Origin of the sequence: Balneola sp. (assembly GCA_003712055.1) — a bacterium.
In the GTDB taxonomy this organism is placed as follows: domain Bacteria; phylum Bacteroidota; class Rhodothermia; order Balneolales; family Balneolaceae; genus RHLJ01.
Window position 1 is genome coordinate 115,344 of sequence record RHLJ01000005.1, and the last position, 115,343, is coordinate 230,686.

General features: G+C 39.3%; 99 protein-coding genes (2 of these 99 cut by a window edge). 54 read left to right on the top strand and 45 right to left on the bottom strand.

Annotation, left to right across the window (positions count from 1 at the left end; all coding sequences use genetic code 11):
- Together ED557_12490 and ED557_12495 are read right to left on the bottom strand one after the other, a co-directional pair.
- Window positions 1-2,468: the 5' portion of a T9SS C-terminal target domain-containing protein gene (locus tag ED557_12490; GenBank protein RNC79946.1), read on the bottom strand. It extends 91 nt beyond the left edge of the window; only the first 2,468 of its 2,559 coding nucleotides appear in the window; its start codon is at window positions 2,466-2,468; the stop codon falls past the left edge of the window.
- A gap of 208 nt (window positions 2,469-2,676) precedes the next feature.
- Entirely contained in the window at window positions 2,677-6,297 is a 3,621-nt protein-coding gene (locus ED557_12495) for a multifunctional oxoglutarate decarboxylase/oxoglutarate dehydrogenase thiamine pyrophosphate-binding subunit/dihydrolipoyllysine-residue succinyltransferase subunit (GenBank protein RNC79947.1), read from the bottom strand.
- A gap of 238 nt (window positions 6,298-6,535) precedes the next feature.
- Here ED557_12495 and ED557_12500 point away from each other — a divergent pair, with 238 nt between their 5' ends.
- The 4 genes from ED557_12500 (at window position 6,536) to ED557_12515 (ending at window position 12,125) form a co-directional block, all read left to right on the top strand.
- Entirely contained in the window at window positions 6,536-8,344 is a 1,809-nt protein-coding gene (locus ED557_12500; GenBank protein ID RNC79948.1) for a M3 family oligoendopeptidase, read from the top strand.
- A gap of 117 nt (window positions 8,345-8,461) precedes the next feature.
- Window positions 8,462-9,925, top strand: a complete 1,464-nt coding sequence (locus tag ED557_12505) for a GAF domain-containing protein (GenBank protein ID RNC79949.1) — start codon at window positions 8,462-8,464, stop codon at window positions 9,923-9,925.
- Window positions 9,925-11,094 carry a phosphopentomutase gene (locus ED557_12510; protein RNC79950.1) on the top strand — a complete coding sequence of 390 codons (1,170 nt, stop codon included), beginning with the start codon at window positions 9,925-9,927 and terminating at the stop codon, window positions 11,092-11,094. Before ED557_12505 ends, ED557_12510 begins: the two co-directional genes overlap by 1 nt.
- A gap of 176 nt (window positions 11,095-11,270) precedes the next feature.
- Window positions 11,271-12,125 (top strand): RNA polymerase sigma factor RpoD/SigA, encoded by an 855-nt coding sequence (locus ED557_12515; GenBank protein RNC79951.1) that lies wholly within the window; start codon window positions 11,271-11,273, stop codon window positions 12,123-12,125.
- A gap of 56 nt (window positions 12,126-12,181) precedes the next feature.
- Here ED557_12515 and ED557_12520 read toward each other — a convergent pair whose 3' ends face one another.
- Window positions 12,182-13,288 (bottom strand): gfo/Idh/MocA family oxidoreductase, encoded by a 1,107-nt coding sequence (locus ED557_12520; protein RNC79952.1) that lies wholly within the window; start codon window positions 13,286-13,288, stop codon window positions 12,182-12,184.
- Between the two features lie 73 nt (window positions 13,289-13,361).
- Window positions 13,362-14,474, bottom strand: a complete 1,113-nt coding sequence (locus ED557_12525; GenBank protein ID RNC79953.1) for a hypothetical protein — start codon at window positions 14,472-14,474, stop codon at window positions 13,362-13,364.
- Window positions 14,475-14,531: 57 nt separating this feature from the next.
- Between ED557_12525 and ED557_12530 the strand changes: the two genes are divergently transcribed.
- The 6 genes from ED557_12530 to ED557_12555 all read left to right on the top strand — a co-directional run bounded on the left by ED557_12530 (window position 14,532) and on the right by ED557_12555 (window position 22,950).
- Complete coding sequence (locus ED557_12530; GenBank protein RNC79954.1) at window positions 14,532-15,578, top strand: aminoglycoside phosphotransferase; 1,047 nt, start codon at window positions 14,532-14,534, stop codon at window positions 15,576-15,578.
- A gap of 3 nt (window positions 15,579-15,581) precedes the next feature.
- A complete protein-coding gene (locus tag ED557_12535) occupies window positions 15,582-16,304 on the top strand; it encodes a DUF547 domain-containing protein (GenBank protein ID RNC79955.1) in 723 nt (240 codons plus the stop codon).
- A gap of 51 nt (window positions 16,305-16,355) precedes the next feature.
- Window positions 16,356-19,226 carry a hypothetical protein gene (locus ED557_12540; protein RNC80132.1) on the top strand — a complete coding sequence of 957 codons (2,871 nt, stop codon included), beginning with the start codon at window positions 16,356-16,358 and terminating at the stop codon, window positions 19,224-19,226.
- Between the two features lie 16 nt (window positions 19,227-19,242).
- Entirely contained in the window at window positions 19,243-19,875 is a 633-nt protein-coding gene (locus tag ED557_12545; protein RNC79956.1) for a DNA-binding response regulator, read from the top strand.
- A gap of 89 nt (window positions 19,876-19,964) precedes the next feature.
- The gene (locus ED557_12550; GenBank protein RNC79957.1) at window positions 19,965-21,383 is read left to right on the top strand and encodes a hypothetical protein; all 1,419 of its coding nucleotides are present in this window, start codon (window positions 19,965-19,967) and stop codon (window positions 21,381-21,383) included.
- A gap of 31 nt (window positions 21,384-21,414) precedes the next feature.
- Window positions 21,415-22,950 carry a hypothetical protein gene (locus ED557_12555; GenBank protein ID RNC79958.1) on the top strand — a complete coding sequence of 512 codons (1,536 nt, stop codon included), beginning with the start codon at window positions 21,415-21,417 and terminating at the stop codon, window positions 22,948-22,950.
- 134 nt (window positions 22,951-23,084) lie between these two features.
- Here the strand turns inward: ED557_12555 and ED557_12560 are convergent, their stop codons facing one another.
- The 3 genes from ED557_12560 to ED557_12570 all read right to left on the bottom strand — a co-directional run bounded on the left by ED557_12560 (window position 23,085) and on the right by ED557_12570 (window position 27,106).
- Window positions 23,085-23,759, bottom strand: coding sequence for an OmpA family protein (locus ED557_12560; protein ID RNC79959.1), 675 nt, complete (start codon window positions 23,757-23,759; stop codon window positions 23,085-23,087).
- Between the two features lie 105 nt (window positions 23,760-23,864).
- Entirely contained in the window at window positions 23,865-26,327 is a 2,463-nt protein-coding gene (locus tag ED557_12565; GenBank protein RNC80133.1) for an FtsX-like permease family protein, read from the bottom strand.
- A gap of 68 nt (window positions 26,328-26,395) precedes the next feature.
- Complete coding sequence (locus ED557_12570) at window positions 26,396-27,106, bottom strand: ABC transporter ATP-binding protein (GenBank protein RNC79960.1); 711 nt, start codon at window positions 27,104-27,106, stop codon at window positions 26,396-26,398.
- A gap of 142 nt (window positions 27,107-27,248) precedes the next feature.
- Here ED557_12570 and ED557_12575 point away from each other — a divergent pair, with 142 nt between their 5' ends.
- Complete coding sequence (locus tag ED557_12575; GenBank protein RNC79961.1) at window positions 27,249-27,866, top strand: arylesterase; 618 nt, start codon at window positions 27,249-27,251, stop codon at window positions 27,864-27,866.
- 47 nt (window positions 27,867-27,913) lie between these two features.
- Window positions 27,914-28,804 (top strand): PIG-L family deacetylase, encoded by an 891-nt coding sequence (locus ED557_12580; GenBank protein RNC79962.1) that lies wholly within the window; start codon window positions 27,914-27,916, stop codon window positions 28,802-28,804.
- On the opposite strand, the gene ED557_12585 is transcribed toward ED557_12580, so the two are convergent.
- Together ED557_12585 and ED557_12590 are read right to left on the bottom strand one after the other, a co-directional pair.
- On the bottom strand, window positions 28,801-29,394 hold the full coding sequence (locus ED557_12585) for a DUF541 domain-containing protein (protein RNC80134.1): 594 nt from the start codon (window positions 29,392-29,394) through the stop codon (window positions 28,801-28,803). The two genes, ED557_12580 and ED557_12585, sit on opposite strands and share 4 nt — an antisense overlap.
- Before the next feature lie 146 nt (window positions 29,395-29,540).
- The gene (locus tag ED557_12590) at window positions 29,541-30,311 is read right to left on the bottom strand and encodes an SGNH/GDSL hydrolase family protein (GenBank protein RNC79963.1); all 771 of its coding nucleotides are present in this window, start codon (window positions 30,309-30,311) and stop codon (window positions 29,541-29,543) included.
- 226 nt (window positions 30,312-30,537) lie between these two features.
- Here ED557_12590 and ED557_12595 point away from each other — a divergent pair, with 226 nt between their 5' ends.
- The 3 genes from ED557_12595 to dnaJ all read left to right on the top strand — a co-directional run bounded on the left by ED557_12595 (window position 30,538) and on the right by dnaJ (window position 35,333).
- On the top strand, window positions 30,538-33,414 hold the full coding sequence (locus ED557_12595; protein ID RNC79964.1) for a TonB-dependent receptor: 2,877 nt from the start codon (window positions 30,538-30,540) through the stop codon (window positions 33,412-33,414).
- 151 nt (window positions 33,415-33,565) lie between these two features.
- Complete coding sequence (locus tag ED557_12600; protein RNC79965.1) at window positions 33,566-34,162, top strand: nucleotide exchange factor GrpE; 597 nt, start codon at window positions 33,566-33,568, stop codon at window positions 34,160-34,162.
- Between the two features lie 4 nt (window positions 34,163-34,166).
- Window positions 34,167-35,333, top strand: coding sequence for a molecular chaperone DnaJ (gene dnaJ / locus ED557_12605; protein RNC79966.1), 1,167 nt, complete (start codon window positions 34,167-34,169; stop codon window positions 35,331-35,333).
- 66 nt (window positions 35,334-35,399) lie between these two features.
- Here the strand turns inward: dnaJ and ED557_12610 are convergent, their stop codons facing one another.
- Entirely contained in the window at window positions 35,400-35,681 is a 282-nt protein-coding gene (locus ED557_12610) for an N-acetyltransferase (GenBank protein ID RNC79967.1), read from the bottom strand.
- 35 nt (window positions 35,682-35,716) lie between these two features.
- On the opposite strand from ED557_12610, the gene ED557_12615 reads away from it, so the two are divergent.
- The 4 genes from ED557_12615 to ED557_12630 all read left to right on the top strand — a co-directional run bounded on the left by ED557_12615 (window position 35,717) and on the right by ED557_12630 (window position 42,493).
- Window positions 35,717-36,604: a hypothetical protein gene (locus ED557_12615; protein RNC79968.1), complete on the top strand. Its 888-nt coding sequence runs from the start codon at window positions 35,717-35,719 to the stop codon at window positions 36,602-36,604.
- Window positions 36,605-36,781: 177 nt separating this feature from the next.
- Window positions 36,782-37,873, top strand: a complete 1,092-nt coding sequence (locus tag ED557_12620) for a hypothetical protein (protein RNC79969.1) — start codon at window positions 36,782-36,784, stop codon at window positions 37,871-37,873.
- A gap of 115 nt (window positions 37,874-37,988) precedes the next feature.
- Window positions 37,989-39,071: a hypothetical protein gene (locus ED557_12625; protein RNC79970.1), complete on the top strand. Its 1,083-nt coding sequence runs from the start codon at window positions 37,989-37,991 to the stop codon at window positions 39,069-39,071.
- 17 nt (window positions 39,072-39,088) lie between these two features.
- Window positions 39,089-42,493, top strand: coding sequence for a T9SS C-terminal target domain-containing protein (locus tag ED557_12630; GenBank protein ID RNC79971.1), 3,405 nt, complete (start codon window positions 39,089-39,091; stop codon window positions 42,491-42,493).
- 52 nt (window positions 42,494-42,545) lie between these two features.
- Here ED557_12630 and ED557_12635 read toward each other — a convergent pair whose 3' ends face one another.
- From ED557_12635 to ED557_12655, 5 genes are read right to left on the bottom strand one after another with little or no spacing between them, the layout of a single operon-like run.
- The gene (locus ED557_12635) at window positions 42,546-43,382 is read right to left on the bottom strand and encodes a 1,4-dihydroxy-2-naphthoyl-CoA synthase (GenBank protein ID RNC79972.1); all 837 of its coding nucleotides are present in this window, start codon (window positions 43,380-43,382) and stop codon (window positions 42,546-42,548) included.
- A complete protein-coding gene (locus ED557_12640; protein RNC79973.1) occupies window positions 43,379-44,194 on the bottom strand; it encodes an alpha/beta fold hydrolase in 816 nt (271 codons plus the stop codon). The genes ED557_12635 and ED557_12640 overlap by 4 nt, the downstream gene beginning before the upstream one ends.
- The gene (gene menD / locus ED557_12645) at window positions 44,191-45,903 is read right to left on the bottom strand and encodes a 2-succinyl-5-enolpyruvyl-6-hydroxy-3-cyclohexene-1-carboxylic-acid synthase (GenBank protein ID RNC79974.1); all 1,713 of its coding nucleotides are present in this window, start codon (window positions 45,901-45,903) and stop codon (window positions 44,191-44,193) included. Before menD ends, ED557_12640 begins: the two co-directional genes overlap by 4 nt.
- On the bottom strand, window positions 45,890-47,398 hold the full coding sequence (locus tag ED557_12650) for an isochorismate synthase (GenBank protein RNC79975.1): 1,509 nt from the start codon (window positions 47,396-47,398) through the stop codon (window positions 45,890-45,892). The genes menD and ED557_12650 overlap by 14 nt, the downstream gene beginning before the upstream one ends.
- Window positions 47,399-47,429: 31 nt before the next feature.
- Window positions 47,430-47,705, bottom strand: coding sequence for a DUF4290 domain-containing protein (locus ED557_12655; protein ID RNC79976.1), 276 nt, complete (start codon window positions 47,703-47,705; stop codon window positions 47,430-47,432).
- 139 nt (window positions 47,706-47,844) lie between these two features.
- Between ED557_12655 and ED557_12660 the strand changes: the two genes are divergently transcribed.
- Window positions 47,845-48,828: a pyridoxal-phosphate dependent enzyme gene (locus ED557_12660; protein RNC79977.1), complete on the top strand. Its 984-nt coding sequence runs from the start codon at window positions 47,845-47,847 to the stop codon at window positions 48,826-48,828.
- A gap of 10 nt (window positions 48,829-48,838) precedes the next feature.
- Window positions 48,839-49,156, top strand: coding sequence for a DUF3467 domain-containing protein (locus ED557_12665; GenBank protein RNC79978.1), 318 nt, complete (start codon window positions 48,839-48,841; stop codon window positions 49,154-49,156).
- Here the strand turns inward: ED557_12665 and ED557_12670 are convergent, their stop codons facing one another.
- Together ED557_12670 and ED557_12675 are read right to left on the bottom strand one after the other, a co-directional pair.
- On the bottom strand, window positions 49,157-50,239 hold the full coding sequence (locus tag ED557_12670; protein ID RNC79979.1) for a YjgP/YjgQ family permease: 1,083 nt from the start codon (window positions 50,237-50,239) through the stop codon (window positions 49,157-49,159). It lies immediately after the preceding gene.
- Window positions 50,236-51,669 (bottom strand): YjgP/YjgQ family permease, encoded by a 1,434-nt coding sequence (locus tag ED557_12675; GenBank protein RNC79980.1) that lies wholly within the window; start codon window positions 51,667-51,669, stop codon window positions 50,236-50,238. Before ED557_12675 ends, ED557_12670 begins: the two co-directional genes overlap by 4 nt.
- Before the next feature lie 265 nt (window positions 51,670-51,934).
- Between ED557_12675 and sprA the strand changes: the two genes are divergently transcribed.
- Window positions 51,935-59,176: a cell surface protein SprA gene (sprA, locus tag ED557_12680; protein RNC80135.1), complete on the top strand. Its 7,242-nt coding sequence runs from the start codon at window positions 51,935-51,937 to the stop codon at window positions 59,174-59,176.
- Here sprA and lnt read toward each other — a convergent pair.
- Together lnt and rsmI are read right to left on the bottom strand one after the other, a co-directional pair.
- A complete protein-coding gene (gene lnt, locus ED557_12685; protein ID RNC79981.1) occupies window positions 59,160-60,719 on the bottom strand; it encodes an apolipoprotein N-acyltransferase in 1,560 nt (519 codons plus the stop codon). The genes sprA and lnt overlap by 17 nt on opposite strands.
- Window positions 60,716-61,399, bottom strand: coding sequence for a 16S rRNA (cytidine(1402)-2'-O)-methyltransferase (gene rsmI, locus ED557_12690; GenBank protein RNC79982.1), 684 nt, complete (start codon window positions 61,397-61,399; stop codon window positions 60,716-60,718). The genes lnt and rsmI overlap by 4 nt, the downstream gene beginning before the upstream one ends.
- Before the next feature lie 122 nt (window positions 61,400-61,521).
- On the opposite strand from rsmI, the gene ED557_12695 reads away from it, so the two are divergent.
- Together ED557_12695 and ED557_12700 are read left to right on the top strand one after the other, a co-directional pair.
- On the top strand, window positions 61,522-61,908 hold the full coding sequence (locus ED557_12695; protein RNC79983.1) for a VOC family protein: 387 nt from the start codon (window positions 61,522-61,524) through the stop codon (window positions 61,906-61,908).
- Complete coding sequence (locus tag ED557_12700) at window positions 61,892-62,278, top strand: hypothetical protein (GenBank protein ID RNC79984.1); 387 nt, start codon at window positions 61,892-61,894, stop codon at window positions 62,276-62,278. Before ED557_12695 ends, ED557_12700 begins: the two co-directional genes overlap by 17 nt.
- Before the next feature lie 35 nt (window positions 62,279-62,313).
- Here the strand turns inward: ED557_12700 and ED557_12705 are convergent, their stop codons facing one another.
- A complete protein-coding gene (locus ED557_12705; protein ID RNC79985.1) occupies window positions 62,314-63,006 on the bottom strand; it encodes a hypothetical protein in 693 nt (230 codons plus the stop codon).
- A 153-nt stretch (window positions 63,007-63,159) separates the two neighbouring features.
- Here ED557_12705 and ED557_12710 point away from each other — a divergent pair, with 153 nt between their 5' ends.
- The 5 genes from ED557_12710 to ED557_12730 all read left to right on the top strand — a co-directional run bounded on the left by ED557_12710 (window position 63,160) and on the right by ED557_12730 (window position 68,024).
- Window positions 63,160-64,116: a sodium-dependent bicarbonate transport family permease gene (locus ED557_12710; GenBank protein ID RNC79986.1), complete on the top strand. Its 957-nt coding sequence runs from the start codon at window positions 63,160-63,162 to the stop codon at window positions 64,114-64,116.
- Window position 64,117: 1 nt separating this feature from the next.
- Window positions 64,118-64,420 (top strand): transcriptional regulator, encoded by a 303-nt coding sequence (locus tag ED557_12715; protein RNC79987.1) that lies wholly within the window; start codon window positions 64,118-64,120, stop codon window positions 64,418-64,420.
- Window positions 64,421-64,766: 346 nt separating this feature from the next.
- Window positions 64,767-65,192, top strand: coding sequence for a hypothetical protein (locus ED557_12720; protein RNC79988.1), 426 nt, complete (start codon window positions 64,767-64,769; stop codon window positions 65,190-65,192).
- Window positions 65,193-65,448: 256 nt separating this feature from the next.
- Window positions 65,449-67,122 (top strand): DEAD/DEAH box helicase, encoded by a 1,674-nt coding sequence (locus ED557_12725; GenBank protein RNC79989.1) that lies wholly within the window; start codon window positions 65,449-65,451, stop codon window positions 67,120-67,122.
- Window positions 67,122-68,024, top strand: coding sequence for a hypothetical protein (locus tag ED557_12730; protein ID RNC79990.1), 903 nt, complete (start codon window positions 67,122-67,124; stop codon window positions 68,022-68,024). Before ED557_12725 ends, ED557_12730 begins: the two co-directional genes overlap by 1 nt.
- 173 nt (window positions 68,025-68,197) lie before the next feature.
- Here the strand turns inward: ED557_12730 and ED557_12735 are convergent, their stop codons facing one another.
- From ED557_12735 to folE, 7 genes are all read right to left on the bottom strand, one after another.
- On the bottom strand, window positions 68,198-68,665 hold the full coding sequence (locus tag ED557_12735; GenBank protein ID RNC79991.1) for a YHS domain-containing protein: 468 nt from the start codon (window positions 68,663-68,665) through the stop codon (window positions 68,198-68,200).
- Between the two features lie 136 nt (window positions 68,666-68,801).
- Window positions 68,802-69,500, bottom strand: coding sequence for a hypothetical protein (locus ED557_12740; GenBank protein ID RNC79992.1), 699 nt, complete (start codon window positions 69,498-69,500; stop codon window positions 68,802-68,804).
- Window positions 69,501-69,581: 81 nt separating this feature from the next.
- Complete coding sequence (hisI, locus tag ED557_12745; GenBank protein RNC79993.1) at window positions 69,582-70,064, bottom strand: phosphoribosyl-AMP cyclohydrolase; 483 nt, start codon at window positions 70,062-70,064, stop codon at window positions 69,582-69,584.
- Window positions 70,065-70,155: 91 nt separating this feature from the next.
- Window positions 70,156-70,416 carry a membrane protein insertion efficiency factor YidD gene (gene yidD / locus ED557_12750; GenBank protein RNC79994.1) on the bottom strand — a complete coding sequence of 87 codons (261 nt, stop codon included), beginning with the start codon at window positions 70,414-70,416 and terminating at the stop codon, window positions 70,156-70,158.
- Window positions 70,416-71,879 carry a cysteine--tRNA ligase gene (locus ED557_12755; protein ID RNC79995.1) on the bottom strand — a complete coding sequence of 488 codons (1,464 nt, stop codon included), beginning with the start codon at window positions 71,877-71,879 and terminating at the stop codon, window positions 70,416-70,418. Before ED557_12755 ends, yidD begins: the two co-directional genes overlap by 1 nt.
- A gap of 74 nt (window positions 71,880-71,953) precedes the next feature.
- Entirely contained in the window at window positions 71,954-72,913 is a 960-nt protein-coding gene (locus ED557_12760; GenBank protein ID RNC79996.1) for a twin-arginine translocation signal domain-containing protein, read from the bottom strand.
- A gap of 43 nt (window positions 72,914-72,956) precedes the next feature.
- Entirely contained in the window at window positions 72,957-73,658 is a 702-nt protein-coding gene (gene folE, locus ED557_12765) for a GTP cyclohydrolase I FolE (GenBank protein RNC79997.1), read from the bottom strand.
- Between the two features lie 93 nt (window positions 73,659-73,751).
- Between folE and ED557_12770 the strand changes: the two genes are divergently transcribed.
- From ED557_12770 to ED557_12780, 3 genes are read left to right on the top strand one after another with little or no spacing between them, the layout of a single operon-like run.
- Window positions 73,752-74,060: a Dabb family protein gene (locus ED557_12770; GenBank protein RNC79998.1), complete on the top strand. Its 309-nt coding sequence runs from the start codon at window positions 73,752-73,754 to the stop codon at window positions 74,058-74,060.
- Between the two features lie 5 nt (window positions 74,061-74,065).
- Window positions 74,066-74,338 (top strand): DNA mismatch repair protein MutS, encoded by a 273-nt coding sequence (locus tag ED557_12775; protein RNC79999.1) that lies wholly within the window; start codon window positions 74,066-74,068, stop codon window positions 74,336-74,338.
- Window positions 74,339-76,168, top strand: a complete 1,830-nt coding sequence (locus tag ED557_12780; GenBank protein ID RNC80000.1) for a hypothetical protein — start codon at window positions 74,339-74,341, stop codon at window positions 76,166-76,168.
- 66 nt (window positions 76,169-76,234) lie between these two features.
- Here ED557_12780 and ED557_12785 read toward each other — a convergent pair whose 3' ends face one another.
- Window positions 76,235-77,074: a glycoside hydrolase family 16 protein gene (locus ED557_12785; GenBank protein RNC80001.1), complete on the bottom strand. Its 840-nt coding sequence runs from the start codon at window positions 77,072-77,074 to the stop codon at window positions 76,235-76,237.
- An 11-nt stretch (window positions 77,075-77,085) separates the two neighbouring features.
- Window positions 77,086-77,913 carry a glycoside hydrolase family 16 protein gene (locus ED557_12790; protein ID RNC80002.1) on the bottom strand — a complete coding sequence of 276 codons (828 nt, stop codon included), beginning with the start codon at window positions 77,911-77,913 and terminating at the stop codon, window positions 77,086-77,088.
- A gap of 371 nt (window positions 77,914-78,284) precedes the next feature.
- Between ED557_12790 and ED557_12795 the strand changes: the two genes are divergently transcribed.
- The 12 genes from ED557_12795 to ED557_12850 all read left to right on the top strand — a co-directional run bounded on the left by ED557_12795 (window position 78,285) and on the right by ED557_12850 (window position 91,745).
- On the top strand, window positions 78,285-79,901 hold the full coding sequence (locus ED557_12795; protein RNC80003.1) for a glutamate synthase: 1,617 nt from the start codon (window positions 78,285-78,287) through the stop codon (window positions 79,899-79,901).
- A 1-nt stretch (window position 79,902) separates the two neighbouring features.
- Window positions 79,903-80,106 (top strand): hypothetical protein, encoded by a 204-nt coding sequence (locus ED557_12800; GenBank protein RNC80004.1) that lies wholly within the window; start codon window positions 79,903-79,905, stop codon window positions 80,104-80,106.
- An 82-nt stretch (window positions 80,107-80,188) separates the two neighbouring features.
- Entirely contained in the window at window positions 80,189-81,232 is a 1,044-nt protein-coding gene (locus ED557_12805) for a (2Fe-2S)-binding protein (GenBank protein ID RNC80005.1), read from the top strand.
- Window positions 81,229-82,080, top strand: a complete 852-nt coding sequence (locus tag ED557_12810; GenBank protein ID RNC80006.1) for a hypothetical protein — start codon at window positions 81,229-81,231, stop codon at window positions 82,078-82,080. Before ED557_12805 ends, ED557_12810 begins: the two co-directional genes overlap by 4 nt.
- Window positions 82,061-82,843, top strand: coding sequence for a hypothetical protein (locus ED557_12815; GenBank protein ID RNC80007.1), 783 nt, complete (start codon window positions 82,061-82,063; stop codon window positions 82,841-82,843). The genes ED557_12810 and ED557_12815 overlap by 20 nt, the downstream gene beginning before the upstream one ends.
- A 230-nt stretch (window positions 82,844-83,073) precedes the next feature.
- The gene (locus ED557_12820) at window positions 83,074-85,023 is read left to right on the top strand and encodes a thiamine pyrophosphate-binding protein (protein RNC80008.1); all 1,950 of its coding nucleotides are present in this window, start codon (window positions 83,074-83,076) and stop codon (window positions 85,021-85,023) included.
- A gap of 62 nt (window positions 85,024-85,085) precedes the next feature.
- The gene (locus tag ED557_12825) at window positions 85,086-85,925 is read left to right on the top strand and encodes a hypothetical protein (GenBank protein ID RNC80009.1); all 840 of its coding nucleotides are present in this window, start codon (window positions 85,086-85,088) and stop codon (window positions 85,923-85,925) included.
- A gap of 50 nt (window positions 85,926-85,975) precedes the next feature.
- Window positions 85,976-87,334 (top strand): DUF229 domain-containing protein, encoded by a 1,359-nt coding sequence (locus ED557_12830; protein ID RNC80010.1) that lies wholly within the window; start codon window positions 85,976-85,978, stop codon window positions 87,332-87,334.
- Window positions 87,335-87,456: 122 nt separating this feature from the next.
- Window positions 87,457-88,527: a class C beta-lactamase-related serine hydrolase gene (locus ED557_12835; GenBank protein RNC80011.1), complete on the top strand. Its 1,071-nt coding sequence runs from the start codon at window positions 87,457-87,459 to the stop codon at window positions 88,525-88,527.
- 42 nt (window positions 88,528-88,569) lie between these two features.
- Window positions 88,570-89,235 (top strand): NAD-dependent epimerase/dehydratase family protein, encoded by a 666-nt coding sequence (locus ED557_12840; GenBank protein ID RNC80012.1) that lies wholly within the window; start codon window positions 88,570-88,572, stop codon window positions 89,233-89,235.
- 550 nt (window positions 89,236-89,785) lie between these two features.
- Entirely contained in the window at window positions 89,786-90,673 is an 888-nt protein-coding gene (locus ED557_12845; protein RNC80013.1) for an acyltransferase, read from the top strand.
- A 13-nt stretch (window positions 90,674-90,686) separates the two neighbouring features.
- Window positions 90,687-91,745, top strand: coding sequence for an agmatine deiminase family protein (locus ED557_12850; protein ID RNC80136.1), 1,059 nt, complete (start codon window positions 90,687-90,689; stop codon window positions 91,743-91,745).
- Here the strand turns inward: ED557_12850 and ED557_12855 are convergent.
- The 5 genes from ED557_12855 to ED557_12875 form a co-directional block, all read right to left on the bottom strand.
- Complete coding sequence (locus ED557_12855) at window positions 91,738-92,133, bottom strand: DUF3574 domain-containing protein (GenBank protein RNC80014.1); 396 nt, start codon at window positions 92,131-92,133, stop codon at window positions 91,738-91,740. The genes ED557_12850 and ED557_12855 overlap by 8 nt on opposite strands.
- A gap of 58 nt (window positions 92,134-92,191) precedes the next feature.
- Window positions 92,192-92,878: a hypothetical protein gene (locus tag ED557_12860; protein RNC80015.1), complete on the bottom strand. Its 687-nt coding sequence runs from the start codon at window positions 92,876-92,878 to the stop codon at window positions 92,192-92,194.
- A 187-nt stretch (window positions 92,879-93,065) separates the two neighbouring features.
- On the bottom strand, window positions 93,066-93,938 hold the full coding sequence (locus ED557_12865) for an SDR family oxidoreductase (GenBank protein RNC80016.1): 873 nt from the start codon (window positions 93,936-93,938) through the stop codon (window positions 93,066-93,068).
- A gap of 157 nt (window positions 93,939-94,095) precedes the next feature.
- The gene (locus tag ED557_12870) at window positions 94,096-94,716 is read right to left on the bottom strand and encodes a GNAT family N-acetyltransferase (protein RNC80017.1); all 621 of its coding nucleotides are present in this window, start codon (window positions 94,714-94,716) and stop codon (window positions 94,096-94,098) included.
- 211 nt (window positions 94,717-94,927) lie between these two features.
- The gene (locus tag ED557_12875) at window positions 94,928-95,482 is read right to left on the bottom strand and encodes a DUF427 domain-containing protein (protein RNC80018.1); all 555 of its coding nucleotides are present in this window, start codon (window positions 95,480-95,482) and stop codon (window positions 94,928-94,930) included.
- Between the two features lie 142 nt (window positions 95,483-95,624).
- Here ED557_12875 and ED557_12880 point away from each other — a divergent pair, with 142 nt between their 5' ends.
- Window positions 95,625-97,388 (top strand): aromatic amino acid hydroxylase, encoded by a 1,764-nt coding sequence (locus ED557_12880; GenBank protein RNC80019.1) that lies wholly within the window; start codon window positions 95,625-95,627, stop codon window positions 97,386-97,388.
- A 21-nt stretch (window positions 97,389-97,409) separates the two neighbouring features.
- Here the strand turns inward: ED557_12880 and ED557_12885 are convergent, their stop codons facing one another.
- Both ED557_12885 and bshB1 read right to left on the bottom strand, forming a co-directional pair.
- A complete protein-coding gene (locus tag ED557_12885) occupies window positions 97,410-98,942 on the bottom strand; it encodes a biopolymer transporter TolR (protein ID RNC80020.1) in 1,533 nt (510 codons plus the stop codon).
- A gap of 140 nt (window positions 98,943-99,082) precedes the next feature.
- Complete coding sequence (gene bshB1 / locus ED557_12890) at window positions 99,083-99,808, bottom strand: bacillithiol biosynthesis deacetylase BshB1 (protein ID RNC80021.1); 726 nt, start codon at window positions 99,806-99,808, stop codon at window positions 99,083-99,085.
- Window positions 99,809-100,086: 278 nt separating this feature from the next.
- Here bshB1 and ED557_12895 point away from each other — a divergent pair, with 278 nt between their 5' ends.
- From ED557_12895 to ED557_12930, 8 genes are all read left to right on the top strand, one after another.
- The gene (locus ED557_12895; protein RNC80022.1) at window positions 100,087-101,313 is read left to right on the top strand and encodes an FtsX-like permease family protein; all 1,227 of its coding nucleotides are present in this window, start codon (window positions 100,087-100,089) and stop codon (window positions 101,311-101,313) included.
- Complete coding sequence (locus ED557_12900) at window positions 101,313-102,536, top strand: FtsX-like permease family protein (protein ID RNC80023.1); 1,224 nt, start codon at window positions 101,313-101,315, stop codon at window positions 102,534-102,536. The genes ED557_12895 and ED557_12900 overlap by 1 nt, the downstream gene beginning before the upstream one ends.
- 69 nt (window positions 102,537-102,605) lie before the next feature.
- Window positions 102,606-102,818: a hypothetical protein gene (locus ED557_12905; protein RNC80024.1), complete on the top strand. Its 213-nt coding sequence runs from the start codon at window positions 102,606-102,608 to the stop codon at window positions 102,816-102,818.
- A gap of 1 nt (window position 102,819) precedes the next feature.
- On the top strand, window positions 102,820-103,233 hold the full coding sequence (locus tag ED557_12910; protein ID RNC80025.1) for a hypothetical protein: 414 nt from the start codon (window positions 102,820-102,822) through the stop codon (window positions 103,231-103,233).
- Complete coding sequence (locus tag ED557_12915; GenBank protein ID RNC80026.1) at window positions 103,230-103,580, top strand: hypothetical protein; 351 nt, start codon at window positions 103,230-103,232, stop codon at window positions 103,578-103,580. Before ED557_12910 ends, ED557_12915 begins: the two co-directional genes overlap by 4 nt.
- A 124-nt stretch (window positions 103,581-103,704) precedes the next feature.
- The gene (locus ED557_12920; GenBank protein RNC80027.1) at window positions 103,705-105,069 is read left to right on the top strand and encodes a TolC family protein; all 1,365 of its coding nucleotides are present in this window, start codon (window positions 103,705-103,707) and stop codon (window positions 105,067-105,069) included.
- Window positions 105,070-105,092: 23 nt separating this feature from the next.
- A complete protein-coding gene (locus ED557_12925) occupies window positions 105,093-106,499 on the top strand; it encodes an efflux RND transporter periplasmic adaptor subunit (GenBank protein ID RNC80028.1) in 1,407 nt (468 codons plus the stop codon).
- 15 nt (window positions 106,500-106,514) lie between these two features.
- Window positions 106,515-107,243, top strand: a complete 729-nt coding sequence (locus ED557_12930; protein RNC80029.1) for an ABC transporter ATP-binding protein — start codon at window positions 106,515-106,517, stop codon at window positions 107,241-107,243.
- A gap of 41 nt (window positions 107,244-107,284) precedes the next feature.
- On the opposite strand, the gene ED557_12935 is transcribed toward ED557_12930, so the two are convergent.
- Complete coding sequence (locus ED557_12935; protein ID RNC80030.1) at window positions 107,285-108,235, bottom strand: hypothetical protein; 951 nt, start codon at window positions 108,233-108,235, stop codon at window positions 107,285-107,287.
- Window positions 108,236-108,363: 128 nt separating this feature from the next.
- On the bottom strand, window positions 108,364-109,269 hold the full coding sequence (gene rsgA, locus ED557_12940; protein RNC80137.1) for a ribosome small subunit-dependent GTPase A: 906 nt from the start codon (window positions 109,267-109,269) through the stop codon (window positions 108,364-108,366).
- Window positions 109,270-109,341: 72 nt separating this feature from the next.
- Between rsgA and ED557_12945 the strand changes: the two genes are divergently transcribed.
- Entirely contained in the window at window positions 109,342-109,815 is a 474-nt protein-coding gene (locus ED557_12945) for a DUF4440 domain-containing protein (protein RNC80031.1), read from the top strand.
- A 35-nt stretch (window positions 109,816-109,850) separates the two neighbouring features.
- Here ED557_12945 and ED557_12950 read toward each other — a convergent pair whose 3' ends face one another.
- The 7 genes from ED557_12950 to ED557_12980 form a co-directional block, all read right to left on the bottom strand.
- Entirely contained in the window at window positions 109,851-110,717 is an 867-nt protein-coding gene (locus ED557_12950) for a hypothetical protein (protein ID RNC80032.1), read from the bottom strand.
- A gap of 3 nt (window positions 110,718-110,720) precedes the next feature.
- Entirely contained in the window at window positions 110,721-112,166 is a 1,446-nt protein-coding gene (locus ED557_12955; GenBank protein RNC80033.1) for an MBOAT family protein, read from the bottom strand.
- 251 nt (window positions 112,167-112,417) lie between these two features.
- Window positions 112,418-112,654: a hypothetical protein gene (locus tag ED557_12960; protein ID RNC80034.1), complete on the bottom strand. Its 237-nt coding sequence runs from the start codon at window positions 112,652-112,654 to the stop codon at window positions 112,418-112,420.
- Window positions 112,651-113,601, bottom strand: coding sequence for a GNAT family N-acetyltransferase (locus tag ED557_12965; protein RNC80035.1), 951 nt, complete (start codon window positions 113,599-113,601; stop codon window positions 112,651-112,653). The genes ED557_12960 and ED557_12965 overlap by 4 nt, the downstream gene beginning before the upstream one ends.
- A gap of 152 nt (window positions 113,602-113,753) precedes the next feature.
- On the bottom strand, window positions 113,754-114,278 hold the full coding sequence (locus ED557_12970; protein RNC80036.1) for an N-acetyltransferase: 525 nt from the start codon (window positions 114,276-114,278) through the stop codon (window positions 113,754-113,756).
- Window positions 114,279-114,743: a hypothetical protein gene (locus ED557_12975; protein RNC80037.1), complete on the bottom strand. Its 465-nt coding sequence runs from the start codon at window positions 114,741-114,743 to the stop codon at window positions 114,279-114,281.
- Between the two features lie 35 nt (window positions 114,744-114,778).
- Window positions 114,779-115,343, bottom strand: the 3' portion of a protein-coding gene (locus ED557_12980; GenBank protein ID RNC80138.1) for an AraC family transcriptional regulator. Its footprint extends 347 nt past the window's final position; only the last 565 of its 912 coding nucleotides appear in the window; its start codon lies off the right edge, out of view; it ends in the stop codon at window positions 114,779-114,781.

Consider the following 115,343-nt stretch of genomic DNA (forward strand, 5'->3'; position numbering starts at 1 on the left):
AAAGTAAGTGAGTGTGAACCTGCAGAGTATCTCTGCTGAGTTAAAGTTTGGACAAGACTGCCCTTAGAATCATAAACGTTAACAGTCACTTCACTTGCTGCAGGCAGATCAAAACTTATTTGAGTACTTGGATTAAATGGATTAGGATAGTTTTGATGAACGGCAAAACTTCCTGGAACTTCTTCATTTTCTGTTTTGGTGGTTGTTCCTCCCAGGTCTTTCCAGTGTTGAAGAAGATCTACTAATGCCTGAGGTTTGTTATTTGGAGCCAGGTTACCAGCATGACTTGTATTATTTATTCCATGACAACCTTCACAAGTTCTTATTTCGCCAGGAGCAAAGGTAACCCATTGTCGTTCTCGGACAATACCCTCGCCCTCGGGGGAAACGGTTTGCCAGGTAATGGCTCTGGTAGCAGGCACGAATGCTGCGATGGAACCGTCTTCCCGAATTGGGATTAAAGCATCACCAGCTTCTTCATCAACCATATTATAATCTTCCATATTGGGATGATGATCAGTATCGCGAAGGGGATGGGCTAACACTCTTCTTCCAATATGATGCTTTAATCCATAGGATCTAATTAGTTCCGCTCCAAAAATCTGCAGGTGAGAGATGTTATATACTTTGCCATCTTTAGGAATGGTTGATGTTCCTCCAGGAACCTGTAGGTTAAAAGGTTGCTGGCTTTCACCTGCATCCCTTTCAGTGGCATTTCGGACTACAATCATAGCCAGATTCTTTTCAATCATCCATTCGCGAAGTTCCTCAGCATCAACACCTTCTTCTTCAATTATTTCTTTTTCGATATCTGCTATTTCGTACTTCGGTCGAGCTGCGGGCCGAGCTCTTGATACAATTTCCACTATATCTACTTCATGCAATTTAACAGTATCTCTTAAAGGCTCAACGAAATCGCCATACCATACGATTTCCTTAGTAAACCCTTCACCTGTAATTGGTTTTGCCGCATAGTGTTCGGTCCCTGATTCACTTTCTTCATAAGGAATCATCTTTTTAATCTGAAAGTGATATTTGTTTTCAAGGTTATATAATCCGGTTTGATCAGTATGGGAAACAAGCATAGTACCATCAGTACTCATAACCGGGTTCCTGAAATGACCCTTATCGTTTTCTTCACCACTATCTATGAGCGGGCTTGTCCAATCGATGATCTCCATATCCTGTGGATTCTTACCAATAGGTAGTGCAAATTCGAATATTCTACCTGAAGCAAAACGGCTAAACTCACGTGCCCAGGTTCCATAAAAAATTCCTTCCATTCCCGAACAAGGATCTTCTTTGATTTGAAAAATACCAGCATCAGAACCTACCGTAAGGCGATATTTATTAGCAGATAAATCACCAAGGTTATAAATAAGGTTTGGGTCGTCTAGTTTTGAAGGGTGCTGAAAAACGCCACCAAACTCATGACGCCCAACGTGGTTCATGGTCTGGTGCCTTTCTCCGTTTTCTGTAATTTCCCATACAAGAAATTCATTGAAATCGTGAAGAGGCTCATTGGGGTCATGAGTAGGGTCATTTTCTGCTCTTGCTTCAGGATAAACTTCGTAAGGTACTCCTTCTTCATCTGCATAGGGTTTACCATATATCATTGCCGGGTCGTCGATAACATCAGCTCCTTCGCTTTCAGTTTCGTATTGCACTGGCTCATAATTCACTAAACCCGCTCGATGTGCATCCGCTTGCTGATCACGTTTTAAGTGCTCCCATCTAGTAGATATTACCCGTCCATCACTTGCCAGAAAGAGGTCGAAATCTCCGCTAGGAGAATGGGTAAGGTGAACAACATCGCCGGAGGAAGGATTTAGCTTCCAAATACCTGAATTGATAGGTGTGGATTCATATTCATCGAGTTGGGGATAGGTATGATCCATTCCAAATAGGGGAGCGTCAGAGGTGTAAATGATCTGATCATCCGTTCCGTAAATAGGGGAGATATTATTGTAATCAGGTTGGAACGGAACTTTTACTATATCTGCAGTATCGCCTTCCAGAACAGCATCAAGATTTGTGATTTCATAAATCTGCCAACGATTATTTCTATGGGATTGATCATAAGGTTTAGTAGGGCCACCAATGAGCATTGAGAAAAGTGCTCGTGTACCATCCCAGTGAATGGCAGGCTGGCGAACAGCTATACCTTCTTCTGTTTGGATTTCACCTGAAGGCAGACCGAACCCAGCTTCCTCGGTAAGTAATCTTACGTTACCATAGATATCCATTAAGGCGAGATCTCCGCCACGGGGTGAAGCTTGCATAGTGGCTAAGTGATTACCGAAAGTCTCTAGCTGATGTGCATATGACCCGTTTGATAATACTGGTGGGCCAACCAAAGCAAATAGGAGTGGATTCTCTAAGATTTGTTCTTCCTGAGCTAATACAAGATTAGCATGACTTAAGATGACACAGACCCCAACTAAGGCTAATAGCTTTTTTGCTGACATAATTCTAATTCTCTACATGATTTAATTAGTATTTAATTACTAAAAAGTAATTTACATGCAGATTTGTTACGGAGAGGTTTACCGTTTGTCTATGACTTTTGGGGCATGTTTACTCATTGTACACCTGAAATAAACCTAAAAGAGAACGCTGAATACCAAACATTGAACTTCGAAGTTCCTCATTCAAGGTTCGAAGTTCGTGTTCAGTTTATTTCAGTGCTTCCTCAATGAGTTGCAACTGTTCAGCATCATGAACTTTTTTCTGGCCTGCGGCTGGAGAAGCTGATGCCTGGCGCCCAGCATATCTCAGTTTTTGACCAGAAGCAAGAAGCTCATTGAACCTGGAAGCAACAAAGAACCAGGCACCCATATTCTTGGGTTCCTCTTGGCACCATACTACTTCTTTTACATTCTTAAGTGACTTCAGATAATCCTTTACATCTTTGTCGGGGAAGGGGTAGAACTGCTCGAGTCGAGCAATGGCGATATCTTCTATGCCTTGTTCTTGACGGTATTTGTATAAGTCGTAATACACTTTTCCAGAGCATATAACCAGTCGTTTTGCTGAGGTAGAAACTTCACTATCCTGGATAAAAGGCATGAACTTTCCATCTGTCAATTCATCCGTGGTAGATGTGGCAAGCGGATGACGGAGCAAGCTCTTTGGTGTCATTAGTACAACAGGCTTTTTTTGCTCCTGCAATGCTTGTTTACGTAACATGTGGAAGTATTGAGCCGGTGTAGTCAAATTCATAACATGCATATTATCCTCCGCACAAAGTTGAAGGAATCTTTCAAGCCGTGCCGAAGAATGCTCCGGCCCCTGTCCTTCGTACCCATGAGGGAGGTTAAGCACTAAAGAAGTTGTTTGCCCCCATTTTGCTTCACTCGAAGAGAGGAATTGATCAATAATAATCTGAGCTCCATTTGCAAAGTCACCGAATTGTGCTTCCCAAATAACTAGAGCATCTTTTTGTTGTGCGCTATACCCGAATTCGAACCCTAGGGCTGCGTACTCACTTAATAAGCTATTGTGAATATGAAAGATACCTTGCTCTTCCTGAAGATGGTTAAGCGGGGTAAAGGTTTGGTTGGTTTCAGTACCATGCAACACTGCATGTCGGTGAGCAAAGGTGCCTCTTTCAACATCTTGCCCAGTAATTCGAACATTCTTACCCGATTTGAGCAAGGAACCAAAAGCCAGAGCTTCGGCAAATCCCCAATCAATTTTTTTCTCTTCATTTTGAACGATATCAGCTCGTTTTGCCAACTGACGAAGTAACTTCGGATTGGCATCAAAGTCTTTGGGAACGGTATTCAGCTTAATAGCAATATCGTTCAAATCCTCTTTCGAGTAGGTTGTATCTGGGAATTTAGGACGCTTAGTCTGCGGAGTTTCTGACCTATCAAATAATGCAGTAGTAACCTCAACATTTGGGGATTTTTTTGCGTCCTCAAAAGCTGCTTGTAATAGGTCGTCAAACTCCTTAAAGATTTCCTCAGTTTCAGCCTCGGATAACTCTTCGTTTTTAACAAGATGTGTAGTATAAAGATCTCTTACGGTATTATGATCGTTGATTTCCTTATACATACCAGGCTGAGTGAACGCGGGCTCATCACCTTCATTATGTCCATGCTTGCGATAGCCAATTAGATCTATGATCACATCTTTCCCAAATTTCTGACGGTATTCTAAAGCCATTTTGATTGCATGAACAGCAGCTTCAGGTCGATCCCCATTTATATGGAAAATAGGTGCCAGGATTAACTTCGCCAGATCAGAAGCATACTCTGTTGACCGTCCGTCTTTCGGTAAAGTGGTAAAACCAATTTGATTATTGATAATAATATGAATGGTACCACCAGTTTTATACCCTTCTAGCTGAGACATATTCAACGTTTCAGCAACAACACCCTGTCCTGCGAATGCAGCGTCACCATGCATTAGTACAGGTAGAATTTTTTTCCCTGCTTCTTCTGACTCATGATGATCCTGCATGGCTCTGGCCGCACCTTCTACAATCGGGTTCACTGCTTCAAGGTGACTTGGATTTGGCATCAATTCTATTTCTACTTCCTTACCACTTTGAGACTTGTGCTTCCCTTTTGCACCAAGGTGGTACTTCACATCTCCGGAACCCTGAATTGAATCGGGATCAACATTGCCTTCAAATTCTGCAAATACCCTGTGATAAGGTTTGTTCATAATATTAACGAGGATATTTAGTCGCCCACGATGAGCCATTCCCATAAATATCTTCTCTATATCAGCATCACCAGCTTCTTCAAGTAAGAAGTGAATCATTGGGATGAGCGTGTCATTCCCTTCTAAGGAGAAGCGTTTATGCCCAATATATTTTTTGTGAAGAAACTCTTCGAAAGCCATTGCCTGATTTAACTTATGAAGGATCTGTTTTTTATCCTCAATAGTTAGATCCGGTTCATTGCCAGTAGACTCCATTCGCTCTCGAAGCCATCTTCTCTCATTAAGATCAAGCAGGTGCATGTATTCAGCACCAATATGTTCGCAATAAGTATCTCGCAGTAATTTGATAATTACTCTTAGTGGAGCTTTTTCCATACCACCAAGGCCACCACAGTAAAACTCGCGATCTAAATCCCAAAGAGAGAGTCCATAATATTCTAAATCGAGCTCGGGTGTATGTCCTGGTACTTTTTCAAGCGGGTCTAAATTGGCTAGTACATGTCCACGTAGCCTGTACATCGTAATCAATCGCCAAACACCAATAGCACGTTTATCTTGTGCTAAGGTATTCCCAGCTCCTGCAAAAAGTGCAGAATAATTATCCTCGCCATATGGAATAGGATCATAAGGAATCTCTAAGTCTGCAAAGATTGATTCGTAGAAATCAGACTTACCACTTAGTAATTGGTGTATTTTTTGTAGAAATGAACCTGATTCAGCTCCCTGGATAATGCGATGATCATACGTACAGGTCATAGTCATAACCTTACTAATACCAAGCTGATTTAATACTTCCCGAGACATATTCTGGTATTCTGCTGGATAATCGATGGCACCAGTAGCAATAATAGAACCCTGTCCTTGCATCAACCTTGGCACCGAAGAAACAGTACCGATTGTTCCAGGGTTAGTAATGCTGATAGTAGTTCCCTGAAAATCATTAATCTGAAGTTTCCCCTCTCGGGCTCTGCTAACCAAGTCAGCGAAAGCATAGAGGAACTCTTTGAAGTTCATCTTATCAACACCCTTAATATTTGGAACAACCAGGTTTCTGGAGCCATCTTTGTTTGGAAGATCAACAGCTACTCCAAGGTTAACCTGCTCTGGTACTACTCGATAGTGTTCTTTACCATTGAAATGATAGGTATGGTTCAGTGTTGGGAACTCTTTTAATGCTTTTATAATCGCCCAGCAAATGAAGTGCGTAAATGAAGCCTTAGGTTCATTTCTCTTAACTAGATGACGATTAATGATAGTCCTATCTTCTACCATCATTTTTACCGGAAGTACACGAAGCGATGTCGCTGTTGGTACTTCCAGGCTTTGATCCATATTCTCTACAATCTTAGTAGCTACCCCTTTTATTCTTTCTAATTCTGCGCCCTTAGGAGGGGCTGCCATTTTCTTTTCTTCTTTTGCGGGGGCTTCCTGAGCTACAGCAGTACCGTTTGAAGCAGGTTTAGCAACCTCAGCAGGTGCTTCTTTTTCCGGGGTTATTCCATTTAACTCATCAAAGTAAGTTTTCCAGTGAGCAGGAACGGAGTCGGGTTGAGCTTTATACTGTTCGTAAAGTTCCTCTACTAATGCTGAGTTGGGGCCAAAGATGGCTTCAAGTGATTTCAAAAGATGTTGACTTCGTTGAAATTATTTTGTCTCTGAATGGATAATGAATTCAATCAAGAAAAGGTTCATTTTCAATTGAAAAAGCCCTTTTTAAATTAACTTTAAAGGTAAGGAGAAGAGGATTAAAAAACGAAATATTAGATCGCAATGGGAATCAAAAATTAGCTTTACAATTCTTTATTTATATCGCTTTGAACATCGGTTATATTCCCAAAAAATTAACACCCAAACATCAAGGATGAGCGAATTGGCAACGAAGGAATCAAACGGAGCAGAAAACATACATTGGGATCTTTCAGATTTATATAAATCCGGTAACGATCCTCAGTTAATGAAGGATAAAGAAAGCTTGCTGAATGAAGCGGATGCTTTTGCTTCGAAGTATAAAGGGAGGATATCAGCTTTAAGTGTTGAAGAGTTTAAATCTATGCTTCAGGAATATGAATCATTGCAAGATAAAGGCGGAAAGATTGGTTCGTTCGCTTACCTCCAGTGGAGTACAGATACCACAAATTCCGAATACGGGAAACTGGTTCAGGAATCGAATGAACTAGGATCTGAGTTGAGTCAGAAACTGGTTTTTCTTCAGGTAGAATGGTTGCAAATCAATACAGAACAAGCTCAAAAGCTTATCGATACTCCTGAATTAGCCTTCTATAAACACTACCTGGAATCTTCCAGAAGATATAAGGAACACGTTCTTAAAGAAGAACAAGAGCAAATACTTTCGGCTAAATCAGTTACAGGAAGGAGTGCCTGGGTTCGGTTTTTTGACGAGACTCTGGGAAGAGCCAAGTTCGAACTAGATGGTGAGGAATATTCTGAACAGGAAGTACTTAGCAAACTGCACGACAGTGACAGGGAATTGAGGATTCGAGCTCATGCTTCATTAACTAAAAAGTTCAACGAGCTTGCTCATCCTTTAACTTTTGTATTTAATACGCTGTTATCTGATAAATCAACTACTGATAAGTTGAGAAGTTATCCAAGTTGGATCACTTCCAGGAACCTTTCAAATGAAACGGATGATGAAACAGTAGAATCCCTTGTTAAAGCAGTTACTTCGAAGTATGAACTGGTACAAAGGTACTATCGTTTGAAGACCAGGCTATTGGGTCTTGAGGAAATGAGAGACTATGATCGTTATGCTCCAATGATCAAGAATGAAGCAACGATTAGCTGGGAGGAAGCACAAGACATGGTGCTGGATTCTTATTCTGGCTTCCATCCCCAAATGGGAGAAATAGCAGGGTATTTCTTTGATAAGAATTGGATTGACGCTGCTATAAAACCTGGAAAACGTGGTGGTGCGTATTCGGCTGGTACTGTTCCTTCTGTTCACCCCTATGTATTCATGAATTTTGATGGCAAAATCAGGGATGTGCAAACTCTTGCTCATGAATTAGGACATGGAGTACATCAATACCTGTCTCGCCAACAGGGACCATTACAAGCAAGTACCCCTTTAACTACTGCCGAGACAGCTTCGGTCTTTGGTGAAATGTTGGTTTTTCAGAAACTTTTAAAAGGCCTTGATAATCCAAAGGAAAAACTGGCTCTGCTAATTGGTAAGATTGATGACACAATTGCTACTGTATTCCGGCAAATCTCTATGAACAGATTTGAAAACGCAATGCATACAGCTCGAAGGGAAGAAGGAGAGCTAACCACTGCAAGATTTTCAGAACTATGGATGGAACAGCAGAAAGCGTTATACGGTGATGCTGTATCTCTAACTGAGGAGTATGGGATCTGGTGGTGTTACATCCCTCATTTCTTACATACACCAGGATATGTGTATGCTTATGCATTTGGTGAACTACTTGTGTTGGCTTTATATGAGGAATACATGCATCGCCCGGAAGGCTTTGCAGACCGGTATTTGGATCTGTTGGGAGCAGGAGGATCAGAATGGCCACATGATTTAGTAAGTAAGATGGGGCTCGATATCAGAGATTCTGCATTCTGGGATAAAGGATTGCAGGCCTTTGAGACGATGATTGAAGAAGCTGAAGCACTTAGTGAAGAGGTGTTAAAAGAAACTTAATAAGAGATCAGGATTCGTAAAAATGCAACCAAGATATAAGGATGGGCAATTTCGAATAAAAAGTTAGATATTGTTTCGAATTTTTTGGGCGCTAATAAGGAGTTATTCATTTAGGACATGAGTCTAGACCGACAAGAAAAAGCACTACGCGAGTTTAAACAGATCATGGCTGATCTGGTGCATTTGCTTCGTACTTCGACCAGGGTTGAGCTCGCATATATGTGTTGGGTTAACCAAACACGGCAACAATTTGTGTGGGAAAGCAATAGCACTAACCTTCCAAATGTAATGTTCCAGGATCGCCTGGCTTTCGAGCAGCATTTTCTGGATGAGTATAAAGAGATCAAAGAAATAACAAAGCTGGTTATCGGGGAGGATATCCCAAAAGGTAAACTGGCACACTATTTCGATTTTGTTGCTGCCAAAACCATGGTACTTATACCTTTCATAAATAAGGGCGAGACTGTAGCTATCACCGTTTTAGAAACAGAGAAAGATGTTAACCTGGAAGCCATCAATGACCAGGTTTTCGCATATAACAACGCTCTTGTAAACGTGTTAGACACCTATCTGGAGATAGTTGATTTACATGAGCAGCAAAAAGAATGGGAAGAATATGAAGAGTCGCTTGCTGCATTAGACTATCGATTACACCGGGTAGACTTGCTCAATAAGATGCTTGACGAAATGCAACTTTACCTTCCCAATGGTGGGGCATGCCTTGTATGTCCTGGTATGGATTCCTGGAGTTTGGTATTGGCGTCAAAATTCGCGAAAAATTCTCCTTTACTGGGTCTGGAAATGGAGAATAAAAGTGTGGCTTATGAGACTGTTGAGAAGGGCGCTCCAAGTTTTAATATGCATTTCAACAATAACCCCAAGCTTATTTCCAGTAAGGAGAAGAGAACCGAAGGGGCCAGTCTTGCCATTCCCATTATGATTCATGATCGCAGGCAGGCAGTTGTAATAACTTACGATTCTGATCCATTGACTTATAAAGAGTCGACCAAGCACAAGCTTATTAACTTGGCCCGGATTGCTTCTCTCTCTATTCAATCAGTAGTTAAAAAATCTGGGATGGCGGAAGAGTTGTTTACTCAGAATTTTGGAGCCTTCATGACGGATTTATGGGAAGCAAGTATTGGAAATGAGCTACAAAAGATTCGTTCTGGGAAAGGTAAACATACGTGGTTCGGGTTAGTATCTCCTCACGAACTTTCCTCTATCAGAACTAAGTATAGGTTAGAAGACCTTCTGAAGATCCAAAAAGACTTTGTCTCTTTTCTAAATCCATCTCAGCATGACGTGCCTGGTTTTATTGGTTATAATTCAGATTATGTATATGCGTTTGTTATCCAAAGTGATTCTGAAGATGCAGTTAATACTTGGATGGATTCGGTAAAGACAAAACTGGCCCATGGCTTAAAGTTATCAAATGGAGAGAACCTTGATGTGTCTTTCAAAGCAGGTTTTACAAAGTTGATACCTGAGGATGCCAATTCTTATCAAGTACTCACTAAAGCGAAAAAAGCGCTCAGTGAAGTAGTTCGAAACGAGGAGCTGGAGCTCTTCGAAGCCTAATGGGCAATTGTTACCTCATAATTATTGATGGGCTTGGAGTAGGTGCCCAGGAAGATGCTTATCAATATAATGATGAGGGTATGAACACACTGGGAAATGTTTCTGAGCAAACAAGGGTGCAGCTTCCCAATCTTTCGAAAATGGGTATTGGGAATATCATACCATTAGCTTCAATTCCAGAGGAAGAAAACCCTGGTGCAGCTTATGGGAAAATGAGAGAGGTATCAGGGGGAAAAGACTCTACAACCGGACACTGGGAAATTGCAGGAGTTCAGCTAGAAAAACCTTTTCCAACTTACCCGAAAGGCTTTCCTGATGACATAATAAAAGCTTTTTGTGAAGGAATAGGAGTTGAGAAAGCTCTATGCAATTTGCCGTATTCTGGAACCGATGTTATCCGGGATTATGGGCAAGAACATCTAGAAACAGGTTTCCCTATTGTATATACTTCAGCAGATAGTGTATTCCAGGTTGCCACTCATGAAGCCATTACTCCTGTATCTAAATTATATCATTGGTGTGAGTTTGTCAGGGAAAGTGTTTGTGTAGGAGAACATGAAGTAGGACGGGTAATTGCCCGACCTTTTACAGGATCTCCCGGCGCTTTTGAACGATTATTTGATCAACGGCATGATTTTTCTGCTATCCCACCTGAGAATAATATTGTTCAAAGCTTGTTTGATGCCGGTATAGAAACCTATTCCATCGGCAAGGTGATTGATCTATTTGCTGAGAAAGGTTTCTCTAAATTCGAGCGTACAAAGAATAATGCGGAAGGAATAGAAGTACTTCTAAGAGTGATGGATGAAATAAAGGACACTTTTGTTTTCATAAATCTCATCGATACTGATCAACTATTTGGACATCGACTTGATCCCGAAGGCTACGCGGGAAGCCTGGTAGAATTTGATAGCGCCCTACCTCAGATTTTAGCAAAAGTAGAAGAAGACGATCTTTTGATAATAACAGGTGACCATGGAAATGATCCTTGCTCTACCAGTACCGATCATTCCAGGGAATTTGTACCTGTTTTAGTGTATCCAAAGGATCGGGCAGAGAAAGAAAATCTGGGAATAAGAGAGACTTTTGCAGATTTAGCTGTGTCTATAGCATCTTTTTTTGATATCAAGAAGGATTTCCCCGGACATACATTCTTCAAAAAGAATTAATATTGATGAAAGGAATTTTAAAATATTGAGTTCCCAATTTCGTATATTTTCAAGTTAATGGATTCAAAAAGAGTGCAGACGCGCGAAGCTTCGAATACAGGTTGCAACCATTCAGCTTAACTATATCATACCTGCATATCTTTACCCTATAAAATTTTTCACCAAATAACTTAATTGTGGCAAAAAGTTCAGGAATTTCGACTCGTGAATCGGAATCGCTAGATCGGTACCTTCACGAGATAGGTAAAGAGAAATTGATTACACCGGATGATGAAGTTCGTCTGGCAAAAGAAATCCAAAAAGGAAGTCAGAGAGCACTTGAAGATCTAACTAAAGCTAACCTTAGGTTCGTTGTATCTGTTGCTAAGCAGTACCAAAATCAGGGACTTTCTTTAGGAGATTTGATTAATGAAGGTAATCTTGGTTTGATTAAGGCTGCTAAACGTTTTGATGAAACCAGAGGATTTAAGTTTATCTCTTACGCGGTATGGTGGATTCGTCAATCTATTCTTCAGGCACTCGCTGAGCAAAGTAGAATTGTACGACTTCCATTAAACAGGGTAGGTGCTCTTAACAAAATTGGTAAAGAACTTTCTAAACTGGAGCAGGAGTATGAGCGACTTCCTTCTGCTCATGAATTGGCAGAAAGCCTTGAAATGACGGTTGGTGAAGTAGCTGACACCCTAAAGATTTCTGGAAGACACCTTTCGATGGACGCTCCTTTCGCACAAGGTGAGGATAACCGTCTACTTGATGTACTAGAGAATGAAGAGATTCCAAACCCGGATTTCGAGTTAATGGGTGAATCTCTTAAAGTTGAGATTGAACGCGCATTATCGAAACTTACCAAGCGAGAGGCAGAAGTAATCAGATTATACTTTGGTATTGGACGTGAGCACTCTCTTACTCTTGAAGAAATAGGAGAGCGTTTTGATCTGACTCGTGAACGCGTTCGTCAGATTAAAGAGAAGGCACTTAGAAAGCTCCGCCATCATAACAGAAGCGCAGCGCTTAGAGTTTATTTGGGATAATAATCCTGATTCTCTATGGATTTAAAAGCTCCCATGCTTATGCTGGGAGCTTTTTTTTAAAGTGTAATCCACTCTCCATCTTTTTGTGAAGATTCCATAATTGCCTGTACAATTCTGATATCCTTTAACCCATCTTCTCCCGGAACAATAGGAGTCTTACTATCTTTGATCGCAAGTGCGTCATTATCCATTTGACGGGCTTGTTGATGTCCAGGATCGGCAGGTAATTGAGTACCATCACTGGTTTCTCCTCGAACACCTGAATAGCTTTGGAAAGGACGAAGTCTGTACCAACCCTTTGAACAGGTTACATCCAGATAATTACTGGATTTACCGAATGCTGTTTCTCCCGTAGTAATTAACCCATTCGAAAATTCCATTTCAAATTCCGAAAACTCATCAACTTCATTATACATCTCACTCCGGTCAGACCATTGTCTTCCACGTACACGAACAGGTTCCATTTGAGCTGCATACCTAATAGCATTGATTGGATATACTCCCATATCGTACAAAGCTCCTCCGCCAAGTTCGTTACTTCTTCGCCAATTACCTTCTCCATGACGCCCGCTATACCCTGCGCCGGCTTTAATATCCTGAATGCTGCCATAGGTTTGCTGACGGGTATATTCGATCACTTGTTGATTATTAGGTTCATGTTGTAAGCGATAGCCAATAGTAAGCTGCACCTTATTCTTGGTAGCTGCATCAATAATGCCCTGGCATTCTTCTACAGTTTTTGCCATTGGTTTTTCACACCACACATTCTTACCCGCTTCAGCTCCTGCAATGGCATATTTAGCATGAAGGCCAGTAGGGAGTACAATGTAGATGATATCAATATCATCATTATTAGCTACTTCGTGTATATTCTCATAATTGTAGACGTTTGCATCAGGAATGTTATAGCGCTCTTGCCAAACAGGAATTTTACTGGGTGTTCCGGTAACTATTCCCTTGAGTTCACAGTGCTCAGTGAGTTGAAGTCCTGGTGCAAGTCTGCCGTTGCTATATCTGCCTAATCCAACCAGAGCTACTCCAAGTTTTTCTTTCTTTTTGGGAAGAATAATATTTGGGAAACTGGTTGTTGAAAGCGCTGAGAAGCCCGCAATTAAAGCTCCTGCTTTTTTTACGAAGTCTTTTCTTGAGATAGTTTTTTTCATGAGGAAGAGCTGAAGTGAGTTAAGAACCTAAGATTATAAAGCATCAACAAAATTGTTGAAAAAAATTGAAATACTAGGTCATATCAGAAGCTGAAACGAATACTGGTTTATTCAATAACTCAACTTTCTCCCGTTCTTCAAAGCCAATAAACCTCATCATAACCTCAGCAGTGACGTCTTTTCTTATAGTATTTAAGAATCCAAGGTTACCTGAGTTCTGAAACAATTGGGCGATTTTAGCTTCAGTATCGCACCAGATCATTCCAGTATTAATATTGTGAGCAGCGCAACAGTGCTCCATTACCTCAAGGAGGTAGTCGATATTATCAGATGAGGTCCATGCGTAGTCGAAGGCCAGGAAGCTGAACTGTTTGGGTTTGAAGAGTCTATTCGTTACCGGGAGATAGGGGAGTACTTTTTGCATAAGAAACCCACTAAAGCCGGGTACTTCGATGAGTTCCCAGTGCACGGGCTTACATCGTACGCCAGCAAGTATTTTGCCTTCTTTTTCTAATACGAAATAGCTCCCGGAATCAGAAAGCTGATCGTCGAAATAAAAAGAATGATCTGAATAGTGTTCACTAAGTTTTTCTTTAAGGCTGGCCATCCCTGACTCTTTGATCTCATTACATAACTCTGACTTTTTAGGAGAGAAACGACTAAAAAGAATAGTTGATACCCTTCGTTGGGGATAGAAACCCATAGTGATGCAGAGCTCTTTCGAATTATAATTTTCAGATTCCACAAAAGCGTAAAACACTCCCTTTTGATCCTTTTCCAAAAAGGGGGATTCAAAATGGTTGGTAATTTCTGCACCGATCTTTTGTTTTAGTGTTGTTCCTACCCGAGAAGCTTTTCTTGAAGCATTTTGATTTGGCTTCCCTTGATTTCTGAATGGATTATTAATGGATAGGTAGCGGATGTATAAACTATTTAATGAAGGGGCTAAGCCTGTAGTGTTACGAGAAACAACTCCAGTAGTACCAAATAATCGATCACCCTTTTTTATTTGGATGAATTCCAGGTTTTTTAGTGATTTCATTCCATCAACAATGTGCTTTTGTCGATAACGGACTTTACCTTTTGTGCCAAAGATCGTTTGCTCTAATAATTTTGTTACCTCTGGCGTAATGCCTTTTTGCGTAGTTACATTTAAAGATAAATTACGGGAAGTGTCTTCCTGCATTTGGTATTAGGATAATTCAGAGTTCAGCGAAGATAGAAAGTATTAAAAAAGACGAAAGTGATTATTAGTGAGAATAAAGAAATGGAAGCTAAATTTAGGGCTAGCTTTCAAAACGGTTTTTTTCTTTGTAAAGAATTACCACTCGAAGTAGGACAGTATCTAAAATTTCAGGGTTGGCTAAATGAAAATGACAGCTTAGTCTCATTAAGCATACCTGGAGAGGGGAATATGAATTATGTGCTTCGTGCCGAATTCAGAGAGTCTCCATCAATCATACTAAAACAGGCTCGACCCTGGGTCGAAAAGTATCCCCATTTCGAAGCTCCCACTGAAAGGGGAAGGGTTGAAAAACAATTTTTAGAAGTAGTATCCGTATTTGAAGAAGTGGCTCCTTACGTACCCTCTTTGATTGGATATGATCCACAAAGCAATATACTTGCTCTAGAGGATCTTAAAGGTGCTCATGATATGATGCGTATCTATTTCGAGGACAAAAGTATTGCAGAGGAAGAAATTAGCCAAGTTATTGAGTTTGCCAATCGATTGTCGACTGTGGAGTTGGATCAGGCTTTCCCTGAAAACCTTGACATGAGGAGGTTAAACCACCAACACATTTTTGATTTACCGTTCCAGGCCGACAATGGCTTTGGCTTGGATACCATCCAACCCGGCTTGGAAGAGCTTTCAAAGTCGCTGAAACTAGACGAAACACTCAAGAAAAAAGTAAAACTGCTTGGTGATGTTTATCTGGCAAAGGGAACACAGTTACTACATGGTGATTTATATCCCGGAAGTATCCTTACTTCTTCTTCGAATTTGTATGTAATAGATCCTGAGTTTTCTTTTTTAGGGCCTAAGGAATGGGACATAGCAGTATTTATTGCTCATCTCATTTTAGCAAAAACGGATCCTGAACTCGTAAATAACGCTATCGATAATTATGAAAAGCCAAATGGCTTTGACATGCTACAATTTTGTGGGTTTATAGGAGTAGAAATAATCAGAAGACTGATTGGAATTGCTCAGCTTCCTTTATCTTTAACCCTGGACGAAAAAGAAAAACTATTAGTTGAAGCATCGACGTTGATAAACCGAGGATTTTAAAATATGGTACATCAGTTAAGAAAATCTCTATTCCTCGTATTCATTGTATTCTTCTCCTGCCAAATGAAGGAAGTGGAAATACATGTTCAAAGTCTCGAATTGTCAAGTGAGCTTCTGCTTGAGGTAAAAAGAGCCAATTCTACCGATTCGTTAGAGTCCATGTTAGCAAGCTTTGATGCTGAGACACTACAAGGGGAACTGAATACGGATACCAGGAAAAAAGCCTTTTGGTTGAATATCTACAATGCGTGGTATCAGATAGTAGCAGATCGCTATTCCTATGGGCTGGATTCCGTATTTGTAAAGCCATTAGTTCCCATTGCCGGAGATACCCTTTCATTTGATGAAATGGAACATGCCATTTTAAGAAAAAAACCTGGCTATGATTTAAATGGCTTTGCCGTTGATTCAGTCGATTTCAGAATACATTTCGCTTTAAATTGTGGAGCAAAAAGCTGTCCACCAATAGCATTTTATGATGCCAGGAAACTTGATACTCAACTGGAGGCGGCAACCAAGCTATACTTAACTCTGGAAACGGATGTTGATGATATAAATAAAGAAGTTCGTGTTACCCAGCTAATGGAATGGTTCTCAGTAGACTTCGGGGGCGAAGAGGGAATTATACTCGTATTGAATAACTACCTGGAGAAGGACTTGACGGGATATACCATCAAATATAAAACGTTTGATTGGACTCAGCAGCTGGAAAACTTTTTGCAATAACAAGATAATAGCCTTCTACTATTCTCAGCTATTTTGCGTTACTTTCTTGTTATGAAGAATTGGTTGTTTATTTTTCTAAGTCTTACTCTTTTATTGCCTGAGGATGGCTGGTCTCAAACTTATCCTTTTCGAACCTATTCTATTGAAGATGGATTAAGTGAATCGGTTGTTAATGATCTCATTCAGGATGATGATGGATATTTATGGTTAGCAACCGGGTACGGACTCAATAAGTTTGATGGGATTAGTTTTGAAGCTTTTTTCGAAGAAAGTGGGCTAAATCACAGCCGGGTGCTATCTCTGTTTCAGGCAAGTGATGGCAAAATATGGATTGGTACAGCTTCAGGGGTCAATTATATAGAAGCTGATAGTATTCATACTCCTCAAGGTTTTGAATCTATAGCTAACAGTCAGGTCATAAGCATTTTTGAAGACCAGGAAGGTCATCTATGGTTTGGTACTGATGGAGACGGTGTTTGGCACTACCTGGAAAATGGTCAATACGAGTTATACTCTACATCTCAGGGGTTTATCAGTAACCAGGTTAGAGCTATTACTGAAGATGAAAATGGAGATATTTGGTTCGGTACAAGGAATGGACTTACTACGCTAAGCAATGGTAATTTAAGAACATATACTACTGAAGATGGCTTGCCCGAAAATAGAATTAGAGATATAGAAATAGATAAAAACGGATTCCTTTGGATTGCTACCCGAAATGGCATATCACGATTTGATGGGAGCACCTTTCAAAATTTTGGAACAGCAGAAGGATTGATTGATTCCAGAGTACAAACTCTTTCGGTATCAGATGAAGGAGCGATATGGCTTGGTACAGAGGGAGGTTCAAGCAGATTTTTTGAGGGAAGCTTTAAAAGCTTTACGACTGAACAAGGGCTTTCAAATGACATTATCTATTCCTCCATTGTTGATCGGGAAGGAAATGTTTGGTTCGGTACATTTGGAGGAGGTGTGAGCCTTTTTTTAGGAGATTATTTCGAAAACTATACTACCGAAAACGGGCTCAGCAATAATCTGGTCACTTCCATTGCTGAAGATGAAAATGGAAAACTATGGCTTGCTACTTATGGTGGTGGTTTGATGACAAAACTGGATAATGGTTTTGAGTACCTAACCACTGAAGATGGCCTATTGGACGATAGGATTTACCATTTAAATCTGGATTCAGAGAACAGGTTATGGATTGGGATGAGAGACGGATTGGCCTATCTTAAAAATGGAGAGATAAAAAACTTCTCATCCGCAGAATTTCCCTTTCGAAAAGTAAGAGATGTAATGGAGGCTTCTGATGGAACCTTTTGGATTAGCACGTATGATGAAGGGCTGATAAAAATGGATGACACATCTCATGAGGCAATAACTTTGGAAAGTGGTCTGGCTAGTAATACTGTTCTAAAAAGTATTGAGGATAGTGAAGGCAATATTTGGGTGGCGACCTATGGTGGGGTTTCAAAGATTACCGGAGATGAAATCACCAATTTTTCTATTCAACAAGGGGTGCCAAATAATGGAGTTATGTCCATTATGATAGATAGAGATGGCATTATCTGGATATCTACCTTTGGAGGTATTGCATGGTTTGATGGAGTACAGTTTGTCAGTATCACTGATGATAACGGTTTACCTGACAAGGTAGCCTATTTTATAGCTCAGGATAAAAATGGCCTTTTTTGGATAGGTACAACTGCTGGCATAGCTCAGTTAGATATCAAGAAATTGTACAGTGAAATTGCTGATGAACGTGAACAATCAATTCAGGTAATTACAAGAGAACAGGGGTTGGTTTCAGACGAAATGAACCTTGGAGCTGTTTATGAAGATTCGGAAGGACATTTTTGGTTTGGTAGTGTGGAAGGGGTAAGTCACTTCGATCCAGACATCTACAAAGGGAATCAGGTATCACCAAAAGTACATTTACTAGAGTTTACGGCTTCAGGCAGGCAATATGAGACCTACGGTTTACATCTGGATAATAATAGTAATTTTGTCGAGATAGGTTTTGCAGGACTAAATTTTACGGCTCCAAACCAGGTGATTTATGAGTATAGGATGAGTGACATAGATCCTGATTGGCAGCGAACAACCTCACGAAGTGCAAAATATCCCTCACTACCACCGGGCGAGTATTTTTTTCAGGTTCATGCACGCAATTCTAGTGGGGTATGGAGTGATGAAATGGTCATTATTCGGTTTTCAATTAATCCTCCTTTCTGGATGAGTTGGTGGTTTATCTTAATTATTGCATTCGCGATTGGGGGTATTATTTACCTGTTCTATAGAAATTATCAGATCATGAAAATGGTGGATATTGAAAGAATGAGAGTGCGAATTGCCAGCGATTTGCATGATGATGTAGGAGCCAGTTTGACAGAGATTGCACTACAATCTGATTTCCTTCAGGCTAGTCACGTAGAGAAAGAATTCAAGCAATCACTAACTCAAATCGGAAAGCAGTGTCGTAGGGTAGTTACCAGTTTAGATGATATAGTTTGGTCGATTGATGCGCGAAATGATACACTCGGAGACCTTACCGACAGAATGCAGGATTATATTATCAATGTATTGGAACCCAAAAATTTTCAGGTTAGTTATGATTTTGAGGCATTAAGAATGGAAAATAAATTACCGGTTCCGGTGAAAGAAAACCTTTATCTGATATTCAAAGAAGCGGTGAATAATATCGCTAAGTATTCGAATGGTGATAGGGTAGAAGTAAAAATGGAATCTGAAAATGGTGAATATGAGTTTAAAATTTATGACAATGGTAACTCGGGTAAAGGACTGAAAAAGACTGGTCATGGATTACGTAACATGGAAATGCGAGCTCAAAGAATTGGAGGAAACTTCAACTTTGAAGACAAGGATGGATTTACAGTTATTCTGAAAGGAAAGCTGAATTAAAATAACGGAGAAAAAGATGGCAGTAATAGGGATTGTAGAAGACAACAAAAAAATCAGGGATTTAATCCAGCGATATTTAGATATGCAGGAAGGTTTAGAATGTCCGGTTGCAACAGATACTGTGGAGGAAATGCTGGAGTTTCTTGAAGAACATGAAAACCCGGATGTGCTTCTGATGGATATACAACTTCCAGGCATGTCGGGTATAAAAGGGATGGAAATTATCAAAGCTAAATACCCTGAAATAGATATCATCATGCTCACGGTGTATCACGATTCTCATAAGATTTTTGATTCGCTTAAAGCGGGAGCTTCAGGGTACTTGCTAAAGCATACATCTCTGCCTGAAATAAAGGAATCTATCGAAACGCTGTTGAAGGGTGGTGCTCCAATGTCTCCGCAAATAGCTCGCAAAGTAATTACCCATTTCAATGAGCAAGCTCCGAAAAAGAATGAAGACAGCATGCTGACTTCCAGAGAGCAGGATATTGTAAATGGGCTGGTAGACGGGCTTAGCTACAAAATGATTGCTGATAGGTTTGATATTTCAATAGATACAGTACGGGCACATATTCGAAATATCTACAAAAAGCTCCACGTTAACTCAAAGGCAGAAGTAATTGCGAAATCGCTCCGAGGTGAAATTTAACATCATGTCACATCATCATGTTATTTAAACATCAACTCGTTTTTAAGAGGTTAAGTCGTAATCTTGAATCAATGTTCTAAGGATCATATATGAAAGCTTCAAAAACTATATTCGGAATCACTCTTGCATCCCTTTCGCTATTCTTTTCCGGGTGCTATACTCAATTACAAAGTACTGAAGGATTCTCAAGAACTAGTACAACTCCCCAACAGTCAGATTACTACTCATGGGGGGATGAACCAGAGCAAGCTGAAACCGGATACAACTGGAGTGATGAACTACAAACAGCGAAGCCTTATGAAGCTCCTATTGAGGAAGAAGGTGAATTTGAAGATCCTGTTTATGAAGAAGATTTAGAAGCCGCAGGTATCTACTACAAAGACTATGAAGCGGAGCAGTGGTATCAGGATAACTACGCTGATAGAATTTATTGGGAGGGATATGATGATGGTTTTGACGATGGATATGATCAGGCTATTGATGATTACTATTGGGATTCATATCACTGGGGTTATAATAGGTACTATCATCCAATAAGAAGAGGACAATGGAGAGCGGGATGGAGAATGAATACAAGGCTCTACTTTGCATACTATAGTGGATGGAGTTGGGGTAATGGAAGCCTTTTCTATTCCTGGTATCGATACCCACATTTGGGATATTATGATGACTGGTATTACGGCTGGGGAGGCTGGGGTTATCGCTCTAATGTAATCGTATATAACAATCATCATAGAAACTCACGTTATTCAGAATCAAGAATAAGAAGTGCCGGATTATATAGTAAAGGAAATGGTGAATCTGTTGAAGGAGTTCGTACCAGGTCAGGCAGCTCAGGTTCAACTGGTTTAGTAAGTAAGGGTCGAGGTACTGGTACTACTGATATTACTACAAGATCATCAGGAACCACAGCAACCCGCTATACAGGTAGAACCGGAAATAGCACTTCCCAATCTACTAGTACAAGTACAAGTGTTAGGTCAAGACGATCAGGAGAGTCTGGATCAACAGTGACAAGCACCAGTAGAACCACAGGGAGAAGTACTGGAACAGTTCGAAATACTGGTAGAACCCGGTCAGGTAGCTCGGGTACAAGTGTTGGCAGATCCAGGACATCAACAGGTAGCTCAGGAACTGTTAGAAGTACAAGTCGTAGTGGAAGAAGCTCAGGAAACTCAGGCTCTGTACGATCCTCTAGCTCGAGGAATAATTCAAGTTCAGTTTCCAGAGGGAGATCTTCGGTTAGATCAAACAATTCGGGAAATACCTCAGTAAGAAATCGTAGTACTTCAGTTAGAACGAATAGGTCAAGTAGTACCGGCGGAAGTTCACGCTCTACTTCAGTAAGAAGTAACAGCTCCGGAAGTAGCTCATCAAGAGCAGTTCGAAGTAGTTCTTCCAGATCCAGTTCTTCTAGAGGAACTAGTGTAAGAAGTAGTTCGTCTTCACGTTCTTCTTCCGGAACACGATCATCTTCAGGTTCAAGCAGGTCTAAACGAAATAACTAATTAGCCTCCAATACAATTACTATTTATCACCATGAAGAGGGCTTTATCTTATCTCTTATTGGCAGGAGTACTTGCTTCATCGGAAGCCTTAGCACAAGATGGTCAAGATCCGGTGAAGTACTCCAGCCTTTCTCAACAGTTTGTTACTTCAACTATAAACGGTGACGCCAATGCATCAGTACTCCCATCTGTAGCCACTCAAAATGGTTTTGGAAGTTATCTGGATAACCCGGCAAGTATGGCGCTGATAACTATGAGTTACTTCAATACGGGGTTGATATCAAATACTGGTGATCACAGTAGCTCTTATTTGGGAAGTGATCTTGGCTTTGATGACACAAGAACTTCGTTTGGTAATATTGGAATGATCTACTCTGTGCCTGTTACTCAGGGGAGCATGGTGGTAGGGGGTGGATACTCTCTGCGAAATGATTTTAACCGTACGAATATCTTCAATGGAAGAAATACAAACAGCTCAATAACTGATATGTTTAAACAGTCAGGAAGTGATTACAACTCTATCGCTTTCGAATCTTATGCTATTGACTATGCCGATATAGAACAAACATCACTGGAATCTATTTTTCGAATAGGTTTCGCTCCAGGTGAATTTTTAGGCATTCAGCAGGAAGGAGAAATGAGGCAAAGGGGTACAAGCGGTGAGTATACTCTTTTCATGGCTACTGAAATACAAAAAAATCTTTTCATAGGAGCTTCTATTGGAGCTATCTATGGAAATTATTCCTTCGAGAGAAGCTTTTTAGAAATCGACGAAGGTAATATTTACGATGGAGATTTTATTGATGTTGATTCTGAAGGGAATGGAGGCACTGATGTAGCCAGTATTTTGCTTGAAGATGAATTGGATATGGAGATATCTGGTGCAAATTTAAATATTGGGGTTATTTACCAGGTACTTCCAAAAGTAAACTTGGGAGCTAGTTTTTTGCTTCCTACTCGGCTTAACGTTACCGAGGAGTATTCTTCATCCATACTCACCAGACTTGATGATGGAAGAACTCCTTTTGGGGACGATTTTTCTGGTAATTTTAACTACAAAATTAGAAGACCCTGGGAATTAAATCTTGGCTTTGCCTTAGAAGAAATTAATCGGGTTACTATATCAGCTGCAGTTGAGTTGATTGATTATAGAAATACTAGCCTGGATTTAACAAGTAGTGATGATAGTGCATTCAGAACTGCTGAGTTAAGGGAACAAGAGGCTATTTTCGATAGCGTATTTACCAATAGCTACAATTTTGTAGCTAACCTTAGCGGAGGAATTAAGTACAAATCCAGGACAGGTTTTGAACTTAGAGGTGGAGCAGCTTTCCTACCTGGAAAGAGCTCAGATTTTGAAGCTGACAGGCTAATTCTTTCAGGAGGTTTGGGGATTCCTCTTTCGAGAGAACTGTATCTCGATATAACTACACAATATACAGGGTGGGACGACCGTTCAATTTTGTATGAATACTTAGATCCAATCAGTGGTCAAGTGAGAACTGAAAGTATTGATGAGACGATAAGTCAAATCAATGTTATGGTTGGGTTAAAGTATAGGTTTTAGAGTTATTGATAATAATCCCCAAAACCTCCGTAGTTAGTTTTAAGAGAAAGTTTTGTGAAAGAAGCTTTCTCTTTTTACTTGCTAAAAAAAGCCCCTTGAGATAAAGGGGCTTAAAAATTAATGAAGAAGCTATTTTATTCGATATCGCCTTTCTCAGCAGCTTCTTTTAGTTTGTCGTTAGCCCAAATGGCTACTTCAACGCGACGGTTCTGAGCACGACCTTCTACTGTAGTGTTATCAGCAACTGGGTCAGATTCCCCGAAACCTGTAATAGTCATCCTTGTAGCATCAACACCAGTGAATGCCGTGTATTCGGCTACGGCTGTAGCTCTTTTTTCAGACAGCTCAAGGTTATATTCCTCTCTACCAGTATCGTCAGTATAGCCACCAAACATAATGTTAGTGTCTTCATATTTTTGGAGGATTTCAGAAAGCTTAGCGATTTCTTCTTTTGAAGCATCACTTAATTCATAGGAATTAACTTCGAACAAGATTCCTGAATCAAAAGTAACTTTGATTCCTTCACCTACTCGTTCAACTTTAGCACCTTCAAGATCTTCTTCTATCTCTCTGGATTGACGATCCATATAGTTGCCAATTACAGCTCCGGTAGCGCCACCAACTGCTGCACCTGCTATTGCCCCGGTAGTGGTATTGCCTGCCGCTTTTCCAATTAAAGCTCCGGCTAGCGCCCCTGCAGTAGCTCCTATAGCTGTTCCCTTGGCCGTTTTACTTAGCGAATCACATGAAGCTGTCAGCAATCCAGTAATTAGCACGAATAAAAAGATTTTTGACGAAATTGATTTCATAGTCTTAGTTAGTTAATTAATTAAATGGTTCCCTGTTAAACTTATCAACTACGATAAGTTCCACATATTAAAGAATTGTTTCCTAAGAATTAAGTTAGAGTCTTATTAGGCTGCTTCTTCTCTAAGAATTTCCAGAGGAGGTCGTTGATGAATTCCACGGGTATTGAGCATTCCAATGGTAAGAACCAAAAGCACAAGAATAATGGCCTCTGTAATCAGGATTGAAAAGCTGGGTGTGAACTCAATATCAAAATAGAAGAAGCTTAGCAAAGAACTGGCGCCTACGGAAAGGAACAGTCCCAAAAAAGCAGCAATAGTTCCCAATAGTGCATATTCAATAATCTGGATTTTCACTACCTGTCTTTGTTTTGCTCCAAGAGTTCTTAAAAGAACACCTTCACGAATGCGCTGGAATCTGCTTGTAGCGGCTGAACCCGCGAGAACGATCAATCCGGTTATAATGCTAAACAGTCCAATAAACTGTATTACAAAGGTAACCCGGTCGAGGAAATCAGTTATTGTACTTACGATTTGGCCTACATCAATAGCAGATACATTAGGGTAGGCCTGAACAATTTGTTGCTGCAAACTTACTGAAATTTCCCTACTTGTAGTCCTAATCGTAGTAGCAAAGAATTGAGGAGCTGGTTCTAATACACCAGCTGGAAACACAACAAAGAAATTAGGCTGCGGAGTTTGCCAGTTTACAGTCCTGATACTTGCTACATAGCTTTCAATTGGAATGCCTTGCACATCCCAGATTATCGAATCTCCAAGCTCAATAGCCAGGTCATCCATCAATCCTACTTCTACTGATATAGGAACAGGCGCATTAAAGTCGGGTACTCTTGGAATAAACTCTCCCGACTCCAGAGTTTCAGTCTCAACTAATGAATCTCTATAGGTTGAACGGTATTCTCGGGTTAACGCCCATCGCCTGGCTTGACGAGAGGTATCTGCTAGAATTTCTTCTAGCGTATTCCCTTGAATGGATTGCAACCTCATTGTTACAATTGGAACATTCTGCATGATTTCCAGGCCATTATCAGAAATAATAGAATTTACACCTTCATTTTGATCGTACTGAATATCAAATAATGCAAGGTTAGGCAATTCATCTTCACCTTCGAAATCAATCGTGCCTAAAAGCATATCCTGAGTCAGATAAAGGGAGCTGATTAATGTAACTCCTAATCCGAAGGTAAGAAGTAAGGTGCTGGTCTGATTGTTTGGACGGTATAGGTTTGCCAGTCCTTGTCTCCATTCATAACTCCATCCGGAAGGCATAAATTTGCGAGATACTCTCATCACAAGTACTGCAAAACCTCCAAGCAATAACAGGCAGATGGTAAAGCCTCCGGTAAAGAACAAAGCACCAACAAGATCATTAAGCATAAACCATGCATAGCCGGTTATAGAGGAACCAATGATCAAGGAGAGTAGCAGCTTAGTCCCAAAACCTAAAAGTCTGGAAAGATTTACCTCAGACGATCTTAACGTAAAAAGGGGAGAGATTTTACGAACAGCAACTAGTGGTAATAGTGCGAATATCACAGATATAATTACCCCTGTTACCACTCCTGTTAACACAGAACCCCAAGAAATAAACAGCTCTATATCCACTGGAATAAAATCCTGGACCAGAACAGGTAAATAAAGCTGGACAACGGTTCCTAGTACCGCTCCGATCAAAGCTCCAATAAATCCCATAAACATTGCCTGAATCAGGTAAATCATCATGGTTTGATTTGAAGAAGCACCAACGCACCGTAGAACCGCAACGGTGTTAATCTTTTGACGGATGTATACAAAAATAGAGCTTGCAACACCGATACCTCCAAGCAAGAGAGCTATAAATCCTATCAGGTTTAAGAAGTTAGAAAGAAGAGATATTGCCTCACCTACTTCTTCTCGTCGTTCTTCAATATCATCAAACCTGAAATCCATGACATCATTCATCACATCAAGCCGCTTTACTACAGCTTCAGGATCTACACCTTCTTTGTATTTTATATAGGCTTCATATTCGAGGCGACTACCTCTCTCCAATAATCCGGTGTTTTCAACTCCTTCTAAGGGAATAATAACCCGGGGTCCAAAAAAAGAAGCCGCTGTTGATTGCCCGGGAATTTCAACAATAGCACCTGTTATTTCATAAGTTAAAAAACCAACTTTGATAGAATCACCGGGTGCCAATTCAAGTTGGGTTAAAATGGTTTGATCAACTAAAGCTCCATACTCCTCCAGATAGGTGCTCGCTGCATTTGGTGGAACCGTTTCAATTTCTCCATAATAAGGGAATCCATCTTCCATAGCGGTTATTTGGGATAACCTTGTTGCTCCGGTTTTAGGAAACAATGCCATTGATGAAAAGGCAAGGGAATTAGATTGATCGACAGCAATAGAATCTAAATAAGCCTGTAATTCAGGTTGGAATTCAGCATTTCGCTCAACCTCGAGATCAGCCCCAAGAAGTTCTTTAGCTTGTTCGTTGATACTTGAGTTTAAATTTACTCTAAATGAAGTGATGGCAACCTGAGCAGCTACACCAACTATAATGGCAGCCATGTACAGAAATAATTTTCTTCTGTTTGAACGGGAGTCCCGCCAAGCCATCTTAAAAATCCACGACCAACTCATCCAGCCACCACTTCTTTTTCTGAAGTAAGGATGTCTTCGTCAACTTGTCCATTCTTGATCTTGATAATTCGCTGGCATTTGGCCGCTAGTTCGAGATCGTGGGTAACTAGTATTAGGGTAGTCTTTTCCTTTTTATTGAGATCAAATATGAGTTGTTCAATATGCTCACCGGTTTCGGTATCAAGGTTACCGGTGGGTTCATCAGCGAAAAGTATTTTTGGCTCATTTATAAAAGCACGAGCAATTGCTACACGCTGTTGTTCCCCACCTGAAAGTTGAGTAGGGTAGTGGTGAGTTCTGTCACCTAAACCAACTTCCGATAATAGCTCAATAGCTCTTTCACGAACTTTTTTGGTAGCCTCGCCTCTCAGTTCTAGTGGCACCATCACATTTTCAACAGCGGTAAGCGTTGGTACTAATTGAAAGGTCTGGAATACAAAGCCCACATGTTCATTTCGTACTGAAGCTCTTTCATCTTCGGAAAGAGGGTTTAATGAGATTCCTTTAAGTATAACTTCTCCTGATGTGGGACGATCTAATCCAGCACAAAGGCCCAAAAGAGTTGTTTTACCACTACCTGAAGGTCCTACAATAGCACATGAAGTACCTTCGGTTATTTCAAAATTGATATTGTTAACTACGGTTAGTTTTTTTGAACCGCTTTTAAACTCACGAACCAGGTTCTCCACCTGAAGTATATTCGACACGATTTATACTATTTTAATTAATTTGAAACGTTAACCTGCTTACTTTGGATTTTCATTCCAAAACAAGTGGGTAACTACGATAACCCTGGTAATTAGTTTACCAGAAAATGCAATTTAAACTAATACTAGCAAAGCGAGTGCCATGTATCGCATTCTTATCTTTTTTTTACTGATTTCAATTCCGGCTTACGGACAACAAGAGGAGAAAAAAACTATTCTCATTTTTGGGGATAGTATAGCAGCTGGATTTGGGGTAGAACCAAATCAGGCTTTTCCGGCAATTATCCAGGAAAAAATTGACTCCCTAGGATTACCATATGAAGTGATCAATGGAGGGTTAAGCGGAGAAACTTCAGCGGGAGGACTGAGGAGAATAAACTGGGTATTACAGCGAAAAGTAGATGTTATGATTCTTGAGCTGGGTGGTAATGATGGTTTGAGGGGTATTGATTTAACCTCTACAAAAGAAAACCTGCAAAAAATCATTGATAATGCATTAAATAAATATCCGGATATGGAAATACTGATCGCAGGAATGCAGGTTCCACCAAACCTGGGAATTGAGTATACAAACGAGTTTCAAAACCTATACCCTGATTTAGCAGAAAAGAACGATCTAACGTTGATCCCATTAATTCTAGACAAAGTGGGAGGGATCGATAAGTTTATGCAGCCAGACCAAATTCATCCGAATGCTGCTGGCCATAGAGTAGTTGCTGGTACAGTATGGGAGACGTTAGGCCCAGTAATTATGAATTAGAAATTTTAATTGAACGAGCTATATAAAATTTAAAATCACACCGAACTATGAAAAAGATTGTATGCTTATTCTTATTACTATTTTCTATCAACGCTTATGGTCAAGAGCAACTAGATTATGAACCCAAAATACTATTGGTAACCGCACACCCGGATGATGACGTAATTTTTTCTGCAACTGTTTGGAAGACTACACAACTCCTGAACGGAACTGTCGACCTAGCCCTTTTGACAAATGGGGAGGGAGGATATCGATATTCTACACTAGGTAATTATGTGTATGGTTTGGAATTAGATAAAGAAGAGATTGGTAGGGCTCACTTGCCAACAATTCGTAAGAAAGAGTTGATTGCTGGTGGTGATATCATGGGGATACGTAATTATTTCTTCTTCGATCAGCAGGATTTTTATTACACACAGGATGTAGAAGAGACGCTCCAGAAATGGGACACTGAGTTTTCGATTAAAAAACTACATAGCATTATGCAAGAGGAGGACTATGATTTTCTATTCTTAATGCTTCCTTTTGATCAGTTTCATGGGCATCATAAAGCTGCTACGGTATTGGCACTAGAAGCAATGGGGTTACTTCCGGAAGAAAATCGGCCAATTGCTCTACAAGCTTTTGTAAGAAGGGGGCAGGATGATCCTGGTGTTGAGTTCACAGTAATGGAGGGATATCCCATTACAAAAGTAATGGAAGGGGTAACGTTCGAGTTTGACCGCAACCAAACCTTTGGTTTTAATGACAGGATGAACTATAACATTATCGCCAACTGGGTAATTGCTGAACATAAATCCCAGGGAACTATGCAACTGTTATCTCAGAACAGTACAGGTATTATTGAGCAGTACTGGTATGTAGAAATGAACGGCACCAGCGGACTAGAGAAAACCCGCCGGTTTTTTGAAGTAATTAATGCAGTCCAGCCTGATTAATTAATCCCGAATTCTATAGAAATAGAAGCTGTAACTGAAACAGATTGTTCGAAATCCATCATGGAAGCATCTGCAGTTTCAACCATTAAGCTATTAGTGCCACGCAATGTTATAGGTGTGGAGACCATATAGTCTGAATAATTGATTGTAATTACCTCTCCTAAAGGAACTCCTGTTGTACTAGCTATGAGCTGAGCTTTTTGTTTTGCACTTTCAATAGCTTTAATCAGGGCTTTGTCTTTTCCTTGCTGCAATTGGGTACTTGAAAAGCTGCCGTTAAAACTATCAAAGCCATTTTCAATAAGCGTTACTTGGATCTCTTCATAAATATCAAAATTGCCGAATGTGACAGATACCTGTTGATTCGTCATTGAAACTTGAGATCGGTTGTCATTTCTGTATCGCTTATTAATACTAATGGGTTGGAATCTGATATCCTCATCTTTGATTTCAAATTCTTTCAATAGCTCAGCTAACACACGTTCTCGTTTTTTATGTGTATTGAAGGCTTCTTGTGGGCTTTTGCCTTCCGCATTGATGTTGATGTTAAATATGACCAAATCTGCTTCAATATATTCCGTAGCCGTCATATTGATGGAAATTTTTTTCGTCTCATCAGTTTGTTGAGCCATTGTGCTACATCCAATCCCAGTGAATAGTAAAAGTGTTAAAATCAGTTTTTTCATAGCTCCCTATTTATTGTTTGTACAATTGCAAAAACTAATAGAATACAGTTCTATTGTTCTGATAAGATTTCTCTAACGGTAGGGATCATTTCCTTAACCCAAAGGCTATACATCTCTCCGGATGGATGTAATTCATCTTCAGCTATAAGTGATGGATCATCTTTCGCCCATTCCGAAATTGGTGAAATATTTACAAAAGGGATGTCAAAGGTAGAAGCAATTGAATCAGCAATGGCGTCATAAATAAGTAGCTCTTGTCTGATACGTTCTTCTCCTCTGGATTGGCCAAAAGGGGTAACACCGTAATTTGGGATTGATACCACAAATACTTTTTCTTTGTTGCCTCTGGCAAAACCAATTGCCTGCTGAAGAAGTTCTTTGAACTCTTTCCTGTAAATATTTAAATCATATCCTCGGTATTGATTGTTTACTCCGATTAGCAAGGAAACAAGATCATATTCCGAAAGCGGTTCCTCTTCTTCAATTCCTTGCTGCAGTTCAGCAGTTGTCCAACCGGTTCTTGCTATTATGCTTACCTCTTCCACAAATAACCCCGCAACGCGCAGAGAATCAGCCAATTGGTTTGGCCACCTTTCGGGTTCTGGTACTGACTCACCAATGGTATAAGAATCTCCAAGAGCCAGATATCTTACTGGTTTATTTTGATCGTGTGGCTGTTTTTTTTCAGTAGATTGAGTACAACTTCCTAAAAAAAGTATGGATAGTATAAGTGCTGGGAAAATTCTTAGCGAAGACAAGGGGATCGATTTTAAATTATTAGTCGGAGTAGATACTGGAATTTTCTTGAAAATAAAATTCATTCCTAGCCATGTTTTTCAGTAATTTTTTGAATTAAAAAAAACTATGAAAGCGCTTGCATTATCCCGAAAACAAACTTTTCTTAGACAAGATGTGTCATTTCTAAATGATCATTGCAAATGACTAGTTCAGCGGAATATGCGAAAAGCCCAAAAATCAATATCAATATCAATCAAATAGGATCAGACTATGAGTAAAGCGATACGGCTTAGTACAATACATTTACTAATGCTACTTACGGTGTGTTTTTATCCCTTAATGGGATACTCAAACAACTCCTCAATTAATAACACTATTGCCACGGTCTCGGGCCAGGTTACAGATGTTGATGGGGAACCCTTACCTGGAGTTAATGTTGTTGTAAAAGGTACGATTGTTGGTATGCCAACGGATTCAGAAGGACGGTTTGAACTAACAGTAAGACAAGATCTTCCTTTAACACTGCAATTTTCAGCAGTTGGTTTCCAAACACAAGAGTTATTTGTAGATGAATCAAATTCATCCAATATCTCTATTGTAATGCAAGAACAAACGATTTATGGAAATGATGTAGTAGTTTCGGCATCGCGCGTTGAGGAAAGCATTATAGATGCACCGGTAACCATTGAAAAAATGGATATCCTCTCCATAAAGAACGCAGCTTCAGATGACTATTATTCATCAATAAGCAACCTCAAAGGGGTGGATATAACAACGAGCAGTATCAACTTTCAGATTATTAATTCAAGAGGCTTTAATTCAACTGGTAATACCAGGATGGTACAGTTGACGGATGGAATGGATACCCAGGCTCCGGCTTTGAATTTCCCAATAGGTAACCTAAATGGCCCTTCTGAGTTAGATGTTGAAAGTGTCGAATTTATTCCTGGAGCCGCTTCAGCTTTATACGGTCCAAACGCTTTTAATGGGATACTACTAGTAAATAGTAAAAGTCCATTCCAATACCAGGGATTAAGTGTAAAAGTAAAAACCTCAGTAAATCACCTTGATGGCAATGCGGCAGTAGGCGAGCCGGAAAATCTCCAGCCTATGTATAATTTTGCTCTAAGATATGCTAAGGCATTTGATAATAAATTCGCGTTCAAAGTTAATTTCGACTATATGAGTGCCGAAGACTGGAGAGGTGGCGATTACTCTGATAAAAACACTTCGCTTCAAGGAGATTTAGCTGAAAACCCAGCTTATGATGGAATTCACAGATATGGAGATGATGGTTCCTTTAATATTGGATTACTCTCAGCAGACCCTACAACAAGGGCGCTACTTGCAAGCGGCCTTGCGCTTCAAACAGGAGTTCCAGAGGCACTTGCTGATCAGTACATTGGTGCTATTCCTTCACAACCTGTTAACCGTACCGGATATGATGAGCATTATCTGGTTGACTATGGTGCAGAAAATTTAAAAGTAAATACTTCTTTGCATTATCGAATCACTGATAACGCAGAGTTGAGCTACTCATTCAACTACGGTTTTGGAACTTCTATTTACACTGGAGCACAGCGCTACAGTTTAGTTGACTTTAGTGTCGCACAGCATAAAATACAGCTTGAAGGCGATAACTTTATGATTAAGGCTTATGGTACTTTCGAAAATTCGGGAGATTCATATATAGCTGATGCTGTTGGTTACTCAGTGAATGAGGCTTATTCATCAAGTACAACTTGGTTTGGTACATATGGTACTGTATTCGCCGGAGGGTTATTACAGGCGGCTGCAGCTGCTCAGGGTGGGGATCCTACCTATAATGCTGCCACTGTTCAGGCAATTCTTTCAAATCCGGATTTAGTTTCTCAGTTTCATGCTGCGGCACGTGCTACGGCAGATGCAGGCAGGTTTGAGCCCGGAACTGCTGAATTTGATAATGCTGTAGCAGCAGCGCGTGCAGCTACAGTTCCCGATGGTGCTTTATTCGATGATCAGTCCAGATTCTATCATACAGAAGGACAATACGACTTCAAGAACGAAGTAGATTTCTTAGACTTAATTGCAGGTGTAAGCTTCCGTCAATTTCAGTTGCGATCGAACGGTACTATTTTTGATGATGCGGGAGGTGTAGATATCAATGAATTTGGAGGGTATTTACAAGCTTCTAAGTCACTCATGGAAGATAGATTAAAGCTTAGTGGTTCGATCCGATATGATAAGAATGAAAATTTTGACGGGCAGATAAGCCCAAGAATTTCTGCGGTTATAGGTGTCGCTGACAACCAGAATTTCAGAGTTTCATTTCAAACCGGATTTAGAAATCCTACAACCCAAGGGCAATATATTGATCTTGACGTAATTACAACTCGACTCCTTGGTGGCCTGGATCAATTTGCTGATAAATATGCTATTACAGAGAACTCATATACTATTGAGTCTGTAGATGAATTTGTCGGTTCAGTGTTGGGCGGAGCTACTGATACAAGTTTATTAGTTCCTTATGATACTCATAATCAAGTTAAGCCAGAACAAATCAAAGCATTTGAGGTTGGTTATAAAGGTCTTCTAGGAGATAATCTCTTTTTAGACATGGCTTATTACTATAACATTTACGATGATTTTATCGCTCAAGTGCGAGTTAGAAAAGCTTCTGGTCCATTTACTGGAACTGCTGGTGATGCATTGGTTGTTGCTTCTCTTCTTTCAGGAGATGCAAGCAATACATTCCAGATTTATACTAATAATGACCAAAGTGTAACTGCTCATGGTGCAGTACTTGGACTAGAATATAGCTTGCCACAAGGCTATAAGCTTGGAATGAATTATAACTTCAATGAACTCATAGATGGTTTAAGTAGTGAATTCCAAAATGACTATAACACCCCAAAGCACAAAGTAAATGTAAGTTTTGGAAATCGTAAGGTTATGGATAATCTTGGCTTTAATGTTACATACAGATGGCAGGATGCATTCAGATGGGAGTCTTCATTTGCTGAAGTTGATTTGGATGCTGTTTCTTCCATTGATGCTCAGGTTAGCTATAACATTCCTGATTATAACGCTACCATTAAAGTAGGAGGTTCTAACATTGGTAATCAAACCAATATCCTTAGTGGTGGAGGACCTAATGTGAACGGTATTTACTACGTCTCACTAGTTTTTGATCAGCTGTTTAGGTAGTCTTAAATTTCATTTTTTAAAAGCCCCGATTATATCGGGGCTTTTTTTGTTTATAGATCTGGATAGTAAGTTTGTCAGTGAGTAAGATTTGACGCTCTGTGGCACCATATTTGCTTAGCTCTAGTCAAAAGAAATTCAATTAATCTGAAGAATGAGCAAAGAAGAACTGAAAGAAGATATTCAGGAAGAAATCAATGAATCTCAGGATGAAGTATTAAACCAGAGATTGAAAGAAGAGGTGCCTTCAAACAACGATGAGATTGCAGAAGAGCTTGAAGAAATTGATGAGGGAGAGCAGCAAATTGCTGAATTACAAAATGAAGTATCTACACTCAAAGATACACTATTAAGAAAAGCCGCTGAGCTGGAAAATGTAAGAAAAAGAGTTCAAAGAGAGAGAATTGCTCTTTTTGAAGAGGCAAAGGTAGTTGCTCTTGAAGATTTTCTTCCCATATCAGAAGATTTAAAACGAGCATTAGATGCTTCAGAAGGAGAAGAAGTAAATGCAAGCTTTAGAGACGGTGTGAAACTAGTTGCCGCAAAGTTCGAAGAGGTTTTGGTAAAAAATGGAGTAGAAGCTATTGAAAAAACGGGTATTCCATTTGATGTAAATTTGCACGATGCTCTATTGCGTCAGCCAGCTCCTGATAAGAAAACCAAAAGCGATACAGTGCTCCAAGTACTTGAAAACGGGTACCAAATAAATGGCAAAGTTATAAAGCACGCCAAAGTAATTGTAAGTGAGTAACCCAATGAGTAAAAGAGATTATTACGAAATACTAGGTGTAGATAAGGGAGTTGGTGAAGCCGAGCTTAAGAAAGCGTATCGCAAGCAAGCTATGAAGTTTCATCCTGATAGGAACAAAGGCGATGCGAGTGCAGAAACCAAATTTAAGGAAGCAGCCGAGGCCTATGAAGTCTTAAGTGATCCGCAAAAAAGAGCTCAATACGATCGATTTGGACATGCTGGTGTTAATGGACACGGTGGCTTTGGCGGTGGCGGAGTAGAGTTTGATATGGAAGATATCTTCAGCAGGTTTGGAGATATTTTTGGAGGTGGTTTTTTTGGAGATGACATTTTCGGAGGAGGGCGTAGCCGATCCAGAGGTCGCAGACAGCCCGGTACCCCCGGTTCTGATATGAAGATCAGGATGCCACTTTCGTTAGAAGAAATTGCATTTGGAGTTGAGAAAACACTGAAAGTAAAAAAGCAGACAGTTTGTGGTACTTGTTCTGGTACTGGAGCTGCTTCAGAATCTGATTTCGAAACTTGTGGTACCTGTAATGGAATGGGTGAAGTAAGACAGGTTACTCGCACTATGTTAGGTCAGATGGTAAATGTTCAGGCGTGTCCTACTTGCCATGGAGACGGAAGGATTATCAAGAACAAATGTACTACCTGTTCTGGTGAGGGACGAATTAAGGGTGAAGAGACTATTAAAGTAAATATTCCTTCAGGAGTATCGGCTGGAAACTATATCACTTTACGAGGCCAGGGGAATGCAGGCAGAAGGGGCGGACAGGCTGGAGATCTGATAGTGCTTATTGAAGAGGAAGAACATGAGCATTTTATCCGTGAAGGGAATAATATCTATTATGATCTGGCTCTTAGTATTCCTGATGCAGTGTTAGGTACCGAAGTAGAGGTTCCCACCTTAAAAGGAAAAGCCAAGCTCAGAATTGAAGAGGGCACCCAACCAGGTAAACTACTTAGAATGAGAGGAAAAGGAATTGAAGGGTTAAATAATTCTGGTGTAGGAGACCAATATGTACGTGTGAATGTATATATCCCAAGAGAACTTACAAGCCAGGAGAAGAAAACAATTCAGTCCCTAAAAGGTGCTGAAAATTTTGACGCTTCGAATCAAACGAAAGAGGAAAAAGGATTCTTCAGTAAAATGAAGGATGTTTTTGGCTGATGAACAGCAGAACGTTAAACACTCAACTTCGAAGTTCGATATTCAGAATTCAACGTTCAAAGTTCTCTAGGTTACATCTCGGAATTCTTCTTTATTTCTGCGGAACACCACCCTTGCATAAGGGCATAATGGAAGAATTTTTAGATTTTTTTCTCTGGCATAATCAACCGAATGAAAAACCAAAGCCTTTCCCAATCCTTCTCCTTTATGAGATTCATTAACCTCAGTATGATCAAGGATTATCCGATAATCTCCGTTTCGGGTATAGGTCAATTCAGCAATTCGTTCTCCGTTTTCTTCGATGTAGAAAGATCCTTTGGTATTTGATTCTTCGTGCTGTATGTTCATTTCTTCAGGTTTATTTGTAAATAAAGTACACCATTTTGAGTAAGATCGTTTGGCTTGTCACAATTTTAATATTTGTGCCCACAGATTTTGTTTTTGCACAAAGTTCTCGTCCAAAAGCAATAAGATTACAGGAATATAAAAGGATAGATCAGCCAGCAAGGAATGAGGTGTCAGGTATGGTAAAGAGTAGAACCTTTGACGATACCTTTTGGGTACATGGTGATTCCGGTACTAAAGACCGAATCTTTGCAATTGATTTTGAAGGTAGGATAAAGTCTGACGATGATGATTATGAAGGAGCTAAATTACTAGGAGTAGATAATGAGGATTGGGAGGATATAGCTTTTTTTGATGACAGCACCTTAATAGTAGCAGATGTAGGGAATAACTGCCATTGCAGAGAAGACCTTAAGCTCCTCTTGATTAAAGAGCCCGATCCCAATGATCCTGAAGTGAGCGTCCGGGAAAGTTATTGGATTCAGTACCCCAAGCGAACGGGATTATTAGGTCTGTTTATTGAGGATAATTATAATTCCGAAGCTGTTTTTACATTGGATGGGCAAATACATCTGATACAGAAAAATGAAGGTGGTGGAGAAGCTGGGATTTTTGTTTTGGAAAACCCGAGTATTGATTCAGTAAATATTTTAACTAAGGTAGGCTCTTTTCCTTTTAGGGGTCAGGTAACAGCGGCAGATATAAGCGAAGACGAATCCATGCTTGCGGTGTTAACCTATCGTAGTGTGTGGCTCTTTAAGCTTTCTGAAAAAAACTTATTTGAAGGAGATATTTTTTGGGTACCTATTAGGGGAGTAGAACAAGTAGAGTCAATCGCATTTTCCGGAAATAGCTTAATCATTGCTGAAGAAAATGGTGATTTATACGAATTACCAATTTCGGATATCCCGGAATATAAAAATTAGTTTAAAACGTACTGTAATTTAATTGATTCTTGATATCGTTGGTTCTGAAAATTTAAGGTTAATAAACTGAAAATATTTCTTTATCGAAGGAATGGTTTATATATATTGTTACAGTTCCAAATTCAATTTGTAACGAAAAGAGATTACTCTCTTTCGATTAATTCGAGAGATTATAAAATGTCAAGACTTACCCTTCTGCTATATTTATTGATTTCGACTTTATTTATAGGATGCTCATTGTTTGAGAATGAGCAAGAATTAATTGGAGAGTGGGAATCAATAGGACTTCCGGTTACAGCAGCGTACGATCTTTTTTTATATGATGGTACTTTATATGCTGCTACTGGTCATGATGGGTTATACTCTAAGAAAATAACAGACAACTCTACCGATTGGAATTATTTAGGTTTAGAAATAAAAAATGATGAAAGATTTTTTGGTTCAGGTGTTCAGCAGGTAGATGTATATGATGAATTATTAACTGTTCGATATGTTGGGCCACCAATAATTGACGATAGTACAAGAATAGGTGTATTGAGGTCTAATGATTTTGGAGAAAATTGGTTTTCATTAGATAATGGATTGAGACTCTCTATTTTTAACGAAAGTCACTCAATTCGATTATCCCGGTCTCCAAATAATCCAAATATTATATTATCTGCCAGCTTTGGATTGACATTCTATTCTCATGATAATGGGCTTAGATGGAACTACAATGCTTCGGATAGTTCGATAATTGGTGGAACACAACTTTACAGAGGTTACACTTGGCATCCAGAAAAAGAGAATGAGGTTTGGTCGTTTGGAGAGAGTAATTTTTTCCTTCCTTATATTGGTAAGTCGCAAGATTATGGGAAAAATTGGAGTTTTTTTTCTGTACCCGATTTGTTAAATGATCAAGGTATTTATTCATTAATTTTTGACTCTAGTCATCATAATATTTTTTATGTAGGTACTTCTACTGGTTTTTACAAAGCAATAATTGTCAACATAGATAATGAGGTTGAAGAGATTAAATTTGAATCAATCTTTCGTAATCAGGGCGATGGTTATTTTTATCAAATCAAAGAGCGAAAATTAAGACCTGGTAACCTATTTATTTCGTCAGGAAGGTATATTTATATTTTTAATACCACGACTCAAAAGGTAAATCTAATTGAGATACCGTCGAGTTTAAGCTATATATATGATTTAGTAGTGGATGAAGAAAGAGATTTACTATTCGCTTCAGGAGAAGGAGGAATTTACAAAGCTAAATTAAACTCTTAATCAAGGAGAAATCAATGAGAATTAAAGAACAAATAATCTTACTAATCGCACTTTGTACTCATAATTTTTTACATAAAAACAACTAGTATCAGTTCCTAATTATTTATGGGTATACATGAGAAATAGATTATTTTTTTTAACAACAATATCCATTGTATGCTATGCATGTAATGTTACCGAAACTTCAACTGAGAACTGTTTTGATCAATCTTTTAAGAGTATAATTATAGCTTTTGAAAGTGGGTTAAATTCATCTGTTAGAGTTTATAATAATGATCTAAGTGAAATTGAATTTCAAGATGCAGATTTATATAGTTCTCCTTTTCATATATTTAGATCTAATGATTTTTATTACTACACCTATTCAGATTCAGACTCAACAAGTTTATTTGTTAAGCGTTTGGTATCAAATAACGAAAGAATTGGTAGCGTATCTTTAAATAAGGGTTCTTCGCTTCAAAGAATTGATTCTATTAATGAAATATATACTACTTTTTTTTATTCCCCACAGGAACTTATAGTAACAAATGATACTATTATTAATAGAGAAGTTGATTTTGTGACTCATGCAATTTATGAAGATCAGGATAGATACTTTGGTGTTAATAGAGAAGCTGGAGAGTTTAGATTAGTAGAATTTCAAGATCACGACACTTTACAAATTGCAGGAATCAGTAATCTCATCAATAGACATGTTAATGCCCCGAGTTATATTCTAAGTATGGTATATCAATCCCAGGATGAAAGATTGATAATAACCGTTGAAGATATTTCAAATGCTCCAGATACCTATTTAATCGATATTGATTTAAAGAGTGGAGAATCAAAATCATTTAAAGTTGGTGATCATTCAAGATTAATTATTGAAGAAATGTCTAATATAATTTTATTAACTCATCAGCTAACATATAGGTTAAATTCAGAACCAGTTGAATATGTACATTATTATGATACTGCAAATAAGACTATCAAGGTTTTTACGAATTTAGGAGTTTCAGAGAGAGTTACAGGATATTATGTACAAGATATAGTTGTAACAAATTGTAGCGCTTTCGTTGCTACCATCGAAGTTGAAAACGATGGGTTTACTTTAAAAGTAAGACAATATGATTTTCAGGGAATTATGAAAAGAGAGGTTGAAATCAAACAGATTTACCCTGGTCAAGAATATATGAGATCAATATTGATATTAAATTAAATATATAGAGGAGAATTATGAAGAAATCACTATCAATTTTATTATTTACGCTTTTAGGTTTTTCCATTGGAAAAACTCAGCAGATTTCAATCACCGACAAAGTTCATTCATATCTTATAAACGGACAATTATCATCTAATTATAAAGGTATTTATGATGAGCCTAAAAATGTAACTTTTGTCGATTCTGTGTCTTACGCTAAAATACCAAGTCAAGAACTAATCGGGAGAAAAATAGTACAGCTGAATACGCACTTAATAAATGGTCATGAAGTTAAAACAAATGGAAGTATTGTAATCCAAGCAGACATTAATAATGTACCAAAAGATATAACTTATAAAAGACTTGGAAAGTCAGACTTAATAATTGTTGATATAATTTCAACTTCTTTTTCAAGTCTAGAGGATGCGTATTCACATTGGCAGGATCAAAATTGGGTTAAATCAATATCATATGATTATATCGCTAACATAAGCTTACAAAATGATCCTTTTTATCAAAATCAATACTATTTAAAAAATACAGGGCAATTTGGAGGAACTTCTGGTATTGATATTAATTACGAAGCAGCATGGGAGCTTGTAAGTGAGTATAGCGATGATATCCTTGTTGCTGTTATTGATGATGGTTTAGAGCCTCATAATGATTTGGAAGATCAATTTGGAAATAGTAGAATTATAGGAGGATATACTCCTGCGACAAATGGTAATGGAGCACCCGCATTAAATACTGATTATCATGGAGTAGCCGTTGCGGGAATAATTGGTGCTTCAAGGAATAATAATCTCATTAGAGGGATTTCTCCAGATGTTGAATTTCTATCAGTCAACATCTTTGCTCCAAATACCACTGAAAGTGATATTGCAGCAGGAATTATTTGGGCTGTTGATAATGGTGCGAGAGTGATAAATAATTCTTGGGGGGCTAATGTACCAGGTTTTTATTCTATTACAATTGTAAACGCAATCAATTATGCTATAAATAATGATGTGACTGTTGTTTTTTCTTCTGGAAATGATGGATATGTTACCTTTCCCTCAAATGTTGCTGGAGTAATAACTGTCTCTGCTATTGATAATGATGGGAATATCTCAAGCTATGTAGGAAGCGGAAGTGAAATCGATTTTGTTGCACCGTCAGGTGAACCTAACGGTGTAGGTAATGTATATACTTTGGACAGGGAAGGATCATCTGGTGAATCAAATACTGACTATTTAACGGATTTTGGTGGAACTTCTGCTACAGCACCACAAGTCTCTGGAGTAATTGCTTTAATGCTTTCAATTGATCCAAGCCTAACAAGGACTGAAATTTTGAATATTTTGAGTAATACAGCAGAGGATTACGGTTCAACTGGAAAGGATAATATATATGGATATGGGTTAATTAATGCTACAGCAGCTTTGTACCAAGTTGAAAGAGGGTTAGTAGAAAATAAGATTTCAAGTTTTGAATCTCTAAATAGTACTGCATCAGGCTCAAATTTGTCCAGAAGAAGTGTTTACGAATCAAGTACTGGGGCTTACCATAATCTTTTTGAATCAGGAAGTGAAATAGTTTATTTCAAAAGACTACCTTGGATGACGACACAGCCAATAATCATTTCCGAAAATCAAACGACTGAGTATGGAGAAAATTTTAATCCAAATATAACAATTGATACAAACGGAAATCTTCATGCTGTTTGGGAGAGAAAAGCCTATGGATCTGATCAGTGGAAAGTTTATTATTCAAAAAGTACAAATGATGGGGTTACATGGAGTACACCTGTTTCAGTATCACCTGTTGGTTCAGAGCCAATGAATCCCCAGATTGTCGCTTATGACGCTCAATACGATAATGAGATGATGCTCACTTACTATTATTTTGATAGGATAAGAGCAAAAATGTATAATTTTTCAACAGGTACTTGGGAAAATTGGGCGGCTTGGAGTAATAATGGCATATATAACCCAGGGATTGACGCAATACCTGGTACTGATAGTTACACTAAAAAATTTACATCAATAGCTTCAGATAGATACGGTTATACGAAGATGAATATCGTATATGCAGATGAGGCTAATAATCATATTTATTACAGAAAATTAGACGACTTTTCAGATTGGGGCCAATACACTAATATGTCTTCCATAGTCCCGGGTACAGCTGATCACCATTCACCAAGTTTAAGTAACGATCCATCATATACTTCAGGAGCTTCTCCTGCAATACATTTAGCTTGGACAAGAACTACAGGTACTGGAACAGGGCTATATGATAATAAGGTAATTCATAGATGGTCTTCAAGTCAGTGGAGTTGGCCAAGTGTTTATTATACAACGTATTATCAATCACAAACTAAACCTACAATCTCTGGTGTTGGTAGCACAGGTAGTTATGAAGCATATTTAATATGGGAAATTCAGGGAAATGGTGGTATTGCTAGGCAGTACTTTAATGGATCGAGTTGGTCATCTCCGGTAACAATAACAAGTAATGGTAAATATCCTTCGCTTTCAACAGGAGGAAATCAAACTAAGTACATTTATACCGATGAGAATGGACCGTTCTATGATGTCACTTTAAGCAGTCAAACCTTATCCAAGGTTGTAGCTGAAGATCCTAATTTTAGTCCCGATAAGATGGTATATAAGCGAGCTATTTCATTTATGGACTCAACTGGGAGCTTTATACAATTTACTGTTCATAATGTAAAGGAGATTTCTGAACAAGGATTTACTAATGATAAAACACTAAAGCCGATTGATCAACACGAGGTGGATTTGAGTAATTCTAAAGCACTTGGTGCTCTTAATACTAATGAAGTCTTAGCTGAAGGATCCACACTCGAATTTGAGGTTGAAATCACTGGAAATCAGGTGAGGAGCTTATTTATTGATGGGGAAATACCTAAAATTTCTACTTTCAATAATACTGATTTATCAAGAAATGGGGAGCCATTAAGTTCAAGATTAGAGTCTCTTTCAGAAGAATCTGCTCCTTTAAGATACTCAATTTTAATTGGCTCTGGCTTAGCATCAAAAAGTGACTTATATCTACTTGGATTGGAAAACTACAACTTTAAGGAAGGAGTTTTTGCTAGCCTTGGTCATATAAATATGCCCAAAGAAGATTCCTCCACTCTGCCAATTGAGACAGTTTTGGTAGAAAACGGTGAGGATAATATCAATTTGTCTGCATATCCTAATCCATTTAACCCTAGTACCTCTATAAGTTTCACTTTGTCAGAGGCGTCTTTTGTTACATTAAGAGTATTTGATCTGCTTGGAAGAGAGGTCGCAGTTTTGTTAAACAATCAGATGAAAACTGGCAAGCATAATGTTCTATTTGATGCATCTGGTTTAGCCAGCGGTGTATATCTCTATCGTCTAGAGACTTCGGATAAAGTTTTGACCAGTAGATTTACTTTGATTAAATAATTACAATGAATAAGGAAAGAAAGGGCGTTTCTCAAAGGAATGCTCTTTCCTCTTAAGAAGGGGACCTGCCGAATTTCTTCCAATCAGGTTTTCTCTTTTCAAGGAAGGCATTCTTTCCTTCTTCTGCCTCTTCGGTCATATAGGCTAATCTTGTGGCTTCGCCGGCAAATATCTGTTGACCCACTAACCCATCATCAATCAGGTTAAAGGCAAATTTTAGCATTTTGATTGCGGTAGGGCTCTTAGTAAGTATTTCCTGGGCCCATTCGTATGCAGTAGCTTCTAGTTTATCATGGTCTACAACTGCATTAATCATACCCATCTCGTAGGCTTCCTCAGCTGAATAATTTCTTTCCAGAAAGAATACCTCTCTAGCTCTTTTCTGGCCAATCTGTCGAGCAAGAAGTGCCGAACCAAAGCCCCCATCAAAACTAGCTACATTTGCATCAGTCTGTTTGAAAGTGGCATGCTCTCTACTAGCAAGAGTCAAGTCGCAGGTTACGTGCAAACTATGGCCACCACCAACAGCCCATCCAGGCACCACAGCAATCACGACTTTTGGTATAAAACGGATAAGTCGTTGAACCTCCAGGATATTTAATCGAGCGATACCATCTCCCGCTTTATAACCCTTTGAGCTACGAGCTCTTTGATCACCTCCCGAACAGAAGGCCCATTTTCCATCTTTTTGGGAGGGACCCTCACCTGAAAGTAAGACCACACCAATGTCATTATCTTCTTTTGCATCTTCCAGCGCCTCATATAGTTCAAACACGGTTTTTGGGCGGAAGGCATTTCGGACTTCAGGACGATTGAATGCTATTCTGGCAACGCCAGTTAGTTTTTTGTAGGTGATGTCTTCAAATTCCTTAACGGTTATCCAGTTCATGAAGGAGAATGATTAGTAATAAATTGATTGATAATGGTAGCACATTTTTTTGGTTGTTCTAAATGAACACGATGGTTTGCATCTTCAATAATTGCAAGCTCACAGTCTGATATATTCTTTTTCATTGACTGATTTATGCGTAGAAACTTTACATCGTGGGCACCAACAATTAATTGAACAGGTGATATGAGTTCATTCAACCGGTCTTTTATACAAGGCATGGTTCCTGAACCAAAACCAAGCAGCGAGTTAGCCATCCAATAATGGTTTTGTTTTTCTTGGATGTTCATGAGCAAGCGTTTTGATTCCGATTGGAGATTTCCATCAAATATTTTCATGGTTTTCCATTTTTCCAGAAAGCCATGAAAATTACCTTGGATTTGATCTGCTCTAGACGCATCTAATGCCTGCCTTGCTTGCCTCTCAGTCTCTTTTTCAATTCCGAAACTTCCACTTTCCAGAATTAGTCCCTGTATTAAATCTGGACGGCAAAGAGCTAATTGTAAAGCCAAACGTGCACCCATGCTATATCCATAAAGAAAAACAGGAGAGGGTAGTTGTTCGCTAATGAGTTTTGAGAGGTCTGCAACCTGTTCCTTTGTTGAAAAGCGATAATGTAATTCGGCGCCTTCAGTGCTTCCATGACCAAGTAAGTCAATGGTCGTTACGCTAATATCGCTGTCTAAGTGCGATTTTAGTGGATTAAATACTAACCCACTGCCAAGGAATCCATGCAACAAAATAAGACTAGGAGCATTGTCTTTAATTTGGCTGTTCAAATGATAGGATATTCCTCTTACCCGGATATTCATTTTTCTTCAGCAAAATTATTCCAAAGTAATTCCCTTTGAACCATTGATTCTTCTGCATCTGTGATGCATTCCAATACATGGATTCCCGGTTTTTCAATACGCTCTTCAAATGCTGTTATCAACTGCTCTGGTTTGGATATTAGAGCATGATCAACTTTATGTGCTCTACATAAAGCAGCAATTGAAACTTGCTGGGGGGTTTCAAAAAATGGAGTAAATGTTTCCTTTAGATCATGAATAGGCAATATCCTAAAGATGGAGCCACCTGCATTATTCAAAACTATAATTACCAATGGCCGATTAATATGTCTGGCCTCTAACAAGGCATTAGAATCATGTAGAAATGCTATATCACCAATAAATAATACGCCAGTTTTTTTTGCTGATTTACTTATTCCCAAGGATGTTGAAATGATTCCGTCAATCCCTGCAGCTCCACGATTTACAAAAACATCCTTTGCTTCATTATTCGTGAATAAGGAAAAATCTCTAACCGGAAAAGAATTAGAAAGCATCACAAATGCCTTCTTGGGGAGTAACTGTGAAAGGGTGTGAAAGATGTATCCATCGGTAAGAGGGGTAGAGGGATGAATTGAATTTTGCCTGAATTGAGCAAATGACTTTTGGTATCTCCTCCAATTTCTGAGCCAGTGCTTATCGGTGGCTCCGGAAACTTCGGGGATGTCCAGTGTACCCTGAAGGCATATATGTTTCGTAGATGTTAGGCTTTCATCTTCGAGAAAATCATCTCTTAAGAAGCGTATTTGAGGAGTCTCACTATGTCTTGAAAGGTAGTTTATTAAAGCCTTGCTAACCGGTTCTGAACCAAATCTAAGAATCAAATCAGAAGACAATTCCTCGGCTATACTCCCATTTCTCAGAAAACCGTCATACCCTGAAATTACATACTTTGATGATGGCACCTTCGATCCCGGTTCAGCAATAATAGGGGCATCCAGAGTTTTTGCAAGATTCTGAATAGTCTCTATTTCATTAAATGTTGAGGTAGCTCCGGCAATAAGTACTGGTCGCTCAGAAGAAACTAAATCAGACCAGAACTGTTCATCTAAATGCGAGATAACCCCAGTTGCTTTGTAACTTCGGTAGGATTGCCTGGCATGCTTTTCGTTTTCGGCAATTGTTGTATTAAAGAATTCCTCTTCGGGAGTAAGTGGCTTTGAAAAAGGAAAGTTAAGATGCGCTACCCCGCTTTTTGATTTTGAAAGCATAACAGCCTGAGACGCAGCTTTCTGCAATCTAATAATGCTTTTATTGCTTTTTTTGGGTTCTCCGATATCATGAAAAAAGACCGGGTAATCTCCGAAAGCTTTGAGTTGATCGATAGTTTGAGAAGCTCCGATTTCTCTAAGGTGAGGGGGGCGATCCGCACTAAGAACAATCATTGGGTTTTTGGAAAGAGTTGCCTCAATTACTGTAGGATAATAATTTGCCAGAGCCGTTCCGGATGTACATACAAGACAAGCTGGCTTTCCGGAGGCTTTACCTATACCCAGCGCAATAAAAGCAGCAGAGCGTTCATCAATAACAACATGCTTTTGAAAGCCGGGATGGGCAGCAAAAGCAAGAGTAAGTGGGGTAGATCTTGAACCAGGTGAAATAACAACTTCGCGTACACCTTCTTCATAGAGACTACGCACGAATTGTGTACTCCAGTAAAAATTCAGGTTAATGGGGTCACGATCGGGCATGTTCCAGGGTTGAGAGCATGGGTATAAATTTAAGATTCGTTTCGTCCCATTCTTTATCAGGGTCGGAATTCTTAACGATACCACATCCTGCAAAGAACCGCACAGAATCTTTCATAATGAGACCGCTACGGATAGCAACTATAAACTCTCCATTTCCATGAGCATTAATCCACCCAAAAGGGGCGGCATACCAACCTCTCTCAAAATCTTCATATTCTTTTATGAATTCTACCGCTTCATTGCGGGGGAAACCACCTACCGCAGGAGTAGGATGGAGAGTTTTTAACACCTCAGTTCTTGATACCCCTTCCTTTATTTTGGCAGTGATGGGTGTATAAAGGTGTTGTACATTCGAAAGCTTTTTTATTGAAGGCTGGTCAGGATGTTTTACATCATCTGAGTAATAACTCAGATTTTCTTCAATAGCTTCAAGTACAATTTCATGTTCTTCGAGGTCTTTTGGGTTATGCAATAGATCATACTCGAGAACGGCATCTTCCGAAGCAGTTTTACCTCGGGAAGTACTACCAGCCAATCCTTCGGTTAGTACATATTCAGAAGTAAAGGAGGCAAGTCTTTCAGGTGTAGATCCTAAAAAACTGGCATGCTCGTTTTGCCGGATCAAAAAGGAATAACAATCGGGATATTGATTCCTGAGTTTATTAAGAATATGAGTGTCTTTAACCTCGTAGTCGAGAGAGATATCAATCTTTCTGGCTAATACAACCTTGTCAAACTTTCCATTGCTGATATTTGTTTTTGCTATATCCACGGAATTAATCCATGACTCATATTCAGCAGAAGTTTTATCGGGAACTGTAAAATTAGATTTACTTTGTTGTTTACCATTAAGTACATATGCCTCAGCCGAAGTAATAGGCTCTAGCTGGCTAAGTATTCTTTCAATATTGGTATGTACTTCATTAAAGTTCTTGATCTTTGTGCAGATTGTAAGAATTGTGCACTTGCCTTCCTTTATTATAGTCCATTCGGGTAAAGTAAACGAAGAAGATTTGAACCCACTCCAACTTTTCGATTCGTTCTTATCAAAGAAAGAAAAACCACCAAAAAGATGAATCACTGCATTTTGATGATTGATTCCTGAACAATGATGGATCTTATTGATCAGCTCTTTTCCTTTTCGTGAGGCTTCTCTGAATCTATTTTTACCTCGGGTAGTGATTCGGTACAATTCCCCGGAAGCTGCTATTGCAAAATCATCGACTGGTTTTTCCCAATAGTATTGAAATCCGTTTGTTTCAGGAATTTGTTCTATAGCTGCCAGAGGATCAATCTGGGGTATCTGAATGGAAAAAGCTAAATAGTTGAGATTGTTATCATCAAGGGAGGGTAGTTCAGATAGAAAGCGGTTTAATCTGCTTTCAGGAATTTGCTTCTGAAACAGTGCAGACAGTGAACTCTTTTTTTCTGCTACCTGTGGCACTTTATTACCTCGTTTTTCAATTTTCAATATAAATTGAAAATTCACAAGAATAAAGCTTTAGCCTACTAAAAATTGTGAAAAACTATTTAGCGTCGTCAGTCTCGCCGGTCGTAAATGGATTGCGAATTCCAAGACTCTCGAGATCAAAATCGGCTAATTCGAATAAATGGTTCCATGCTGATTCGCTGGTTCCATCTTCTTTAACCCAATTTGGGTGACTTTGCTTGATTAAGCCTACTACTCTTTTTGCATAAGCAATGCGCTCTTCACCTTCTGGCATTCTCGGTATTGCAGCTATCATAAGGTCAAGATTATAGCCGCAGTCAAAGTCTTTTGGTTTTTGTTGTTCTATGAACATGTACTAGTAATTTGAATAAGCTCAAAGATAGGTCGAATAGAAAAAAGTCAAAAGTATAAGAGCTATAATTCTTTTAATCGCTTAATGCTGGTGGTTGATTTATTTCTTAGTTTTGGTCGAATTTTAAATCAATCATTTTATGTATCTAAACTCCATTCTTGAAGCAGTAGGAAATACTCCTCTTGTAAAATTGAATCATGTAAATGGTAATTCTGAAGGGACTATACTTGTTAAAGTTGAATACTTTAATCCAGGAAATAGTATCAAAGATCGTATCGCTATTAAAATGATTGAAGATGCGGAGAAGGCTGGCTTAATCAAGCCAGGAGGTACTATTATTGAAGGTACTTCTGGAAACACAGGGATGGGGCTCGCTCTTACGGCTATAGCGAAAGGGTATAAGTGTATTTTTACTACAACAGATAAACAAAGCCAGTCGAAAGTTGATATTCTTAAGGCAGTAGGAGCGGAAGTAATTGTATGTCCTACAAACGTTGAGCCTGAAGACCCGGAAAGCTACTACTCAGTAGCAAAAAGGCTAAGTACCGAGATACCAAATTCATATTACCCGAACCAATACGATAATAAAAGTAACCTTAAGGCTCATTATGAGACAACAGGGCCCGAAATTTGGGAGCAAACAGAAGGTAAGATTACTCACTACATTGCCGGAATGGGTACAGGAGGGACAATTTCAGGAGTGGGGAAATACTTAAAAGAACAGAATCCCAATGTAAAAGTAATAGGGATTGATTCTGTAGGCTCTGTCTATAAAAAATATTTCGAGACTGGTGAGTTTGACAAGAATGAAATCAAACCCTATATGACTGAAGGTATTGGAGAGGATATTATTCCAGGGACAATTGAATTCGACTTTATCGATGAAGTGCTCCAGGTAAATGATAAAGATTCTGCCCTTACTACCAGAAGACTTGCGAAAGAAGAAGGATTATTTGTTGGATGGTCTTGCGGAGCGGCTGTTGAAGGGGCTTTGAAGTATTTTTCAGAAAACCCTCTGTCAAAAGATGATGTGGCAGTGATTATATTACCGGATAGCGGTACACGTTACATCGGTAAAATTTATAATGATGCCTGGATGCAAGATCAGGGCTTTATTGAATAAAAGGAATATTATGTCGAAAGATAACCCAACAGGAAAGGCCAGCAAGATGGAAATAGAGCTTCCGGAACAGGAAGCCAATGGAACCTATTCCAACCTTGTAATGATTACTCATTCTCCGTCTGAATTTATACTCGATTTTATTGCGGTGATGCCTGGAGTCCCGAAAGCTAAAGTTGCCAAAAGAATGATCCTTACTCCGGATCATGCAAAACGACTTGCTATGGCTTTAAACGACAACATCAAAAGATATGAGGATGAGAACGGGACTATTAATACTCGCGATAAAGTAGAAATACCGATGTATCGCGGTCCTCAACCAGAGGCCTGATTATTTCTTTGCATTTATAAGCAGGAATAAACCAACTATCAGGAAAAAGATATGTGGAAGGATTGCCGCTAATTCTGGAGCCATGCTTCCATGGCTTCCAAAAGGTTCCACTATTTTCATGAAGGCCAGATATAAAAAGCTTATAGTCAAACCCACAGCTATATAAATCCCTTTTCCACCTTTTCTCCTCACTGAAGCCACAGAGAAACCTATAAGGATCACTACAATAATAGATAAGGGGTAAGCAAGCCTGCCATAAAAATGAACCTTAGGAATATTTATTCCCCCGGCTCCACTTCTTTGAATTGATTCAATGTAGCGCTGAGCTTCAGGATAAGTAAGCTGATATACATCAGATGTAGTGCGCGATAAATCTTTAGGAGTAACTGATAACGAGGTGTCCTTCCCAGAAAATTGAGTAACTGTATATCCGGAGTCGGAGTATTCGAAAACTCTTACAGAAACCATTCTCCATTTTTGAATATCCTCCTTCCAGGACATGTTGGTAGCTGTAGTGCTACTTTTCAAACTAAGACTGTCGAAATGAAAAATGCGTACCCGATAAGCAGTTTCCTGAGTTTTGTCAAAGTAATTTACCTGAAGAATGTTATTTGGTGATATCTCTCGGAAAATATCGTTACGGTCAATCCTTTCGTTCTTTTGTTTGATAAATGAATCCTCAAATTCAATTCTCTTCTTATTTGATTCAGGGATTACATAAGCATCTAATACACTAATCGTACCTGCTGATAAAATAGCAAAAGCGAAATAAGGGATTGTGAGTTTATACAAACTTACACCTGCAGCTTTCAGGGCAGTTATTTCGAGGCGCTCAGATAATTGTCCTGTTAAAAAGAGGCAGGCAGAAAACACGGCAACAGGTATTACTAACCGGATCATCTCCGGTATATAGTTCAGGTAATAATCTCCCCAAATCTCTGCCATAGTAGCTCCGCGATCACTAAAATCATCACTATTCTCAGAGAAGTCTATCATTATGAAGATAAAGATCAGTATAAGGAGCACAAACAGAGTGATACTTAGCAACCTTAAAAAAACATATTTGTTGAAGTGCTTAATCACCGTTTAGGAAATAGTTTTGTTGGCCTAAGGTCTGTCATTAAATGAATTATTAAGAGGATACCAACACCTGAGAAAATGACATTAAAACCCCACATCCCCCAGAACGGGGATATAAAAAGTCGGTCGGCTAGTTTTTCTCCTTGAATAATTGATATCCAATATATCGTGAGTATTACCGCACTAATTATTGCAGCATAACCAAAATTACCACGTTTTGTCATAATTCCGATTGGAGCTCCGAGTAGTACAAAAACTATACAAGCAAAAGGAATTGAAAACTTCTTATGTATTTCTACGAGGTATTTATTTACCCTCTTGAGTCTCCAAAGCATATTAGAGTTTATATTCTCTATTTTTGATTTATGATCTTCAAATCTGGAGACACTAGTCCTCAATGCACGATCTCTGAATTCTTTAGTCTTCAATGTGCTTAAAGTGAATAAGTTGGATTGAGGGAGTGCATCCATTGTATCCACTTCGAATGGCAATGTGAACAGGTTTTTATTTTGGTTTTCGGGTTCTTCTGAAACTTTATAAAAAGACTTGTAGCTACTAAATTCAGCAACCTCCACTTCATAATCTCGGATCTCTTTTTTTAAGGTATCTACAACCACCGACATTGCTTGGGCACTCATGGTTCTATCCGAGCGACTTCTTTGTTCCGGGTTAGAGCGAGAGAACTCAAGGTCAGACAGATCAAAAGTAATTCGATACTTTTCAAACTTGGTCAATTCCTGATTTTGACGTCCTTGACCTGCTTTACTTGTCAAAAACCGTATCATTTCTCCATCTTCAAGGATAAGGGAGAGTCCATTTGTTCCCTCACTTTTTAAGAAACCGCGATTGGATTTTATAAAAGCACGATCTCTGGCATTACTTGGCTCCTGAAAAAGTGTAACCCCGTATAAGCTATCCGTTTCGGGGTTAATTTCATCCACCAGAAAAATGTAACCATCTATGCCATTGTAAAAGATGTTGGGTTCTAGCTCAAATCCGGGTTTTTTGAGGCGAATATCAATAAAGAGAGAGCGGGCTTTGTTATTAGCCTCAGGTAAGACATTATTCGAAAACCAGACTAAAAAGATGGATAAGATAATCGAAGCGAGAAGTACCGGGCGAATAATGGCAAGCGGGTTTATCCCAGCAGATCTTAATGCGGTGAGTTCATTTAGCTCCGAAAATTTTCCAAAAGCCATCAACGTAGATACCAATACAGCCATAGGTGCTGCTAAAACTACCATATAAGCCAGATTGGTAAGTATTAATTCGATGATTATTGGAATGGGAATATCTTTACCTATGAGCCTGTCTACATAAAGGATGAGGAATTGCATTAATAACAAAAACATCAAAGTGAAGAAGCAAAACAAAAAAGGCCCAACATGCCTCTTCAGTAAATCCAATTGTATTTTGTTATTTATATAAATCAAATCTGAAATTTATGGATGCCTGAACACTATTTTTTTGCCTCGAACGTAAACTCAACGAACAACTTAACCATTAAGTTTTTAAAGAGAGCATTCAGTTCGAAAGCTTTCAACAAATCTAAATATATGGTATTATCTGGGCTCATTTGCTCAAAATTATCATCTTAGAATAAATGCCTATCGAATAAAGCTACAAAACTTTCAAAACCGAAAATAATCAGCTTCGGTGAGACTTATTTTAAGGCTTTATTTTCTAATCACATATTTGATGCTTTTTGGTGTGCTTGCAGGGGTACGTGTTTCTTATGCCCAGGAAGTGTCAGATTCACTATCAGTAGCCCCTGATAGTACATTAAACGAGATCAAATTCTTTTCGAATTCCCAGGGAGCAAGGATTAGTGCACTTTCTATCAATAAAAGCCGAAGTCTATACGGTAGAACTCCAGGATTTTATCAAACTGATGTTACATGGGACAGCTTGTCTACCTACAGGATTAAGCGAACAATATTTGGGAGGGACTTTTTCTACCCAACAGTTACAGATTTTGAGACATATGCCGACCTAAAAAAAGAGCAACAAAAAGATCAGATCCAATCTATCCTGGTACGAGAGTCTCGAAGCCAGGAGGACGAGGGCCGGGGCTTATTGGATTTTAAGATTAATGTACCGGGAGGAGAGAATTCTGCTTTTACTACCATCTTTGGGACTAATGAAGTAAATCTGAGAGTGAACGGTTCAGCCAATATGAACGTGGGAGCTTCCATCCAAACCTTAGATGACGGAACCTTATCCCCGGATCAGAGAAGGAGGGTGGATCCTACATTTAATCAAAACCTTCAGCTTAATATTCAAGGTACAATTGGAGATAAGCTAACAATTGCTACAGATTGGGATACGGAACGACAATTTGACTTCGAGAACCGACTCAGTATTGTATACCGAGGCTATGAAGATGAGATTATTAAGAGTATTGAGATGGGGAATGTTTCTATGGAAACAGGTAACTCATTAGTTAGTGGGGGAAAAGCTCTTTTTGGTATCAAGGCAGTAAGTGAATTAGGCCCTCTAAAAGTTACTTCTGTTATATCTCAACAAGAAGGGAAGAATAATTCCAAAAAGATAAACGGAGGTTCTCAGGAAACCCAAATAAGTTTAAGCCCGGCTGATTATGAAGATGGCAGGCACTTTTTCCTCGATTTTTTTAATCGAAGCTTGTTTGAGGAATCACTGGCTGATCCACAAAATATTTTACAGCCTTATCAAGTAACGGAGCTCTATGTTTATGTTAGTCGTGCTACCGATCAATCTGCAAGTGACAGAACCGTTCCTGCAATAGCATTACTTGATCTTGGCGTTAACACCTCTGGTGGATTACCAAGTAATGAAGATGATATTTTTGAACAGGCGTTACTAGATGCACTAAGGCCAACCAATAGTGGTGCAACAAACGAAGATTTTGGTGTTACTTCTCAGGAATATGTAGATGCCAGTTTTGAGTTACTTGAAGAGGGTGTAGACTATACATTTAATCGCGCTCTGGGCTTCATAAGTATGAAAAGCTTCATTAACTCCGGTGATGCGATTGCTGTCTCTTATGTTTACAGTAATCCATCGGATGGGCAGCCTGTTCAAGTTGGTGAGTTGACAGCAACAGAGGGGAATAAGCTATATCTCAAGCTATTAAGGCCAGGTGGTATGACCACTCAAGATCGGGCATGGCTATTAACCATGAGAAATATTTATTCATTAGGGGTTACAGGATTTACACCTGAAGGTTTTGAACTTAACATCACGGAAACAAGAGGTAATCAGCCTGTATTTTCATTACCAAATCGTAGCCAGGAATTATTGGAAGATTTGGGGCTTGATAGGGTAGATTCGGAAGGGGCAATCGGAAAGGATAATATCGTAGATTTTATATCTCCAATTCTAAACAGTGAAACCGGGAAGTTAATGTTTCCCTATTTGGAACCGTTTGGAGATAGGGTTTTCAACTTGCTTGATGGCATCGTAACGGATTCAGTACGAGACGCTTTTGCTTTTACTGAACTGTATGATTTAAAACAGACAGATGCCCGTGTGAGCTCTAAGAACGGAAACTATGAAGTTTCTGGTGTTTCAAGTGGTGGAGTATCTGGTAGCTTCATCCTTGATTTTGGGTTAGTAGAGGGTTCTGTCAAGGTGTTTGCAAATAATGTTGAACTGACGGAAGGAAGTGATTATGAAGTAGATTATTCCTTTGGTAGTCTGACAATCTTAAATGATAAATATCTTGCTCCGGGACAAGAAATCGAGATTGAATACGAAAGCAATCAGTTCAGTATTATCGGACAGAAAAATTTCACAGGAATAAGGGCGGAATATACTGTAAGTGATGACATTAGAATCGGGAGTACTTTTTTCCAATTAAGGGAACAACCCCTTTCAGATAAAATCAGAATTGGTAACGAACCTATTAACAACACCATTTTAGGACTCGACGCAAGGGCACAATTTGATACTCCCTGGCTTACACGGTTTATTGATAAGATTCCACTACTTCAAACAAGAACACCCTCCAATTTTTCTTTCACTGGAGAATTTGCACAACTACGACCAGGAGTAGCTCAAACAAACGCAGTTCAGGAAGCTATTGATAATGGTGAGCTTTTTGAGGATGAAGAGAATGGATTGGTATTTATTGATGACTTTGAGGGAGCGGAATACAGTATCAGTTTCGTAAACCCAACCAGATGGAACCTGGCAACGGCACCGGCAGCTATTCCAGGTTACGCAAGCGATGATTCTTATTTCTTTGATCCTGATAATACTCCGCCACAATCTCTGGCTGATCGGAAAGCTCGTTCTGATTTAAGATCTCAATTTTCCTGGTATTCCATTCCCAGGAACCTCACTTCCATTGGAAACGCGACATATAATATTGAATCCAGGCCGATTCGTATTGATGAAGTATTTAGAGGAAGGGAAATTGTTAATGCAAACGATGCCCAACTCACACCGTTAGATGTGTTTTACGATCCTACTAATCGAGGTCCCTACAATTATAACATGGATCTAAAAAACCTTTTAGAGAACGAGCCTGAAAGGACATGGGGAGGGATGACGGCAGTAATTCCTCCCGGGCAGGAAGATCTGGTTCAAAACAATATTGAATTCCTGGAGTTTTGGATTCAACCCGTACTACCTAACGGAGAAGACCCTACTGGGCTAGAGTCATTTTATGAAGGAAAAATGTATCTGGATTTGGGGATTATTTCGGAAGATGTGATCCCGAATGGTCAATTGAATACAGAAGACGGCCTTTCCTCAGTACTTAATAATCTGGTTGAGGATGACCCTGTTGGGCAGGCTCGGTCATATATTTCTCCCTCTCCTCCGTTTCAGCTTAATCAATTTTCAAACTCGAACAGGCAACTTGAGGATGTTGGTTTAGATGGTGCTCCCAACCCGGGTACTTCCGGAGCAAATGGCTTAGATGAAGGCAATTTATTCGCAGATTTCATTGAACAAATAAGAGTGGATTATGGAGATGGTAGCGAAATGTTCCAGGATGTTCAGGCTGACCCCTCCAATGATGATTATGTGTATTACAATCAATCCATAGTACGTGATCTTGAATTGAATGAGCGGTTCTTTAGGATGTTAGGGTATCATGATGGAAATACCCCTGAAAGCTCAACGAATAGTGACAAAACAGCTATTACACTCAAACCTGATACTGAAGGCCTTGTAAGTACCTCGGTTCAGCAATCAAATTCATATTTCCAGTATGAAATCGATTTTAATCCAGCTGATCAAAATCAGCTTCAGATCGGTGTAGATGGTACCTATATCGTTGATAAAGTAGTTGTTGGAAATGCAGACTCGGACACTTCAAATACTCTGGCCTGGTACCTTGTAAGGTTACCACTTACCGATTTTAAGCGGAAGATTGGTAACGTCGATAATTTCCAGAATATCTCTTACATGAGACTTTGGCTTTCAGGCTATCAGCGTCCTTTTACGATGCGCTTCGCAACCTTTGAATTTATTGGTAGCCAGTGGAGAAAAGTAACAGAGCTTACAGAATCACCTGTCAGTGTTGATAACTTCAAAATTTCTACCATAAACATTGAGGAAAATGCCAATCGTGAGCCTTTTCCTTACCGACAACCAGATGGTTCGATTCGTGCACTAAACAGAGGTGCACAAGTTCAGGCTCTTGAGAATGAGCAATCCATTGTACTTAATGTTGAAGGGCTTGGCTCAGGAGAAATCCATATGATCAAGAAAGTATATCCTGGCAAATTGAATCTTCTCAACTATTCAAATATGAGGATGTTTGTACATGGTGAGGGTTTTGATGATGCTGGGGATGCAGAATTGGTAGTGAGGATCGGTAGTGACCTTGAGAACAACTTCTATGAATACCGACAACCGGTTACACCGTCCAGGCCTAGAAACTTCAATTACAATATCAATGATCCGGCAGGTTTGTCAGAAGAGGCTCAGGAAATCTGGAGGTACGATGAGAATAGCATGAACATTCTCATCTCTGCATTCAATGTATTAAAGCAACGAAGGGATGAAAATGGAGAAGATCCAACGGTTTTATACGAAGAGGATGGGTTACTTACTACTCTTATTGGAGATGAAGCAGTAGAAGGAGCAACACTGGCAATAAGAGGTAATCCTTCATTAGACAGGGTAACTGAGATAGGTCTCGGGATTCGTAATCCCTATGATGCCAATGATTCCAATTCTCCGGGAACTCCAAGTTTGGATGCTGAATTTTGGTTAAACGAATTACGGGTATCAGGATTTGACAACGAACTTGGTTGGGCTGCAAATGCTAAATCGACAGTGAAATTAGCTGATTTTGCTACTGTAAATGCAAATCTAAGTCGTCGTACAAATGGTTTTGGTGGGCTTGATTCCCGATTAGGAGACCGATCTATCTCTGATCAATTAGGGTATACCATAAGCACAACAGTTAATTTACATAAGTTGGTACCAGATAGGTATGGGTGGAATTTTCCGGTAAGCATTTCAAATCGACGAAATACTCAAACACCAAAATATCTGCCAGATCAAGGGGATATCCGGTTAACAGATTTTGAGGATGCAGTAAACTCAAGAACAGATATAAGCAGCGGTGAGAAACAGTCTATTATAGACGACAAAATAAGTGATATTCAGACGGTGAGTGAGAACTTCTCATTTAATATGTCGAATATTTCTAAGACAGGTTCGAAAAGTAAACTTGCTCAGTATACCATAGACAATCTCCGCTTAAGCTATGTGTACAATAAGGGGTATTCCAAGAATCCTCAGTTAAGTTTTCAGGATAGATGGGACTATAGGGCTTCTGCTCAGTATAGCCTCCGATTGAGGCAGGTTCGGTTGTTCCGTCCCTTTGCTTTTACAAAGAATGTACCTCTTGCTAAAGCTTTAGCAGGGTTGAGACTTGGCTATATGCCTTCGTCAATAACCACATCCAGTACATTAACTCGTAGATATGATGAATCAAGACGGAGAAATTTAAATGATCCGAATACACTTCAACCGCTGAATCAACAGCATGCATTTACTCAGCAAAACAATTTTTCACTGAATTATAGCCTGACTCCCTCTATACCCATTACTTTTAACTCCAGTACCAGCTTTGACCTTTCAAGTGCAGGTATAAAAGACCGGAACGCTTCTGGAGTAGATAGCAGTAGTTATGATGTGGTTCCAACTTTTGAGGTGCTAAAAGGGATAGTATCAGATTCACTCACCGCCAGACGATCTACTTATTCCGAACGGTACACCGCATCCTGGCGTCCCGATTTCTCAAAGATTGAGGCCATAAACTGGTTGAGCTATAATGCTTCATACGGGGGGGGATATCAATGGAATAATAGCCCAAGAGGATCAAATCTTGGGTCAAGTGTTGCGAACACTTTTCAGTTAGATAATACCGTAAGATTAAATACAGATCGTATTTTCAATAAGCTTGGCTTCTATAATAAAATTCAGGATTCCGATAAATCTGAAACCGCTGAACGGAAATCAGCGAGAGAAGCCCGGAACAGGGAAATTGAAAATAATACTCCGGATAGCCTTCGTACGCCAAGGCCTAGTCCCCAATTGGGTAAAGATTTACGTTATGTAGGTCGAAAAGCATTCCTGGCTATATTCAGTATGAAAGATTTTTCATTTGGATACAAAAGAACCAAAAGTGGAAGTCAACCGGGATATAGTGGGCAATCACAGATCTTCTATACTTTCAACAATACTGGTAGCGATAATTTTTCTCCTCCTTTCGGCTATAGAATTGGATTACAGGAACGCATTCCCCGGTCTCAGTTAATTGGAAATATCGATGGAATTAATGAAATAAGGTTTCCTGCAAATAACCGCTATCAGGATCAGATAACTGCCGGAACAAGAATCTCTCCGTTTCAGAATATGACGATTGATTTAGATTGGACTGCCTCGTTTTCGAATACCAGGACTGAGAATTTAGTAGTTAGTACAGCAGGAGAATTTAACTCTACTACCACTGAGTCAGGAAATTATACTACCTCTGTTTGGGCTTTTGGAGGAGGGTACGAGGACTTGCTAACCAGGCAGATTGAGGCCGCCTATGATGATATTACCGAAGGTAGCACGGTACTAAGAGATTCAACGGGCAACGGAGATGGAAGAGGGGTTCTTAATCGTAATACTCTTCAAGATGATTTTAGAAAAGCCTATTTAGGAGGTGGAAGTGTTGGTAGAGGAGATAAGGGATTTATCGCTTTTCCATTACCTCAGTGGCGGATAAATTGGTCCAGGTTAGAACAATACATCCCGTTTTTGGGTCAATACATGAATACAGCAACCCTGGTTCACTCTTATCGGGGTACTTACCGGGTAGATTGGAGTTTAAATGCAGTGACAGGGTTACAGCCTGGGCAGTCGTTAGGTGATTTTACTGTGTTGGATGAAAGAGGTTTGTATGAACCAACTTCAATTCGTGTGGAACGGAGATTCTCTCCTCTAGCAAAGCTAAATGTGACCTGGAAATCGAACCTTCGGACAGAGTTAGGTTATGATCGTTCAGTGATTTCCGCCTTTGCAATAAACAGTAGTAGGGTAACCGAAACCCTTACGAGTGGTATCGATTTTGCTGTTAACTATACCTTTAGAAACGTGAAGATTTCTTTTCTCCCAGGTATAAAAAACAATATAGATATGAGTATTAGAGGGAGCATAGATAATGATTTGGAGAACAGCTATAAGCTGGATACTGACTTAAGTAATACACTTAGGGATGCAGATCAGCTACCAAGCATAGGTCAGGCTATAAGTGATAGCAGGAAAACAAAAAGAACAACAGAGAGAAAACGAATAAACGGATCTCTAAACCTTGGATATCAAATTTCAAGAACTATTTCTTCGAATTTTGAATATACCTATAGCAGGATTGAAGCTATTGACTTACCCACCAGGACGAATCATGATATCCGATTTAATATCAGAATTGCTATTCGTTCGAGGTAACAGCAGCTTTTGCTTTCCTAAACCTTCCAATCAATAAACCCAGGAAAGTTAAAGCAAGGGTGAGGTAGGAAACCCAATCTCCAAACCGTGCATAAAGGGTAGAAGTTTGAACATTGGGGATGGTAGAAGTAAACCCTGTGCGGATCCAATAATCTGTTTTCTGCTCAATGGTTCCATCTGGTCTAATGATTCCGGAAGTACCATTATTGGCGCTTCTTACTATCCAACGATCAAATTCAATAGCTCTTAAACGAGCATAAGCAAAATGTTGGAGATGTCCACTCGAATTACCCCACCATCCGTCGTTGGTTATGATAGTTATAAAATCTGCTCCATCAGTTACGAATTTTCTAGTCCATGAAGGATATACTGAATCATAGCAGACAAGACCAGGAGTAGAGTAAGTCTCTGCTTCTAACATATCAGGAGTGTTACCTTGTCCAAAACCCGCTTGCCTACCCCAATCTATCCATCCAAACACGTCTATTTTTGAGAAGAAAGGTAAGAATGGAAAACGCTCAACAATGGGAACTAAATTAGCTTTGTCGTACCTTGATTTGAAGCCATTGTTCTCTACATAGAGGGCAGAGTTAAACACATTATAAGGCCTCCCATTAATTAAGCCGCGGTATAAATCAGGTTCTTCATCATAAATGGTATAAAGCCCGGTACCCACTATGAAATCTGTATTCCACGCTCTTGCGGAGTCTGCAATACGCTGACTAGTGTAAGAATTAAAAAAGATGGGCTTATCGATTGCATTTTCAGGCCAAACAATGAGTTCGGTATTCTCGAGACGGGTTTTTTGAGTGATTGAAAAAAGACTATCCAATACTTCTCCTGCTCCACTCATGCCTCCATAATCTTCATAGGAGTCATGATTAGGTTGAATTACCGCCACTCTGGTAACATTTTCATGATTAGAAGGAAGTTCTGATACAGCAAAATAAATTAAGGAGAGGAGGGGAAGAACTAGGAGAGATGCAATTGAACTGTTCAGAAGCAGCTTTGATTTATATTTGATAGTCTGAGTTGCCAAAGCAGCCGTAAAAACAACCCAAAAAGAAATCCCAAGGTGTCCAGTGATAGATATGTATTGGATCATACCTATATGATTAGACCATGCATTTCCGATTGCCAGCCAGGGCCATGCTAAATCCCAATGATGATGCAAAAACTCATAACTAACCCAGGCAGAGGCTTGTAGTAAGGCTACAAGAAATGGAGAGCTAAACTTTCTCGAGAAAAAAAGTGATAAAGCCAGAGGAATAGTCATCAATACACTATTAGCCAAAATAGCTGCAGTGCCAGCTCCAATACTGGCCATCATTAACCAGTACGTAGCTCCTAAATTCCAAATAAGAAACCCTAAATATGTGTAATAAGCAGTTTGTTTATAGGATTCACACTCATCAATCAGTTTGAAGAAAAGGATGAACGCAGGAATAGATAAAAAAGAGAGGTTTACAGGAGGAAAGCTTAGTGCTAATAATATACCTGCAGTTCCAGATAATGCCCATTTATTCGACAGCCATGTATTCATTCTGAGTACCCTTTACCTGAAATAATTACCACAATTTCGCCTTTTATAGAATCACGCGAAGAAAACTCTTCTTTTACTTCGGTTATTGTGCCCCTTACAATTTCTTCAAAAGATTTAGTTAGTTCTCTTGCAACGGCGATTAAACGATCTGGTTCAAAGTATTGCTCCAGTTCGCCAAGTAATTTTATCAACCTGTTGGGGCTTTCATAGATAATGAGTGTTCGTTCTTCCCCGACTAGTTGAGAAAGACGTTTCTGCCGCCCCTTTTTTTGAGGTAAAAACCCTTCAAATACATAACGATCACTTGGTAATCCGCTTGCAACAAGAGCCGTAGTAGCGGCATCAGGCCCTGGAACTACTATTACATCATAGCCTTCTTGTTTAGCAGCCCTTATAGCGAGGAATCCTGGATCTGAAATTCCAGGCATACCTGCATCCGAAATCAAGGCAACACTTTGATTGGCTTCTAAGATATTTAGCACATGCTTAACCTTGGAATGTTCATTATGCTGATGGAATGAGAATGTGGGTTTATTAATCCCAAATCGTTGTAGAAGCTTGCTTGAGGTTCGGGTATCCTCGCAGGCTATGTAGTCAGCTGAATTTAGAGTTTCGATAGCTCGTTGAGAGAAATCTCCTAAGTTTCCAATTGGTGTAGCTACGATATAAAGTGTAGACAAAGCTGAGTTATTAAATGAAGAATCAATGGAGCTAAAAATACGACCAAGCTTAAGGATTCAAAATTCAATTATTCTTTAAAAGCTGTATCATTAAAGCAGAATATTAATACTTAATTATTTCAATGAAATTTAAACCTTCAGGACTGAATCATATCACTATCAGGGTAAACAGAATCAATGCATCCAAAGAGTTTTATGGAGACATATTAGGGCTTGAGCTAATCAAAACAATGGGGCAGAGCATGGCAGTATACGATATAGGCAATGGGGATACCCTTGTTATTGTAGAAGCAGAAACCAGCTATGACCCCACTTCCAGAGACTTTAGAGTAGACCACTTTGGGTTTTATGTCGATTCTCCTGAAGAAGTAAATGAGATAGCTGAGTATTTCAGGGATAAAGAAGTAACGATAATGAGCGGTCCTGCTAACAGAAAAAAAGGGCGTTTTCTTTTTGTGGCCGATCCTGATGGGAATATGATCGAGTTCTTTTATGAAGAAAAAAATTAGTCAGGAAGAGTTATCTAATCTCCGAAAAAAAGAACAGGCTCGCAGAGAAATGGAATATGAGCTACGGAGAGACTTGAAGCTGGGGGGCAAGCAAGAGGATATAAGAGAAAAAAGCTATTCGAATCATAACAGATTAGGAATCGCGGCGATTAATTTCTTCGGTACACTCTTCATCCAATACATCATTTACTTTATAATACTTTTTAAGATCAGGTATTTCTTTAGGTTTTTTTTCGACATACATGTTGAGTATGCTTCTTATGTGTGGTCTTTACAAATATTTTTTTGGATTGCAGCATTTTGGAGTGTGTACTTAAAAAGAAGTATCCTTGATACCATACTGCAAAAGTATACTGATTTTATGACCTAGGTAGTGTACCTCTTATTACTCGATAAATGGTTTCCCTAGAATTCATAGAATTCCTGATGATGTACTTCGAAGTAATCATACCTGTTCCAATCGGTGTTGATTACAATTCCTCCAAGTAGATAAAGTCGGATATCCTCTAAGTCGTTCTGTACTTGTTCTAATATGTCGTGCATTTTCTTATGAATTGCTTCATAAGCCAGTTCTGTTACTTTTTTTAAAGGAACTTCGGCACTTTCAATCTCATTTTTATAACCACTCAAGTGCTGAATTACTCGTGCTTGTTGATAATCCAGAGGGAAATCTGTCGAGGGTGCTTTATTTTCCTTAATAGCATTTAAAGCTGCTACCAGTGAACCACAACAAGTAGAAGAAGCAAATTGGTTTTGACGGTTAACACGCCCTATTTGTCCATCCTCTGAGACTCCAATATGAGGACCATATAAAATCATAGCTGCTCCATGGGTAGGGACGTGGCTAAGAAAGGCCTTTAGTCCAGTGATCCCAGTAAATGGTAATCCCGAAATTCCTCCTAAAATAAAAGGGCCCGGGCCAGCAAAAAGATGGTAGAACTCAGGAAACATGTTATTTACCTCATCACTACAAAGCGAAGTAGCCCATAAACTGGATTTAAGTTCTAGACCCTTATCCATAAAATCCCTGACAATTTGGTCTTCAAGCTGTCGGATAGTTAGAGCATTAGGAAAGTGGTGGGGGATGGTTGTATACATATATGCTTATTAGGCTACTTTTTTGGCGATTGAATATAGAAGATGTTTGATAACATAGGTAAAAAAAACCGAGGGCTACCCAATTCAATAAATGGACTCATTTTTTTTTGTTAATTTTTGGAGCTTTAAAAACTGACTACATCTCTACTCTAAATGGAATCTTTATTATCCAATTTTGCATCCCCCGTAGTTCTCGCTTTTGTACTGGGTATTCTGGCAAAGACGTTTAAAAGTGATCTCGAAATTCCTAAACCCCTTTATCAGGGTATATCCATTTACTTGTTGTTGGCTATTGGTCTAAAGGGTGGAGTTGAGTTAAGTAAAACCCCATTTAGTGAATTTGTCTGGCCTGCAGCAGCAACACTTGCACTTGGAGTACTAACCCCTTTGATTGCTTATGTGGTGCTAAGGTACCTAGGGAAGATGGATTTGATTAATGCCTCTGCGGTAGCAGCTCACTATGGATCAGTATCAGCTGTTACTTTCATTGCTTCTGTTGCATATATGGAGGCACAGGGATTAACTCCCGAGGGTTTCATGCCTACGTTAGTTGCTATACTTGAAGTCCCAGGAATAATAGTGGCGTTAATGATTCCTCAGCTTATGGGCTCGAACAAAGGTTCTTTCAAAAAGGCACTACATGAAGTAGTAACAGGAAGCAGTATCATACTTTTGCTGGGAGGTCTAACAATTGGATTTATTGCCGGCCCTGTAAAGTTTGAATCAGTTCAACCATTTTTCGTTAGCGGTTTTCAAGGTGCGCTAGTTCTTTTCCTGCTTGAATTGGGGATGGTTACTGCTCGTCGCCTTCAGGATTTGAAAAAAGTGGGATTCTTCCTTCTTGGATTTGGAATCATTGTCCCCATATTTTTTGGACTAATGGCCGTTTGGGTTGGACAACTGGCGGGGTTAAGTATTGCAGGCTCTGCAGTCCTGGCTGCAATGGTTTCCAGTGGATCTTATATTGCTGCACCTGCTGCAGTAAGAATTGCTTTACCCAAAGCAAGTCCAACTTTATATCTGACAGCTTCGTTAGGTATTACTTTCCCATTTAACATTGCTCTGGGAATTCCACTATATCTTTATTTGGCTAATTTAATTGGAGGCTGATATGGCACTTACAGAATTATATTTAGTAACGATTATTACAGAGAGAATTTTCAGAGATGACATCATTCAGGAAATAAAATCATTTGGTGCTACAGGATATACATTAACCGATACAACAGGAGAGGGGTCCCGTGGTGTTAGAGCGAGTGATTGGGAAGGAAAGAATGTGAAAATTGAGGTGGTGGTTAATAAAGAAGTAGGAGATAAAATCATAGATGCAGTTGCTGACAAATACTTCGAAAACTACTCCGTGATTGCTTATGTATATCCCGTGAGGGTTGTTAGAGGAGATAAGTACATCTGAACAAGCTTCTCTTCACTGGTCGATTTGCCTCTCAAAAACAACTGAATTATTAAGAATGTGTTGATTTTGGAACCGCTTCTCAAAGCGGTTCCAAACTAAATTCAGTGTTAACATAATGTTAACAAATCATTGAGAAGGAGAAGTGGTACCGCTTTTTAATAGGTTTTAGAGCTATATAGAAGGCTGCTGATCGTCTAATAGATGTTTACTATAGCCAGGTTGCCGAAAAAAGTCCCGAACTTTGTATCGAAAAATCAGGACGGCGATAAATCATCACAAACTAAAAAAACAACGAACTACTAAGAGAGCCGCACTGGTCAAGATTAAACTATTAGAGGAGAAAACTATGAAAAAACTCAACACATACACCTTATTACTATTAAGCACCTTATTTCTTGGAACCCTATCACAGCGTTCCTTAGCACAGGAAAGTGAATTACTCATTACTCATGAGTTAGAAGCTTTCGAAAAGCTGAATGTAACCCTCAAAAATACTGAGGTTATTATAATCATCAGCTCGCGTAATCAGGTAATTGTTCAAGGTGACTCACTCACACAAGAACAGTTTTCATACAACCAGGATAATGGAGAATTGGTTTTAAGCTCAAATACAAACCTTGCTCCAACTCGTATTGTTATCGAAACGGAAGCATTAACTTCACTCACAACAAACGATACCGGAAAAATTTATCTCATTGGTAAAGAAAGACAAAAACTAGGCATTGCAAATTCAACCCTGCTTACCCTTAATAATCCTAATAACGAGGACTGATATTAGATAACTCTAAAAACTGAAAGGTTGAGCCATAAATTCAGTATCTTTACCGCTCACTCGTGAGTACCGATAAGACTGGAATAATTGATCCGTTTTCAAAAATGGTAAAACCTTTCAGGTTTAGAGTAACTACTCCTCATTAAAGGAGTCTGAATCAAGCAGTCGAGCTTGCCTCTTGTCACCGCTCACCTAATCATAAACCCGGCGAGAGGATCACCTAAGGTGATATTCAACTTGGGGAAATCATTATAATATGTCCACCTTTAAAGAATTAGGCTTACAAGAAGATGTTCTTGAAGCCATAAAACTGTTGGGTTTTGAAACTCCAACAAAAGTCCAACAATTAGCTATTCCTTCGATCCTGAACTCGGAAAGAGACTTAATAGCGTTGGCCCAAACAGGAACTGGAAAGACAGGTGCTTTTGGTCTTCCATCTATTCAGATGGTTGATTCGGGATTAAAGAAAGTTCAGGTACTGGTTCTTTCTCCCACAAGAGAGCTGGCTATTCAGATAGCCAAAGACCTAAAGACATTTGCCAAAAAGAGAAAAGGCGTAACCACCGTGGCAGTATATGGTGGGGCAAACATATCTACTCAGATTAAAGCACTAAAAAACGGGTGTCAGGTTGTTGTTGGTACTCCTGGCCGTACTTTGGATCTGATCAAAAGAAATCAGCTTGACGTATCAGAGATCAAAACCCTGGTACTGGATGAAGCGGATGAAATGTTGAATATGGGTTTCCAGGAAGAGCTAGATGCCATTCTTGAAAACACACCTTCCAATAAAAGAACCTTTCTTTTCTCAGCAACTATGCCGAAGCCTATTGCTAAAATGGCAAAAAAATACATGTCTGATCCGGAAGAAATAGAAGTTGGTGAACGTAATTCCGGGGCTAAGAATGTAGAGCACCATTTTTACATGGTACATGCTAAAGACCGCTTTGAAGCTCTTAAGCGAACGGTGGATATGAATCCTAAGATCTATGGGATCATCTTTTGCAGAACCAGATATGAAACCGCTGAAATATCGTCTAAACTAACCAGGGATGGCTATGACGTAGACTTCTTAAATGGTGATTTGTCTCAGGCTCAAAGAGACGATGTAATGAATCGGTTTCGAACGAAAGAACTTCAATTACTTGTGGCTACTGATGTAGCGGCACGAGGCTTAGATGTAGATAACCTTACTCATGTAATCAATTTCAATTTACCTGATGATTTAGAGGTCTATGTACATCGAAGCGGAAGAACTGGTAGAGCTGGAAATTCAGGTATTTCCATTGCGATCGTTCATACCCGTGAGATGCGTAGAATTCGAAGCCTTGAGAAAATGATAGGTAAGAGTTTTACTAAAAAAGATATGCCAAGTGGTGAGGAAATTTGTGCAATCAGGATGCTGGACTTGATAGACAAAGTGAAAGAAACGGAAGTGAATGAGGAACAAATACAGAAGTTTCTTCCTGAAGCAGTGGAAAAACTATCTGATCTAAGCCGAGAAGATCTTATTAAGCATTTTCTATCTGTAGAATTCAACCAATTCCTTGATTATTATCAGAATTCACGAGATTTGAATACTGCTCCTGGAAAAGAAAGAACAGGAGAAAGAAATAGAGGAAGAGGCTCCGATTTTGATAGATACTTCATTAACCTTGGCAAAAGAGATGGATTAAATCCTGTTCGGTTAATGGGATTAGTTAATGAAACTCTAAAAGGTACCAAACCAGATTTTGGTAAGATTGATGTACAACTAAACTTTTCCTTTTTTGAAGTTGAAAAGGGATTTCAAAAAAACTTGATCAACAGTGTTAAAGGGGTTTCATTTGAAGGGAGGGATGTAGTAATTGAGACAAGTGATAAAGATCCCGGAAAGAAGGTTGGAAAACGTTCTTTCAAAAAGAATAAAGGAAAAGGTAAAAGAAGAAGGTAATGCATACTTATGATATCGTGATTTTAACGGAATCAAGATATCTGCATCCAAAGCAGGAAACCGAGTACGTTCAAAATATCTTGCTTGAAGATGGACTCCTGCAAAAAGCCTTTGAGGATTTAGGCTTAAAAGTACTTCGGGTTGATTGGGCCGATCCGGACTTTGATTGGGAATCTACAAAAGCGGCAATTTTCAGAACTACATGGGATTATTTTGATCGGTTTGATGAGTTCAAAAAGTGGCTGGATGAAGTAGAGCAAAAAACTCAGCTTATAAATTCTATTTCTCAGATTCGTTGGAATATGGATAAATGGTATCTCAAGGATTTAAAAGAGAAAGGAATTCGTGTAGTTGAAACAAAATACATTAAGAGAGGAACCACATCCGAACTAAGAAGTTTGATTGTTGAATGTGGTTGGGAGGAGGTAATCCTCAAACCAACAATTGCAGGTGCGGCACGGCATACTTATCGAATAAACAAGGACAGTTCATCCGAATTTGAAGAAATATTCCGAGAACTTATTGCTAATGAGGATATGATGATTCAACCTTTTCAACACAATATTATGGTGAAAGGTGAGGTCTCTTTCATGGTGATCGGGGGCAAGTACACACATTCATTACTAAAAAAAGGAAAGCAGGGAGATTTTAGGGTACAGGATGATTTTGGCGGTACACTTCATCCATACGAGCCTACTAAAGAAGAAATTGAATTTGCAGAACAAGTTGCCAATGCCTGTGAACCACTTCCTGCTTATGCACGAGTTGATCTGATGTGGGATAATAACAACGAGCTTGCTGTATCAGAAGTGGAATTAATTGAACCGGAGCTTTGGTTCAGACGAAATCGGGAATCGGCTCAACAGCTTGCATCATGGGTAAAAGAAAAGCACAAGATGTGAGTTTGTAATAAGCACCAAGCTCAGTAAAAATCTTTGTCATTCCTACGAAGGCAGGAATCTGAATTTAGCTTTTAAAACAGAGTGTGGTTTTAATCTAATTCCAGATTCCGGCTTTCGCCGCGGAATGACCTAAATAACACTTGCAAAAAGGTTCTTGTCTCAAACTAGTTTTTTTAAAGCTTGAAGCTTTTTTCTTCCCAATTTTTCTCTGCTGAAGGATATAACGTAGCTTCATCTTTATTCCATCGAGGAAGAGTGTTTACCAGTAGTTTATTGTAGAACAATAAGAGCTTGCCATCTAGTATTTTATAGGTTTTAGGATTAGCATCTGCTGTATATCCTTTACCCATTGCATAAGCACACCACCCACCGTAAGCTGGTTCGTATTTAGCAGGATCGGCCTTGAAAGTATCCAGGTTTTCCTGGCTGCTGAAATAGTATATCGCTCCATTATAAGCATGGCTAAGATTTTCATTTCCTTCTTTAGGCTCGTCAGAGGTGAAATAGCTAACTGGATCATAGCCTTTAATAGCTATTCGGTCGTCTCCAACATTCAAATATTTATTCTCTTCAGCTTCCTGTGCAACAGCAAAAGAGCTAAAAAGAAGTATCGAAAAGATGGTTAATAGTTGAGTTTTCATAATAAATCCATATTTAAAGTTTATACATCAATGTTATAACATTGAATTAAAACATGCTCATAGTTTTTGACAATGCCAAGCATAGTTAAACTTAGCTCATCGAAAAATGGAAATAATCACAAAAGATAAACTTTTGCTAATTGCCCGGACAGATAGAAGGAGCTAGCGCAAGGCTTTGGGCCGCCAAATCAGAAACGGAGTCATGCCTTAGGATCATACGGTCGATAGCGTGTCCATTTGATCGACCTGATACTAATAGCGTATATGTTCCGGAACTTGAAAAAGTAGCATAAATCTGGTGAGGATCATTATCGGAAGTATTTGCATCCCAATGCCAGCTTCTCAGGGTGTTCATATATACTTTGAACCAACCATTAGATCCTGCTCCTTCCGGGTTAGGAGTTTGTCCAGATCCATAAGGGTAAACTCTTGAGGTTCCATTCTTGACTGCATAAAACTCATCGGCGTCCGAGAGTTTTAGCCAATTATCATTGTGCTCAGTATTGTTATTTCCAACTCCGATACGAGACCTCCAATTGAACCGATAAGTTCCTGGATTTTCAATATGGATCGTATAAGTGATGGTTCCAATCCCGGGGTTCCCAAAGTTATCAGAGCCATTCCATTGAATGTACCCCGATCCTGAATATCCATCTATTTCTGTATTAAGGAGCCATCCGGCTGGTAAGCTGTCTTTTTCCATCTCAATAATGGCAATACCATCTATTTCAAGGAAATCGCCTTCCGAACATGCTCTTGTGATTTCCTCAATCGGAGAATCAGAAGAGCAGGAAATGGTTAATAAGATTAAGAGTAGGGTGAGCGAGTATCTCATATTCAGACAACTAAAGATTGAAATGATCGAGAAAGTATCGCTTCAATCTTGTAGTTGCCAGTAAGAGAAAACTTATCATTTCTAAAGCTTGGTAGGGTTTGGAGCATCCCCATATACTTCTTGAGGATCAAAGACTTTTTCAGTCTCTTCGAAGTGTAAAGCACCTTCTTTTTCAAAGAAATCGTCTCCTGTTGGAACACTTCTGTAGAAGCATGAACGATATCCAACGTGGCAACTTGCTCCATTTCCCTGTACTTCTACTCGTAACCAGACACAGTCCTGATCATCATCAATACGCATTTCTTTGATGATTTGAGTAAGCCCCGAGGTAGCTCCTTTATGCCAAAGTGTCTCTCTGCTTCTACTGTAATACACAGCTTCACCCAGCTCAATGGTTTTCTTAAGAGCTTCTTCGTTCATGTATCCATGCATAAGAAGTTCTCCTGATGCATAATCAGTGGTTACCACAGGAATAAGCCCATCTTCCTGGAATTTGGGAGCAAGATCATTTTCTTCTTCAACCTGGTAAACTGTGATTCTTTTCTTAAATGTGATTTCTGACATTTTCAATAAATAAAGGTCATTCTGAGCTTAAGCGAAGAATCTTGTCGGATATTCGACCAGATCCTTCGGAAGTATCCTCAGGATGACATGTTTAATTTTTCAATTTCTTTTGTTCTTCCTTTTTTGGAACCGGATCGTGTCCGTGCCCACCCCAGGGATGACAGCGACCAATTCTTTTAAGTCCCAGCCATGTTCCTTTTAAAGGTCCCCATTCGTTTACAGCTTCAATCATATACTGTGAACAGGTAGGGGAATACCTGCAGCTACTTCCCAACCACGGGGAGATAGCTAATTGATAAAATCGTACTATTCCTGTGATGATTTTGCTCGCTATTGTAGCTAATAACTCCATCAATCAAGGTTAAAGGTCGTACCATCCTTTCCGTCCATTAGTTGAACACCCAACTCCTTCAAATCATCCCTGATTTTATCTGAAAGAGCAAAATCTTTATTCACTCGGGCTTCTTTCCTAATCTCAATCAATAAATCAACAAGTCCCGTTGTTAACTGCTGGTTTCCACTTCCTTCCTCACCAGGCCAAATTCCAAGCACTTCTTCGATAATGGTATGCAACAATATCTTTAACTCTCCCAGATTGGAAGGAACAGACCCATCGTTGATTCTTTTTCGGATATCTTTCAAGTGTTCAAAAAGTACGGCAATAGCTTGAGCTGTATTGAAATCATCATTCATAACCTCTTCAAATGCAGATTTGAATGCAGCGATATTAAAGGCGTCAGCGTTTCCCGGTTCTGCTTTGGTAATAGTAGAAATCATGGAATGAAGATTCTTCAGTCCAGTTTCTGCAGCTTCCAATGCGTCTTCAGAGAAATCGGTAGTACTTCGATAGTGACTTTGTAGCAGAAAGAATCGAATTACGTCCGGAGACCATGATCGATTGAGAAGTGTATGACTTCCGGTAAAAAACTCATCCAGATTAATGGCATTACCTAATGATTTACCCATTTTTTGTCCTTCAAGGGTAACCATATTGTTATGCAGCCAATACTTAACAAATTGGGTTTCATTTGCACATTCTGATTGAGCTATCTCACATTCATGATGAGGGAATTGGTTCTCCAATCCACCACCATGGATGTCAAAACTGTTGCCAAGGTATTTGTTACTCATTACTGAGCACTCAATATGCCATCCGGGGTAACCAACTCCCCAAGGGGAATGCCATTTCATGAGATGATTATCATCTGCTTTCTTCCAAAGTGCGAAGTCGGCGGCGTTCTTTTTATCAGATGCAGTTTCTACTCTCGTTCCTGATGCGGCTTCTTCTACTTTTCTTCCGCTGAGCTTTCCATAATCAGGATCTGAATTGACATCGAAATACACATTCCCATTTACATCATAAGCGTGTCCCTTCTCAAGGAGTGTCTCAATCATAGATATTTGTTCGGGGATATGCCCGGTAGCTCTTGGAGAAATATCTGGCCGCAGGACATTGAGTTTATCCATGTCTCTGAAATAGGTATAGGTGTATTTTTCAGCAACCTGCATTGGATCAACTTGTTCAAGGCGCGCTCTTTTAGCCAGTTTGTCTTCTCCTTCATCGCCATCTCCAACCAGGTGCCCTACATCTGTAATATTTTGAACATATCTCACATTGTAGCCGAGGTATCTTAGATATCTCACAACTATATCAAATGACACATAGCTTTTTGCATGTCCAAGATGTGCATCACCATACACGGTAGGCCCACAAACATACATCCCTACAAAAGGAGGGTTGATTGGCTGGAACTCTTCTTTAGTTCTGGAAAGGGTGTTGTAAACAAATAATTTCGACGGATCCTGATCTGCCACTAAAAACGGGTTTTAAATTCAGCTAAAAGAGATGAGAAAATACGGGTTAGATTCAAAAATTGTGCGCATTATTTCTAGTCAAGAACGAACTCTGAGGTTGCATATTCGTCCATATCATTAGATCGGACTGCATAGGTGAACCCTTTGTACACTGAATATGCTCCATATTCACCGTTCTTATTTAACGCAAGGAAGCCAACCTGCAAATTGGCATGATCTTCATGTTTTTCTATGATTCGTTCTGCTGCTGCTTTACAAGCTTCATTAGGACTCATTCCATTTCTCATCATCTCAACAATAATGACGCTACCAGCCGTTCGGATAATTGCCTCACCCAATCCGGTAGCACATGCTGCTCCTACTTCATTATCAACAAAAAGACCTGCTCCAATGATAGGGGAGTCCCCAACTCTGCCATGCATTTTATAACGTAAGCCGCTGGTAGTACAGGCTCCTGCCAGATTTCCTTCTTCATCAAGAGCGAGTGAAGAGATGGTATCGTGATTTTCGATATTAATAACTGGCTTATACTCAGATGTTTTAAGCCATTCTTCCCAGGCTTTCTTTGTCTTTTCAGTGAGTAGATCTTTTTTCTCGAAACCCTGTTCAAGTGCGAATTGATAGGCACCTTCACCTGCCAACATCACATGAGGAGTTTCTTCCATGACCTTTCTGGCAACTGAAATCGGGTTTTCGATGTGTTGTAAAAAGGCAACGGAACCACATTCGTTTTTGTGATTCATAATGCAGGCATCGAGAGTAACAAAACCATCTCGATCCGGACTTCCTCCAATACCAACAGTTGTTCCTCTGGGATCTGATTCTACAACTCTTACTCCTTGCTCTACGGCATCAAGAGCGGAACCATTTTCGGAAAGAATCTCCCAGGAAACTTTATTCGCAACCACGCCATGATCCCAGGTAGAAATCACTATAGGTTTAGTTTGAGGTTTCGACCCAGAAAGAAGAGGGGATACCACTGTTGAAGTGCCTGCAAGGGCAGTTAGCTTAAGAAAATCTCGTCTAGTTCCCATAAATATTTGTTTTACTCAAAAGATGGGAATTAGAAGTAAGAACTCAAAGCTGAGTATCTGTTTTGATAAAGTCGATGAACTTCTGCTGAACGTCTTGCTTTTTGAACGCACCTCTAAATTCCGAAGTAATAGTACTACTACTGTGATCTTTAATACCGCGGGTAGATACACAAAGGTGTTTACTATCAATAAATACAGCAACATCTTCGGTTTCCATAGCTTCAGAAAGTGCATCTGCAATTTGAAGCGTCAGTCGTTCCTGTACTTGAGGTCTCCGTGAGAAATAATCAACAAGGCGATTGATCTTAGAAAGCCCAATCACCTTCCCTTTGGAAATATATGCGACATGAGCCTTACCAATAAAAGGCAGGAAGTGGTGTTCACAGAAAGAAGTAACCTGGATATTCTTTTCGATTACCATATCAGAGTAATCGTAGCCATTGCTAAATGTTCTGGCTTCAGGTCTGTTAGCTGGATTAAGCCCTTCAAAAATTTCTTTTACATACATTTTTGCAACGCGGTAGGGAGTACCTCTCAGACTGTCATCGGTTAAATCCAGTCCTAGCGTTTCCATTATCTTTGCAAAATGCTCCTGAATAATTTCAATCTTTTCCGAGTCGGAAAGATCGAAAGCATCTTCTCTCAATGGGGTAAGTTCTCGGGAACCCACATGGGCTTCGCCTATTTCTTCAGCCGTAAGTTGATCTAAATTCAATTTTTCCAATATTGAGGTATTTTCTTTCATGGAGAAACGGGATAATCTGTTCAGAGATTGAACCGAACCCCAAAAATAAGAGTTCCTGCAATCAATTAATAGTAAACAAATACATGAAGACCAATGATTAAGCATATTGTAATGTGGAAGCTTAAAGACAATGCTAATGGCAACTCGAAGGATGAGAACGCGCTCAAATTCAAAGAAATGCTTGAGTTATTGCCTTTAAAAATTGATGCCATAAAGTCGATGGAGGTTGGTATTGGGTATATGGAGAGTGGAGGTCCGTTTTTTGATATGGTTCTAACCACAAGTCATACCTCTAGAGAAGCATTACAGGAATACGCCGTACATCCAGAACATCAAAAAGTGGTAGAATTCGGTAAAATGATTGTTGAAGAGCGAAGAGTTGTCGATTATGAAATCAATTAGGAGTTATGGAAGACTTTGAACCTGTAGAGTTGCCTATTGATGGGATTTTAGATCTACATTTCTTTCAACCTAAGGAAGTGAAGGACTTAGTTCCTGATTATATTGAGGCATGTGTTGAAAAAGAGATTTTTTCCCTGAGAATTATTCATGGAAAAGGGAAAGGGGTTCTAAGAAGAACGGTTCATTCTGTATTAGAAAAGAATGAACATGTTTTATCTTTTCGTCTGGCAGATGGTTCCAGCAGTTGGGGTGCTACCCTTGTAGAATTAAAAAAATAAATGAAAATGACTGAAAAGCTGCAAAAGCACCTTGAATCCTATATTCATCGAGTAGAACGGATAATTGCAAAAAGAGAACGGGTCAGTAATCTGTACTCCCGAATAAGACTTGTCTACTTTATAATCGCTTTGCTTGGGATTTATTTCACCTATGGTACCATGCCTGTATGGGCATATTTATTAAGTATTATCGGTTGGATTGGTGGCTTTCTGGTGCTACTCGACAGACATAGAAGTGTGTATCAATCCCAGGAGAAGTTTGAGCACCTGAAAAAAATTAAACAGGAACACATTGCAAGAATGAATCTGGATTGGGATTCAATCGGTTACCACCCAATTAGCTATGATTCAAAGCAACATTTCTTTGCAAATGATTTTGATCTTCTGGGCAAACACTCGCTCTCTCATTTAATAGATACATCCATTCATCAGGGAGGCACAAGAAAACTAATTGAATTACTTCTCTCCACAAGCCCTGTTAAAGAAAGCATAATCTATCAGCAAGAACTAATTAAACAGCTTGCTCATAGAAGTGGTTTTAGAGATAAGCTTCGAGTGATTGGCTTGTTTACAGAGTTGCACGGTTCAGAAAAAGACTGGACGACCGATGAGATGCTGGCATGGCTTCGATTACCAAAAAGAACAGAGCTAATATTTCCTCTTAAACTTCTTTGGATTCTCTTTGGGGTGAATATGATATGTGCTACGCTTTTTGTGATTGGATTAATAAACCCCTTGCCTCTCTTAGTTGGGGTTATTGTCTATTTAACCAGTTTTAAATTCAACGACCACAAGATTAAAAGCCTCCTCGACTCTGCCTACCAAATCGAGATCATGCTGAACCGATTAAAGGGAATGTTAATGCATGTAGAGGAATATAAAGTACCCGGGGGTAGTGAATTAGCAGATCTACTTAGTGTATTTCAGGAAGAGAAGGAGAAGCCATCTGGTTACATAAAAAAAACTCAGAAAATGATGACCAGGGCATCCCTAAAAAAAAATGAAGTGCTATGGATAGTAGTGAACACTATTCTTCCCTGGGATTATCATTACGCATGGAAAGTTGAAGAACTGAAAGAAGAACTTGAGCCTCGTCTTTCCAAATGGCTGAATGCATTTTATGACTTGGAAGCATTTAGTTCCCTCTCTAATTTTGCTATACTCAATCCGGAGTATACCTGGCCTGAGTTCGAAACAGATTCAGAAATCCTTTTTGAATCAGTGGAGATGGGACATCCTTTAATTCCGCCATCAACAAGAGTCGATAATAATTTCAAAGTTGAAAAAGGGAAGGAGCTCTTTTTGATAACAGGTTCTAATATGGCCGGAAAAAGCACCTTCCTTAGAACAGTAGGCATAAACCTGATACTGGCATATTCGGGAGCTCCTGTATGCGCACGTTCTCTAAATACAGATTTCTTCAGGGTATTTTCTAGTATTAATATTACCGACTCACTCGATGATGGTCTTTCCCATTTTTATGCAGAAGTGAAAAGGCTTCGGGATTTGTTGGACCAGCTTCAAAAAGAAAATGAAGCTCCATTATTCTTTTTTGTGGATGAGATCTATCGAGGTACAAACAACAGAGAAAGGTTTGCAGGTAGTGCTGCTTTTCTAAAAGAGGTAGCAGGCAAGAATGGGATAGGCTTAGTTTCATCGCATGATTTAGAACTTGCCGAACTTGATAAGGAGATTTCTCAGTTAAGCAACTGGCACTTTGTAGAAAAGATTGAGCAAGGAAAGATGAGCTTCGAGTACAAGCTAAAGCCAGGGCCTTGTCCAAGCACTAATGCATTGCATATAATGCGAATAGAAGGATTGCCAACGTAAATAGTTAATAGTTATTGGTTAATGGTGATAACGAATAACCATTAACCAATAACTATTAACCAAAGACTACTCCTCTTCCAATTCAAATACTCTTACATAATCAATCTCAAAGGTAGCTGGGAAATTATCGTCATTTACTTCCGGGCCACCAAAGTTGCCACCCACGGCCATATTTAGAATGAAGAAATGGGAGTTGTCAAAAGGCCATTCATCGTTAGTAGCATTAGTAGCTTTGAGAAATCGGAAGATGACATTGTTTCGATCATTCACATAGAACTTGATGTCATCCTCAGTCCACTCGATACCGAATACATTAAACTCTTCTTCGATATTTGGAAGTGAGACATCTCCTGAACCCTGGGCGGTTCCGTCTACGTGATTAAAAGCTCCTGTATGTACAGTGGCAAAGAAACTGTTGGGGACTTTACTTACATATTCCATGATGTCAATTTCACCACACTCAGGCCAGCTTACCCCGTTTCTACATCCATCGCCCAACATCCAGATAGCTGGCCATAAACCAGGACCTACTAAATCGGGCATTTTCGCTCGTATTTCCATGCGGTGACCAGGCCCAAATGCAGGGATGCTTTTTAGCCTCGTTGAGGTATAATCTCCTACGCTTTGGCCTTCACTTACCTTTTGGGCTATAATTTTCATAGTCCCGTCGCTAATCACCAGATTATTAGTAGAAACAGTATAATCTTGAAGCTCCTGGTTTCCCCAGCCTGAAGCGCCAAGATCAGGATCCCAGTTATCCCGGCTCCAGGTAGTACCATCAAATTCATCACTCCAAACCAGTCCATCTAAACCTGTATCATCATCATCGGAAGAGGAACTGCTTTTACAGCTAATAGTTAAAACTGAAATGAATGCAAGTAGAAAGAATCCTTTAAGGTATCTCATAGAATTTTTTGTTAGTTCAACTGCCACACACGAACGTAATCGATCTGCATTGTGGATGGAAATATAGAGTCATCAACTCCTTTAACTCCTCCTAAATTCCCTCCAACAGCAATATTTAACAGAAAGTAGAAGGGTTCATCAAATGGCCAATTATCATTATTCGAAAGTTTTGGTCGGTTAAACGTGAGTAATATATTTTCTATTTCATCTACATAGAAATGGAGTACATCCTCTTCCCAAAGAATTCCATAATTATGAAACTCCTCTTCAATAGTTGGGAGGGGTACAAAATCTGAACTTATCTGCGTCCCATCCATATGATTGTTAGCGTTGGTATGGATGGTTGCCAATACTGAATCAGGTCGGTAGCTCACATATTCCATAATGTCAATTTCACCGGAACCTGGCCATCCTTTCCCTTCTCTAAATGGCTCACCTAACATCCATATGGCAGGCCATAACCCATTTCCTTTTAGATCGGGCATTTTAGCTCTGATTTCCAATCGTCCGTATTTGAAAGATCTCCTGCTATTCAAGCGGGCGGAAGTGTAATCACCCACATTTTGCCCTTCACCAATTTTCTCAGCGATGATATGAAGCTTTCCATCTTCTAAAATGGCATTTCCTGATTCTTTAGGTTGATAATCCTGCCATTCATTATTACCCCATCCCCAGTCACCTTCCTCAAAAATCCACTCTTGCTCATCAACTTCAGTTCCGTCAAATTCATCGCTCCACACCAATTCGGCGTTTTCCCATTTAGAGAAATCATAGGGTTGTTCAGGCTGACAACTGGCTAAGAACAGTCCCAAGAGTAAGTAGGTGAATAGTTTATTCATGAGAGTGAGTTGATTGGACTAAAAAGTTACAGGCTTATAAATCGAAATGCCAAACTATCTATTCTTTGATACTCATTTGCGATTCCGTTCCAAAAGCTTTTGGGACGGAAGAAGCAATCTCAGTATTGTTGCCGTAATCATGAGACCGCTTAGTTCCTCGCAGATGTTCCTCTTATTCATGCTGTTCTGATGTCTTTCGGAAGTATCCTCAGGATGACTTAAAAAAGGTGAAGCTGAATTTCTTCAATTCAATGTTCTTTTTCTAGAATAAACGCTCAGATTTTTTAAAAAATAGTAAAGAGCTTTTATTACAGATTCGTTACAGAACTTAGGTTCGAATTTCTTTTATTGTTGAAAATTAATTTCGAGGTATGAAAGAATATAGGCTGTGTGCTTTTGATGATTTGGGTGACAGATTGCCGGCTCATAAATTGGTAAATGGATTAGATCTGGTTGTAATCCGATATGATGAACAAGTATCCGTGCTTTACGGCAGGTGTTTGCATCGCGGTGCTTTACTAGGTGACGGACATATAGAAGGTGATAACCTGATTTGTGGTGTTCATGGATGGGATTATCGCTTTGATACCGGGGTAAGCGAATACAAAAACGACGACATCCTTCATAAGTTTAATGCCTGGGTAGAAGGAGGTACTGTTTGGGTGGATGAAGACGAAATCAACGAATACCTGGAAGATTATCCCCAACCATTCAATCGTAATAGTTATCTGGGTGCCTATGCAGATACGCATCCCGAAGAAACCGAGCCCTATACATTGCTCATCAAAGAGTTGGCTCAAAACGGATTGAAAAATTATGGGCACCACGGACCATCTGAGGCCATGGGTGTTGATCGTAATACACTTCCAAAATGGGAAGATATCCAGTTTCTACCGGCACAATTAGCAAGTCGTCCCCTTTTAGATGAGGATGAAGTAAGTACAAAAGTCACCATTGGGCCTAAAGCGAAGAAGCCACTCGTTCTCGATATCCCAGTATTTGTTTCGGATATGAGTTTTGGAGCACTTTCGAGAGAAGCTAAAATTGCACTTTCAAAAGGAGCAGAATTAGCAGGGACTGGAATTTGTAGCGGAGAAGGAGGAATGCTTCCTGCCGAGCAGGAAAATAATTCACGATACCTCTATGAGCTTGCTTCAGGCAGATTTGGGTTTTCATGGGAGAAGGTTCAAAAAGCCCAGGCATTCCATTTTAAAGGTGGACAAGGTGCTAAAACTGGGACAGGTGGTCATCTGCCCGGAAATAAAGTAACTAAAGAAATAGCTGAAGTCCGTGGATTGCAAGAAGGAGAAACAGCCATTTCTCCCGCAGCTTTCCCAAACCTGTTTACTGCAGCCGACTTCAAAGCATTTGCTGATGAGGTTCGGGAAAAAACCGGAGGTATACCCATTGGTTTTAAGATTGCGGCAAGTCATGTCGAAGCTGATATCGATTTCGCATTAGAAGTTGGTGTGGACTATATCATTCTGGACGGGAGAGGAGGAGGAACCGGCTCTGCACCCACGGTACTTCGCAATAATATCAATGTACCCACCATTCCGGCCCTGGCTAGAGCCAGAAAGCACTTAGATAACGTGGGAGCTTCGGATATAACCCTCATCATTACCGGGGGACTTAGGGTAGCGGAAGATTTTTCTAAAGCCATGATGCTTGGTGCTGATGCAATTGCGGTTTCAAACTCGGCATTACAGGCAATTGGTTGCCTGGGGATGCGTGCCTGTAATACCAATAACTGCCCGGTTGGGATTGCAACACAGAAGGAGGGGCTAAGGAAAAGAATCATTATTGATTCTTCTGCACAGCAACTGGCAAACTTCTTCCATGCCAGTACCGAGCTCGTTAAAGTAGTTGCCCGGTCTTGTGGTCATGATGATGTGTCCAAGTTTAATCATAATGATCTGAGTACGTTTAACTACGATATCCATCGGTTAACGGGTATTAACTATGCAGGAGTAAAACCGGTTATATAGCATGGAGCGAGTCATTTCAACCATACTGGTCATTGTATTGATCTACATCTTGATCGGGATTTTATTCTCTATACTTTTTATCTGGAAAGGATTATCAAAAGTAGATCATGGAGTTGAGGGGAGTGGTAAGCTTTTTAAGGTATTGATCTTCCCCGGACTGGTAGCCTTTTGGCCGTTATTTGCTGCTAAATGGAGAAAAGCATGAAAGCATCTCTTCGTAAATCTCACCTCCTAATCTGGATGGTACTTACTGTTGTAGTATTAACCCTGACGGTACGGGCATTTTTATGGGCGTAAATTATACTTCCGTGTTATGGAATAAGCAGAAGAAAGGATACGATAAGATTCTATGGCTAGGTATTCTTCTGATGCTGGTCTGTTTTATAGCTTTTCAGCTACTTTTCCATCCCCAAATTACCATCGAAACCCTGCTGATTAGAGCAACTGCGGTTACTGCTTTTGTGTTGCTGCACATTATCTTAGCAATTGGTCCTTTGGCGAGGTTAAACACCAAATTTCTGCCTTTATTGTATAACCGTAGGCATTTGGGGGTATCCATGTTCTTTATCGCATTGATCCATGGGGCATTCTCCATTATTCACTTTCATGCCCTGGGTGATGTGAATGCCATTGTGAGTGTATTTACCTCAAACCAGCATTATCAGTCGATCAGTGAGTTTCCATTTCAGGTTCTGGGTTTTCTGGCACTCGTGATTTTATTCATTATGGCAGCTACCAGCCATGATTTCTGGTTGCATAACCTGTCTCCTAAAATCTGGAAGACCCTGCATATGGCAGTGTACATCGCTTATGGAATGTTAGTACTACATGTGGCATTAGGAGCACTTCAATACGAAAGTCATCCTGTGTACTGGGTGCTGTTAGTCGGAGGATTTGCAGGGATCGCAGGTCTTCATTTAGCAGCAGGAATTAAAGAAAAAAAACGGCTTTCGGCCGATAAAGATAAACTGGAAAAGGAAGGCTTCTATGAAGTTGGCCCTGTTTCAGAAATCTCCGAAAAGTGTGCTAAGACTTTATTCATTGATGGTCAAAACATAGCCATCTTTAAATATGATGGAAAAGTATCGGCAGTTCATAATGTATGTAAACATCAGATGGGGTCGTTAGGAGAAGGAAAGATTGTGGATGGATGTATAACCTGTCCATGGCATGGCTATCAATATTTACCTGAAAACGGACAATCTCCGCCACCATTCACTGAGATTCTTCACACCTATGAAGTAAAAGTGAATAACAGTATGGTTTGGGTGAACCCTACTCCAAAACCAGAAGGGACTTTTGTAGAACCAGCAATCGTGGAGGGAGCATGAGCGAACAAGAGTTTTATATAGGTTGGCAGGAGGATATGCCTCCATCGAACAAGAAGTTTCTAAAACGAATCATAACTGCTCTGTTTTTACTGATTCCTATTCTCGTATTTATGATGGTGATTTCTCAACGGCCATTTAATGATCATCATTTTGAGTTTGGGACACTCAGTGAGCTTACAGGGGTATATGTAAGTGATCCAGTTCCCATGCTAATGGTGGAAGACGGAGTACCTGAAGGCTTTTCCAAAAATGTATTATTGGTAGGTTTTGGGAAGTTTGGAGCTGGGGGAATCATAGATGCAATTGAAGAAGAACAAGGTTCCTTGGAATACAAGGAAGTCACTTTATCTGGTACACTTATTTATGGAGATGGGGTTACAATGATGGAGCTTACCAATCTTGAAGAAAGCTTTGTCTCCTCTAAGGAATCTGAAATTCCAATAATGTTAGATGAGCCGGTTTTAAGAGAATTTTCCTGGTACGGCGAGATTTTAGATCCCAAGTGTTATTTCGGAGTGATGAAGCCAGGGGAAGGAAAAATTCACAAAAGCTGTGCGATACGTTGTATTAGTGGAGGAATACCTCCTGTAATGAGGGTACTTCATCACAATGCTTCAGACTATCAGTACTACATAGTGAAGGGAGTAAATGGGGAAGACATTAATCAAGAAGTATTACCCTATGTGGCGGAGACCATTCAATTCGATGGATTTATATCTATACAAAATGGATGGAATGTCATTTATCTTGATATGGATTCAGTCACAACTCAGAGATATAATAAGCTGTCACTATATAAAGAATTAAAATCCTTAGATGCGGAAGCATATGAGTTATATTCAAACTGATCAACGCATCCATTACCTCTCCCAGATTCTTGCAAAAGCCGGGCGGACTTTTATACCTAAAAAGGAGGACGATAGCCACACCAACCTGTACTTTAATGCCGAAAAAAACTGGATTGAGGGTAGGTGGATAGAGACTTCAAACGGGAATATTAAGCTGGTACTACGAATCACTGATTTTTGCATGCTTTGGGTAGATGAAAAAGAAGAAACGATTCATACAGTTTCTTCCGTAAAGAAATTAGAGCAGGAAGTCATCAGTCAGCTATCAAAAATACCACACCAGTATGGGCTAGATACCGCCAGTTTTTCGGATCCCATGCATTTCGAGATTCCCGACTATAGTTTTAAAGGCTTTGAGTATCAAATGATTAACCGACATAATCTGGATGAATGGATGCAATGGCGCAGCCTCGGGAATAAAGCTTGTGAAAGAGTACTAGGGATGTTAAAAGTAGATGGGGATATTCGAATCTGGCCTCATCATTTTGATACCGGAATATTTGTGCAAACCAAAGAAAGAATGGGAATTGGATTTGGGTTGGCTATGCAGGATATAAAAGTGGAATCTCCTTATTTCTACATGTCCGGATATCCGGCAATCGGAAGTCTCGTGTACGAGAACCTTCCGGAAATAGAAAAAGCCGAATGGATAACCTCGGGAGAATACAAAGGGGTTGTATTACCCGTCACCGATTTCGAAGAAACTAGCACGGAGCTTGATAAATACATCGAGAAAGCACTGGGCTGGTTTTTGAAACATTGATATGTCACCCAGAGCGAAGCGAAGGGTCTGCAAAACACTATGTATTGTGGTTAAGATTGTGTGGATTCATCGCTTCGCTCTGAAAGACCTTAAAATCATTCCGAACTTGTTTCGGAATCTTACGGAAAGGCTTTGATTGAATATTTATTTATTAATCGTTTTATGAGCCTCACAAAGATCCTGAAACGAGTTCAGGATGACCAAGAAATTATTAATCAAATAAACCCACTATGAGCGATACCCTAATCTGGCACAAAGTCCTCGACAACAAAGAAGACCTTCCCGAAGGAAGAGTAATGACCGTTACTGCAGGTCATAAAGGAATTTGCCTCACCCATTTTGAACGCACCTATTCGGCTTTAGACAACAAGTGCCCCCATCAGGGAGGGCCTTTAGGAGAAGGAAGTATCGAAAATGGAATGCTCCGTTGCCCATGGCACGGCTGGGATTATCATCCCTGTACAGGAAACTCACCCGGGGGCTTTGATGATGGCGTGGATGCCTATGCAATCAAAGAAGAAGGCGGAGCTATTTATGTAGGCCTTGAGCCAGAGAAACCTCATGAAACTACCATTTCTGATGTAATGGTAGAAACCATGATTAACTGGGGAGTAAACACGGTATTTGGAATGGTAGGGCATTCCAATCTTGGTTTTGCTGATGCCATGCGCCGACAGGAAGAAAAAGGGAATCTTCGGTTCTTTGGAATCCGGCATGAAGGAGCTGCTTCGTTCGCAGCCTCAGCCTATGGAAAGCTGACCGGAAAACCAGCTGGGTGTTTTGCAATTGCCGGACCGGGTTCGACCAATATGTACACCGGTTTATGGGATGCCAAAGTAGACCGCGCTCCCATTCTGGCGCTAACCGGACAGGTAGCCACGCAGGTAGTAGGAACCGGAAATTTCCAGGAACTGGATTTGGTACAGGCTTTTGACTCAGTAGCCGAGTTCAATCATAGAGTAGGAGCAACCAGCAGGCATGCAGAATTGATGTCTTTAGCAGTAAAACATGCAATCCTGAAACGGGACGTCTCACATCTCACCTTTCCTGATGAAGTGCAGGAAACGCCAGCTCCGGCGCATGCCAAAGCAAAAACTCCGGAGAATCGAATCACCCCAATGAACATTGCTCCTCCAAAAGAAAGCTTTGATAAAGCAGTCGGGATGCTCAATGAATCAAAACGCCCGGTTATCATAGTTGGTCATGGAGCTCGTTTCCATATGGATCAGGTCATTAGCTTTGCAGAAAATCTGAAATGCCCGGTGCTTACCACCTTTAAAGGAAAAGGACAGATATCGGATCATCATCCATTAGGCTGTGGAGTATTAGGGCGCAGTGGAACCCCAATCGCATCCTGGTTTATGAATGAATCAGATTTACTGTTAGTAGTAGGCGCTTCCTTCTCCAATCACACAGGAATCACTCCCAAGAAACCAACCATCCAGATTGATTTCGATCCATTAGCACTAAGTAAATTCCACCAGGTAGACGCTGCTGTTTGGGGAGAGATTTCTGTTACTATGGAAATGTTTGAAGAATCAGGCATCACCCTGGACAACAAAAATGACAATATCCAGGAAATCGCTGATCGATGGGAAATCTGGCGAACAGAAAAAACGAAGCGCCTGATTGAAGATCATGGACAAGGAGTAAGCTCCATTGCTGTATTTGATGCCTTAAACCAACATGCCCCAGAAAATGCGGTGATGTGTGTGGATGTGGGTAACAACGCCTATTCCTTTGGCCGCTACTATGAAAGCAAAGACAACACCTTTTTGATGTCCGGGTACCTTGGTTCCATCGGTTTTGCTTTACCTGCTGCTATGGGAGCCTGGACGGCTGTTGGAAAAGACCGTCCGGTAATAGCAGTAGCAGGGGATGGAGGCTTTTGCCAGTATTTAGCCGAAATGACAACCCTGGTTAAATACAATATGCCCATTAAAGTGATTGTGCTAAACAACAACGAACTGGGTAAAATCTCCAAAGAACAACGAGCTGGTGAATTGGATGTGTGGGCGACCAGCCTATCCAATCCCGAATTTGCAGAATATGCCAAAGGCTGTGGAGCTAAAGGAATACTTGTTACCGAGCGAGATCAATTAGATGCTGCCATGCAGGAACTCTTTGCCCACGATGGTCCGGCGCTCCTTGAGATTAAGACGGATGTGAGTTTGATTTAGATAGTTTTGTTACTCTTGTAACAAAAAGTTAAAATCAATTTTTCATTGATTTTTAAGACTACATGCAAGACAAAGTATTTATCCCTAAATATTCTTTCAAAATTAAAGCTTCAATAATTGGAGCTTTTTTGTTTTTTGTGATCACTCTAGCTTTAGGGATAATAGATGAAGGGGCTCATTCCGAAATATGGTTTTGGGTTTCATTAATTTTTTGGTCGCTTCTTTTAGTTTTTGCCCCACTAATGATGTTCAAGCGGATCATATTTGGTGATCAAATTATTTTGGAAAGGTATTTTATTAAACCATGGATTATTCCATATAAAGATGTAGTAGATATTTCTTACCCATATATCAAACTCAAGCGTTTTTATATACCAATAACTGAAATTATAAATAGTGAAGAGCTTATAGAATTAATGTATAAAGAATTTGAAAGAAGAGAGCTTTTAGATCATCTTAGTGATGTAGTTTGGAAGGAAAACGAAAATTCACTCTTCTCATCACTTTTAAGTTTAAGTTTTTCATTGTCGATCCTTACTCTTCTAGAAAATATTTTTTCTATTCAGCTTTCTTCAATTAGTTGGATACTAATTGAAGTGGTTCTTTTCTCACTATTTTTTGCTGCTCTATATAATTTCAAAAAACGTTTCTACAAAAATATTGAAGAGCAAAATGAGGACAATTACTATAGGCGATTAGACAAACTAATAAGTTTTGAAATGTCACTAACTGTGGCTTTTTTTACTTCAATAATTACACTATATATTCCTGCTGAACTCGAAATATTCTTATCCATTTATAGTTCAAAAGTGAATGTTTTTTTAATCTGGTTAACCGCCAGCTTGCTTGTTTTCTCTATTTCATTTGGATATTTCCAGTTAGTAAAGAAAGAGAAGTTTTAGTTTCTGAATCAAATCCGGTAGGTTCCGCAAATCACCAACACAAAAACTCTATGAGATTCGCTCTTTTCAGTTGTTGCTTGATTCTTCTCACAGCTTGCTCTACACCTACTAAAGAACTTCCACCTAACATCATCTATATCTTCACAGATGATTTAGGGTATGGGGATGTTGGAGTTTTTGGAGCGACGGATATCAAGACTCCGAATATAGATCGGATGGCAGAAGAGGGGATAAAGTTCACCGAGTTTTATTCGGTTTCGCCAGTGTGTACTCCTTCGAGGGCAGGGTTGCTTACCGGGCGCTATCCCCAACGGATGGGATTAAACGGAGTGTTTTTCCCTGAAAGTTTTGAGGGTATGCCTCAAGAGGAAATCACGATCGCCGAAATGCTGAAAGAGGAAGGTTATGCTACCGGCTTAGTTGGCAAATGGCACCTGGGGCATATGCAGAAATTCATGCCGCTGGTTCAGGGTTTTGATGAGTATTTTGGCATTCCTTACAGCAACGACATGGAAAGTGTGGTGTATATGAGAGGCAATGATGTAGTCTCTCATTCTGTAGATCAAACCCAGCTCACCAAAACCTACACCGAAGAAGCTATTCAGTATATCGAGGATCATAAAGAGGAACCTTTCTTTTTATATCTGGCTCATAATATGCCACATGTTCCAATCTATGCTTCGGATGAATTCCTTGGGAGCTCTGATCGAGGTTTATATGGAGATGTAATCCAGGAACTGGACTGGAGTGTGGGACAAATCCTGGAAAAACTAGAAACAGAGAACCTGTTGGAAAATACCCTCGTTATTTTCTCCAGTGATAACGGACCATGGTTAGTGATGGAAGATCATGGGGGCAGTTCTGGAGGATTTAGGGAAGGGAAGATGTATTCTTTTGAGGGAGGGATGAGAGTCCCGACCGTAGCCATGTGGAAAGGAAAAATTTCAGCCGGAACGGTGTATGATGATATGGCCACGCAACTGGATTGGTTGCCTACCTTTGCAACTTTGACCGGAGCAGAAGTACCTGCTGATAGAGCGATTGATGGTAAAGATATTTCAGAAGTGCTATTTGGAACCGGAACGAGGGTAGAAGAAGGGTTTTTGTACTTTGAATTCGGTGAGTTAACCGGCTATAGAAAAGGAGAGTGGAAGGTGAAACGACCATTTGCAGGATTTGAAGGGGCTCGATGGAAGAAGTCTTCACCTCCACATGATTCCTTGCTCATCAACTTGAAATCAGATCCTTTTGAGCAGGTGAACTTATTTGAGGAGAATAAAGACTTAGCACGGGCCTTGTTTAAAGAGATGGAAGAGAAGTATGCAGGTTTAGGAGAACTTCCTCCGTCAATTGTAATTCGAACTCCTGCCGATGAAAGTCATTATGAGTATTTGGAGGGGAAGAAATGAAGAACATTGAACATTGAACATTGAAAAATTGAACATTGAGAAATTGATCATTGAACAAATGTTCTTCCTTCTAAACAGCAACCAAATCCCTTATTCTCCGTCCTACAGCCTTGTTTTAACACATGAATATGACAAAGTATTTCTCTCTTTCTCTCATCCTTTTGCTTGGGTTTTCTCTCCAAGTTTATGCGCAGCATTCATTTGAACACATTGCTCCTGAAGAAGCTGGATTTGACCCCAATAAGCTAGACTCACTCGCAATGTATCTGGAAGACGCAGGTTCTTCTTCGATGATGATTTTGGTAGACGGGAAAATTGCTTTTGAATGGGGAGAAACGGATAGACCGCATACCATTCATTCCATCCGTAAAGCCATGCTTAATTCGCTCTATGGAATTAAAGTGAACGAAGGGGTAATCGATACCAATAAAACCATGGCTGATCTTGGGATTGATGATATCTTTGAATTATCAGAGCAGGAGAAAACAGCCCGTATAGCCGACTTGTTAAAATCCAGATCCGGAGTCTATCATAGTTCTGCAGCTACCTCACAAGGGATGCTTCGAGGGAAGCCGGAACGGGATAGTTATAAACCTGGTGAGTATTACTTTTATAACAACTGGGATTTCAATGTACTCGGAGCCATCCTGGAGCAAGAGACCGGAAAAAGCATTTATGAATTGTATTATGAAGAAATAGCCAAACCTCTGGGGATGCATGATTTTAAAGGGCGATATGATACCATCACCATTGATGAAGATTTCGAAGAAGAAGGTTTTCCGACCAGAGATGGTTTCTATCAATATGAACCGGACAAATCTAAATACCCGGCTTATCACTTTCGGATGTCTGCCCGGGACATGGCTTTGTATGGGCAACTATATCTGCAAAATGGAAACTGGGAAGGGGAACAACTGATTCCGGAATCATGGATCCAAACAAGTGTAAAGCCTTATTCTCCTTATAACCCACGCTTTGGACTTGCCTATGGAATGTTATGGTATGTGCTCATGCCTACAGAAACACGTTCCAGCACTTCGTTTTATCATACCGGAACCGGGGTTCACATGATGGGAATTTATCCAGCCTCAAAGTTGGTACTTATCCATCGAGTGGATACCGAAAAAGAAAATGATTTTGGTTCTTCTGAGTTTTACGGGATGATTGATCGAGTGTGGGGAGCAAGGGATTGAAATAATGATCTGTCTGCCCTAGGTTCCAGAAAAAGGATTGCTATGAAAATTATTATAACCGGCGCCACGGGAATGGTAGGAAAAGGCGCCATGCTGGAGTGTTTGGAAAGCCAGGAAGTTGAGGAAGTACTGGTTGTTAGCAGAAGATCGGTGGGGGTGGATCACCCCAAATTGAAAGAGCTTTTAGTAGAAGACTTCTTCAACCTGACTCAAATCAAAGAAGAGCTTACGGGATACGATGCTTGTTTCTTCAGTTTGGGGGTTTCTTCAATGGGTAAAACAGAGGAAGAGTATGCTAAGATCACCTATGAGCTCACTCTGAATTTTGCCAACACACTGCTTCCACTTAACCCGTCAATGACGTTCATCTATGTATCCGGAAAAGGTACGGATGAATCAGAGCAGGGTAGTATGATGTGGGCAAATGTAAAGGGAAGAACGGAAAACGAACTTTCAAGATTAGGATTCAAAGCTTTTTATCGGTTCCGGCCAGGCTATATCCATCCCGAAAAAGGTATTGTATCGCCTATACGAACCTACAGGTTTTTTCATGCGCTCTTTAAGCCTATTTATCCAATGTTGAGAAAGAATACCAAATCATTGACAGATACAACCCGAATAGGTCAGGCGGTTATTCAATTGGTGAAAGGGGGATATGAGAAAGAGATTATCGATCCGGTGGATATTAATAGCCTTGCTGCTCGATAGATGAAATTCACCTTTACTTGATACTTTTGACCGAGCAAAAGTATCCAAAACCCGTCGTAAGAAATGTAGATACCGTTCTCGTTCTACACCGTCGCTGATTATCTCACCAAATCACGATCCTATCAACTACCAAAATAACTCCTACCGCATTTCTTCCGGAGTTGGTTTGGAAATTTTTCCTAGTTCCGCCTTAGAAATTAGAATGGGTACAGTGAATAGAAGTATTTGCGTACCCGAAGGGTGAATAAATCCACACCGGATGAAAAGAGTTAACGATTGAGGCAGATCGTGGACCTTTGGATTTATTCAGCATATACTTTATGAACGCCATTCAAATTTCGTAGCGGAGAGCTTTTGGTTCTGGAGCTTGCACTGAGGAAGCTCAGTGTCGGTACAAAAGAACATATTTCTGGTATCATTGATAAAAACTTCGATATAGTTTCGAGTTAATCCGCGAGCTTACCACTACAGATCCCGGATCAAGTCCGGGATGACTTAAAAAATAAATCTCAAACATTCCCCCCATCCTTTTTTCTTTCTACTTTTAGGAATGAGTGATGAAAGAACCGTACAAGTTGCCCTTATCCAAATGAGCTGTTCCTCCAATCCAGAGGAAAACCTGGAAAAGGTGAAGGACAAAATCAGAGAAGCTGCCAATAAAGGAGCCAGGATCATTTGCTTGCAAGAGCTTTTCCGATCATTGTACTTTTGTGATATCGAAGACTACGACAACTTTAAACTGGCTGAGCCCGTGCCAGGACCTACCACAGAGATGCTCCAGCCTCTTGCTAAAGAACTAGGAGTAGTGATCATTGTATCGCTATTTGAAAAAAGAGCAGAAGGGTTATACCACAATACAACAGCGGTTATCGATGCTGATGGCAGTTACCTGGGTAAGTACCGAAAAATGCATATTCCGGATGACCCTGGGTATTGTGAGAAATTCTACTTCACTCCGGGAGATCTGGGTTATAAAGTTTTCAAGACCAAATATGCTACTATTGGAGTATTAATTTGCTGGGATCAATGGTATCCGGAAGCAGCACGTATAACTGCGCTAAAAGGGGCAGAGATGTTGTTTTATCCAACAGCTATTGGCTGGCATAAAGATCAGGACCTTCAAACCAATGAAGAACAATACGAGGCCTGGCAAACGATTCAGCGCTCCCATTCAGTAGCTAACGGAGTTCCAGTCATTTCAGTAAATCGGGTTGGTATAGAAGGGGAGATGCAATTTTGGGGAGGTTCATTCATAACGAATGCCTTTGGAAAGGTTTTATTTCAGGCTTCATTCAATCAGGAAGAAGTTCATGTTCAGGAATTAGCATTGAATGAATCCAATCAATACAGAACGCACTGGCCTTTTTTAAGAGACCGTCGCATTGATTCTTACCAACCTATCACCCAACGCTTTTTAGACGAAGATGAACTGGATTGATGCTCCGGCCTCAATGATAAAGTCTGATTTCACTGGTTTTCCTAAAGAGAACGGGTATTATTTTCCTGCGGAATGGGAAAAACATGAAGCCACTTGGTTGAGCTGGCTCCATAACCCTGATACATGGCCTGAGAAAATAGAAAAGATATTCCCGGTGTATTGTGAATTCATACGCCTGATCGCAGAAGGGGAAAAAGTGAAAATCAATGTGAACTCAAAGAAAATGGCTAGCGAGGCTTTTCAAATGCTGAGCAAAGCGGGAGTGGATATAACCCAGGTGTATTTCTACCACAATCCAACCGATGATGCCTGGTGCAGAGATCACGGCCCGACTTTTCTGGTCAATAAGGATCCCTCAAAACCTAAGATTATAGTGGATTGGGAATACAACGCCTGGGGAGGTAAATATCCACCGTACAATCTAGACAATAATATTCCTTCACGAATTGCAGTAAAACAAGGGATGGCTTTTGCTCAACCAGGAATTATTATGGAAGGAGGATCCGTAGATTTCAACGGAGCAGGGGCAGTATTAACCACTATTTCCTGTTTACTGAACCCAAATCGGAATCCGACCTTATCGAAAACCGAGATAGAGAACTATCTGATTAATTACTATGGTGTTGAAGAGATAATCTGGCTAGGAGATGGAATTGTTGGAGATGATACCGATGGACATATTGACGATATAACACGCTTTGTGGACGAGAGTACGATCGTTACGGTAGTAGAAGAGAATGAAGAAGATGACAATTACGAACCGTTATTGGTTAATCGTGAATTGGTTAATGGTATTTCTATTAACCAATCACCATTAACCATAATCGAACTTCCAATGCCTTCACCTGTTTATTATGAGGGGCAAAGGTTGCCTGCTTCTTATGCTAATTTTTATATCTCTAACAAATATGTGATTGTTCCGGTATTCGATGATCCCAATGATGAAAGAGCATTATCAATTCTTCAGGATTGTTTCCCTGATCGTAAAACTGTTGGATTAGATGCGACGGATCTTATCTGGGGACTAGGAGCTTTTCATTGCCTAAGTCAGCAGGAGCCAGCAACTACTTAAATTCCATCTCAACTGGATATTGTACTTTTAACACTGAATGTTGCTCGAATTCAGTTTTATATAAGCTGATTAATGAATCAATCTTAAGGTTTTCAGAAGTAGTATTCTCATGGAGATATATTAAGGTCACTGACTTTTCATGATGTTTTACTCCTTCATCATCACTCCAAAATCCATTTCCTAAAATTTCTGTATAGCCAGAAAGTATTTCTTCGACATTTTTCTCTTTAAAAACCTCCCAGTCTTCTAAGGGAATTGGTTCACCTGTGGAAGTAGAAAGGCCGAAGTAGATTTCCGTTTTAACACTGGAAGTAGCTTCAGGATTGGAACAGCACATAACCAGTATTCCTGAAAATATGATTATTGCTTTTATTTTGACTGAGCTCATTTTAATTATTCCTTATTGGGTGATGTTGAAAAACGGTTTTAATATAAAAAGGTACAATCTAAGCAGTATCAACAGAATTAGAACGATCTTCCTTTTTTATTTCTAGATAATAGATATAGACTAGAAGCATCAGAAGAATAGAACTGAAAGAAGAGAATATGTGAACAATCATTTCGAGGAATATATTATCTGGTAGATCAAGGAAATATCCAATGATAATAAAGGGGAGCTCCAATATGAGGGTGGCTAGTAGGATTCGAAAGAACTTAATTTTAGCCTCAGTATAACTGAGATACATTGCTTCTTTAATGGATAGCTTCTCAAAAACAACAATAACAGGAGTAAATATGAAATAAACAGAGACCAATAATCCGGGAATAATAAAGAGAAAGAAACCCATTATTGTTAGTGCATGATAACCGAAATAAACTATTGTAAAACTCTTAAATACATTTTTAAACTTATCAATAATCTCATTACGGTCATTCGGTAGAGAGTAGAAAGCCACTTCAGCAAGCAATAGAGTAAGCAACAAAAGGGCGAATACGAATAAGAAATTTACTATTCCTACTATTATTCCATTAAGCGAAAAAAAAGGGCTAATTGTCCATAATATCTCTTGCAAAAAATGAACTACAAGAAATTGTAAGACAAGTAAAGGCAAAAGGTAGGATATAAAGAGTGTGCGATGCCTGTTAAATAAGTAAAAAACCCTGATGATATCGTAAGTACTATTTTGCTTCATCAAATGATTTATAGATAAATCGTCTTTTAAGATCCGTTGTAAATAAAGAATTTAATTTTAGATGTACTAGTTCAATCTGGTGCTAACCCTGATTGGGATTAAGGAATTTTCTTTTTTGAGTCAGCAGGAACCTTAATAAAAAAAAGCCCTAATTAAATCAGGGCTTTTAAAATGGGTTGAACTAAAATTAGTTTGACTTAGGACCATCCCAGTCCGGGATTCCAAAACCTTCTAAAGAAGCTTTACGAATTGGTTCTACCGCATCATTTACTGCCTGTAATCCAAAGTCTAATCCGGAAATAGTTCGAAGCGGACGTGTTCCTGGTTCCATGTTAATCAGTTTTTCGAAATCTTTAACTACAATCATTGGATCAGTAGCTTCAGGAGTATTCTCAAAGAGGTCAAGTACCTGGTTGGTAAATCCTTCACCAAATTCTTGTACGTGCTGGTAGGCAGCAGCAGCTTCAGGGTTAGATGGAGGGGTCATATTTCCAAAGAAGCTTGTTTTAAATGGACCTGGCTCAACTAAAACTACATCTATGCCAAGAGGAGCAAGTTCATATCTCATAGCTTCACTTAAGCCTTCTAATCCCCATTTACTTGCATTATATACTCCAAACCCAGGGAATGCTGCACGTCCAGCAGTTGAGCTTACCTGAATGATTAATCCTGAGCCCTGAGCTCTCATTCCGGGAAGTACTGCATTAGCAGTTCGAACGGTTCCAGCGATATTAATATCTAACTGTGCTAGCACATCATCTCCGCTAAATGCTTCAATCGGTCCGCCAAATCCTGAGCCAGCATTATTGATTAATACATCAACTCCAGCTGTTTGAGCCAGAGCGGCTTTAATACTTTCGTCTGATAGTACGTCCAGTTCCAGGACATCAATGGTTACGTTGTTTTCTTCAGCAAATGTTTTTAGAGCGGTAGCAGCTTCGGCGTTTTTGCCATCGGTATTTCTCATGGTTGCATACACATGATGACCTTGTTCGGCTAAATATTTAGAAGCGTCAAAGCCAAATCCCGAGCTGGTTCCTGTAATAAGTATTCGTTTCATTGTAATAGTAATAATGGTTGTTTGTTTATTGAATAATGGTGCAGATTGAACTGCTTTTTGATTCAGAAATAATTAAATCAAATCCGAGTCGAATTAAACAAACACCGTGCTAAATAATCGTTAATTCTGATAAGAAGAATCTATCAGGTTGATTAGCTCAGGAATTTGGCCGGTAGAAATTCCAGGTTGTGAATGTATTACCAACCTCTGCTTGGCCAATAATCTCATATCCAAATCGTTGGTAAAAAGCTACGTTTTTGGATACCTCAGTGGATAAAGTAACTCCTCTCGACTCCTCCAACTCTTTTGAAAATTGATGGACATGATTGAGTAATAATTTACCCAGGCCCAATCCTTGAGCTTCTTTTTTAACACCAATCATATTCAAATGAATATGTGGTTCTGCCACATCAAACTGAGAGCAGATAGTGCCAAATTGTTCGTACCTGCCGCGGGCTTCCTCACCAAGTTCCTGCCAGATCTGCTTTTTTGCTAGTTCTATTTCAGGCACATCTACAGATTTGAAAGGAATGGAGACAGTAGCAACTGCTTTGAGATCTTCTTGTTCGAAAACACCAAACATATATTCATTCCGAAGAACGCGATTCAATACAAAAAAATGGATAAGCTTCCTGTATTTCGAATCATAGTCAGTAGTGTCACCCAATACATATTTCATAACCGGGTATTCAAAGAACGCATCACAGAATATGTCTACAACCTGTTCAATATCTTTCCCAGGGATTTGTACTACTCTATTTTTCGAATCATTCATCATAGCATAAACTTATGGCTACCAAAGGTATTGCTATGATTGATTATAGAAATACTATTAAATAATTACACATAGTTTACTGCAAGATTTTTTGGTTATTCGTTAATGGTTATTGGTGAACTCCCTTACCAATAACCATTAACGAGTAACTCTTAAGATCAGTAAGTAATTCATGCATACTAATTCATCCTACTTTATGGAATAAAAACTCAAACTACAGAGAGGCTTCAGGAATTTCACCTTTAAATGGGCCAACAATTTCTGAGGTAATCCATCCGCCATAAAATCCACCAGGCTGAGGACGCACTTTTTCTCCGTCAACATAGCAGTCAAGGTGAGCAGGATAGAACGAGAGGTATCCAGCTATTGCTGAGAAATCCTCAAAGGGATTAGGATAGCTCCAGGCTACTTTTCTTAAAATCCCGGTACCGGCTATCACATCCCAGTATTGGGCAGCTCCTTTCCATTCACAAAGAGAAGCCCCTCCAGATGGTTGCAAAAAATCCATATTTAAAGAATCTGGGGGAAGATAGAAAGTAGGGGGACTGGCAGTTTCTAAAATTCGGATAGCTCTACTGGTTTCTGAAATTATAATTCCTTCTGATTTGACGACAACTGTTCTGGAATCAGCTACAATCTTGGGAGGCCTTGGGTAATCCCAAACAGATTCTTGTCCTGATTCAGGCTCTAATGCAAAAGGAGGTCGTTTTTGACCACGGTATTCCCATTTGTCTCTGTTTGCTTTAATCCAGTTTGGTATTTTAGCCATGAATAATTGTTTGAGATATTTTTTTATGGACAATTACTACTTAAAAATGGTTTCAAGCTTACAAGTTTTGACTTCAAATTTTATGTAAAAAGCGCTACCATAATTAGCTGAATTCATTAAAACTGGTACTTAATCTCTATCCATGGATGTTCATTTTGAGTTAAATGAAGTAACCGCCAAGCTTCCTAAACATCTGCACAAATTTATAGTCCGGCAACCCTATGAGGATTATACTGCGCAAAACCAGGCTGTATGGCGCTATGTGATGCGAATGAATGTAGACTACCTGAGCAAAGTAGCACATGGTTCTTATATCGAGGGACTGGCAAAAACAGGGATCTTTGTTGATGAAATTCCTAGGATGGAAGGAATGAACCGCATTCTTAAGGATATCGGATGGGCGGCTGTATCAGTAGATGGTTTTATCCCGCCCAATGCTTTTATGGAATTCCAAGCCTACAATGTATTGGTGATCGCATCTGAGATGCGAACCATTGATCATATTGAGTACACTCCAGCTCCGGATATTATACATGAAGCAGCAGGGCATGCTCCAATCATAGCCAATCCTGAATATGCAGAATATTTGAGGAGGTTTGGAGAAATTGGTAGTAAGGCGATCTCATCGGCTAAAGATTACGAGATGTACGAAGCCATTCGCTTACTATCTATTCTTAAGGAAGACCCCAACTCATCTCAAGATGAAATAGATAAAGCTCAACAGCAGGTTGAGCATCTACAGGAAAATATGGGTGAACTTTCCGAAATGGCTATGATCAGAAACCTTCATTGGTGGACTGTCGAGTATGGATTAATCGGAGATCTTGAAGATCCAAAGATTTATGGAGCTGGACTGCTGTCCTCAATAGGGGAGAGCAAATGGTGCCTGCAACCAGAGGTTAAAAAGGCGCCTTATTCTTTAGATGCTGTGTATCAGAATTTTGATATCACTAAGCCACAGCCTCAGCTTTTCGTTACTCCTAATTTTGCTTTCTTAAGTCAGGTTTTAGAAGAATTTGCGAATACTATGGCTTTGAGAACAGGAGGATTAAAAGGTGTACTCAAACTCATTGATTCGGGGAGTCTTGGTACCGTTGAACTAAGTACCGGAGTTCAGATTTCCGGCACTTTTACTGAGGTAATAAAAGATCAAAATGGCAACGTCGCCTATTTAAGAACAACAGGCCCAACAGCTCTAGCTAATCGAGACAGAGAACTTATAAAGCATGGAACATTTTACCATACGGATGGTTTTGGGAGTCCTGTAGGAAATCTAAGGGGTATAAACCTACCTATTGAAGATATGTCTCCAAGAGATCTTGAGGCTTATGGTATTTATGAAGGCAAAGAGGTTTCTCTCGAATTCGAAAGCGGCGTGAAAGTTGAAGGGAGGATCGTTACAGGAACCAGGGATATTCGAGGTAAGATCCTATTAATAACCTTCGAAGAATGCACCGTTAGCTTTGAAGATCGAATACTCTTTAAACCTGAATGGGGAGTATATGATATGGTTATTGGGAAAGAAATTGTTTCAGCCTTTGCCGGTCCTGCTGATGTGAACTCTTTCGAAGAGATAGGGAAAGTATCAGAAACGAAGACCCATAAGATTAGCTACTCTGATTCTGAAAAAGTATTGTTTGATTATTACACGACAGTAAGAAAGCTGAGAGAAAATGAAGATATTACTTCAGAAGATCTCAAAGAGATATCTGAGAGAATAAGGGCGGACTTTCCGAAGGACTGGCTACTCCCACTTGAGCTTTATGAATTGGCTTCAAAATATGAGCTGGAAATACAGGATGAACTGTTGTCTTATCTGGATAACTTAAAACAAGATGAGTCACTTAAAAAACTCATTGAGAATGGGTTAGAGATCATTCAAAAAAATGAGCTGCAGGGAGCTTAAGAGTCTGGATCTGGTATTTATCTAATAGTAAGTTCCGGAGTTACTAACAAATGCGATTTTTTTACTATCGGGTGACCAGCTTGGTACATTCATCGTTCCCTGCCCACCATATACATAGGCGATAATTGTTGGCTCTCCACCTTCAATAGGCATCAGTCGAAGCATTACTTCTTTATAAAAAGGGTGTTGAGAAGGCTCAACATCGGTTCCAAAACTGATAAAAGCTATCCATTTTCCGTCAGGTGAGATATGTGGAAACCAATCATTAAACTCTTCATCAAATGTTAATTGAGTTTCATTCGAACCATCAGCATCCATTCTCCAAATCTGCATAGCACCAGTCCGGTCGGAATTAAAATAGATGTATTTTCCATCTGGTGAGTACTCAGAGCCGTCATCTAAACCTGGGGTGTCTGTGAGCTGGATTTCTTCCATGGTATTAATATCAGCAGAGTAGATGTCATATTTCCCATTTCTGAAACCTGTAAAAGCAACTCTGCTATTATCAGGTGATATTCCATGAAGGTATGAAGCTCCTATGCCCGATTTTGTGACTTGTTTGAGACTGTCACTCCCATTACTTGGAAGTATGTATATAGTTGAATTATTGTCGTCGTCGGGATTATGATTGCTTATTCCAAGCAACTTTCCATCAAATGATAACACATGGTCATTATTGTTATTAACGGCGAAACCTGAATTGAGTAGTTCTATTTTTTCCTTTTCAAAGTGATAGGTATATAGATAGCCATTAGAATTATAGATCAGGCTTTCTCCATCAACAGTCCAGTTCGGAGCCTGAATAGAATGTTCAGACTCAAATAAAACCGTTCTATTTCCAGTCTCAATATTAAGGATTTCCATCCTGCTACCCAGGTATTGTTGATATTGAATTAAATCTTCCGGAGCAGGTTTTATAATCCTGACATTTCTAAATTTGGCTTGTTCAATAACATCCGGATTATGTGCACATACATAAATGCCAGCCAGAACTTCATTTTTTAAATTAACCTCAGAAGTTTGGACAACAGAGAAAGGGTTTCCTTTTTTAGCTGTTGAAAATATATAGGTGTCACCAATTCTGGCCAATTGGATTACATTCGCAGAGCTATCCTTCGATACAGTTTCCTCTGTAGGGCCGTTAAATTCTTTTCTGTATTGCAGCGATACTAATCCGTCTCCATGAACGGTACCATTAACCATTGCTGAATGAGAGGAGAGGTTGTTCCTGACTGCCCAGCCAACCTTACGATGTGGATCAACTCCTTCACCAACAAACTCAATTTCTGCTCTAAGTATGAAATCTCCTTGAACAGCTTTCCATAGAAAGTGCATTTCGTCTGTTTCGGCCCACATGTTAAAACCGGATCCTGTAATCATATATTCTTCTGTTTCGTGATTGTACTCAACTGAACCAGCATGTTTTACCTCACCTATATCTATGGAGTTGTCAAATATTCCTAATTGGTAGTCGGGTAGTACATCATCAGGGATTGAACAGAACATGAAAAGGCTGATTACCGGAATCAATAATACCAGGTGTTTGACATTCATAAAGCGAGTAGGTTGGAAGTGTAATAGGCTGAACGAGTATATAGTAAAATGAATTGATTAATCCTACTTATAGAACTTTAAATTGAGTTACAATTGGTAAGAGATGAAGAGAGAAAAGAAAACTTCGACTCCTGACAGAATCAGAAAAATATGCTCATCGTCCTAAGGCCAAGAGGTCCATTTACTACTTTAAAAGGCTCGCCAAATTCAAACCCTCCTAAGTGACCAAAATAGCGGGCTCTGGCTTCCAATTGTTTAAAGTATCTATTTGAAGAAATATAGGTCTCCGGTTCGCTACCGGGTTCAGTTACATTAAACTGGGTGTCAAATGCGAGAATAGCCTTTTTCTTTTGCTCCCAATGCTCAGAAATATCCAGTATAAAATCTGGATCAAATGGGCGGTCCTGCATGTATTGAATGATATGCCCAGGCCTCCATGCAGATTGTTGATTCCCGTTATCATCAATACTTTCAAGCTTACTTAACCCTGAGTAGAATAGAGCATCGATGCATAATTGAGTTGCCTTACTATGGTCAGGATGACGATCATAAGAAGCCCCAATAATACATAGCTTGGGGCGCTTAGCGCGAACTTCACGAATGATCGCTAGTTGATTTTCTTCCGAGTTTTCCAGAATAGAATCACCAAGATTTAGATTAGTGCGATAGGAAATACCCAGTACTTTGGTTGCTTCTTCTACTTCTTTTGCTCTGATTTCTGCCGTACCTCGTGTTCCCATTTCTCCTTTAGTCAAATCCACCAGGCCCACAGAAAGACTTTCTGAAACTAACCTGGAGATCGTACCCCCGGCATTTAGTTCCGCATCATCAGGATGAGCAGCAAAGACGAGTACATCTAGATCCATTCTTTTTTAAAGAAAGTAAGAAGTTTTTGATATGAACCTAAATTTCAAATTTGATAGGCTTTATAAAAACTCTATTAAATTTGGACATATGGTTTACATTTTCTATCCACTTAGGGTGCCGCAGCGTTATTGGTTATTTGTTGATCACGTTACCAATAACAAATAACCATTGGGCAATCATTTATTGTACTTTACAAAAGTTTTTTAATTTTGAACTTTCTGAAACGAAAAGGAATTTGTCTCGTACGGATTTCGCATTGTTCAACATTCTTTCCACTATGAGATTTTTAAATAGCTTTTTCGAAGGGCTTCGGGTAGCTCTTCGGGCCCTCGCCATTAACAAGGTTCGCTCAGTGTTGACCGCTCTTTGTATCATTATTGGAATCACCATGGTTACTGTAGTTGATTCGGTTACAACCGGAATGGATGAGAATTTCGAAAATAGTATGGCTATGCTGGGTCGAAATGTAGTATATGTTGAAAAATGGCCATGGGATTGGGGAGATTTAGAATGGTGGGAGATTGCAGGACGTAAAGAAATGCAATTGGATTATGTTGAATTCCTCGACGAAAATAGTCGCCTGGCTAGTGATGTAGCCGCATCAGCTAATCAAAATGTATCTATCCGCTATAAAGATAAAAATGCTGATCAGGTTGGGATTAATGGGGCTACGGCGAATTATTTAAATATACAGGGATTGAATATTGAACGAGGACGAATGTTCACCGAAGAGGAGGCAAGGTCAGGGGTAAAGGTTGTTATCATAGGTAAATCTCTCCAAGAAGGCTTATTTGAGGAAGAGGATCCGTTGGGGAAAGAAATACGACTTGGAGGTCAACGGTTTACAGTAATTGGAATTCTTGAAAAACAAGGGAGTTTTCTCGGTTTAGGGGATGCTGATAATCGAGCAATTATACCAATTACAGCCTATGGAACTATTTATGGATTGAGGTGGGGGATACAAATTGGAGTGAAGTTTCCGGATGAGCAAAGTGCTATCGACGGAGAATATGAAATTGAAGGGCTTATGCGAAGAGTTCGAAACATTGATGCTGCTGAAGACAATGACTTTGCAATTAATAAACCTCAGGCCTTTGAGGAACAACTCGCTGGCTTCAAAAATGGAGTATATCTTGGAGGTTTTGTTTTGGTAGGGCTTTCTCTTCTGATTGGAGGTATTGGAATCATGAATATCATGTTTGTATCGGTAAGAGAACGAACTAAAGAAATAGGAATTCGAAAAGCAGTGGGTGCTAAATCATGGGAAATACTCACACAATTTTTAATTGAAGCTGTAATGATATGTATGCTTGGAGGGTTGTTTGGTGTAGTTCTAGCTTCTTTTTTTACCGTAATGATTGACCAAGTATTTACGGCCACAATGAATTTAGGAGTAGTACTTTTTGCTTTTGTTCTTTGCTCTTTAGTTGGAATTACTTTTGGTTTTATTCCCGCTTACAAAGCTGCAAAGTCTGATCCTATTGAATCCCTAAGATTTGAATAATGCAGTTCACCGAAACTTTTAAGCAGGCAACCGATTCTTTAAGAGCGAATAAGATACGCTCTTTTCTCACTCTCTTAGCTTTGGTAATTGGAGTATTTTCAGTAATTGTTTCCACTACTGCAGTTGCTGTGCTGGACAATTTCTTCACCAATACAATGAGTATTCTGGGAAGTGATGTAATTACTGTTCAAAAAAATCCCGCAGTTCAAATGGGGCCGAATGATCCCAGTTTAAGGAATAGGAAGAATATCAAATTTGAGGATGCAGAAGATCTTCAGGATCGTGCGCAAATAGCTGAAGGAATATCTCCATTAACTACCTTTAGTTGGACCAAGATAACCTATGGGGATCAAGAGACAGACCCGGATGTTATGATTCGGGGTAGCAATGACGAATTTATCGAAAACAATGCGTTCACCCTTGGAGATGGAAGAAATATAAATGAGGAAGATATTCAATATGCCAGAAATGTAGTTGTGCTTGGAAAAGATGTTCAGGTTGAGCTCTTTGAAAATGAATACCCACTTGGGAAAACGGTGAGAATTGATGGCAAGCCATATTTGGTAATAGGGCTTTTAGATAAAAAGGGTCAAATTTTTGGGTCTTCCTTCGATAATCTTGTAATTATTCCTTATACCACTGGTGTTAAAAATTATGGAGGAGAAAGAGGTATAGGTATCCAGCTACGGGCTCCTGAGATTGCCAAACTAGAGAATACTATTGAAGAAGTTACAGGGATTATGAGGGTTATTCGTGGAGTAAACCCATTAGATGATAATGATTTTGAAATTATTACTAATGATTCGCTTGGTGGTACTTTCGATAACTTTACCGGAGTACTTTTTTGGGCGGGTATTTTCATTGGCATAATTACACTTCTAGGTGCCGGAATCGGAGTAATGAATATAATGTTAGTTTCTGTTACAGAACGAACTCGAGAGATTGGGATCAGAAAATCTGTTGGTGCAACCAGAAAAGCGATTGTAAACCAATTTTTAATGGAAGCAATATTCGTCTGCCAACTCGGTGGGTTAATAGGTTTGATTTTAGGAATAATAGGTGGTAATTATGTTGCAGTACTATTAGACACGGAACCAGTTGTACCTTTGGTTTCAGTCTTAGGTAGTTTCTTTGGTATGACCTTTGTCGGTTTAATATTTGGAGTATATCCTGCCTATAAGGCTTCTAAACTTGACCCAATAGAGAGTTTACGCTACGAATAAGATTTAAAGCGGAACGAAATTTCGATTCTTGTATATTATTTAGGTGCAAGAAATTAGTAGGGCATTACTATGAATGAAGAAATAATTCAAAATTTAAATGAACGCCTTGATCTCGCTATCGAGAAAGGAAGAGATATTCTTTCTGATGAGGAGCTTCAGCTTCGATTGAAAGAACTGAAAGACCAGGCTGAAGAAACAATTCGTGAACGACCGCTTCTAAGTGTTGCAGTGGTTGCGGCGGTAGGATTTATCATTGGGCGCTTGTTACGCTCAGACGATTAACATGGATCAACTAAATACAAGGTTAAAGCAAATTACCGGGGAACTTAAAGAGTATATAGAAACCCGGATTAACCTACTTGTTCTCAATGTAGGAGAACAAGTTACGGGCTGGGTTGGAATTTCTACTCAGAAAATTATTGGATTTACGGTGCTTGGTTGCGGATTATTTTTCGCCGCTATTGCATTGGCTTTTTACCTTGGAGATTTGCTCGAAGACGACGCGCTTGGCTTTTTGGTGGTATCACTTCCTTTATTGCTTATCGGAGTAATTTTTGCGTTTTCAAAACCTTTTGGTATTGCAAAGTCGATTCAGAGGCAATTGATGTCAGGAGTAATTAAGTCGATTGAAGAAGATGAAGAACAAGAAGCACTCCAATTAAGTGAAGGTCAAAGGAAGAAGGAGTTGAAGCAATGAGTAAGTCAAAAGATCCCATTGCGCAAAAAAAGAAAGAACTGAAAGCCAACCTGGTAAGAATACAGAATGATTTAGACCAATCACTTACAAATGTTCGCGATGAGGTTGCCGAAAGTTTTACTCCTAAGGAAATTGTTAAGAAGTATCCGCTCCCTGTAATTGGAGTATCCTTAGTAATAGGTTTCTTACTTGGTTCAGGAGGGGGGAGCCGAAAATCTGGTAAATCGTCTAAGGAAGGAATTGCTCAATCGGTTGGGAATTCTATCAAAAAGAAACTTACTCAAAAAGCGGTAGATGCTGCATTAGACTATGTTGACGAAAAATTTTTAAACCGAAAGGAAGATTAAATTCGTCTTAGAAGCGATTAAATAAGTAAAAGGTTATAAAACCTAATCACAGTAGAAAATTCTGTAACTATTTTTAGTGTCTAACGTGCAAGCACACCGCAATTAAACCAAGATATAAATAGATATGAAACGAATTCTTTCGCTAGCACTTCTAATAACAACAATCACTACGGCAACAACATTAGGGCAATCGGTACAAAAAATAACACTTCAGGATGCAATACAGATTTCTTTGGAGAATAATTATCTCTTAAAGCAAGCTGAAAATAATTTAGCATTAGCTGACGAGAGCATCAGAAGTGAATACGCAGATTTCTTACCATCATTAAATTCCTCTGCAAGTTATTCAAGACAAACGGGGCGGCAATTTGTTCAAGAAACATTAACATTTGATGATGTTACTTCCCAAAGTATAAATGGAAGTGTTTCGACAAACCTTACCATTTTTAATGGTTTCGAGAACATTATCTCTCTTAGACAAAGCCAAATAGCACAAACATCGGCAGAAGATAGGCTCCAAAGAGAAAAAGAAACCGTGATTTTTAATACAGCAACAAGATTTTTGCAGGTTTTATTAGATACGCAGCTCTTAGAAAACGCTCAGGAAAATCTCTCCTATTCTGAACGTCAGCTGGAACAAATTCAAGCCCAGGTAGAAGTAGGTTCTCGACCACAAGTGGACTTATTCAATCAGGAAGCAACCGTGGCTAATAATGAATTAACAGTTACTCAAAACGAAAATACGTTAGTGCTTAGCCGACTAAATTTAATCCGACAGTTACAGATTGATCCTTTAGGTGATTATGAGTTTGTAGTTCCAGAAATCGGAGATGAGCAAGCGTCGAGTGCAAATCCTTCTGCCTATTCTTTAGAAGAACTGATTGATGAAGCTTTGGCAACACGAGCTGATTATCGTACAGCTGAGGCAAATATTAAAAACTTTGAACTACAGTTGCAGTTATCAAAGACAAGGTTAATCCCTACCGTTGGAGCTAACGCTAGTATTTCTTCAGGGTATTCCGATCAGTATTCTTTGTTTGGAGAAAGTGTAAGTTTTAATGATCAATTTTTTGACCAACGAATAAATCGTACATATGGATTATCCTTAAGCATTCCAATATTTCAAAATTGGGATAGGATGTATAATATCGAATCTTCAAAAGTTAATTTAAAAAACGCTGAACTTGGTTTAGATGATACCAGACTTGGTATTATACAGGAAGTTACTCAAGCTTTTACAACCTATTCGGCATACGTGAAAGCATATGAAGCAAGTACCAAGGCTCGTGTTGCATCGGAGAAAGCATTTGAAACAGAACAAGAGCGTTATAATGTTGGTGCTAGTACTCTAGTTGAACTTACTCAGGCACAAGCCAATTTTGTTCAAGCTCAATCAAATTATACAAGAGATTTATACAATCTTGTATTTCAGGAAAAGCTTCTGGATTTCTATTTAGGCAAGCTTAGTGGCGAAACAGTAGAATTTTAACATTAGTTATTGAGGGGTAAATCATGGCTAAAAAGAAAAAATCTTCAAAGAGAACACTTTTTTGGATTCTCGGAATTGTATTTGTTCTCTTTCTAGGAGGCTTCGGGTTAAAACAAGCAGGAGTGCTAGGTAGTGAAGCAAAAGGCACTTCGGTTGAAACAGCACAAGCTAAGCTCAAAACCATCACTCAGGTAGTATCCGCATCTGGTAAAATTCAACCAGAAGTAGAAGTGATTATCCGCCCCGATGTTTCTGGTGAGATTATAGAGCTATCGGTAAAAGAAGGAGACTTTGTTAGAAGAGGTGATCTTTTACTTCGTATTAAACCGGATATCTATCAGGCGAGAATTGATAATTTAAACGCTGCTCTTTTAACTCAGAAGGCGCGCCTTGAGCAAACAAAAGCTACACTAATTCAAGCTGAAGCTGCTCACGAACGTGATAAAGAGTTATTTGATAGAAGTGTAATCTCAGAGATGGACTACATTCAAACTAAATCCAACTGGGATTCTCAGAAAGCTAATCTAAAAGCTGCTGAGTACCAGGTAGAAAGTGCTGAAGCTCAATTACGTCAGGCTCAGGAAGAGCTTGAACAAACAGTTATTCGCGCTCCTCAAGATGGAACTGTTACAGGTTTAGCCGTTGAGAAAGGAGAACGTGTACTGGGGAATTCTCAAATGGCAGGTACCGAAATGATGCGCGTTTCTCTGTTAGACCGTATGGAAGTACTTGTCGAAGTAAATGAAAATGATATCGTCAATGTATCTGTAGCTGATACCGCCCGAATTGAAGTCGACGCATATCCTGAGCGTCAGTTCAATGGTGTAGTAACCGAAATTGCTAATTCAGCAAGGGTCACTGGTGCAGGATCTAACGAACAGGTAACCAACTACCAGGTAAAAGTTAGGATTGTTACTCCGCATAACTTAGAAAGTACAGGTGGCCAGTTAGTAAGAACCGATTATCCTGAAAATCCTGAGGAAGGTTTCGTACCAAACTTTAAGCCGGGTATGTCTGCTACAGTAGATGTTGAAACCGAAATGGCTATTAATGTAGTTTCTATTCCAATTCAGGCGGTAACCATTCGAGATTTTGCTAAAGATGAACCAGGGGAAACAGAAGGTACAGAAGAAGGGGAGGTTTCAGAAGATGAGGCACAAGTTGAAATGGCCTCAGCAACCACTAATACTAATGATGATTTAATCATTCAAAAGGAAGATTTCAGAAAGGTAGTATTCAAAGTTTCTAATGGTGAGGTAACACGTATCCCTGTTGAGACAGGAATTAGTGACAATACCCATATTCAAATTACTACGGGAGTAGAAGCTGGTGATGAGATTGTTATCGGGAGCTACAGAACTCTTTCAAGAAATCTCAAGAACGGGGACAAAGTAGAAGTATCTAACAGTACTTCAGCACCAAGTAACTAAAATTTAGGGCAATTAATAATGAGCGAAAAAGAAGCTGTCATCCAAATTACTGACCTGACACGTACCTACAAAATGGGGGAAACCCTTGTTAGGGCATTAGCAGGTGTCTCATTCAATGTTAAAGAGAACGAATACATTGCGATCATGGGGCCCTCTGGTTCAGGTAAATCAACCTTGATGAATATGATTGGTTGCCTGGATACTCCATCATCAGGTGAGTACATATTGAATGGAAATCAGGTGAGCCAAATGGATGATGCTGAACTAGCCGAAGTCCGTAATCGTGAAATTGGTTTCGTATTCCAGACATTCAATCTTCTTCCGCGAACAAGTTGCCTGGCTAATGTGGAATTACCGCTCATTTATGCAGGAATGAAATCATCGGAAAGAAAAGAAAAAGCTGCAGAAGTACTTGAGAAAGTTGGGCTCGGTGATCGTATGGATCATAAACCCAATGAGCTTTCCGGTGGACAGCGACAGCGTGTGGCTATTGCAAGAGCACTTGTCAATAACCCATCGATTCTTCTTGCTGATGAGCCGACTGGAAATCTGGATTCTAAAACTGGTGATGAAATTATGCTGTTGTTCGAGGAGCTTTATCGTCAGGGTAATACTATTATTCTGGTAACTCACGAAAACGATATTGCCAAATACTCACGAAGAATAGTTCGGCTTCGGGATGGTTTGATTGAAACAGATAAGGTGGTTGAGAATCCCACACTGGCTAATCAGGAATTAGTTTAATTCAATAAAAAAGGCGCTTATAAGCGCCTTTTTTATTTCATCTATCTTCCAAATCCAATCCCAACACCTGCATTAAAGGTGGTATACTCTGATAAAGTAACTTCACCATAAATCCTAAGGATGGCGATTTTAAATTGAAAACCTGCCAAGGCATGGGCATTTGCATCTGAATCCAGAGATGCAGAAACAGGATCTGTATAATCAATCGATCCATTATTGTCTACGTCGTATTCCCCAAGCATATCAATATCAATACTTCCTCCCTGGATACCGAATCCTGCATAAAGTGATATAAGGGGTAGGCTTTTCCCAACCAGGGCATTTACAACATAGGAACTTGTTGTTGTTTCAACAATTTGATCCAGTTCTTTTGAAATATATCCGTTCAAATCTATTTGTGAATATCCGGCCATTATGGAGATATCTAATGGAAATAAACCGGGTAAGTACTGAGAGATACCATGCTTAATTCCGACTCCGAATACAGACATGTCTCCATAATCAGGGATTTCGGTTTCAGGAATAAATCGTATGGTTATATCAGTATTAGCTACCAGACCAACATTCGCCTGAATCATTGCTGCCGGAACATAACTGAAGCCCGAACCTTGAGGAACCTGAATTGGATCATAGGTGCCTGTAATATCAGTAATAGTCTGGCCCGGAGTATCTGTCCCTGCGATGGTACTAGACTCTCCAGGCGAGACAGTAACATTCTGAAGTCCTATAGTATTGGCATCAAACATTTGAGCTGAACTAGGTACAGCAGATAACGCTGTTCTTACTTGAATACTGAAATTCAATGTTTTAGACGGTGCAGCTTTAGTATTCCAACCACTATTTAAGCCGGTACTTATCCCAGTAGCTAACGGTGCAAGATAAGCTGTGGTTAAAGCACGTGTATTTTCTTCCTGAGCCTCAAGGAAAGCATTAATTTCATTAACCTGGGCATGAGTTGGATTTGCAATCAACACTGCTATTAAAAGGATCAATAGCGATGTAAATTTTATTGACATGCGAGAGTACATAGGGAACCTCCGGGTTATCGTTTTAAGATTTGTGCAATATTAGCAATAAAATTCTGAAATAGAATACCCAATTTGAGTGATATAATTATGCTTTATAAAGATTCCAGGATTCTAATGTAGGAATCATAGCGGCTTGCTTCGATTTCTCCACGTTCAAAAGCTTCAACTACACCGCAATCCGGTTCATGCAAATGGGTACAGTTATTAAACTTGCATTGTGTTCTGGGATCCAGCATTTCAGGGAAATACAGAGAGAGTTCCCAGGGCTCAATGTTAAACAATCCAAATTCCCTTATTCCAGGGGTGTCGGCAAGATAAGCGCCATTAGAAAGCCTGATTAGTTTGGCAAAAGTAGTGGTGTGTTTTCCTTTATTAGAATAAGAAGAAACTTCACCCACTTTCTCAGAATAGTTGGGATCGAGTGCATTCAAAAGGCTTGTTTTTCCAACACCTGAGGGACCAATAAATACTGATGTTTTATCGACTAGAGTTTCTCTAAGTAGATGAAGGCAATCTGGATCGTGTGCCACAGTAGTAAAAACCGGGTACCCAAGCTCTTCATAGATGTCCTGGATATCTTCAATCATACTTTCATCCCTTTGGGTAGCCAGATCCAGCTTATTGATGATAATAGCACCTTGTACATCATAAGCCTCACAGGTCACTAAAAAACGATCAATGAAGCCTTCTTTTAATCTGGGTTGTTTAACGGATTGAACCACAAAAGCGATATCTAGATTTGAAACCAGAATATGCTCTCCTCTTCGACCATGGGTGGCTTGCCGGGTTATATAATTTGTTCTCTCATGGATTTCTTCAATAGTACCGGTATCGTCATCATTTATCTTGATGGTTACCCAATCTCCAACTGCAAGAGGATTAGTTACTTCTTTCTCCTCAAGTCTGAATCTACCTGGTAAACGGCTTTCAACAACAGTTTCTCCAGTATCTATTTTGTACCAGCTTCCTGTTGACTGTATGACTCTACCTTTTTGCATGGGCTGAAAATAAGGCAAAGAAAAGCAGGAATTAAATCCTATTCTGCTATATTCAGCAAAAAATCGGGTTTTATGAAACGGATTATTTCTTCAATCATTTTCACTTTATTGCTAACAGGAACAGGGATACTTGCTCAAACAGAGGTAGATGAACTTTGGAAGGAAGTTTCGAGGACGGTAGCAGAAGGGGATTTTGAAGGGTATAGTGCTACTTTTCACACAGATGCCATTCTTGTGAATGGTATTTCAAAAAAAAGCTACCCGATCTCCAATGCATTAAATGGCTGGAAACAAGGTTTTGATGATACAAAAGCTGGAAAAATGACGGCCAGTGTAGAGTTTCGATTTTCAGAAAGATTGATTGGTTCTGTCACAGCTCATGAAACCGGGATTTTTAAATACTCATCTCAACAGGAGGGAGGTGAAGCTCAAACAGTTTACATCCATTTCGAATCCCTTAGCTCCAGAACATCGGGCACTTGGAAAATGATGATGGAATACCAGGTTAAGATAGCTACAGAAGAGGAGTGGGCTGAGTTGGAGTGATCATAGCCTGACTTTTTAAACTATTAATTACAGTTTTATTTATCGCTTAAATAGTTAAGTAATTCCTTAGTAAATCGTCTAGCCCCTAGTTCGTTTAAGTGATCGGAATTCAGAAATAATGAATCCTCATACATTGCTGTGGTTTGATCAAAAACAATATGTTTTTTGCTGTATCTCTCGGCTAAAGCATTAAAGCGTTGCATAGCAGCTGGAGGAATATTTTCCAGGTAATTTATGTGAACCGGATTGCTAACTAATACGATTTCAATATTCTTTGAGACACATAACTCTATAATTAAGTCTAAATAGTTAATAGACGTTTCGGAGATTCCTAATTCAATTCCATCATAGTAATAATGCCGTTCAATGGTAGCTTCCCAATCAGAAATGATATTCGTTTTGTTATTGGTATAGCCTCCTATATAATTGACATGGTTTTTCTTGGGATAAAATGCGGTTTGCTTCCATACAACCTTATAGAATGCTTTGTAGTCTACAGGAATTGTATTCGAAATCTGGTCAAATTCACTTATCGAATAACTTCGTCGGAACATCTCATCAGACCATCTCTCGTTTGAAAATTTCAAGTCATTGAATCCGGAAATGTTGTGAGGGGCAAAGCCTAGAATTAAAGTATCAGGAGTAAACGAATTGAAAATCTTTTTAAGCTTCCAATAGGTCAGAACATAAGGTTCTGCTGTTTGAGAGATATTTATTGAACTATTAAAATACTCCGGGTTTAGGCTTCTTTGAGTATGTGAATCTCCTACGATTAGTACAGAAACATTTTCAACAGGAACAGGCTGATTGCTATGGAGATACCAATTGGCGGCAATATTTATTCCAAAATATAGCACCGGGAATAAAGTAAAGATGGCAAGCTTTCTAAGAAATTTCCGCATGTATTAAAATTGAAAATAAATGAATTCTTGTTCTTTGCCGCCAAACCAAAATATTGCGAGTATTAGCGCATAATACATTCCATATCGTAGAGGCCTTTTCCATGATAAGCCTAAATTAGATATCGCATATTGCCCATCTCTTCCCAGCCATTCTATTAAAATGAAAATCGAAAGTAGTAGAATAATAGTCTTGTACTTTAAATAAGTCCCTAGAATTAGAAAAGAATCAGGATTATGGAACATACTCGAAATGTATTGGATAGCATGTCCAATATTTTCGGCTCTGAAAAAAATCCAAGCAAAAACTGTTAATGCAAATGTTAATAGTATTTGTGTAATCTCCTTTATGTTTGGAAGAAACTTTCCCGATGCAACAGTATCCAGGTAGTTCCGGTTATTATTAGTTAGCATAAGTGGTAAGAAATAAATGGCATTAAGTATACCCCATACAATAAAGGTCCAATTTGCGCCGTGCCAAAATCCACTAACTATAAATATTGCAAAGGTATTTCTGATTTTAAGCAAGGTATTACCCCGGCTACCACCAAGAGGGATATAGAGGTAATCTCTAAACCAGGTTGATAGAGAGATATGCCAACGTCTCCAAAACTCAGCAATATTTCTTGAGAAATATGGGAAGTTAAAGTTCCGCATGATATCAAAACCAAATAGTCGGGAGGTACCTATAGCTATATCTGAGTAACCTGAGAAATCGCCATATATTTGAAAAGTGAAGAATAAGGCACCAAGAAATAGTGTACTTCCAGAATAGTCCGCAGAATTATTGAAAATCTCATTTGCGTAAACCGCACAATTATCTGCAATTACAATCTTTTTGAATAAACCCCAAAGGATCTGGCGCATTCCGTCAACAGCTTTTGAGTAATCAAAGGATCGTTTTTTATAAAACTGAGGCAGTAAATTAGTTGCACGTTCAATAGGTCCAGCAACCAGCTGAGGGAAGAAACTGACAAACGCGGAAAATGCAATAAAATCCTTTGTGGGTTCTAGTTTCTTCTTATAGATATCTATGGTATAACTTAATGTCTGAAAGGTATAGAAACTGATTCCGACTGGTAAAACGACGTTTAATGAATTAGCACTAATCTCCGCTCCGAAAAGGGTAAAAGCTGCTACAAAATTTTCTAGGAAGAAATTGTAGTATTTAAAAAAACCAAGGAAGCCAAGATTTACTCCTATACTAAGCCATAGAAGTAATTTTCTCTTAGGTTGATTGTTTTCATCCTTTAGTTTAAGGCCAATTGTATAATCAACAATAGTACTAATAAGGATAAGTGATAAGAATCTCCAATCCCACCAACCATAGAATAAATAGCTAGCTGCTACGATTAAGAAATTTTGTAGCTTTAGGCGCCTGTTAGTTACGAACCAATACAGTAAAAAAACTGTAGGCAAAAAAAATGCAAAATCGATAGAATTAAAAAGCATTTCTTTTTTAACCTGGGATGTTCTTCGTCTGCATCTATAATTCTTTTATTTGCCCAAGGTAAGAACCTACAATCAATGATTATCCTTGGATTTCTAAAACACTAGAATAGTGATAAAATCGATATAACCACAAGGCAGAACACTAGCTAGAAATAGGAATGACTTTTTAAGGATAAAATTGCTGATGAGACACTTGGTCAAGATCGCTACAGAGTAAGAGAAGAGCACAGGACTCTTTTTCTATCTTTAAATCAGCAATCACTAATCACGGGTTCTTCTTTTTTTGAACGAAGTTTACTCAAGTGATAAGTATGGATAACAACAGCAACAGAACATCCAATAATAAAAGGTGGAGCATTCAATAAGAGCCCATAAATGATATAGACTGCATTTGCAGTTAGAGAGAGTGTGCGCAGAAGAAAGATATTCTTCATTGCCATGGATGTTAAATTTAAGACCAGGGCACCATAACCGATTAAATGAATCATAAGGATTTGCACATGATCTTTTCAGTCCGATCCAGGACGGCCATTTGCGGTGGAGCCTCTCTATCATCAAAACCTAACTTGTAATAAAGTTTGTGAGCTTTAGGCATCGATAAAGTAGTTTGAAGCCAAAGTGTATCAGCTTCATTTTCCATACATCTTGTGATACATCTTTCAATGAGTTTGGTGGCTATTCCCATTTTCCTGTAATCAGGAGATATGAACAGTTTAGCAAACTCAAAAGAATCTTCATCCAGTCTTTTTAAAGCAACACATCCAACTATATCTTCTTTGTATCTGGCGAAAAAAACAAATCCACCTGTCTCTATATAAGCTTTATCAGGATTTGAAAGCGTAAATTTATCTTCTTCCTCCAATTCTCCATCTAATACATCTTTTAGCCAGGGTGTTGCCAAATCAGAAAAATATTTTTTCAGACTCGGTTTATAGTCAACCACTTTAACAGTACCCCAATCCTTATTTTTTGCTGTTTCATTGATAGGAAACTTTATTGAATTCGTATCAATCCTATTTAAGATGTTTATTAAATCAGGATGCCCGTTATCAAAAAGTTCTTTTAAAGCTCTAGTGAACGAAAGCCAAATTGGTTCTAGTTTTTTTAAGAGCTTATTCCCTTTATGGGATAATTGTACAAGTTTAGATCTTTTGTCATCAGGATTAACCTCTAATTTGACCAGCTCTTCTTTTTCAAGTTCTCTCAATACATTTTTTACCGAGATATGGGAGAAATCAATTCGATCTGCAATCTCCATGATTGCTAATGGCTTATTTGCGTTAGCGAGAACATAGAATACAGAAAACCAACTGGCCTTAAATTCAATACCTGCTTCTTTATAAATTTTATCTCCATCCAGATAGAGCTTTTCACTTATTCTTCTAAATCTGGTTGCTCCAGCCAGGTGACCTAGTTCTTTTAAGATATCATTCATGAGTGTATTTTTATGAAAGGACTTTCATAAATTATAAAAGTCCTTTCATAAATACTACAATTTTTTAATCCTAACGAAAAGCTTTGAGTTTATGGAGAGGGGATAAGTGCCAATATGAACAGGCTAACCACAAGGCTTTTCAATCGATAAACTTAGTTCGATCGTTCTTCAAATTCTTTTCTCCCTAGTGTATATAGTTTTAGCTCTTCATTACCATCTGGAAGTTTGATATACGATTGGTGTCGAAAACCGAGCCTATCTAACACTTTGCAGGATACGGTATTGTTATCTGTAGTAATGGCACTTATTTCTTCTTGTTCAAACCTTTCAAAGGCCACCTTCACCATCATCAATGCACCTTCCGTAGCGTATCCTAGTCCTTCAAATTCTGAAAGGAGTGCATACCCGATATCTAATCCATCAACTCCATTTCTGTCATGTATGCTACAAGTCCCCACAGGATCACCAGACTTCTTTTCGATCATCACATGGTTAATGAAACCTTTCTCCTCTAATACAGGACTCATCCGGGAATTCATGTATTCCCTTGCACGCTCATCGCTTGTGATATTTCTGTCTCCAATATTGAGGTGCCATTTTTCTGTATTCATCAGCCTGAAGAGGAAGTTGGCATCTTCTTCATTAATGAGTCTTAGTTTTAGTCGCTCCGTTTCCATCTAGAAGAATCGAAAATGAGGGCGACTTACATAAGACGAAAATTCCCAGGGTATATTTACAAGGATGATGATGAGTCCAATAGAAAACCAGATGGTCATTGTTTTGAATTTTGCCAGATCATCGGTGTTCCTCTTAGCAGAAGAAGATCCAAAAGTGATTAAGCCAACAGCCAATATCATCATAATGGGATGTTCCATCCCAAAAAAGCGGATGTCACTAATCTTGACAGCGTCCCCGAAGTTTTCAAAAAAATAGCGGATAATTGGGCTGATGGGGTATAGAATAATCCCAATTAGAAATTGAATATGTGTTAAGGTTATCGTCCAATGTCTGAATCGATTATCAACAGTGTCGAACTTTTTCTTAGTAACCCACCCTCTAATCCCTAGAACGATAGAAATGAGTAGACTAATTAATACTAACCAACGGAATATGGAATGACTTGTCAAAAGTACATGATACATGTTGATTGAGTTTTGTTTATGGCATCAATTTACTCTTAATTCATCTTGTATTTCTTTCTATACTCTGAAGGGCTCATTCCTTCTTTATTTTTGAATAATTTTGAAAAATACTGTGGGTATTCAAACCCCAATTCATAGGCTACTTCAGAAATATTTTTATTTGGATTCAATAAAATATTCTTGGCTTCATCTATCAAGTACAATTGTAAATGTTCGGTTGTAGTTTTACCGGTCTCTTTTTTTAGAGTATCGCTAAGGTAGCGTTGGGAAACCGACATCTTTTCTGCTAACTGTTCGATACTTGGGATGCCTTGTTCTTGTAGTTGTCCCGATTCAAAATATGCCTCTAGTTGTCGGTGAAATTGCTCCAGTAAATCATTGGATAGCTCTTTTCGATTCAAAAACTGTCTTTCATAAAAACGATTAGCATATTTCAAAAGGGTACTCAATTGAGAAATAATGAGATCTTTACTGAATTGATCCTGGTTGTTGTGGTATTCTATCTCAATACTCTCTACAATAGATTCCATCTGTCTTTCTTCTCTTGGCGAAAGATGTAAGGCTTCGTTAGCGGAGTAGGAAAAGAATCCATATTTCTTG

What these genes read in the sequence shown, in the direction of transcription:
- ED557_12965 (RNC80035.1), bottom strand. Translation starts at nt 113,601, where the DNA reads ATGAATGATATCTTAAAAGAACTAGGTCACCTGGCTGGAGCAACCAGA.
- ED557_12915 (RNC80026.1), top strand. Translation starts at nt 103,230, where the DNA reads ATGAGTAAGTCAAAAGATCCCATTGCGCAAAAAAAGAAAGAACTGAAA.
- ED557_12775 (RNC79999.1), top strand. Translation starts at nt 74,066, where the DNA reads ATGGAAGACTTTGAACCTGTAGAGTTGCCTATTGATGGGATTTTAGAT.
- ED557_12820 (RNC80008.1), top strand. Translation starts at nt 83,074, where the DNA reads ATGAGCGATACCCTAATCTGGCACAAAGTCCTCGACAACAAAGAAGAC.
- ED557_12845 (RNC80013.1), top strand. Translation starts at nt 89,786, where the DNA reads ATGAGTGATGAAAGAACCGTACAAGTTGCCCTTATCCAAATGAGCTGT.
- ED557_12655 (RNC79976.1), bottom strand. Translation starts at nt 47,705, where the DNA reads ATGTTCATAGAACAACAAAAACCAAAAGACTTTGACTGCGGCTATAAT.
- ED557_12770 (RNC79998.1), top strand. Translation starts at nt 73,752, where the DNA reads ATGATTAAGCATATTGTAATGTGGAAGCTTAAAGACAATGCTAATGGC.
- hisI (RNC79993.1), bottom strand. Translation starts at nt 70,064, where the DNA reads ATGTCAGAAATCACATTTAAGAAAAGAATCACAGTTTACCAGGTTGAA.
- ED557_12640 (RNC79973.1), bottom strand. Translation starts at nt 44,194, where the DNA reads ATGAATATCCGGGTAAGAGGAATATCCTATCATTTGAACAGCCAAATT.
- ED557_12920 (RNC80027.1), top strand. Translation starts at nt 103,705, where the DNA reads ATGAAACGAATTCTTTCGCTAGCACTTCTAATAACAACAATCACTACG.
- ED557_12785 (RNC80001.1), bottom strand. Translation starts at nt 77,074, where the DNA reads ATGAGATACCTTAAAGGATTCTTTCTACTTGCATTCATTTCAGTTTTA.
- ED557_12875 (RNC80018.1), bottom strand. Translation starts at nt 95,482, where the DNA reads ATGGCTAAAATACCAAACTGGATTAAAGCAAACAGAGACAAATGGGAA.
- ED557_12910 (RNC80025.1), top strand. Translation starts at nt 102,820, where the DNA reads ATGGATCAACTAAATACAAGGTTAAAGCAAATTACCGGGGAACTTAAA.
- ED557_12870 (RNC80017.1), bottom strand. Translation starts at nt 94,716, where the DNA reads ATGATGAATGATTCGAAAAATAGAGTAGTACAAATCCCTGGGAAAGAT.
- ED557_12665 (RNC79978.1), top strand. Translation starts at nt 48,839, where the DNA reads ATGTCGAAAGATAACCCAACAGGAAAGGCCAGCAAGATGGAAATAGAG.
- lnt (RNC79981.1), bottom strand. Translation starts at nt 60,719, where the DNA reads ATGAATACATGGCTGTCGAATAAATGGGCATTATCTGGAACTGCAGGT.
- dnaJ (RNC79966.1), top strand. Translation starts at nt 34,167, where the DNA reads ATGAGTAAAAGAGATTATTACGAAATACTAGGTGTAGATAAGGGAGTT.
- yidD (RNC79994.1), bottom strand. Translation starts at nt 70,416, where the DNA reads ATGGAGTTATTAGCTACAATAGCGAGCAAAATCATCACAGGAATAGTA.
- ED557_12860 (RNC80015.1), bottom strand. Translation starts at nt 92,878, where the DNA reads ATGAAGCAAAATAGTACTTACGATATCATCAGGGTTTTTTACTTATTT.
- ED557_12505 (RNC79949.1), top strand. Translation starts at nt 8,462, where the DNA reads ATGAGTCTAGACCGACAAGAAAAAGCACTACGCGAGTTTAAACAGATC.
- ED557_12850 (RNC80136.1), top strand. Translation starts at nt 90,687, where the DNA reads ATGATAAAGTCTGATTTCACTGGTTTTCCTAAAGAGAACGGGTATTAT.
- ED557_12695 (RNC79983.1), top strand. Translation starts at nt 61,522, where the DNA reads ATGAAATTTAAACCTTCAGGACTGAATCATATCACTATCAGGGTAAAC.
- ED557_12905 (RNC80024.1), top strand. Translation starts at nt 102,606, where the DNA reads ATGAATGAAGAAATAATTCAAAATTTAAATGAACGCCTTGATCTCGCT.
- ED557_12950 (RNC80032.1), bottom strand. Translation starts at nt 110,717, where the DNA reads ATGCGGAAATTTCTTAGAAAGCTTGCCATCTTTACTTTATTCCCGGTG.
- ED557_12585 (RNC80134.1), bottom strand. Translation starts at nt 29,394, where the DNA reads ATGACGGCTACGGAATATATTGAAGCAGATTTGGTCATATTTAACATC.
- ED557_12545 (RNC79956.1), top strand. Translation starts at nt 19,243, where the DNA reads ATGGCAGTAATAGGGATTGTAGAAGACAACAAAAAAATCAGGGATTTA.
- ED557_12550 (RNC79957.1), top strand. Translation starts at nt 19,965, where the DNA reads ATGAAAGCTTCAAAAACTATATTCGGAATCACTCTTGCATCCCTTTCG.
- ED557_12535 (RNC79955.1), top strand. Translation starts at nt 15,582, where the DNA reads ATGGTACATCAGTTAAGAAAATCTCTATTCCTCGTATTCATTGTATTC.
- ED557_12600 (RNC79965.1), top strand. Translation starts at nt 33,566, where the DNA reads ATGAGCAAAGAAGAACTGAAAGAAGATATTCAGGAAGAAATCAATGAA.
- ED557_12880 (RNC80019.1), top strand. Translation starts at nt 95,625, where the DNA reads ATGGATGTTCATTTTGAGTTAAATGAAGTAACCGCCAAGCTTCCTAAA.
- ED557_12660 (RNC79977.1), top strand. Translation starts at nt 47,845, where the DNA reads ATGTATCTAAACTCCATTCTTGAAGCAGTAGGAAATACTCCTCTTGTA.
- ED557_12720 (RNC79988.1), top strand. Translation starts at nt 64,767, where the DNA reads ATGAAAAAACTCAACACATACACCTTATTACTATTAAGCACCTTATTT.
- ED557_12705 (RNC79985.1), bottom strand. Translation starts at nt 63,006, where the DNA reads ATGTATACAACCATCCCCCACCACTTTCCTAATGCTCTAACTATCCGA.
- sprA (RNC80135.1), top strand. Translation starts at nt 51,935, where the DNA reads ATGCTTTTTGGTGTGCTTGCAGGGGTACGTGTTTCTTATGCCCAGGAA.
- ED557_12540 (RNC80132.1), top strand. Translation starts at nt 16,356, where the DNA reads ATGAAGAATTGGTTGTTTATTTTTCTAAGTCTTACTCTTTTATTGCCT.
- ED557_12735 (RNC79991.1), bottom strand. Translation starts at nt 68,665, where the DNA reads ATGAAAACTCAACTATTAACCATCTTTTCGATACTTCTTTTTAGCTCT.
- ED557_12715 (RNC79987.1), top strand. Translation starts at nt 64,118, where the DNA reads ATGGCACTTACAGAATTATATTTAGTAACGATTATTACAGAGAGAATT.
- ED557_12810 (RNC80006.1), top strand. Translation starts at nt 81,229, where the DNA reads ATGAGCGAACAAGAGTTTTATATAGGTTGGCAGGAGGATATGCCTCCA.
- ED557_12740 (RNC79992.1), bottom strand. Translation starts at nt 69,500, where the DNA reads ATGAGATACTCGCTCACCCTACTCTTAATCTTATTAACCATTTCCTGC.
- ED557_12620 (RNC79969.1), top strand. Translation starts at nt 36,782, where the DNA reads ATGTCAAGACTTACCCTTCTGCTATATTTATTGATTTCGACTTTATTT.
- ED557_12825 (RNC80009.1), top strand. Translation starts at nt 85,086, where the DNA reads ATGCAAGACAAAGTATTTATCCCTAAATATTCTTTCAAAATTAAAGCT.
- ED557_12800 (RNC80004.1), top strand. Translation starts at nt 79,903, where the DNA reads ATGGAGCGAGTCATTTCAACCATACTGGTCATTGTATTGATCTACATC.
- ED557_12500 (RNC79948.1), top strand. Translation starts at nt 6,536, where the DNA reads ATGAGCGAATTGGCAACGAAGGAATCAAACGGAGCAGAAAACATACAT.
- ED557_12730 (RNC79990.1), top strand. Translation starts at nt 67,122, where the DNA reads ATGCATACTTATGATATCGTGATTTTAACGGAATCAAGATATCTGCAT.
- ED557_12555 (RNC79958.1), top strand. Translation starts at nt 21,415, where the DNA reads ATGAAGAGGGCTTTATCTTATCTCTTATTGGCAGGAGTACTTGCTTCA.
- ED557_12865 (RNC80016.1), bottom strand. Translation starts at nt 93,938, where the DNA reads ATGAAACGAATACTTATTACAGGAACCAGCTCGGGATTTGGCTTTGAC.
- ED557_12565 (RNC80133.1), bottom strand. Translation starts at nt 26,327, where the DNA reads ATGGCTGCCATTATAGTTGGTGTAGCTGCTCAGGTTGCCATCACTTCA.
- ED557_12815 (RNC80007.1), top strand. Translation starts at nt 82,061, where the DNA reads ATGAGTTATATTCAAACTGATCAACGCATCCATTACCTCTCCCAGATT.
- ED557_12840 (RNC80012.1), top strand. Translation starts at nt 88,570, where the DNA reads ATGAAAATTATTATAACCGGCGCCACGGGAATGGTAGGAAAAGGCGCC.
- ED557_12945 (RNC80031.1), top strand. Translation starts at nt 109,342, where the DNA reads ATGAAACGGATTATTTCTTCAATCATTTTCACTTTATTGCTAACAGGA.
- folE (RNC79997.1), bottom strand. Translation starts at nt 73,658, where the DNA reads ATGAAAGAAAATACCTCAATATTGGAAAAATTGAATTTAGATCAACTT.
- ED557_12520 (RNC79952.1), bottom strand. Translation starts at nt 13,288, where the DNA reads ATGAAAAAAACTATCTCAAGAAAAGACTTCGTAAAAAAAGCAGGAGCT.
- ED557_12725 (RNC79989.1), top strand. Translation starts at nt 65,449, where the DNA reads ATGTCCACCTTTAAAGAATTAGGCTTACAAGAAGATGTTCTTGAAGCC.
- ED557_12900 (RNC80023.1), top strand. Translation starts at nt 101,313, where the DNA reads ATGCAGTTCACCGAAACTTTTAAGCAGGCAACCGATTCTTTAAGAGCG.
- ED557_12885 (RNC80020.1), bottom strand. Translation starts at nt 98,942, where the DNA reads ATGAATGTCAAACACCTGGTATTATTGATTCCGGTAATCAGCCTTTTC.
- ED557_12760 (RNC79996.1), bottom strand. Translation starts at nt 72,913, where the DNA reads ATGGGAACTAGACGAGATTTTCTTAAGCTAACTGCCCTTGCAGGCACT.
- ED557_12580 (RNC79962.1), top strand. Translation starts at nt 27,914, where the DNA reads ATGAAAAAGATTGTATGCTTATTCTTATTACTATTTTCTATCAACGCT.
- rsgA (RNC80137.1), bottom strand. Translation starts at nt 109,269, where the DNA reads ATGCAAAAAGGTAGAGTCATACAGTCAACAGGAAGCTGGTACAAAATA.
- ED557_12700 (RNC79984.1), top strand. Translation starts at nt 61,892, where the DNA reads ATGAAGAAAAAAATTAGTCAGGAAGAGTTATCTAATCTCCGAAAAAAA.
- ED557_12855 (RNC80014.1), bottom strand. Translation starts at nt 92,133, where the DNA reads ATGAGCTCAGTCAAAATAAAAGCAATAATCATATTTTCAGGAATACTG.
- ED557_12560 (RNC79959.1), bottom strand. Translation starts at nt 23,759, where the DNA reads ATGAAATCAATTTCGTCAAAAATCTTTTTATTCGTGCTAATTACTGGA.
- menD (RNC79974.1), bottom strand. Translation starts at nt 45,903, where the DNA reads ATGCCCGATCGTGACCCCATTAACCTGAATTTTTACTGGAGTACACAA.
- ED557_12510 (RNC79950.1), top strand. Translation starts at nt 9,925, where the DNA reads ATGGGCAATTGTTACCTCATAATTATTGATGGGCTTGGAGTAGGTGCC.
- ED557_12795 (RNC80003.1), top strand. Translation starts at nt 78,285, where the DNA reads ATGAAAGAATATAGGCTGTGTGCTTTTGATGATTTGGGTGACAGATTG.
- ED557_12925 (RNC80028.1), top strand. Translation starts at nt 105,093, where the DNA reads ATGGCTAAAAAGAAAAAATCTTCAAAGAGAACACTTTTTTGGATTCTC.
- ED557_12955 (RNC80033.1), bottom strand. Translation starts at nt 112,166, where the DNA reads ATGCTTTTTAATTCTATCGATTTTGCATTTTTTTTGCCTACAGTTTTT.
- ED557_12610 (RNC79967.1), bottom strand. Translation starts at nt 35,681, where the DNA reads ATGAACATACAGCACGAAGAATCAAATACCAAAGGATCTTTCTACATC.
- ED557_12975 (RNC80037.1), bottom strand. Translation starts at nt 114,743, where the DNA reads ATGTATCATGTACTTTTGACAAGTCATTCCATATTCCGTTGGTTAGTA.
- ED557_12970 (RNC80036.1), bottom strand. Translation starts at nt 114,278, where the DNA reads ATGGAAACGGAGCGACTAAAACTAAGACTCATTAATGAAGAAGATGCC.
- ED557_12590 (RNC79963.1), bottom strand. Translation starts at nt 30,311, where the DNA reads ATGAATTTTATTTTCAAGAAAATTCCAGTATCTACTCCGACTAATAAT.
- ED557_12575 (RNC79961.1), top strand. Translation starts at nt 27,249, where the DNA reads ATGTATCGCATTCTTATCTTTTTTTTACTGATTTCAATTCCGGCTTAC.
- ED557_12635 (RNC79972.1), bottom strand. Translation starts at nt 43,382, where the DNA reads ATGAACTGGATAACCGTTAAGGAATTTGAAGACATCACCTACAAAAAA.
- ED557_12595 (RNC79964.1), top strand. Translation starts at nt 30,538, where the DNA reads ATGCTACTTACGGTGTGTTTTTATCCCTTAATGGGATACTCAAACAAC.
- bshB1 (RNC80021.1), bottom strand. Translation starts at nt 99,808, where the DNA reads ATGGATCTAGATGTACTCGTCTTTGCTGCTCATCCTGATGATGCGGAA.
- ED557_12780 (RNC80000.1), top strand. Translation starts at nt 74,339, where the DNA reads ATGAAAATGACTGAAAAGCTGCAAAAGCACCTTGAATCCTATATTCAT.
- ED557_12710 (RNC79986.1), top strand. Translation starts at nt 63,160, where the DNA reads ATGGAATCTTTATTATCCAATTTTGCATCCCCCGTAGTTCTCGCTTTT.
- ED557_12630 (RNC79971.1), top strand. Translation starts at nt 39,089, where the DNA reads ATGAAGAAATCACTATCAATTTTATTATTTACGCTTTTAGGTTTTTCC.
- ED557_12835 (RNC80011.1), top strand. Translation starts at nt 87,457, where the DNA reads ATGAATATGACAAAGTATTTCTCTCTTTCTCTCATCCTTTTGCTTGGG.
- ED557_12625 (RNC79970.1), top strand. Translation starts at nt 37,989, where the DNA reads ATGAGAAATAGATTATTTTTTTTAACAACAATATCCATTGTATGCTAT.
- ED557_12895 (RNC80022.1), top strand. Translation starts at nt 100,087, where the DNA reads ATGAGATTTTTAAATAGCTTTTTCGAAGGGCTTCGGGTAGCTCTTCGG.
- ED557_12790 (RNC80002.1), bottom strand. Translation starts at nt 77,913, where the DNA reads ATGAATAAACTATTCACCTACTTACTCTTGGGACTGTTCTTAGCCAGT.
- ED557_12830 (RNC80010.1), top strand. Translation starts at nt 85,976, where the DNA reads ATGAGATTCGCTCTTTTCAGTTGTTGCTTGATTCTTCTCACAGCTTGC.
- ED557_12805 (RNC80005.1), top strand. Translation starts at nt 80,189, where the DNA reads ATGGGCGTAAATTATACTTCCGTGTTATGGAATAAGCAGAAGAAAGGA.
- ED557_12525 (RNC79953.1), bottom strand. Translation starts at nt 14,474, where the DNA reads ATGCAGGAAGACACTTCCCGTAATTTATCTTTAAATGTAACTACGCAA.
- ED557_12960 (RNC80034.1), bottom strand. Translation starts at nt 112,654, where the DNA reads ATGATTCATTTAATCGGTTATGGTGCCCTGGTCTTAAATTTAACATCC.